The organism is Variovorax paradoxus (assembly GCF_030811855.1).
Lineage (GTDB): Bacteria > Pseudomonadota > Gammaproteobacteria > Burkholderiales > Burkholderiaceae_C > Variovorax > Variovorax paradoxus_L.
On sequence record NZ_JAUSRN010000007.1, the window covers coordinates 1 to 114950 of the forward strand.

At 65.8% G+C, this 114950-nt stretch carries 96 protein-coding genes and 1 pseudogene (1 of these 97 running past the window's edge); 54 read left to right on the plus strand and 43 right to left on the minus strand.

All coding sequences use genetic code 11. From position 1 onward, the window contains the following. The 10 genes from J2X92_RS14520 to J2X92_RS14565 form a co-directional block, all read left to right on the plus strand. The coding region (locus J2X92_RS14520; protein ID WP_307576671.1) for a beta strand repeat-containing protein at positions 1 to 2934 on the plus strand (2934 nt) is incomplete at its 5' end. A gap of 17 nt (positions 2935 to 2951) precedes the next feature. Further along, complete coding sequence (locus J2X92_RS14525) at positions 2952 to 3854, plus strand: OmpA family protein (RefSeq protein ID WP_307576672.1); 903 nt, start codon at positions 2952 to 2954, stop codon at positions 3852 to 3854. Positions 3855 to 4057: 203 nt separating this feature from the next. Continuing rightward, positions 4058 to 4804: a response regulator transcription factor gene (locus J2X92_RS14530; protein ID WP_307576673.1), complete on the plus strand. Its 747-nt coding sequence runs from the start codon at positions 4058 to 4060 to the stop codon at positions 4802 to 4804. A gap of 133 nt (positions 4805 to 4937) precedes the next feature. Continuing rightward, a complete protein-coding gene (locus tag J2X92_RS14535) occupies positions 4938 to 6053 on the plus strand; it encodes a FecR family protein (RefSeq protein ID WP_444875713.1) in 1116 nt (371 codons plus the stop codon). Positions 6054 to 6056: 3 nt separating this feature from the next. Beyond that, entirely contained in the window at positions 6057 to 8429 is a 2373-nt protein-coding gene (locus J2X92_RS14540) for a CHASE2 domain-containing protein (protein ID WP_307576674.1), read from the plus strand. A gap of 277 nt (positions 8430 to 8706) precedes the next feature. Further along, entirely contained in the window at positions 8707 to 11025 is a 2319-nt protein-coding gene (locus tag J2X92_RS14545) for a YadA family autotransporter adhesin (protein WP_307576675.1), read from the plus strand. Positions 11026 to 11047: 22 nt separating this feature from the next. Next, on the plus strand, positions 11048 to 11893 hold the full coding sequence (bamE, locus tag J2X92_RS14550) for an outer membrane protein assembly factor BamE domain-containing protein (protein ID WP_307576676.1): 846 nt from the start codon (positions 11048 to 11050) through the stop codon (positions 11891 to 11893). Between the two features lie 183 nt (positions 11894 to 12076). Beyond that, entirely contained in the window at positions 12077 to 12394 is a 318-nt protein-coding gene (locus tag J2X92_RS14555) for a hypothetical protein (protein ID WP_307576677.1), read from the plus strand. 136 nt (positions 12395 to 12530) lie between these two features. Further along, the gene (locus J2X92_RS14560; protein ID WP_307576678.1) at positions 12531 to 13127 is read left to right on the plus strand and encodes a L,D-transpeptidase; all 597 of its coding nucleotides are present in this window, start codon (positions 12531 to 12533) and stop codon (positions 13125 to 13127) included. Positions 13128 to 13269: 142 nt separating this feature from the next. Next, on the plus strand, positions 13270 to 13515 hold the full coding sequence (locus J2X92_RS14565) for a GlsB/YeaQ/YmgE family stress response membrane protein (RefSeq protein WP_307576679.1): 246 nt from the start codon (positions 13270 to 13272) through the stop codon (positions 13513 to 13515). Between the two features lie 32 nt (positions 13516 to 13547). Here J2X92_RS14565 and J2X92_RS14570 read toward each other — a convergent pair whose 3' ends face one another. Further along, complete coding sequence (locus J2X92_RS14570; RefSeq protein WP_307576680.1) at positions 13548 to 13673, minus strand: hypothetical protein; 126 nt, start codon at positions 13671 to 13673, stop codon at positions 13548 to 13550. Positions 13674 to 13889: 216 nt separating this feature from the next. Here J2X92_RS14570 and J2X92_RS14575 point away from each other — a divergent pair, with 216 nt between their 5' ends. After that, positions 13890 to 14474, plus strand: a complete 585-nt coding sequence (locus tag J2X92_RS14575) for a BPSL1445 family SYLF domain-containing lipoprotein (RefSeq protein WP_307576681.1) — start codon at positions 13890 to 13892, stop codon at positions 14472 to 14474. A gap of 4 nt (positions 14475 to 14478) precedes the next feature. Here J2X92_RS14575 and J2X92_RS14580 read toward each other — a convergent pair whose 3' ends face one another. Continuing rightward, a complete protein-coding gene (locus J2X92_RS14580; protein WP_307576682.1) occupies positions 14479 to 15339 on the minus strand; it encodes a plasmid replication/partition related protein in 861 nt (286 codons plus the stop codon). A gap of 264 nt (positions 15340 to 15603) precedes the next feature. Here J2X92_RS14580 and J2X92_RS14585 point away from each other — a divergent pair, with 264 nt between their 5' ends. The 14 genes and pseudogenes from J2X92_RS14585 (at position 15604) to J2X92_RS14650 (ending at position 45205) form a co-directional block, all read left to right on the plus strand. Beyond that, on the plus strand, positions 15604 to 16149 hold the full coding sequence (locus J2X92_RS14585; RefSeq protein ID WP_307576683.1) for a sigma-70 family RNA polymerase sigma factor: 546 nt from the start codon (positions 15604 to 15606) through the stop codon (positions 16147 to 16149). Between the two features lie 87 nt (positions 16150 to 16236). Then, entirely contained in the window at positions 16237 to 16440 is a 204-nt protein-coding gene (locus J2X92_RS14590) for a DUF4880 domain-containing protein (RefSeq protein ID WP_307576684.1), read from the plus strand. A gap of 101 nt (positions 16441 to 16541) precedes the next feature. Continuing rightward, positions 16542 to 16796: an MbtH family protein gene (locus J2X92_RS14595; protein ID WP_307576685.1), complete on the plus strand. Its 255-nt coding sequence runs from the start codon at positions 16542 to 16544 to the stop codon at positions 16794 to 16796. A 5-nt stretch (positions 16797 to 16801) separates the two neighbouring features. Next, positions 16802 to 17539: a thioesterase II family protein gene (locus J2X92_RS14600; RefSeq protein WP_307576686.1), complete on the plus strand. Its 738-nt coding sequence runs from the start codon at positions 16802 to 16804 to the stop codon at positions 17537 to 17539. Further along, a complete protein-coding gene (locus tag J2X92_RS14605; protein WP_307576687.1) occupies positions 17517 to 18209 on the plus strand; it encodes a 4'-phosphopantetheinyl transferase family protein in 693 nt (230 codons plus the stop codon). Before J2X92_RS14600 ends, J2X92_RS14605 begins: the two co-directional genes overlap by 23 nt. After that, positions 18206 to 23488, plus strand: a complete 5283-nt coding sequence (locus tag J2X92_RS14610; RefSeq protein WP_307576688.1) for a non-ribosomal peptide synthetase — start codon at positions 18206 to 18208, stop codon at positions 23486 to 23488. The genes J2X92_RS14605 and J2X92_RS14610 overlap by 4 nt, the downstream gene beginning before the upstream one ends. After that, a complete protein-coding gene (locus J2X92_RS14615) occupies positions 23488 to 28077 on the plus strand; it encodes a type I polyketide synthase (RefSeq protein ID WP_307576689.1) in 4590 nt (1529 codons plus the stop codon). Before J2X92_RS14610 ends, J2X92_RS14615 begins: the two co-directional genes overlap by 1 nt. Then, entirely contained in the window at positions 28074 to 31403 is a 3330-nt protein-coding gene (locus tag J2X92_RS14620; protein ID WP_307576690.1) for an amino acid adenylation domain-containing protein, read from the plus strand. Before J2X92_RS14615 ends, J2X92_RS14620 begins: the two co-directional genes overlap by 4 nt. Further along, entirely contained in the window at positions 31403 to 39268 is a 7866-nt protein-coding gene (locus J2X92_RS14625) for a non-ribosomal peptide synthetase (RefSeq protein ID WP_307576691.1), read from the plus strand. The genes J2X92_RS14620 and J2X92_RS14625 overlap by 1 nt, the downstream gene beginning before the upstream one ends. Further along, positions 39268 to 43353 (plus strand): amino acid adenylation domain-containing protein, encoded by a 4086-nt coding sequence (locus J2X92_RS14630; protein WP_307576692.1) that lies wholly within the window; start codon positions 39268 to 39270, stop codon positions 43351 to 43353. Before J2X92_RS14625 ends, J2X92_RS14630 begins: the two co-directional genes overlap by 1 nt. 148 nt (positions 43354 to 43501) lie before the next feature. Then, positions 43502 to 43606: pseudogene (locus J2X92_RS14635) on the plus strand (transposase); the annotation flags it as partial. A 298-nt stretch (positions 43607 to 43904) separates the two neighbouring features. Continuing rightward, the gene (locus J2X92_RS14640; RefSeq protein ID WP_307576693.1) at positions 43905 to 44501 is read left to right on the plus strand and encodes a hypothetical protein; all 597 of its coding nucleotides are present in this window, start codon (positions 43905 to 43907) and stop codon (positions 44499 to 44501) included. Continuing rightward, complete coding sequence (locus J2X92_RS14645) at positions 44498 to 44950, plus strand: hypothetical protein (protein ID WP_307576694.1); 453 nt, start codon at positions 44498 to 44500, stop codon at positions 44948 to 44950. Before J2X92_RS14640 ends, J2X92_RS14645 begins: the two co-directional genes overlap by 4 nt. A gap of 27 nt (positions 44951 to 44977) precedes the next feature. Further along, entirely contained in the window at positions 44978 to 45205 is a 228-nt protein-coding gene (locus tag J2X92_RS14650) for a hypothetical protein (protein WP_307576695.1), read from the plus strand. A 152-nt stretch (positions 45206 to 45357) separates the two neighbouring features. Here the strand turns inward: J2X92_RS14650 and J2X92_RS14655 are convergent, their stop codons facing one another. The 5 genes from J2X92_RS14655 to fhuF all read right to left on the minus strand — a co-directional run bounded on the left by J2X92_RS14655 (position 45358) and on the right by fhuF (position 51729). After that, entirely contained in the window at positions 45358 to 47559 is a 2202-nt protein-coding gene (locus tag J2X92_RS14655; protein ID WP_444875714.1) for a TonB-dependent siderophore receptor, read from the minus strand. A gap of 170 nt (positions 47560 to 47729) precedes the next feature. Further along, on the minus strand, positions 47730 to 49055 hold the full coding sequence (locus J2X92_RS14660) for a lysine N(6)-hydroxylase/L-ornithine N(5)-oxygenase family protein (protein ID WP_307576697.1): 1326 nt from the start codon (positions 49053 to 49055) through the stop codon (positions 47730 to 47732). A gap of 13 nt (positions 49056 to 49068) precedes the next feature. Further along, positions 49069 to 50103 (minus strand): GNAT family N-acetyltransferase, encoded by a 1035-nt coding sequence (locus tag J2X92_RS14665; protein WP_307576698.1) that lies wholly within the window; start codon positions 50101 to 50103, stop codon positions 49069 to 49071. Next, entirely contained in the window at positions 50100 to 50951 is an 852-nt protein-coding gene (locus tag J2X92_RS14670) for a formyltransferase family protein (RefSeq protein WP_307576699.1), read from the minus strand. The genes J2X92_RS14665 and J2X92_RS14670 overlap by 4 nt, the downstream gene beginning before the upstream one ends. 49 nt (positions 50952 to 51000) lie before the next feature. Beyond that, positions 51001 to 51729, minus strand: a complete 729-nt coding sequence (fhuF, locus tag J2X92_RS14675; protein ID WP_307576700.1) for a siderophore-iron reductase FhuF — start codon at positions 51727 to 51729, stop codon at positions 51001 to 51003. 151 nt (positions 51730 to 51880) lie between these two features. Between fhuF and J2X92_RS14680 the strand changes: the two genes are divergently transcribed. Both J2X92_RS14680 and J2X92_RS14685 read left to right on the plus strand, forming a co-directional pair. Beyond that, positions 51881 to 53572 (plus strand): cyclic peptide export ABC transporter, encoded by a 1692-nt coding sequence (locus tag J2X92_RS14680; RefSeq protein WP_307576701.1) that lies wholly within the window; start codon positions 51881 to 51883, stop codon positions 53570 to 53572. A gap of 9 nt (positions 53573 to 53581) precedes the next feature. Continuing rightward, complete coding sequence (locus J2X92_RS14685; protein ID WP_307576702.1) at positions 53582 to 53830, plus strand: hypothetical protein; 249 nt, start codon at positions 53582 to 53584, stop codon at positions 53828 to 53830. A gap of 12 nt (positions 53831 to 53842) precedes the next feature. Here the strand turns inward: J2X92_RS14685 and J2X92_RS14690 are convergent, their stop codons facing one another. From J2X92_RS14690 to J2X92_RS14710, 5 genes are all read right to left on the minus strand, one after another. After that, entirely contained in the window at positions 53843 to 54058 is a 216-nt protein-coding gene (locus J2X92_RS14690; protein ID WP_307576703.1) for an iron dicitrate transport regulator FecR, read from the minus strand. 10 nt (positions 54059 to 54068) lie between these two features. Next, positions 54069 to 54686 carry an RNA polymerase sigma factor gene (locus J2X92_RS14695; protein WP_307576704.1) on the minus strand — a complete coding sequence of 206 codons (618 nt, stop codon included), beginning with the start codon at positions 54684 to 54686 and terminating at the stop codon, positions 54069 to 54071. Between the two features lie 250 nt (positions 54687 to 54936). After that, positions 54937 to 55641: a glutathione S-transferase N-terminal domain-containing protein gene (locus tag J2X92_RS14700; protein WP_307576705.1), complete on the minus strand. Its 705-nt coding sequence runs from the start codon at positions 55639 to 55641 to the stop codon at positions 54937 to 54939. Positions 55642 to 55690: 49 nt separating this feature from the next. After that, complete coding sequence (locus J2X92_RS14705) at positions 55691 to 56599, minus strand: phosphate/phosphite/phosphonate ABC transporter substrate-binding protein (RefSeq protein WP_307576706.1); 909 nt, start codon at positions 56597 to 56599, stop codon at positions 55691 to 55693. A gap of 77 nt (positions 56600 to 56676) precedes the next feature. Continuing rightward, positions 56677 to 57516 carry a hypothetical protein gene (locus J2X92_RS14710; RefSeq protein WP_307576707.1) on the minus strand — a complete coding sequence of 280 codons (840 nt, stop codon included), beginning with the start codon at positions 57514 to 57516 and terminating at the stop codon, positions 56677 to 56679. Between the two features lie 221 nt (positions 57517 to 57737). Here J2X92_RS14710 and J2X92_RS14715 point away from each other — a divergent pair, with 221 nt between their 5' ends. Beyond that, positions 57738 to 58391 carry a DUF1345 domain-containing protein gene (locus J2X92_RS14715; protein ID WP_307576708.1) on the plus strand — a complete coding sequence of 218 codons (654 nt, stop codon included), beginning with the start codon at positions 57738 to 57740 and terminating at the stop codon, positions 58389 to 58391. On the opposite strand, the gene J2X92_RS14720 is transcribed toward J2X92_RS14715, so the two are convergent. The 3 genes from J2X92_RS14720 to J2X92_RS14730 are packed head-to-tail and all read right to left on the minus strand — an operon-like array spanning position 58366 to position 61467. Beyond that, positions 58366 to 59337, minus strand: a complete 972-nt coding sequence (locus tag J2X92_RS14720; RefSeq protein ID WP_307576709.1) for a DMT family transporter — start codon at positions 59335 to 59337, stop codon at positions 58366 to 58368. The two genes, J2X92_RS14715 and J2X92_RS14720, sit on opposite strands and share 26 nt — an antisense overlap. Positions 59338 to 59373: 36 nt before the next feature. Next, complete coding sequence (locus J2X92_RS14725) at positions 59374 to 59868, minus strand: methylated-DNA--[protein]-cysteine S-methyltransferase (protein WP_307576710.1); 495 nt, start codon at positions 59866 to 59868, stop codon at positions 59374 to 59376. 6 nt (positions 59869 to 59874) lie between these two features. Continuing rightward, the gene (locus J2X92_RS14730; RefSeq protein ID WP_307576711.1) at positions 59875 to 61467 is read right to left on the minus strand and encodes a DNA-3-methyladenine glycosylase 2 family protein; all 1593 of its coding nucleotides are present in this window, start codon (positions 61465 to 61467) and stop codon (positions 59875 to 59877) included. 111 nt (positions 61468 to 61578) lie between these two features. Between J2X92_RS14730 and J2X92_RS14735 the strand changes: the two genes are divergently transcribed. The 3 genes from J2X92_RS14735 to J2X92_RS14745 all read left to right on the plus strand — a co-directional run bounded on the left by J2X92_RS14735 (position 61579) and on the right by J2X92_RS14745 (position 65048). Beyond that, the gene (locus J2X92_RS14735; protein WP_307576712.1) at positions 61579 to 62961 is read left to right on the plus strand and encodes a phosphomannomutase/phosphoglucomutase; all 1383 of its coding nucleotides are present in this window, start codon (positions 61579 to 61581) and stop codon (positions 62959 to 62961) included. Between the two features lie 5 nt (positions 62962 to 62966). Continuing rightward, positions 62967 to 64343 carry a 3-deoxy-D-manno-octulosonic acid transferase gene (locus J2X92_RS14740; RefSeq protein WP_307576713.1) on the plus strand — a complete coding sequence of 459 codons (1377 nt, stop codon included), beginning with the start codon at positions 62967 to 62969 and terminating at the stop codon, positions 64341 to 64343. A gap of 129 nt (positions 64344 to 64472) precedes the next feature. Further along, the gene (locus tag J2X92_RS14745; protein ID WP_307576714.1) at positions 64473 to 65048 is read left to right on the plus strand and encodes a hypothetical protein; all 576 of its coding nucleotides are present in this window, start codon (positions 64473 to 64475) and stop codon (positions 65046 to 65048) included. Between the two features lie 42 nt (positions 65049 to 65090). On the opposite strand, the gene J2X92_RS14750 is transcribed toward J2X92_RS14745, so the two are convergent. The 4 genes from J2X92_RS14750 to J2X92_RS14765 form a co-directional block, all read right to left on the minus strand. Then, positions 65091 to 66626 carry a TolC family outer membrane protein gene (locus tag J2X92_RS14750; RefSeq protein ID WP_307576715.1) on the minus strand — a complete coding sequence of 512 codons (1536 nt, stop codon included), beginning with the start codon at positions 66624 to 66626 and terminating at the stop codon, positions 65091 to 65093. 22 nt (positions 66627 to 66648) lie between these two features. Then, on the minus strand, positions 66649 to 66987 hold the full coding sequence (locus tag J2X92_RS14755) for a rhodanese-like domain-containing protein (protein WP_307576716.1): 339 nt from the start codon (positions 66985 to 66987) through the stop codon (positions 66649 to 66651). Between the two features lie 14 nt (positions 66988 to 67001). Next, positions 67002 to 67679, minus strand: coding sequence for a protein-L-isoaspartate O-methyltransferase family protein (locus J2X92_RS14760; RefSeq protein WP_307576717.1), 678 nt, complete (start codon positions 67677 to 67679; stop codon positions 67002 to 67004). A 93-nt stretch (positions 67680 to 67772) separates the two neighbouring features. After that, entirely contained in the window at positions 67773 to 68450 is a 678-nt protein-coding gene (locus J2X92_RS14765; RefSeq protein ID WP_307576718.1) for a TetR/AcrR family transcriptional regulator, read from the minus strand. A 101-nt stretch (positions 68451 to 68551) separates the two neighbouring features. On the opposite strand from J2X92_RS14765, the gene msrA reads away from it, so the two are divergent. From msrA to J2X92_RS14785, 4 genes are all read left to right on the plus strand, one after another. Next, positions 68552 to 69103, plus strand: a complete 552-nt coding sequence (gene msrA / locus J2X92_RS14770) for a peptide-methionine (S)-S-oxide reductase MsrA (protein ID WP_307576719.1) — start codon at positions 68552 to 68554, stop codon at positions 69101 to 69103. Between the two features lie 22 nt (positions 69104 to 69125). Next, on the plus strand, positions 69126 to 69554 hold the full coding sequence (locus tag J2X92_RS14775; protein WP_307576720.1) for a hypothetical protein: 429 nt from the start codon (positions 69126 to 69128) through the stop codon (positions 69552 to 69554). 79 nt (positions 69555 to 69633) lie between these two features. After that, positions 69634 to 71739: a TonB-dependent receptor gene (locus tag J2X92_RS14780; RefSeq protein WP_307576721.1), complete on the plus strand. Its 2106-nt coding sequence runs from the start codon at positions 69634 to 69636 to the stop codon at positions 71737 to 71739. A gap of 70 nt (positions 71740 to 71809) precedes the next feature. Beyond that, positions 71810 to 72760, plus strand: coding sequence for an AEC family transporter (locus tag J2X92_RS14785; RefSeq protein ID WP_307576722.1), 951 nt, complete (start codon positions 71810 to 71812; stop codon positions 72758 to 72760). 131 nt (positions 72761 to 72891) lie between these two features. Here J2X92_RS14785 and J2X92_RS14790 read toward each other — a convergent pair whose 3' ends face one another. Beyond that, on the minus strand, positions 72892 to 73278 hold the full coding sequence (locus J2X92_RS14790) for a hypothetical protein (RefSeq protein WP_307576723.1): 387 nt from the start codon (positions 73276 to 73278) through the stop codon (positions 72892 to 72894). A 24-nt stretch (positions 73279 to 73302) separates the two neighbouring features. Between J2X92_RS14790 and J2X92_RS14795 the strand changes: the two genes are divergently transcribed. Beyond that, positions 73303 to 74508, plus strand: a complete 1206-nt coding sequence (locus J2X92_RS14795; RefSeq protein WP_373424845.1) for an OmpA family protein — start codon at positions 73303 to 73305, stop codon at positions 74506 to 74508. Positions 74509 to 74515: 7 nt separating this feature from the next. On the opposite strand, the gene pdxH is transcribed toward J2X92_RS14795, so the two are convergent. Next, positions 74516 to 75190 (minus strand): pyridoxamine 5'-phosphate oxidase, encoded by a 675-nt coding sequence (gene pdxH, locus J2X92_RS14800; protein WP_307576724.1) that lies wholly within the window; start codon positions 75188 to 75190, stop codon positions 74516 to 74518. A gap of 46 nt (positions 75191 to 75236) precedes the next feature. On the opposite strand from pdxH, the gene J2X92_RS14805 reads away from it, so the two are divergent. Beyond that, on the plus strand, positions 75237 to 75812 hold the full coding sequence (locus J2X92_RS14805; RefSeq protein WP_307576725.1) for a nucleotidyltransferase family protein: 576 nt from the start codon (positions 75237 to 75239) through the stop codon (positions 75810 to 75812). Positions 75813 to 75816: 4 nt separating this feature from the next. On the opposite strand, the gene J2X92_RS14810 is transcribed toward J2X92_RS14805, so the two are convergent. After that, positions 75817 to 76368: a superoxide dismutase family protein gene (locus J2X92_RS14810; protein WP_307576727.1), complete on the minus strand. Its 552-nt coding sequence runs from the start codon at positions 76366 to 76368 to the stop codon at positions 75817 to 75819. A 2-nt stretch (positions 76369 to 76370) separates the two neighbouring features. Continuing rightward, on the minus strand, positions 76371 to 77087 hold the full coding sequence (locus J2X92_RS14815) for a gamma-glutamylcyclotransferase (protein ID WP_307576728.1): 717 nt from the start codon (positions 77085 to 77087) through the stop codon (positions 76371 to 76373). Between the two features lie 126 nt (positions 77088 to 77213). Here J2X92_RS14815 and J2X92_RS14820 point away from each other — a divergent pair, with 126 nt between their 5' ends. The 4 genes from J2X92_RS14820 (at position 77214) to J2X92_RS14835 (ending at position 81141) form a co-directional block, all read left to right on the plus strand. Then, positions 77214 to 77780, plus strand: coding sequence for an OmpA family protein (locus tag J2X92_RS14820; RefSeq protein WP_307576729.1), 567 nt, complete (start codon positions 77214 to 77216; stop codon positions 77778 to 77780). A 168-nt stretch (positions 77781 to 77948) separates the two neighbouring features. Beyond that, positions 77949 to 79775 (plus strand): phosphogluconate dehydratase, encoded by a 1827-nt coding sequence (gene edd / locus J2X92_RS14825; protein WP_307576730.1) that lies wholly within the window; start codon positions 77949 to 77951, stop codon positions 79773 to 79775. Next, a complete protein-coding gene (eda, locus tag J2X92_RS14830) occupies positions 79766 to 80410 on the plus strand; it encodes a bifunctional 4-hydroxy-2-oxoglutarate aldolase/2-dehydro-3-deoxy-phosphogluconate aldolase (protein ID WP_307576731.1) in 645 nt (214 codons plus the stop codon). Before edd ends, eda begins: the two co-directional genes overlap by 10 nt. 2 nt (positions 80411 to 80412) lie before the next feature. Further along, complete coding sequence (locus J2X92_RS14835; protein WP_307576732.1) at positions 80413 to 81141, plus strand: haloacid dehalogenase type II; 729 nt, start codon at positions 80413 to 80415, stop codon at positions 81139 to 81141. A 6-nt stretch (positions 81142 to 81147) separates the two neighbouring features. Here the strand turns inward: J2X92_RS14835 and J2X92_RS14840 are convergent, their stop codons facing one another. From J2X92_RS14840 to J2X92_RS14880, 9 genes are all read right to left on the minus strand, one after another. Then, the gene (locus J2X92_RS14840) at positions 81148 to 82209 is read right to left on the minus strand and encodes an acyltransferase family protein (RefSeq protein ID WP_307576733.1); all 1062 of its coding nucleotides are present in this window, start codon (positions 82207 to 82209) and stop codon (positions 81148 to 81150) included. Next, a complete protein-coding gene (locus J2X92_RS14845; RefSeq protein WP_307576734.1) occupies positions 82206 to 83384 on the minus strand; it encodes a hypothetical protein in 1179 nt (392 codons plus the stop codon). The genes J2X92_RS14840 and J2X92_RS14845 overlap by 4 nt, the downstream gene beginning before the upstream one ends. Before the next feature lie 301 nt (positions 83385 to 83685). Further along, positions 83686 to 84123 carry a lactoylglutathione lyase gene (gene gloA, locus J2X92_RS14850; protein ID WP_307576735.1) on the minus strand — a complete coding sequence of 146 codons (438 nt, stop codon included), beginning with the start codon at positions 84121 to 84123 and terminating at the stop codon, positions 83686 to 83688. A gap of 41 nt (positions 84124 to 84164) precedes the next feature. After that, positions 84165 to 84845 carry a glutathione S-transferase family protein gene (locus J2X92_RS14855; RefSeq protein WP_307576736.1) on the minus strand — a complete coding sequence of 227 codons (681 nt, stop codon included), beginning with the start codon at positions 84843 to 84845 and terminating at the stop codon, positions 84165 to 84167. A gap of 106 nt (positions 84846 to 84951) precedes the next feature. Then, positions 84952 to 85635: an ABC transporter ATP-binding protein gene (locus J2X92_RS14860; protein WP_307576737.1), complete on the minus strand. Its 684-nt coding sequence runs from the start codon at positions 85633 to 85635 to the stop codon at positions 84952 to 84954. Continuing rightward, positions 85632 to 87311: an ABC transporter permease gene (locus tag J2X92_RS14865; RefSeq protein ID WP_307576738.1), complete on the minus strand. Its 1680-nt coding sequence runs from the start codon at positions 87309 to 87311 to the stop codon at positions 85632 to 85634. The genes J2X92_RS14860 and J2X92_RS14865 overlap by 4 nt, the downstream gene beginning before the upstream one ends. A gap of 34 nt (positions 87312 to 87345) precedes the next feature. Further along, positions 87346 to 88407 carry a Fe(3+) ABC transporter substrate-binding protein gene (locus J2X92_RS14870; protein ID WP_307576739.1) on the minus strand — a complete coding sequence of 354 codons (1062 nt, stop codon included), beginning with the start codon at positions 88405 to 88407 and terminating at the stop codon, positions 87346 to 87348. Positions 88408 to 88560: 153 nt separating this feature from the next. Further along, a complete protein-coding gene (locus tag J2X92_RS14875) occupies positions 88561 to 89256 on the minus strand; it encodes a nitroreductase (RefSeq protein ID WP_307576740.1) in 696 nt (231 codons plus the stop codon). 16 nt (positions 89257 to 89272) lie between these two features. Next, positions 89273 to 89818 (minus strand): PaaI family thioesterase, encoded by a 546-nt coding sequence (locus J2X92_RS14880; RefSeq protein ID WP_307576741.1) that lies wholly within the window; start codon positions 89816 to 89818, stop codon positions 89273 to 89275. Between the two features lie 51 nt (positions 89819 to 89869). Here J2X92_RS14880 and J2X92_RS14885 point away from each other — a divergent pair, with 51 nt between their 5' ends. From J2X92_RS14885 to J2X92_RS14895, 3 genes are read left to right on the plus strand one after another with little or no spacing between them, the layout of a single operon-like run. Continuing rightward, the gene (locus J2X92_RS14885) at positions 89870 to 90364 is read left to right on the plus strand and encodes a MarR family winged helix-turn-helix transcriptional regulator (protein WP_307576742.1); all 495 of its coding nucleotides are present in this window, start codon (positions 89870 to 89872) and stop codon (positions 90362 to 90364) included. Next, complete coding sequence (locus tag J2X92_RS14890) at positions 90357 to 91592, plus strand: MFS transporter (RefSeq protein ID WP_307576743.1); 1236 nt, start codon at positions 90357 to 90359, stop codon at positions 91590 to 91592. The genes J2X92_RS14885 and J2X92_RS14890 overlap by 8 nt, the downstream gene beginning before the upstream one ends. Before the next feature lie 35 nt (positions 91593 to 91627). After that, entirely contained in the window at positions 91628 to 93034 is a 1407-nt protein-coding gene (locus J2X92_RS14895) for an MATE family efflux transporter (RefSeq protein ID WP_307576744.1), read from the plus strand. A gap of 84 nt (positions 93035 to 93118) precedes the next feature. Here J2X92_RS14895 and J2X92_RS14900 read toward each other — a convergent pair whose 3' ends face one another. The 5 genes from J2X92_RS14900 to J2X92_RS14920 all read right to left on the minus strand — a co-directional run bounded on the left by J2X92_RS14900 (position 93119) and on the right by J2X92_RS14920 (position 97689). Beyond that, positions 93119 to 93442: a hypothetical protein gene (locus J2X92_RS14900; protein WP_307576745.1), complete on the minus strand. Its 324-nt coding sequence runs from the start codon at positions 93440 to 93442 to the stop codon at positions 93119 to 93121. A gap of 158 nt (positions 93443 to 93600) precedes the next feature. Next, positions 93601 to 94341 (minus strand): aldolase, encoded by a 741-nt coding sequence (locus J2X92_RS14905; RefSeq protein WP_307576746.1) that lies wholly within the window; start codon positions 94339 to 94341, stop codon positions 93601 to 93603. Between the two features lie 22 nt (positions 94342 to 94363). Then, a complete protein-coding gene (locus J2X92_RS14910; protein ID WP_307576747.1) occupies positions 94364 to 95005 on the minus strand; it encodes a 2-dehydro-3-deoxy-6-phosphogalactonate aldolase in 642 nt (213 codons plus the stop codon). After that, complete coding sequence (locus J2X92_RS14915) at positions 95002 to 95910, minus strand: 2-dehydro-3-deoxygalactonokinase (protein ID WP_307576748.1); 909 nt, start codon at positions 95908 to 95910, stop codon at positions 95002 to 95004. The genes J2X92_RS14910 and J2X92_RS14915 overlap by 4 nt, the downstream gene beginning before the upstream one ends. A gap of 42 nt (positions 95911 to 95952) precedes the next feature. Then, positions 95953 to 97689, minus strand: coding sequence for an IlvD/Edd family dehydratase (locus J2X92_RS14920; RefSeq protein WP_307576749.1), 1737 nt, complete (start codon positions 97687 to 97689; stop codon positions 95953 to 95955). Positions 97690 to 97839: 150 nt separating this feature from the next. Between J2X92_RS14920 and J2X92_RS14925 the strand changes: the two genes are divergently transcribed. The 5 genes from J2X92_RS14925 to J2X92_RS14945 all read left to right on the plus strand — a co-directional run bounded on the left by J2X92_RS14925 (position 97840) and on the right by J2X92_RS14945 (position 102896). Further along, positions 97840 to 98583 carry a FadR/GntR family transcriptional regulator gene (locus tag J2X92_RS14925; protein ID WP_307576750.1) on the plus strand — a complete coding sequence of 248 codons (744 nt, stop codon included), beginning with the start codon at positions 97840 to 97842 and terminating at the stop codon, positions 98581 to 98583. Positions 98584 to 98659: 76 nt separating this feature from the next. Further along, positions 98660 to 100045 (plus strand): ABC transporter substrate-binding protein, encoded by a 1386-nt coding sequence (locus J2X92_RS14930; protein ID WP_093015938.1) that lies wholly within the window; start codon positions 98660 to 98662, stop codon positions 100043 to 100045. A 40-nt stretch (positions 100046 to 100085) separates the two neighbouring features. Beyond that, the gene (locus tag J2X92_RS14935; protein WP_307576751.1) at positions 100086 to 100961 is read left to right on the plus strand and encodes a carbohydrate ABC transporter permease; all 876 of its coding nucleotides are present in this window, start codon (positions 100086 to 100088) and stop codon (positions 100959 to 100961) included. Then, the gene (locus J2X92_RS14940; RefSeq protein WP_093015945.1) at positions 100958 to 101809 is read left to right on the plus strand and encodes a carbohydrate ABC transporter permease; all 852 of its coding nucleotides are present in this window, start codon (positions 100958 to 100960) and stop codon (positions 101807 to 101809) included. Before J2X92_RS14935 ends, J2X92_RS14940 begins: the two co-directional genes overlap by 4 nt. Before the next feature lie 19 nt (positions 101810 to 101828). Next, positions 101829 to 102896, plus strand: a complete 1068-nt coding sequence (locus tag J2X92_RS14945) for an ABC transporter ATP-binding protein (RefSeq protein ID WP_093015948.1) — start codon at positions 101829 to 101831, stop codon at positions 102894 to 102896. Between the two features lie 22 nt (positions 102897 to 102918). Here J2X92_RS14945 and J2X92_RS14950 read toward each other — a convergent pair whose 3' ends face one another. Continuing rightward, positions 102919 to 103932 (minus strand): endonuclease/exonuclease/phosphatase family protein, encoded by a 1014-nt coding sequence (locus tag J2X92_RS14950; RefSeq protein ID WP_307576752.1) that lies wholly within the window; start codon positions 103930 to 103932, stop codon positions 102919 to 102921. Positions 103933 to 104172: 240 nt separating this feature from the next. Here J2X92_RS14950 and J2X92_RS14955 point away from each other — a divergent pair, with 240 nt between their 5' ends. Genes J2X92_RS14955 through J2X92_RS14970 form a run of 4 tightly spaced genes read left to right on the plus strand, consistent with a single transcriptional unit; the run spans position 104173 to position 108726 of the window. After that, complete coding sequence (locus J2X92_RS14955) at positions 104173 to 104604, plus strand: hypothetical protein (RefSeq protein ID WP_307576753.1); 432 nt, start codon at positions 104173 to 104175, stop codon at positions 104602 to 104604. Between the two features lie 49 nt (positions 104605 to 104653). Continuing rightward, entirely contained in the window at positions 104654 to 106381 is a 1728-nt protein-coding gene (locus tag J2X92_RS14960) for a molecular chaperone HscC (RefSeq protein WP_307576754.1), read from the plus strand. Next, entirely contained in the window at positions 106378 to 107979 is a 1602-nt protein-coding gene (locus tag J2X92_RS14965; RefSeq protein ID WP_307576755.1) for a hypothetical protein, read from the plus strand. Before J2X92_RS14960 ends, J2X92_RS14965 begins: the two co-directional genes overlap by 4 nt. Positions 107980 to 108003: 24 nt before the next feature. Then, positions 108004 to 108726, plus strand: a complete 723-nt coding sequence (locus J2X92_RS14970; protein ID WP_307576756.1) for a hypothetical protein — start codon at positions 108004 to 108006, stop codon at positions 108724 to 108726. A 79-nt stretch (positions 108727 to 108805) separates the two neighbouring features. Here J2X92_RS14970 and J2X92_RS14975 read toward each other — a convergent pair whose 3' ends face one another. Then, on the minus strand, positions 108806 to 110650 hold the full coding sequence (locus tag J2X92_RS14975) for a DEAD/DEAH box helicase (RefSeq protein ID WP_307576757.1): 1845 nt from the start codon (positions 110648 to 110650) through the stop codon (positions 108806 to 108808). A 288-nt stretch (positions 110651 to 110938) separates the two neighbouring features. Here J2X92_RS14975 and ettA point away from each other — a divergent pair, with 288 nt between their 5' ends. After that, complete coding sequence (ettA, locus tag J2X92_RS14980) at positions 110939 to 112600, plus strand: energy-dependent translational throttle protein EttA (protein WP_307576758.1); 1662 nt, start codon at positions 110939 to 110941, stop codon at positions 112598 to 112600. Between the two features lie 3 nt (positions 112601 to 112603). Here ettA and J2X92_RS14985 read toward each other — a convergent pair whose 3' ends face one another. The 4 genes in view from J2X92_RS14985 to J2X92_RS15000 are tightly spaced (at most 34 nt apart) and all read right to left on the minus strand, a layout consistent with a single transcriptional unit that may run on beyond the window. Then, positions 112604 to 113059, minus strand: coding sequence for a carboxymuconolactone decarboxylase family protein (locus J2X92_RS14985; RefSeq protein ID WP_307576759.1), 456 nt, complete (start codon positions 113057 to 113059; stop codon positions 112604 to 112606). Continuing rightward, positions 112974 to 113474 carry a MerR family transcriptional regulator gene (locus J2X92_RS14990; RefSeq protein WP_307576760.1) on the minus strand — a complete coding sequence of 167 codons (501 nt, stop codon included), beginning with the start codon at positions 113472 to 113474 and terminating at the stop codon, positions 112974 to 112976. Before J2X92_RS14990 ends, J2X92_RS14985 begins: the two co-directional genes overlap by 86 nt. A gap of 34 nt (positions 113475 to 113508) precedes the next feature. Further along, on the minus strand, positions 113509 to 114903 hold the full coding sequence (locus J2X92_RS14995; protein WP_307576761.1) for a TAXI family TRAP transporter solute-binding subunit: 1395 nt from the start codon (positions 114901 to 114903) through the stop codon (positions 113509 to 113511). Positions 114904 to 114913: 10 nt separating this feature from the next. After that, a protein-coding gene (locus J2X92_RS15000) for a P1 family peptidase (protein WP_307576762.1) crosses the window boundary here: on the minus strand, positions 114914 to 114950 show its final stretch. 989 nt of this gene lie beyond the right edge of the window; 37 of the gene's 1026 nt are visible here — the last part of the coding sequence; its start codon lies beyond the right edge, outside the window; its stop codon occupies positions 114914 to 114916.

The following is a 114950-nucleotide window of genomic DNA, read 5'->3' on the forward strand; positions in this document are numbered from 1 at the left end:
GGTACCGATGCGGTGAACGTGAACCAGCTCAATGCGGTGAGTGCAACGGCCAACGCGGGCTTCTTCGTGACCACGGCGGCGACGGGCACTGGCACCGCGACGGGCACCACGGTGCAGAACATCGCGCCGGGCGGCACGGCCACCTACACGGCGGGCAACAACATCGCCATCACGCAGGCTGGTGCGAATGTGCAGATTGCCACGAGCATGACGCCGACCTTCACCAGCGTGAACACCACCAACCTGACGGCCACTGGCAACACCACCATCGGCGGCCCCACGGGCACCCTGAATGTGGTTGGGGGCACCACGGTGAACATGGGCAGCAACGTCATCACCAACGTGGGGACCGGCACCAACCCGACCGACGCGGCGAACGTGGGCCAGATCACTGGTGCGACCACTGCGCTGACCAGCGCCGGCCTGAACTTCACGGGCAACGATGCGACCGCGGGGGTGGTGCACCGGGATCTCGGCACCACACTGGCGATTCAGGGCACGGCCACGACGGTCGGCAACTACTCGGGCGGCAACCTGAAGACGGTGACCGATCCGGTCACGGGTGCGATCAACCTGCAGATGGCCGACTCGCCGGTGTTTGGCGCCACGACGATCAACGCCGGCGGCACGGGCATCATCAGCGGCGTGACCGCCGGTGTGGCCGGCACGGATGCGGTCAACGTGACGCAGCTCAACGCAGTCAGCACGACAGCCAACATGGGGTGGAATGTGACGACGGCGGCAACCGGCACCGGCACGGTTACGGGGACCACGACGCAGAAAATTGCACCGGGCGACACGGCCACCTACACGGCGGGCAACAACATCGCCATCACGCAAGCCGGCGCGAATGTGCAGATTGCCACCAGCATGACGCCGACCTTCACCAGCGTGAACACCACCAACTTGACGGCCACTGGCAACACCATCATCGGCGGCCCCACGGGCACCCTGAATGTGGTTGGGGGCACCACGGTGAACATGGGCAGCAACGTCATCACCAACGTGGGGACCGGCATCAACCCGACCGACGCGGCGAACGTGGGCCAGATCACTGGTGCGACCAATGCGCTGACCGCTGCCGGCCTGAACTTCACGGGCAACGATGCGACTGCTGGGGTGGTGCACCGGGATCTCGGCACCACACTGGCGATTCAGGGCACGGCCACGACGGTCGGCAACTACTCGGGCGGCAACCTGAAGACGGTGACCGATCCGGTCACGGGTGCGATCAACCTGCAGATGGCCGACTCGCCGGTGTTTGGCGCCACGACGATCAACGCCGGCGGCACGGGCATCATCAGCGGCGTGACCGCCGGTGTGGCCGGTACCGACGCGGTCAACGTGACACAGCTCAATGCAGTCAGCACGACGGCCAACATGGGTTGGAACCTGCAGGCCAATGGCGACACGGCTACCAATGTGGCGCCGGGCGGCATTGTGGAGTTCGTGAACGGGCAGAACATTCTGCTCACGCACGCCGGCAACACCATCACGGTGGCAACCTCGCCCGATCTGGTGGCCGACAGTCTGACGATCAGCGGCGGACCGACCATCAACAGCAGCGGCATTACGATGAACGCCGGCAACACGCTGAACATGGGTGACAACCGGATCACCAATGTGGGGAACGGCACTGCTTTGACCGACGCAGTCAACCTGAGCCAGTTGAACACGGCAACCTCCACGGCGGCCAACATGTGGATCACCGGTTCGCCGACGGTCTACGTGGCGCCCATCTCCACGGGCAGCAACGCCACGGCAGTGGGCTCCGGCTCCACGGCCAGCGGAACCAACAGCGTGGCCGTTGGCACCGGAGCCACCGCAACCACGGCCAACAGCGTGGCGCTGGGCAACGATAGCACCACGGGCACGGCCACCGCGGTAACGGGCACGACCATCGGTGGAACCAGCTACACCTTTGCGGGCGCAGCGCCCACGGGTGTGGTGAGCGTGGGTAGCGCTGGCGCAGAGCGCCAGGTCACCAATGTAGCGGCAGGGCAGTTGACCGCCAACAGCACCGATGCGGTCAATGGCAGCCAGCTGTACGCCACCAACACCGCCGTCTCCAACCTGGGCACAACCGTTAACGCGGCCAGGACCCACTACTACAGCGTCAACGACGGCGGCGTGCAGCAGGCCAACTACAACAACGACGGCGCCACGGGTGTGAACTCGCTGGCAAGCGGCGTGCGGGCCAGCGCCACCGGCGCGGGTGGCATTGCGGTGGGCCTCAACTCGGTGGCAACCGGAGGCAACAGCATCGCGATCGGTGCGGGCGCGGTAGCCAGTGTGGGTGGCGTGGCGCTCGGTGCCGGGTCCGTGGCGACTCGAGCCGGCATGAATGGTCGAAGCGAAGCCTTCTCGAACGTCTCGGTGTCGTCCACGCAGGGAGCGGTCTCGATCGGCAGCCCGGGCAACGAGCGGCAGATCACCGATGTGGCTGGCGGTATCGCGTCGACCGATGCGGTCAATGTGCGCCAGTTGCGGGCGGTGCAAGACGGCGCCATCAACTACAGCACGAACGTTGACGGCACCACCAACTACAACCAGATCGTTCTGGGCAACGGACAGGCACCCAACGGCACCGTTATTTCGAACGTGGCGCCTGGCGTCATGGGCACCGATGCGGTCAACGTCAATCAGCTCAATGGCGTGAGCAACCGCGTCAATGCGCTGGGCGACCAGATCAACAAGGTGGGCCGCAATGCCTACGCCGGTGTGGCGGCCGCCATGGCTGTGCAAATGCCGGGCCAGTCGTTGCCGGGCAAGACGGTGATGCGCGTGGGCTACGGCACCTTCAAGGGCGAGAGCGCCGTGGGTATCAGCTTCCGCCGCACTGCCGACAACAACGGCTGGAGCCTGACGGGCGGCGTGGGCATGAGCCGCGCGGGCGCGGCGGCGACTGTGGGTGCCGAGTGGGTCTTCGATTGATTCAAGGAACAACGATCATGGAAAAACAACTGCAACAACGTGCCACGATGCTGGTGTCAACGCTGGTCGGCTTGCCGCCCCTGCTTGCCCTTTTGTGCGTGCTCGCGCTGAACGGCTGCGCCAGCCCGGGCTATCCCATCGCGCCGGAAGGCCAGGCAAGCGCCGCCAAGGACATGCCGCCACCGCCCAAGGCCGAGGACTTTCCGAAGCTCGACTCGGCCAAGTGGAAGCAGGGCGCTTTTCCAAGCCTGGAAGCGCTGCGCATGATGCGCGCGGGCATGGGCAAGGACCAGGTCCGCGAACTGCTCGGGTCGCCGCATTTCAGCGAGGGTCTGGCGGGAGTCAAGGAGTGGAACTACATCTTCCACTTTCGCACCGGTAAAGGCGCGGAGTTCGTCACCTGCCAGTACATGGTGCGCTACAACGGCGACAGGCTGACGCACGGCATGTATTGGAAGGACCCGGACTGCGCGATGCTGGTCGAACCGCCACAGGTCAAGCCAATGCCCATGGCCGCGGCCGTGGCAACGCCGCCGCAAAAGGTGACTCTTGGCGCCGATGGCCTGTTTCGCTTCGACGGTGGTGCCCTGGGCGATCTGATGCCCGAAGGCCGTGCCAAGGTCGAGAAACTTGCGGCGGATATCAAGCGCAACTTCAAGCGCGTGAACTCCATCGCCGTGACTGGTCATACGGACCGGCTGGGCACCGCCAGCTACAACGAGGCGCTGTCACTGGCGCGGGCCAACACCGTGCGTGAACTGCTCGCGCAACAGGGCATCGACCGCAACGCCATCCGCACCGCAGGCATGGGTGCTCGGCAGCCGGTCGCGCAGTGCCCGGGGGCCGCGAAGACCCCGGCGCTGGTGAGCTGCCTGCAGCCCAATCGCCGCGTCGACATCGAAGTGGCCGGCGATCAGTAAGCAAGTAAGCAGCCTTTAGGAACTGGGGAGGGGCGCAGACGCCCCAGGCAAGTCAGCTGTGGGTTGGTTCGATGCTTCGTTGCAACCATGCGACTTCGAATCGACCAGCCAATCCCCACCCCTCTTGGCAGACATAATGTAACTTTAGTAACAAAACATATTGTCTTTGATCGCTTTGGTTCCTTCACTCACGCCACACCCTTATGCGTATTGCTGTACTCGAAGACGAGCCGGCCCAGATGAGTTTGCTGGTGGACATGCTCGAGCATCGCTTGCTCATCGTCGAGGAGCCGGTGTCGTGCACGCCGTTCACCAGTGGCGAAGCCTTGCGGGAGGCGCTCCGCCTCGAAAGCTTCGACCTGCTGGTGCTCGACTGGAACGTGCCCGACCTGAATGGCGTGGAATTGCTGGCCTGGCTGCGCAAGCAGAGGGAAAGCACGGTTCCGGTGGTGATGCTGAGCTCGCGCCACTCCGAGCGCGATGTGGCAAGTGCCCTTGGCACGGGAGCCGACGACTACGTGGTGAAGCCCTTTCGCCCACTGGAGTTGGCCGCGCGCATCCAGCGCCTTCTGAAGTCGAGGCACCTTGCGGCAGCAAGCGCGCTGGAGCACTTCGGCACTTGGGTGTTCGACCGCATCTCGTCGAGCGTGGGGATTGGCGCCGCAGGCGCGGAGCCGGCACGCCGGGTGTCGCTGAGCGACAGCGAATTTCGCATGGCGCTGGCGCTGTTTCGAAACCTGGGCCGGCCGGTCTCGCGCGTGCACCTGCTGGAGTGCGCCGGGCGCGAGGGCGAGACGCCCAGCCGCGCGCTCGACAGCCAGATCTATCGGCTCCGTATCAAGCTACGTTTGAATGTTGCGCATGGGCTTCAATTGCACACCGTCTACGGACACGGCTATCGCCTGGAAGCTTCGCATGGCAATGAGCATGCGACCATCGGGCCAGTCTAAGAGGCCGTCGTCGAGCAGTAGCCTTGCATTGCTCACTGTGCTGTCGTTGACGCTTCTCTCCGGGGGCGCGCGCGCACAGTCCACTCACGTGGTGCGGCCCGGTGAAACACTGTGGGACATATCGCGCCAGCACATGAACACGCCGCTGCGCTGGCCCGAACTGCAGCGCAGCAATGCCGTGCCGGTGCCCGAGCATCTGAAGCCGGGACAGGTGCTGCTGCTTGGCGGTGGACCTGCAGTCGCAGCCGTGGTGGAGCTGTCAGGCAGCGCATGGCTCAAAAGAGGCAACGCCGCGCCGCGCCCGCTGGCGCAAGGTGCTGCGGTCCGGGCCAACGACGTGGTGGTAACAGATCGCGGCGCCTTTCTCAGTCTGGGTTTGGGCGACGGCAGCCGCTTGGTCATGCCTTCGAGCAGTGCGGTCCAGGTCCTAGTGGCCAATGGCCGCGTCACGCGATTGCAATTGTTGGACGGGCGTGTCGAGGCGCACGTCGAGAAACAGCGTGGCCGTGAATTCGAGATCCGCAACCGCACGGCGGGGCTGGCGGTGCGCGGCACGCACTTTCGCGCGCGCAACGAAGAAGGCGTGACCACGGCGGAGGTGATCGAGGGAGAGGTGGCTGTGTCCAGCGCGGACCGGCCGGACCTGTTGCTTGCGGCGGCAAGTGGCACCTTGCTCGAGGGCCCGGGCGCGCTGCAGGCCCAGCCGTTGTTGCCGCCACCGCAGAATGCGCAGCAGGGCAGGGACCGAGCCTCCGTGGTGCCGATGACAGGTGCAATCGGCTATCGCATGCAGCTGGCGCGCGACGATCGCTTTCTGCAATTGACCTATGAGCAGCGTTCGCAGCAAGGAGATTTTATATTGCCCGGGGACTTGCAGCCCGGCTTCTATCACCTGCGGCTCACGGCGTTCGATGCACGGCAACTCGAGGGCATGCCAGGCGACAGCATCGTCTACATCGGCGTGAGTGCCACGCCGATCGGCGTCCGTCGCATGGACGATGGCCGCTACGAGATCAGCTGGCCTGCGCGGCCGGGCCAGCGCTATGCCTTCGAGCTGGCGCGCACGCCAGCCTTTGCGCCTGCGCTGGTGAGCGAGCCCGCGCTCTACAGCGGTGGCGCGCTGGTGGGTCCGCTCGACGTGCCGGGGCGCTATCACTGGCGCAGCCGCGAGATCACAACGCCCGGCGCCGAGGCCATGGTCTTCGAGGGCAGCTTCGACGTTCCCGCGCCACCACTGAAGAACCCCTGACCCGTGAGGCGCCGTTTTCACGCCGAATGGCTGCTGATGATGGCTTTGCTGCCTCTGGCGATGTGGTCGCTGCAGCGTTCGTCCGACCTGGCGCAAATCGACCTCAAGGTGTATGACCATGTGATGAGCCGGGCGCGGGCCACGCCGTCGCCAGACATTCTGGTGGTCGGGATTGATCAACGCAGCCTCGACGCCCTGGGGCCTTGGCCCTGGCCGCGCAGCGTGCATGCACAGCTGTTGGAGCGGCTGGCGCCCATGGAGCCCAAGGGCGTGCTGCTCGACCTGTTTCTGGACACGCCATCGGAGGACCCCGAGCAGGACCGTTTGCTGGCGCAGGCCATGACACGGGTTCCGGTGTATTTGCCGCTGTACTTCACGGGGCCTGGCGACACGCCGCTCGACAACGCATCTGGCTTCCAGCAGCCCTTGCCTGAATTCGTGCGTAGCGCCAAGGCGCTCGGTCACGTCAACATCACACGCGATGCCGATGGCGTTGCACGCCGGATGTTCTTGCGCGAAGGAGTGCAAGGGAAGCTGCAAAACTATCTGGGCGCGTACCTGGCCGGGCACCTTGCGGCAAGCGATGTCGACAGCTCGCCCTTGCGGCAGCGCGCAGATGGTTGGCAGATGCAAGGCGAGTTTGGCGTTCCGCTGGCGGGGCCTGCGGGTAGCTGGCGCACAGTGCCCTACGTGAGCGTGCTGCAAGGCGAGGTGCCGCCGGAGCTGCTGCGCCACAAGGTGATCCTGGTCGGGGCGGTGGGCAGTTCGCGTCTGGAAGACGAATTGTCGGTAGCCGGCGCCGGAGCGATTGCCTCGCTTCCAAGCATCGAGATGCACGCCAACGCAATCGACGCCCTGCGCCACGGGACGACGGTGCACTTTGTCGGCGGGGCGTGGCTGGCGGCGTGGGTCGCCGTGCCCATTTGGCTGGCGCTGGCGCTCTTTCGCCGGTTTGCCCGCAAGGCGTGGACCGTGGCCCTTGCATTGGTCGCAATTTGCGTGGGCTTCAGCCTTGGCATTTTCGGCGCGGCGCACATGTGGCTTCCGCCCTCTGCGCCCGTGCTGGGCATTGTCCTGGGCTACATGCTGTGGAGCTGGCGGAGGCTGGACGCACTGTTCCAGTTTTTCCAACAGAGCGCTGCCGCACTCAACGCGGTGCCAAGCGGTGCCTTCGATCCGGAGCGCCGTGCGCCCGTGCGAGCCTGGGACGACTTGCATGCGCATACGCTCATGCTCGACGACGCCATCGACCGCATCGCGCAGATTCGTACGCTGCTCAGCATGAGCTTGTGGCAAATGCCGGTGGCGCTGCTCGTGTGCCGCGACGACGGCACGATCACCACCAGCAATGCGGCGGCACGTGCACTGCTGAACGCGCAAGCGGCGAGCGACGCCGAAGCGGACGATCCGCTGCGCGGCCGCGCGGTCGAGGCCTTGCTTGCGCAAGCGAGCAGCGATGGAGCCGCCGATCCGCCCGAGTGCGGCGCCATGCGGCATTGGTCGGAAAGCATTGGCGTCGAACGCACGACGCTCGACGGCAAGGTATTGCGCGCACAGGCCGCAGCGTTGAACCGGCTCAGCATGGGCGACACGTCTTGGCTGGTGGTGCTGCACGACCTCACCGCCGAGCGGCGCGCCGAGCAGGAGCGCGAGCAGTGGCTGAGTTTCATGTCGCACGACATGCGCACGCCGCAGGTCAACATTCTGAGCCTGCTCGATCTGCGCGCTCACGGTGCCGACTGGCTCGACCAGCCCAAGCTGACCGAGAGCCTGCGCCGCGAGGCCGAGCGGTCGCTGCGGCTCGCCGACGACTTCGTCGATCTCCTGAAGGCCCGCATGCACAGCTATCGGTTCGTGCAAATGCCGGCAGGAGCCATCGCGCTGGACGCGGTCGACCAGGTGTGGGCCCACGCGGCGCAGCGTGGCGTCAAGCTCTCTGCCGAGGTGCCGACGGAAGAAGACGTCGAGCTGTGGACGGATGCGCCGCTGCTCACGCGCGCGGTAGTCAACCTGCTGAACAACGCCATTCGCCACAGCCCTTCAGGCGCGTCGATTCGGCTGTGCGTATCGGTGGGTGGTGAGGCAGCGTCTCAACGCGTGTTGATTGCCGTATGCGATGAAGGCTCGGGCATGTCACCAGAGCTCATGGAGGCATTGCTGCGCAATGACGCGGAAGGCGTGATGCCGGCGAGGGGCAGCGATTCGGATGCTGCTGCATCGAGCGGGTTTGCTGCCCGTTCGCACGGCGTCGGCCTGGCCATCGTGTGCGCCGTGGTCGATCGCCACGGCGGACGGCTCGACGGCCATAGCGAGCCCGGCGTGGGCACAACCTTCGTGATGGACTTGCCTCGCCACTTTCCTGCCGATCGAATCTGAGCTGACAGGGTTCGAGTTGCGGAGGATTGGTGGTCTGTTAATACCTAGCTACTCTGATTTGATAACTAGATCACATTACTTTGCGCCGATTCAACTCAATTCTCGCAAAACCTAGCGAGAGACCCTCTCCCTCGCGTCTCGCTCGACACCATAGGGCAGTGAGGGCCTAAGAAAGTTCTACGGCTGTATTGCCGGGACAAGGCCACTCGAGACCCACAACCAGGAGGTAGCGATGCAGAGGAAAGACGGTTCTATTTCAGGCGCAAGCCGAGGTCTGTTGATCAAGCCCTTGGAGACAGAAGACCGCTGGCGCGCGCGCATCGGCAAGCGTGCGGTGGGCACTGCACTGGTGTTGCTGGCCGCTTCTGCCGCGCAGGCGCAGGTCAAGATCGGTGACAACCCCATCACTATCAATCCAGGTTCACTGCTGGAACTCGAAAGCACCAACCGCGGCGCTCTGCTTCCCCGCATCGCGCTGACCGACCGCAACACCTGGGGCCTGAACGGGAACCAGCCGGTCGAAGGTATGGTGGTCTACAACAGCACCGCAACGACGGGCGTCAACGGACTACAGGAAGGCCTGGCGGTGTGGAAGAACGGCCAATGGATCAGCGTGGACGAGACGCCGTACTTCCACACCAACTCCAACCTGGTCGGCAATTCGACTTTGGCGAATTCGGGTGCCACCGGCGCCAACTCCACCGCAATCGGCCCCCAAGCGGTGGCCTCCGGCACCAACGCATTGGCCGTGGGCTATTCCGCGACGGCATCTACCGACAACAGTGTTGCACTGGGCATCAATGCCAAAGCGAGCAATGGCGGCATGGTGGCTATCGGGGCTGGTGCCCAATCGCTTGCCCAGAACACGATCGCCATTGGCGGGACGGCGAGCGTCCGGCTGGGCATCGCCATCGGCTTTGCGTCCAACTCTGCTGGTAACGGTGCCGTTGCCATCGGCGATGCAACGACTTCCAGTGCGTTCTCCACGGTGGCATTGGGCCAGAGTGCAGTGGCCACGAATGACTACGCTGTCAGCATGGGCCGCCTGGCGAATGCAAGCAACGTGCGAACCACTTCCCTCGGCGCCAACTCGGTGGCATCGGGTATCGCCGCGACATCCGTCGGGTCGATGACCACTGCCACCGGCAACTATGCAACGGCCACGGGGGGACGGGTCTACATGCTCAACGGTGCTCCGCTGAACAGCACCTACACCCCAGGCGTCGGGTTTGCGACCGCGTCCGACGGTTTCGTAGACACGCAGGCGTCGGGCGCGCTGGCGACGGCTAACGGGTCAGGAGCGAGAGCCACTGCGGACCAGAGTTTGGCGCTGGGTGCGTTGAGCCAGGCGAGCCAGGTTGGCTCGGTAGCATTGGGCGCAGGTTCCGTCTCCGACCGTGCGATAGCCCCCTCAACGGGCACCATTCCGTCCGGCAATTTCCTCATTGACTACAACACCACCGACAAGACGCTCCTTGGTGCGGTTTCCGTCGGCAGTGCCACCAGCTACCGCCAGATCACCAATGTGGCCGACGGGACGCAGGCACAGGATGCCGTCACGATCCGGCAGTTGTCCAGCGCGCTGCAGTCCTTCGCCGTTACCCCCACCCTGTATTTCCACGCGAATTCCAGTGCCGCGGATTCGCTGGCCATCGGTGCGGAGTCGGTGGCCGTGGGTCCTCAGACGGTGGTCAACGGCAACAACGGCGTGGGCATCGGCAACGGTGCCGTGGTGCAGCAGAGCGCGCCTGGCGGCATTGCCATCGGCCAGGCAGCCACGTCGCACATGGCGGACTCGATTGCGTTGGGCACTCAGTCTTCGGCGGCGGCCGCTCAGGGCGTGGCCATCGGTGCGGGGGCGAGCGTCACCCAAGCTGGGGGTGTCGCCCTCGGCGCTGGCGCGATCTCTTCGACAGCCGCAGGCGTGGCAGGCTATGTTCCGCCTACCGCCACGGCCTCGCAGCGTACAGCCATTGGAGCAACCACCAGCACGCTCGGGGCGGTGTCGGTGGGCGACGCGGCCAGCGGCCAGTTCCGCCAGATCACGGGTGTGGCCGCGGGCGCGGCCGATGGTGACGCGGTGAACGTCTCCCAACTGAAAGCGGTGCAAGGCGCGGTGGCCTCGATCGACCAGTCGGCGGTCAAGTACGACACCAACCCCGATGGCACGACCAACTACAACAGCGTGACCATGGGCGGCAACAACTCGACCGGCCCGGTGAAGATCAGCAACGTGGCGCCGGGCGTGGCCGGCACCGATGCTGTCAACGTGAACCAGTTGAACAGCGGGATTGCCGCGGCAAACGCGTACACCGACAACCGGGTGAACAGCCTGCAGAACACCATCGAACGCAACACCAAGTTGCTGTCGGGCGGCATCGCCGCATCCGCTGCCATGGCCGTGGTCACGCCAGTAGAACCGGGCCGCTATCACATGAGCGGCGCGGTCGCCGGCTACAACGGCCAGGCCGGCATAGGCCTCAACCTGCTCAAGCGCTCCGACAACGGACAGACCACTTTGCATGGTGGCGTGGGCTGGGGCTCCGGCGGGGGCAAGGCGATTGTTCGCGTTGGTTTCGGTTTTTCGTTCGATTGATCGAGCACTCAGGAGCAATCGCATGAAACAAGCAATTCAATTCTTCCTGTCGGCGGCGGTGCTGGCAGTCACCGTCGGCTGCGCATCGACGAGCGGCTCTTCGGCCACCTCTGCCACCTCGGCCGAGCATTCGGTGAACTTTCCCGATATGGACAAGGCGTGGCTCAAGAACGGCACGTTCGTCGATGTGGAGCAGCTGCGCCGCATCGGTCCTGGCATGACCAAGAACCAGGTGCGCGAACTCATCAGCTATCCGCACTTCAGCGAGGGCCTGTTCGGTCCGCGCGAGTGGAACTACATCTTCAACTTTCGCACGGGCAAGGGCCACGAGTTCATTACCTGCCAGTACATGGTGCACTTCGACAAGGACATGAAGAGCCAGGACTTCCACTGGAAGGGCGCGGACTGCGAGGCAATGTTGAAGCCGGTTGCTCCCGTGGCAATGGCCATGCCCGCAGCCGCTCCCGTCATGCAGAAGCGCGTCACCTTGAGCGCAGATGCTCTTTTCGCGTTCGACCGGTCGGCCGCCAATGACATGCTGCCCAAGGGGCGCGCCGAACTGGATGAACTTGCGCGTGCCCTGCAACGGCAAGGCGTGGAAGTTCAAAGCCTGCAGATCACAGGCCATGCAGATCGGCTCGGCAATCAAGCCTACAACCAGGAGCTGGCGCTTCGCCGTGCAAGCACGGTACGCGACTACCTGAAAACGTCTGGTCTTCGGGTGCCAATGCAGGTCGGCTCGAGCGGTGCGCGTGAACCCGTGACCATGAATTGCAAGGGGACGGTCCGCACGCCCGAACTGATTGCATGCCTGCAGCCGGATCGCCGAGTAGTGGTGGACATCGTTGGTCAGGCGCCATCGAAGTGATCGCACGATAAGCGGGTTGACCAGACATGCGGCTGAAGCGCGTCAAAAGTCACAACCGGCGAGTTTGACGTGTATGCCTTGTGCGTCTCTTCTGCACCCTCGGACGTTCTTGATCTCAGACTGCGCTTGCGCTTGGATCCCCTCGGCGGGGTGCAGTCGATTTATGAAACCCAAGGAGATCACATGAAGATTCAAAGCACGATGTCTCGCATCCTGGTGGCCACCGCCATGGCTCTCGCAATTGCGCCAGCACTCGCGCAAAGTGTTACACCGGCAGCAAAGAAGGCAGACATGCCCTCGGTTTCCGGCAATACGCAGATGCCGGCAGGGACGCAAAACCAGACCGGCGGACCCATGGGCGAAACGGGTACGACCATGCAAGCCGCAACGCCTGCTGCAAGCGCACAGCCAACGGCTCGCGCCGTGGCCATGGCGCCGGCTCCTAAAGCAGAACCTGCCCGCCGTCCGGCCGTACGCCGCGCCCGTGCAGACCGGGGCTGATTAGCCATTGCACGCATACGCGGCTTGGCCTTTCTGGCTGCGCCGCGTGTTCTTCATTTGCCTTTGCATGCACGGATGCATCCTCCGAGTTTTCTCGGTTACGCAATTTTTCTGCCTCGCTATCGGTTGCGCCGCGATGCTCCTTCAGGCATCGGGTGCCGCAGAGGCGATTTCACCTGCAGTTGATGCAGAGCCAGCCGACGTTCGTATGGTCGCGCAAGCAGCGGTTGGCACACGCGACAACCAGGGCCTTCCTTTCGCAATCGTGGACAAAAAGAGGGCACGCGTTTTCATCTATGGGGCGCGCGGTGCCTTGCAAGGAGTATCGCCCGTGCTGCTGGGGCTCGCGCGCGGCGACGACTCCGTGCCAGGAATCGGAGAGCGGAAGATGTCCGAGATCCGCCCCGAAGAGCGCACAACGCCGGCGGGCCGATTTAATTCAGAGCCTGGCGTCAACCTGCAAGGCGAAGACATCGTTTGGCTCGACTATGACGCGGCGGTGTCAATGCATCGCGTCCGAACGAACAACAAGAAGGAGCGACGCCTGGAGCGGCTTGCTTCGGCGCGACCCGAGGATCACCGTATTTCCTATGGTTGCGTCAACGTTCCTGCCGGCTTCTACGATGCTCACGTGAAGCCGCTGTTCGGCAATGCACCCGGCGTGATCTACGTCCTGCCCGAGAACAAGTCTGCGCGCGAGTACTTCAAGTTCATGCCGGACGCAGGTAGGTGATCCAGCGTTGGACGTGCTGCAAAGAATATCCTCGTCAGGCAGCAAAAAATCACAAACCTGAGGCGCCCCGGCTTTTTTACGCATCCATGACTGCTAGTCTCAGCTTTCATGGCCGGTTCGGCCTAATCAAGGGAGTAGATAAATGAGTTTGTTGTGGTTTCTCGTTGTGGGTCTGGTTGCTGGCTGGCTGGCTGGCATGCTCGTCAAGGGCGGCGGCTTCGGCCTCATTGGCGATCTCGTCGTCGGCGTGATCGGCGCCGTATTCGGAGGTTTTCTGTTCTCTACGTTCGGCGTTTCCAGTGGCGGCGGTCTTGTCGGCAGCCTTGTCGTCGCAACCGTGGGTGCCGTGGTGCTGCTGTTCATCGTCCGGCTCGTAAAGCGCGCATAGCGCCGACGCAGAACTGAGCCGCAAGCAGCAGATCACGCGTTGCGGTTAGCGCCGCACCAGCGTGCCATGAACACCGCCAGCACGGCGGTCATTTGCATCAGGCAGTCGATAGAAAAGGCCGCACGGCACGCGTTCAGCCGCGCCTTTGTTTTCTTCAAGGCGTCACTGGCAAGCTGCCGGCAATGCGGCGCTGACTCAGCTGTTGTGCCCCGGCTCTTGCGGGCTCGCGTTTCTCTAACGGCGCAACTTCGCGTAGGCCTTTTTCGCCACCCTGTTCCGAGGGGAATTTCCGGAACTAGCATGGTCGAACAGCAGGCCGCCGAGCGGCATGAAGGCACTCGGCTTTTCACCCGTTTTCTGCAAAGGAGAGCACCATGCGATCCATTCGTTTCAGCAGCCTTGCTCTCGCGTGTGCCGTCGCTGTCGGCAGCATCGCGGTCGTAGGTTGCACCACCACGCGGCCCCAGGACCAGGCAAGCAGCGCATCGACGCGCGCTTCGATCGATGCCCAGGTGGACGCCGCGTTGTCCAAGCTGTATGACTCCGTCCGGGGCTCGCGCGAAATGGTTGCCTCGTCCAGGGGCGTGCTGGTGTTTCCCGCCGTGGTTGGAGCCAGCATGGGCATAGGAGCCGAGTACGGCCGTGGCGCGCTGCGCGTCGGCGGACGCACGCAGGCCTACTACAGCACCACCGCGGGCTCGATCGGCTTCCAGGCCGGTGCGCAGTCGAAGGCCGTGATCTACGTGTTCACCACGCAGGCGGCGCTCGACAAGTTCCGCAACAGCAAGGGCTGGACGGCCGGCGCCGATGCCACGGTGGCCGCCGCAACCTTTGGCGCCAACGGCAGCATCGACACCAACACGATCCAGCAACCGGTGGTGGGCTTTGTGCTGACCAACGTGGGCCTCGAAGCCGGCGTCTCGATATCGGGCGCGAAGATCAGCGAGATCCGGTTGTAGGCGACTAGCCGGCGGCCTCGGTCGCGAGCTGCGCCTGCAGAGCGGCGACCTGCTTACGCAGCGCCGCATTCTCGGCCGTCAGTTCAGCTACGCGCTGCTGCAGCAATTGCAGCGCGTCGGAATCCGTTGCCGCGGCTTCGGTCGGGCTCGATTCGGCCGACTCGTCGCGAGGCCGGCGCTTGGATTCGCGAACGCGTTTGGCGGCCTGCTTCAGTTCGTCCTTGCCGGCGTTGGCCGCAAAGACCTGCTCTTCGGCGGGCAGGCTGGCTACGGCCGCGGCCGTGTTGATGGAGATTACACCCGACTTCACGGCCGCCACCAGTTCGGGCGCGGCCTGCTTCTGGATCCTCTCGATCATCACCACCTGGTTGCTGCTCAGGCGCGCGGCCCGGGCAATGGCTTCGCGGCTGCTGAGTGGCGCAGGCGGGGGGATGGCAGGCGCTTCAGCCGCAGCAGCGGACGATTCCGCGCTGGGCGTATCGACGTCGAAGGGCGCGTCGTTGTCGTCCGATGAAGCCGTCTTGGCCAACGCGCGTGCACGGCGCTCGTCGACGATGTCCTTCTTCCGCAGCGCGAGCACGCCGCGCAGAAAGTCGGAGATGCTGCGCCGGCCCAGGTGCTGGTCGATCATCCATAGGTGCACGTCCTCGATCGTCTTGAAGCGTGTGTTCTGCACCGTTTGGAACGGCAGCCCGTGCTTCTGGCAAATGCCGTAGCGGTTGTGGCCGTCCACCAGCACGTCGCCCCACAGCACCAGCGCATCGCGGCAGCCTTCGGTGAGGATGCTGCGTTCCAGCGCCTCGTGCTCCTCCGGGGTCATTGGATCGATATAGGCTTTGAGTTCTTCGTTGACGACGATGTTCATGGGCAAGGGAGCGGGGAAAGGGGCGGAATTCTAGATGGGCGACAAACGTCGCCTGCCTGAAATCATGAAGTCGGCTGTCTCGCTTTGGCGTGCTCGAACGTCTAGTGGGTATGGAGCATTAAGAGGATCGGGAAATGGGGCTTTTTTGTACCCACAAGTAGTAATAATTCTCATTTGTATTGAGCACTTCAGGAGCATCGCCTTCATGTTCACAGGTCTGCACCTTTGCCGACGTTCTTCCGGGCGGCATGCGCCCCGCCTCGCATGATGAGAGAACCCATCGACGCGGCGCTGCATCTGTCTGAACCCACGCTCACGGAGGTCTTCATTGCCAACCGGCCGCAGCTGCTGCGCGTGGCGCGAAGAATCGTCCGCACCGCGGAGCTTGCCGACGACGTGATGCAGGACGCGTACCTGAAGATTGCCGACGGACCCTGCGTGCGCAAGGCCGACAGACCCATTGGCTATTGCTGCCAGGTCGTGCGCAACGTCGCGCTCGACTGCTGCCGGCGTCACACGGTCGAGGCGAGCTACCGCACCTTCGACATCGACGTCGAGACACTGGACGTGGCCGGCCCGCCCGCACCAGACCGCCTGATGTGCGAGCGCCAGGCGATCCGCGCGATCGACAAGGTGCTGGCGGCGCTGCCAGCGCGAACGCGAACGGTGTTCGAGCTCTACCGGCTCGAAGGCCTCACGCAGCGCGAAATTGCGCTGCGCCTGGGTTGTGCGCTCGGCTTGGTGAACGGGCTCATCGCCGAAGCGGCGCAAGCCATCAAGGAATGCGGCCGCCTGCTCGTGAATGATTGAGCGCGTCTTTGCGTGCGGGATTGGTGTAAGGTGAAAGCCTTAGCGCTGGCGCATCGTGCGGCCGCGCAATGCCACACACCTTCACGCATGACACAAGAGCAGGACGATCCCATCTGGAGCGCCGCATGGCAATGGGTGCGGCGCGAGTACGACCGCGAGAACTTCAATGCGGTCGCACGCGCCGAGATGACGGCCTGGCTCGTTGCCGATCCTCTGCATCGCAAGGCCTACGACAAGGCGGCCCGCCTGTGGCTCCTGGCCGGCCTGGTGCCGCCTTCCGCGTCGGAGTGAACAGATCCCGTACTGAAACGTCTTGTTGAGCAGGAGCGAACAGATGGCCCACCCGGGGCTTCTGCCTCGCTCTTTCTGTTCAACCGCATAAGGACGTATCCATGTCGACGAGCTGCTTCGATCGCGAAGACGAGACCTTCATTGTTCTGGTCAACCACGAAGACCAGTATTCCATCTGGCCCCACTGGAAGGCCGTGCCGAAGGGTTGGACCGCGGTCGACGGCGTCAAGGGCGACAAGAAGACCGTGCTCGCCTACGTCGAAGAGGCGTGGACCGACATGCGGCCCCGCTCGCTGCGCGAGTGGATGGCGCAGCAGGAAAAAAATCCGACGAACACGCAAGCCGCGGCCGGTTGACGCGCGTGGAGACGAGCGTCTCGCTGCTGTGCCTGCCGTGCGCGGGCGCCAGCGCCACGATGTACCTGCGCTGGCGCCGCCTGCTGCCGCGCTGGATCCGCATCGTTCCCGTGGAACTGCCTGGCCGCGGCAGCCGGCTGGCCGAAAGCCCGGTGGAGGATTTCGACAGCCTCGTTGCGCAACTCTGCGCGGAGCAGGCCGAGGCCATGCGCGGCGAGTTCGCGATCTTCGGCCACAGCATGGGCGCGTTGCTCGCTTACGGCATGGCTTGCCGATTGCGGTCGCCGGGGCGCGCATTGCCTGTTGCACTGCTTGCTTCGGGCGCCGCCGCGCCGTCTCGGCGTGATCCCGGTCGCTTCGCTGACAAGACCGACGACGCCTCGTTGATCGCCGACTTGCGCAAGCAGGGAGGAACGCCGGAAGAAGTGTTTGCGAGCGCCGAGTTGATGCGCCTCACGCTCGACGTGCTCGGCGCCGACTACCGCGTGTGCGAAGGCTTTCGATACGCAGGTGAGGCGCCGCTGCCGATGCCGGTGCACGTCTTCGCGGGACGCGACGACGACATCGAAGCCGAGCGCATCTACGCGTGGTCGGCCGAGGCGGGTGGTGCCTTTTCGCTCGACTGGTTCGGCGGCGGGCACTTCTTCATCCGCCAGCAGGAAACGGCATTTTTGGCGGTGCTCTCGCAGCGCCTCGGCAAGGTCGTCGCACGGGATCGCCATGCATCTCACGCCCTGGCCTGATCCGCTGCCCGCGGGCATCGAGGTGTACCGCCTCGACTTCGACCTGACCATCGAAGCAGCGGAGGCGCGGCGGGTGCTGACGTCCGACGAGCGTGCAAAGGCCGACAGGTTCGCAAGAACGGCCGATCGCGTGCGCTTCACCGTGACACGTACCGCGCTTCGCAATCTGCTTGCAGAGCGTGTGAGCTGCGAGCCCGCCGAGGTGCCGCTTGTGGCGAGCTCGCATGGCAAGCCGTTCATCGAGTGTGCAGTCGGCAATGCGCCGCAGTTCAACGTCTCGCACTCCGGGTCGCATGCGCTCATTGCGCTGGGCGATGCACGGACTGTGACCGAGATCGGCATCGACATCGAAGCGTGCAAGGCCGATGTCGACGTCGAGGCTATCTCCTCGCTGGCATTCACCACCTACGAATGCGAAGAAGTGCGCAATGCCGCCGATCGGCTGCATGCGCTCTACACCCGCTGGGTCGGCAAGGAAGCGGTGCTCAAGGCCATCGGCGTCGGCGTGGCCGGGCACCTGAAGTCGATCGGCATCCGGCCCGGCGCCAACGGGCAGTTCGCCCTCGAATGTGCCGTTCCCGAATGGACGAATTTTCAAGCCGTGACGCTCAGGGCGCCGATCGGCTATGCAGCCGCGCTCGCTTGGCGCGCAAAGGAAGAAACGACATGACCGAGATGCCGCAAAAGGCAAATCCGCAGCCGAAGAATTTCGTTGCCCACCTGCGTGCGCTGGCACGCACGCGACCGGGCGACGTCTGGCTCACCGTGGCTGGCACGGTGAACGGCGAGTACCACGAAGACCCGATCAGCTACGGTGTCTTCGAGCGCCGCGTGCGCGCCCTTGCGGCCCGGCTGCAGCAGCAGTTCGCCAAGGGCGAGCGGGCCCTGGTCATGCTCGACAACGGCGACCACTATGCAGTGTGCATGCTGGCTTGCTTCTACAGCGGCGTGATCGCGGTGCCGGTGTTCCCGCCCGAGTCGATGCGTCCACAACACTTGGCTCGGCTCACCGGCATTGCCGCCGATTCAGAAGCGCGCTGCGTGCTGACCTCCGCCGCAATCGCGGGTGCAATGAATGCCGACGGGCCGTTCGGCACTGCCGAAGTCATCGCCGTCGATGCGGTGGATGCCGCGCTTGCCGATGCATGGGCGCCCTTCGATCCCGCCGATGGCGACATCGCGTTCCTGCAGTACACCTCGGGCTCGACCTCGGCGCCGAAGGGCGTCATGGTGACGCACGGCAACCTGATGGCCAACGAAGCGGCGATGACGCACGGCATGGGCGTGGGTCCAGACGACAAGTTCGTCTGCTGGGCGCCGCTCTATCACGACATGGGGTTGATCGGCGGGCTGCTGCTGCCGCTCTACAACGGCATTCCGCTGGTTCTCGCTTCGCCAGCGTATTTTCTCGAACGCCCGGTGCGCTGGCTCGAGCTGATCTCGCGTCATCGCGCCACCCACAGCGGCGGACCCGATTTTTCCTTCCGCCTTTGTCTCGAGCGCGTGAACGATGCGCGGCTGGCGCAGCTCGACCTGTCGAGCTGGCGCGTGGCCTACACCGGTGCGGAGCCCGTGCGCGAAGACACCGAAGCCGAATTCATCGCGCGCTTTGCTGCCGCGGGTTTCGACCCGCATGCGGCCTACCCCTGCTATGGCCTGGCCGAGGGGACCCTGTTCGTCACCGGCGGTATGCGCGGCGACGGCATGACGGCGCGCACCTTCTCCACCGACGGCTTGGCCCGTGGCACCGGCACGCCGGCCGACGAGGGCACGATGCTGGTCGGCTGCGGCGTCGCGGCCCCAGGCCATCTCGTCGAGATCGTCGACGTCGAGTCGCTGCTGCCGGCGGCGCCCGGAAAGATCGGTGAAATCTGGACCAGCGGCGCGAGCATCTGCGTCGGCTACTGGGGCAAGGAGCGCGAGACCCGCGAGACCTTCGTCCTGCGCGACGGCCAGCGCTGGCTGCGCACCGGTGACCTGGGCTTCATGCACGAAGGCCAGCTCTACGTCACGGGACGGATCAAGGACCTGATCATCGTCCGCGGCCACAACATCTATCCCCAAGACGTCGAGCGGCTCATCGAGGCCGAGGTCGACGCGGTGCGCAAGAGCCGCGTCGCGGTCTTCGCGGTGCAGGGCGCGGAAGGCGAAGGCATCGGCGTTGCGGCGGAGGTGTCGCGCAGCATGCAAAAGTTGGTGCCGCCCGAGGTGCTGGTCGATGCGCTCGGCGCAGCCGTGAGCGAGGTGTTCGGCGAGCCGCTGTCGGTCGTGCTGCTGCTCAACCCCGGCGGCCTCCCCAAGACCACCAGCGGCAAGCTGCAGCGCAGCGCCTGCCGCGCAGGCTGGATCGACGGGACCGCCGACGCGTATGCGATCTACCACTACGGCGCTTTCGCGCGGGGCGGCCCCGGGGAAGCGGCCACCCAGGCGCCGCTGGACGAAGTTGAAAACGCAGTGGCAAGCATCTGGCGCGAAGTCTGGAAGCACGGCAATGACCTCGCGCTTGGGCGCGACGCACACTTCTTCAACCGCGGCGGAAGCTCTCTCACCGCGACGCAAGCCGCCGCACGCATCTCGGCGCATTGGCAGATCGATTTCCCCGCGCGGATGCTGTTCGAGCAACCGCGCCTTGAGGCATGTGCAACAGCCATCCGGGAACTGCAGTCCCAAGGTTCGCGCCTGCAACGCGCGTCGATTCCCGTGCTTTCCGCCGAACGCCGCTTGTTGCCGATGCCGCTCTCCCATGCGCAGGAGCGCCAGTGGTTTCTCTGGCGGGTCGATCCGCACAGTGCGGCCTATCACATGAGCGGCGCGCTTCGGCTCACGGGTGTGTTGAATGCCGATGCTCTGCAAGCCGGTCTCGATGGCCTCGTCATGCGCCACGAATCGCTGCGCACGGTATTCAGCGCCACCGCCGATGGCCATGCGGAGCAATGGATCAAGCCCTCGGGCTCCGTGCCGTTGGCGATGATCGACTTGCGTGGGGAGCGCGAGGAGCAACTGACAGAAGCAACCCGGCGCCTCAAGGCCGAGCCCTTCGATCTGACGCAGGGCCCGCTGTTGCGCGCCGCGCTGATCCGCACCGCCGACGAGATCCATGTGCTCGCCGTGGTGATGCACCACATCATTTCCGACGGCGCCTCGATGCAGTTGCTGATCGACCAGCTGGCCGCCGGCTACGCCGCGCATCTGGATGAAGAAACCAAGCGAATGCCTGCGCCGCGCATCCAGTACGCCGACTACGCGCTCTGGCAGCGCGACTGGCTTGCGGCAGGCGAGGGCGAACGGCAACTGGCCTGGTGGCGCGCGCATCTCGGCGACACGCAAGCGGTGCTAGACCTGCGCACCGACCATCCGCGCCAGGCGCAGGCCGGCTACAGCGCGGCGCGGCATGCCTTCGAGCTGCCGGCCAGCCTGCTCGGCAAGCTGCGCGATATGGCGGACACCCAGGGCGCGACGCTCTTCATGGTGCTGCTCGCAGGTTTCCAGTCCCTGCTGCATCGCTACACGGGGCAGGAAGACATCCGCATCGGTGCGCCCATTGCCAACCGCAACCGCATGGAGGTCGAAGGTGTGGTCGGCATGTTCGTCAACACGCTGGTGCTGCGCAATCCGGTCCACGGCCGCCTGAGCGCATCGCGCGTGCTGGCGCAGGCCCGCGACGCCGTGCTGGGCGCGCAGGCGAACCAGGACCTGCCTTTCGAGCAGCTGGTGCAGACGCTGCAGCCCGAGCGCAGCCTGAGCCGCACGCCCTTGTTCCAGGTCATGTTCAACCACCTGTTCGAGGACTACCGCGCGTTTGCGCAACTGGCCGGCATTGCGGCAGAAGACCACGCGCTGCCCGACCTCGCGGCGCAGTTCGAACTCACGCTCGAAGCGCGTGAAAGGCCGGATGGCCATCTGTCGCTGTCCGTGATCTATGCGGCCGAGCTGTTCGAGCCCGACACCATCGAGCGCATGGCTGGCCACTACGTCGCGATCCTGCAGGTGTTGGCCGATCGCCCTGACCAGCCGGTCGGCGACATCGAACTGCTCGGCGCACCCGAGCAGGCGCGGTTGGCGCAATGGGGCGTGAACACGCACCGCGAGCCGCAGCCTGAGCCCGTGCACCGCATGATCGAGCGGCAGGCGCGCGCGCAGCCCGACGCCACCGCGCTGCTCTTCGGGGACGAGGCGCTGAGCTTCTCTGAACTGAACTGCCGGGCCAACCGCCTCGCGCACCGGTTGATCGCGCTCGGCGTCAAGCCCGAGGTGCTGGTGGGCATCGCGATGGAGCGCTCCGTCGAGATGGTGGTAGCGATCCTCGGCGTGCTCAAGGCCGGCGGCGCCTACGTGCCACTGGACCCGGAATACCCGGCGGAACGCCTGGCCTACATGGTGCAGGACAGCGGCATCGGGCTGCTGCTCACGCAGCGCAGCCTCGTCGATTGCGTGCCCGACTGCCGCGCGCTGAGCGTGCTGGAAATCGATACAGCGGACCTCGGCGGCGAACCCGACAGCGATCCGCAGGTCGGCCTGCACATCGAGAACCTCGCCTACGTGATCTACACCTCGGGCTCCACCGGCAAGCCCAAGGGCGCGGCCATCCGCCACATCGCGCTGCACAGCTGCATGGTGTGGATGCAGAACATCTACCGGCTGACGCGCGATGACACCGTGCTGCACAAGGCGCCGTTCGGTTTCGACGTGTCGGTGTGGGAAATTTTCTGGCCCCTGACCGCGGGCGCCCGGCTGGTGGTCGCCAACCCTGGCGATCACCGCGACCCGGCCCGGCTGGTCGAACTGATCCAGCGCCACCAGGTCACCACGCTCAACTTCGTGCCTTCGATGCTGCAGGCATTTCTCGCGCACAAGGGCATCGAAACCAGCACGCGCCTGCGCCACATCATCTGCGGCGGCGAGGCGATGCCGGCTGAAACGCAGAAGGAAACGCTCGAGCGCTTGCACGGCGCGGGCCTGCAAAACCTCTACGGCCCGACCGAGACCACCATCCACGTCACCCACTGGGCCTGCCGCAACGATGGCCAGAGCCAGGTGCCCATCGGCCGGCCGATCAGCCACACCAGCACTCACGTGCTGGATGCCGACCTGAACCTTGTGCCCCAGGGCGTTGCAGGCGAGCTGTACCTGGGCGGCATCAGCCTGGCCCGCGGTTACCTGAAGCGGGCCGGCTTGAGCGCGGAACGCTTCGTGGCCGATCCCTTCGACAGCGAAGGCGGCGGAAGGCTCTACCGCACCGGTGACCTGGTGCGATGGAGCGCCGAAGGGCAGCTGGAGTACCTCGGCCGCATCGACCATCAGGTGAAGATCCGCGGCTTCCGCATCGAACTCGGAGAAATCGAAGCGCAGTTGCTCGCGCAACCCGCGGTGCGCGAAGCCGTGGTCGTGGCGAAGGAAGGCCCGGCCGGCGCACGCCTCGTGGCTTACCTCGCGGCGCATGCGGATCACATCATCGACACCGCCGCGCTCAAGGAGCGCCTTGCGCAGGTGCTGCCCGACTACATGGTCCCGCGCGCTTTCGCCGTGCTCGACAGTCTGCCGCTGAACGCCAACGGCAAGGTCGACCGCAAGGCGCTGCCGGAGCCGGCCTTCGCCAGCGAGCTTGCCTACGAAGCACCGCAGGGCCATGTCGCGCAGACCGTGGCCGGGGTCTGGTCCGAGGTATTGCAGGTCGAACAGGTGGGCCAGCACGACAACTTCTTCGACCTCGGCGGCCACTCGCTGCTGCTGATCCGCGCACACCGGCTGCTGGAAGACCGGCTGCAGGCCGCCATCCCCGTGGTCAACCTTTTCAAATACCCCACCATCGAATTGCTGGCCCAGTGGATCGAGCAGGCGCCGGCCGGCGCCGCATCGTCCGCCGCCGCGGCTGCCGCCAGCGACGACAGGGCGCTACGCCAGCGCGCCGCCATGCTTCAACGCCGCAAGGCGGCAGAGAGAGTCAACTGATGTCCACCCCCCACGACCTCTCCGAACCGACGGGCATCGAGATCGCCATCGTCGGCATGGCCGGGCGCTTTCCCGGCGCCGACGATGTGGACGCCTTCTGGCGCAATGTGCAGGGAGGCGTGGAGTCGGTGTCGCGCTTCACCGACGACGAACTGCGCGCGCGCGGTGTGCCGCAAAGTCTGCTGGACGATCCCGAGTACGTGAAGGCCGGTGTGAAATTCGACGGCTTCGACCGCTTCGATGCCGGCTTCTTCGGCTACACGCCGCGCGAAGCGGAGACCCTCGATCCGCAGCAGCGCATCTTCCTGGAGTGCGCCTGGGCTTCGCTCGAACATGCGGGCTGCGACGTCGCGCGCTGGCCGGGCAAGGTCGGCGTCTATGCGGGCGAGGGCACCAACCTGTACCTGATCCGCAATCTGCTCCCGTCCTTCGGCCTCGGCGCCGAGAGCGGCATCGCCGACTTGCTGGGGCTGATGAACGGCAACTCCGGCGGCTCGCTCTGCACGCGCGTGGCCTACAAGCTCGACCTGCGCGGTCCCGCGGTCACGGTGCAGACGGCGTGCTCGACATCGCTGGTCGCGGTGCACACCGCGTGCCAGGCGCTGCTAAGCCACGACTGCGACATGGCCCTTGCGGGCGGTGTGTGGCTCAACCTGCTGCAAGAGGGCGGCTACCGCTACCAAGCCGGCGCCATCCTGTCGCCCGACGGCCACTGCCGCGCCTTCGACGCGAAGGCCGCGGGCACGCTCATCGGCAGCGGTGCGGGCATTGTCGTGCTCAAGCGCCTGGACGATGCGCTGCAAGGCGGCGACACCATCCATGCGGTGATCAAGGGCTCGGCCGCCAACAACGACGGTGCCGCCAAGGTTGGCTTCACCGCGCCCAGCGTGGATGGCCAAGCCGAGGTCATCCGCGCGGCGCAGCTCATCGCGGGTGTGGCGGCGGACACCATCTGCTATGTGGAAGCGCACGGCACCGGCACCACGCTCGGCGACCCGATCGAGATCGCCGCGCTCACCCAGGCATTTCGCGCCGACACCGAACGGCAAGGCTTCTGCGCCATCGGTTCCGTGAAGACCAACATCGGCCACCTGGACGCGGCCGCCGGCGTGGCCGGGCTCATCAAGGCGACGATGGCGCTCAAGCACCGCGTGCTGCCGCCCAGCCTGAATTTCGAGAAGCCCAATCCGCAGATCGATTTCGGGGCCAGCCCGTTCTACGTGAATACCGAAGCGCGTGCCTGGGTCGAGGGACGCATGCCGCGGCGTGCTGGCGTCAGTTCGTTCGGCATCGGCGGCACCAACGTGCACGTGGTGCTCGAAGAAGCGCCGGTCGTTGTGAATGCGACCAAGGCGGCGGATGCGCCAGCCTGGCAAGTCTTGCCGGTGTCGGCAAAGAACGAAGCGGCATTGGCCCAAGGCCGCACGCAGCTTGCAGCGCATCTCCAGGCACAGCCTGCGTTGGCACTGCAAGACGTGGCGCACACCCTGCAAACCGGACGCCGCGCCTTTGCATGGCGCAGCGCGGTAGTGGCGACCGACCCGGACATGGCCGCACAGATGCTGTCCACTCCCGCCACCGCATCGCGCAAGGCACCGGCCTCCGCGCCCGAGGTGGTCTTTCTCTTTCCGGGCAGCGGCAGCCAACATGCCTTCATGGGCGCCGCGCTCTACCGCGAGCGCGCCGTGTTCCGCGAAGCACTCGATCGCTGCACGGCCCTTCTGCGTACGCAAAGCGGCATCGATCTGCATCCGCTGCTGTTCCCTGCTGCCGGCGAAGAAGCACTGGCGAACGAGCGCCTGTTCCACATCGAAGTGGCACAGCCGGCGCTTTTTGCCGTCGAGTACGCCATGGCGCAGTGGTGGCTGCATTGCGGCGTGAAACCCGCTGTGATGATGGGCCACAGCCTCGGCGAATACGTTGCGGCTTGCGTCGCCGGCGTGTTCTCGTTGGAAGATGCCTTGCGCATCGTCGCGCAGCGCGCGCGCCTCGTGCAGGCGCTGCCGGCCGGGGCCATGCTCGCCGTGCCGCTGCCGGAATCCGAGCTCGCGCCTTTCCTCGCGGCAGGCTGCGATCTTGCGGCAGTGAACGGCGAACAGCTCTGCGTGCTGGCCGGAACACCCGAAGCCATCGCACGCGCCGAAGAAGAACTGCGCGCGCGCCAGCATCTGCCGCGCCGCCTGCATGTCGCCGTGGCCTTCCATTCGCGCCTGGTCGATCCGGCCGTGGCCGCACTGGAGCAGCTGGTCGCATCGGTGCCGCGCCACGCGCCGCGCATTCCTTTCATCTCCAATCTCACCGGCCTGCCGATCACCGCGCAGGAGGCCACCAGCCCCGCGTACTGGGGCCGGCACTTGCGCAACACCGTGCGGTTCGCAGACGGCCTGCGCCACATCTTCGACAAGCCCGGCCGCGTGGTGCTCGAAGTCGGCCCCGGCGAGACGCTGACCGGGCTCGCGCGCCAGCATCCGGGCAGCCGCTCGGCTGCGGGCCTGTGGGCCAGCCAGGCGCATGCGCAGCAGACAGCGCGCAACAGCCAGCAACTGGCGAATGCGGTGGCGGGCTTGTGGAGCGCCGGTGTGGACATCGACTGGTCCGCATGTCATGAAGGCGGCGGTCGTCGACGCGTGCCACTGCCCACCTATGCCTTTCAGCGCCAGCGCTTCTGGGTCGAGGCCGGCGATGCCGCACGTCCTTCGTCGAAGGCGGCAACCTCCGATATCTTCTATGTGCCGAACTGGCAGCGAAGCACACCGTTGCCGCCCGCCGCGCAGCGTGCCGACCGCACAGGCTGCACGCTGATCCTGGGCGATGCCAACAGCTTCACCGACCGGCTCGCCCGCACGCTGCGGGAGCGCGGTGAACAGGTGGTGCTGGCCTTGCGCGGCGCACGCTTTGCGCGCACCGCGCCGGGGCAATACACGGTGCGATCGGGCGAGCACGCCGATCATCAAGCCCTGCTGCGGGAAGCGGAAGCCGAAGCGGGTCCGGTCCGCCGGATTCATCACCTGTGGAGCCTCGACGGCAGCCGGCCGACGCCGCCGAATGCGGACGCTTTCGAAGCCGGGTATTTCAGCCTGCTCGCGCTCGTGCATGCGCTCGACGCCTTGGGCGGATCGGGCCGTGATTTCCTGGCGCTGACCATCGTCACCGACGGCCTCGAGGATGTCTCCGGCTCCGAACAACTGGTACCCGAGAAGGCCACCCTGCTGGGCATCGCCAAGGTCGTGAGCCAGGAATATCCATCGGTCGCTTGCCGCGTCGTCGACGTGGTGCTGCCCGCGCCGGAAAGCGCGGCCGAAAGCGACCTGGCGCGCCGGGTCGCCGACGAGGCCGCGTCCGCGCAGGAAGACTTTGTTGTTGCCTATCGCGGCCCGCATCGCTGGGTCAAGAACTACGAGCCGCTGCCTGCGCAACCCGCCACGCCACGGCTTCGTGCAGGCGGCGTGTACCTCATCACCGGCGGCATGGGCGGCGTAGGCCTCGCCCTGGCGCGGCACCTGAGCCGCGCATGGAAGGCCCGACTGGTGCTGCTCGGCCGCACGCCGCTGCCCGCGCGTGGCGATTGGGAGCGCATCGTCGCATCGGCGGATGAGCCCGCGGCACTGCGCCGCAAGCTGCGGCAACTGATCGAACTCGAAACCGCCGGCGCGCAAGTGCTGACAGTGACGGCGGACGTCACCGATGCCGCGCAGCTGCGCGAAGCCCTGGTGGCCGTGCATGCGCGCTTCGGTGCGGTCAACGGCGTGGTCCACGCGGTCATGGACCCGGGGCTCGGCATGATCGTCCAGCGCACTCGGGCGCAGGTGGAGGCAGCCTTCGCGCCCAAGGTGGCGGGCACGCGCGCGCTGCTCGATGCGCTGCGCGCTGAGCCGCTGGACTTCGTGCTCTTCTGTTCCTCCATCGCCACGCTCGTCGGCGGCCTGGGCCGCAGCGACTATGCCGCCGCCAATGCCTATCTCGACGCACTGGCGACGGCCCACCGCCGCACGTCGGCGTTGCCGGTGTTCTCGGTGAACTGGGACGCCTGGCGCGACGTCGGCGCCGCGGCCGACATGGACCTGCCCGAGGGCGTCGGCCTCGACGAGCGCGCGGGCGTGCTCGCCTTCGAACGCATCGTCAACGGGCCCGACCTGCCGCAGACTGTGGTCTCCGTGTCGCCGCTGGCGCCGCGGCTGCGCCCGCTCGGCAACCTGCTCGACACCGTGGGCGCTGAACAACCGGCAACCGAAGCCCGCGCCAGCCATTCACGCCCCGTGCTGCCCACACCGTATGCCGCACCTGAAGGCGAACTGGAAGAAGGGCTGGCCGCGCTGTGGACCGAAGCGCTCGGCATCGCACCCGTGGGCGTGCACGACAACCTGTTCGAACTGGGTGGCGACTCGCTGCTCGCGATCCGCCTGCTGTCCCGCGTGCGCAAGGCCTATGGCGTGGAGCTGCAACCGGCCGATTTCTTCAAGGTGCCGACCGTGGCCGAACTGGCCGCACTGGTCGAGCTGCGGCTGATCGAGGAGATCGAGCGCGAGGCCTCTGCCACCGATGACCCGCATCCGGCCACGGATTGCATCACTGCAAGTTTTTCATCATGAGCGAAACATCTCCTCTTTCCGAACGGCGCGCCAGGCTCTCGCCCGAGCAGCTGAGCCTGCTGCAGCGCCGGTTGAAACAAGGCGGCACCGCGGCGCCCGCGCGCGAGGCCATCGTGCGCGGCCACATCGACGGGCCCGTGCCCGTGTCCTTCGCGCAGCAGGGCCAGTGGTTCCTGTGGCAGCTGAACCCCGCGAACACCGCTTACCACGTCGGTGGCGGCCTGGGCTTTTCGGGGCCGCTCGATGCGGCGGCGCTGCAGGATGCAATGCAGGCGATCGCCAGGCGCCATGAAGCATTGCGAACCGTGTTCGGCCCCGGCCCCGAAGGCCTGCCGGAGCAGCGCTTTCAGGCGGAGGTTCGCATCGACATTCCCTTTATCGATCTCAGCGTGCTCGATGCGCAGACGCGCGAATCCCGCTACGACGAGGCTGTTGCCCAGGTCTGCCGCACCGCCTTCGACCTGACGGCCGGCCCCTTGCTGCGCTGCGCCTTGCTGAAGATGGCCGACGGCGAGCACCAGCTGCTGCTCATGATGCATCACATCATCTCCGACGCATGGTCGGTCCAGCTCATGCTCGACGACCTTGCACAGGCGTACGCCCTGCGAACGCAGGGTCTGCCGGACACGCGGCCCCAGCCGGAGATCGGCTACGTCGACTTCACGCTGTGGCAGCGCAAATGGCTGGCCGACGGCGAGGGCGAACGGCAACTCGGCTACTGGCGCAAGCGCCTCGGCGGCAGCCAGCCGGTGCTCGCGTTGACCACCGACCGGCCGCGGTCCGCCGAGGCCCGCTATAGCGCGGCACAGCACTCGCTCGACATTCCCACGGGTCTTGCGCAGGAGCTGAAGCAGCTGTCTCGTGTGCAGGGCGGTACTTTGTTCATGGCGCTGCTCACGGCCTTCCATGCCCTGCTGTTCCGTTACACAGGTCAGAACGAGATTCGCGTCGGCGTGCCCGTCGCGGGCCGCAGCCGTCCGGAGACCTCGGGCGTCATCGGCATCTTCATCAACACGCTCGTGCTCGATGCGTGCCCGCATGCGCAAACGAGCCTGGCGGACCTGCTCACGCAGGTGCGCGACACCTCGATCGAAGCCCAGGCGCACCAGGACCTGCCGTTCGAGTGCCTTGTGCAGGCGCTGCGCGCGGAGCACGGCCACGCGGCTGCGCCGCTGTTCCAGGTGATGTTCAACCACCTGGGGCAGGGGGACAGGCCGCTGCGGGGCTGGCCCGGGCTGCAGGTGCGGCGCATCGACCTCGAGGAGCGCGCGGCGCCCTTCGAGCTGACGCTGGAAACCCTCGAGCGCGAAGACGGCGGCATCCGGGCCAACTTCCGCTATGCGGCCGAACTGTTCGAGCCGCAGACCATCGAACGCATGGCGGGCCATTACAAGCGCGTGCTCGAAGCGCTGGTGGGCCAGCCGGCATCGAAGCTGGGCGAACTGGATCTGCTGGGCGATGCGGAGCGCGCCCGGCTCGCGCAATGGGGCGTCAACACCCATCACCGCGGCGAAGCGCAATGCGTGCATCGCCTGATCGAGCAACAGGCGGCCGAATGCCCGAATGCCACTGCGCTGATCTTCGGCGCGGAAGTCTTAAGCTACGGCGAACTCGACCGCAGGGCCAACCAATTGGCGCACCGCCTGATCGAGGAGGGCGTGCGCCCCGAGGTAAAGGTCGGCGTGGCGCTGGAGCGCAGCACCGAGCTGGTGGTCGGCCTGCTGGCAATCCTGAAGACCGGCGGCGCCTATGTGCCGCTCGACCCGGAATACCCGGAGGACCGCATCGCCTACATGGTGGAAGACAGCGGGCTCGTGCTGGTATTGACGCAGGAGCGCCTCAAGGAACGCCTGCCGTTGCAGACCGGCGTGCCGATGCTTGCGCTCGACACGTTGGACTTCGGCGGCTATCCGGAAGGCAACCCGGCGGTGGCGCTCGACAGCGAGAACCTCGCCTACGTGATCTACACCTCGGGCTCGACCGGCAAGCCCAAGGGCGCAGCCAACCGCCATGGTTCGCTCTACAACCGCCTGGTGTGGATGCAGCAGGCCTACAAGCTCGGCGAGGCGGATACCGTGCTGCAGAAGACGCCGTTCAGCTTCGACGTGTCGGTGTGGGAATTCTTCTGGCCGCTGATGTTCGGGGCCCGGCTGGCCGTGGCCAACCCCGGCGACCACCGCGAACCGGCGCGCCTTGCGCAGCTGATTCGCACGCATGAAGTGAGCACGCTGCACTTCGTGCCCTCGATGCTGCAGGCCTTTCTGGCGCACCCGGGCATCGAGGCATGCACCAGCCTGCGGCGCATCGTCTGCAGCGGCGAGGCACTGCCCGCCGAAGCGCAGAACGAGGTGTTCCGGCGGCTGCCGCAGGCCGCGCTCTACAACCTGTACGGTCCCACCGAGGCCGCCATCGATGTGACGCACTGGACGTGCCGAGACGACGGGCGCAGCCAGGTGCCGATCGGGCGACCGATCGACGACACGCAGACCTATGTGCTCGATGCCGAGCTGAACCTGGTGCCGACGGGTGCCGCGGGCGAGCTCTATCTGGGCGGTGCAGGGCTTGCGCGCAGCTATGTGCGGCGTGCGGCCCTGACCGCGGAACGCTTCGTGGCCGATCCGTTCGACAACGAAGGCGGCAGGCTGTACCGCACCGGCGACCTCGTGCGCTGGAACAGCGAAGGCCAGCTCGACTACCTGGGCCGCATCGATCATCAGGTGAAGATCCGCGGCTTTCGCATCGAGCTGGGCGAGATCGAGGCGCAGTTGCTCGCGCAGCCCGAAGTGCGCGAAGCCGTCGTCGTTGCGAGCCCGGGCGCGAGCGGTGCGCGGCTCGTGGCTTATGTCTCGGCAGAGGCCGGGCAGGCCATCGACACCGCGCGCCTGCGTGAACGGCTCGGCCGCGCGCTGCCCGACTACATGGTGCCCAGTCTCTTCATGGTGCTGGAGAACCTGCCGCTGAACCCCAACGGCAAGGTCGATCGCAAGGCGCTGCCCGAACCGGAGCGCGCGAACGCCCAGGCCTACGAGGCGCCGCAGGGCGCCATGGAAGAAGCGCTCGCTGCGGTGTGGGCCGAAGTGCTCGGTGCGCCGCGCGTGGGCCGCCACGACAACTTCTTCGAGCTCGGCGGGCATTCGCTCATGTCCGTGCAGGTGGTCGCGCGGGTGCAGGGCGCGATGCATGCGGACCTGACCGTCAGCGACATTTTCAGGCAGCCGGTTCTCATGGACATGGCCCGACTCATTGCAGGTGCCGGCGAAAGGAAACCCGTGGCCCAGTCTCTCTCCGACATCGACGCCTTCATGAACAGCCTGGAGATCGCTTGATGGAATTCACGGCAGCCACCCATGACCAGATCGGCAAGCGCTTCTCGCGCCTGAACCCGGCGCAGCGCCGGGCGGTGTACCAGAAGATCCGCGCCGAGGGGCTGACGATCGGGCAGTTTCCGATTCTTGCGCGCGACGAGGCGGCGCGTGTCGCCTGGGCGCCCTCGTATGCCCAGATGCGCCAGTGGTTCCTCTGGCAGCTGGAGCCAGGCAGCTCGGCGTATCACATCTCGGGTGCGCTGCGGCTTCAGGGCGCGCTGAACCGGGACGCACTGCAGGCGAGTTTCGACGCATTGGTCGAACGCCACGAATCGCTGCGCACGGTGTTCCGCGCGAACGCCGAAGGCCTGGTCGAGCAGGTGGTGCAGCAGCGCGCGGGGCTGGAGATTCCGCTTATCGACCTTGCTTTGCTTCCGGCCGGGGAGCGCGACACAAGGGCAGACGAAGAAGCGAGGCGCATTGCCGAGACCCCCTTCGACCTGACCGCCGATCCGCTGCTGCGCGTGGCGCTGATCCGCCTCGATGAAGAAACGCACCTGCTCGTCGTCGTGATGCATCACATCGTGTCCGACGGCTGGTCGCTGCAGATCCTCGTGGACGAGTTCACGGCGCACTACCGCGCGCGGGCCAACGGGCAGCCGTCGCGGCTTGCGCCCTTGCCCATTCAGTACGCCGACTACGCCGTCTGGCAGCGGCACTGGCTGGAGGCCGGCGAGAAAGAGCGGCAACTCGGCTACTGGAAGGCGCACCTCGGCACCGAGCATCCGGTGCTGCAATTGCCAACGGACCGCCCGCGGCGCACCGATGGCCGATACCGCGCCGCCCGCCATGACGTCGCGCTGCCGCAGAAGGTGGCGGACGCACTGCGCAAGCGCGCGCAGGCCCAGGGCGCGACGCTCTTCATGGTGCTGCTCACGGGGCTGCAGGTGCTGCTGCACCGCCACACCGCGCAACAAGACATCCGCGTCGGCGTGCCGGTGGCCAACCGCCATCGCGTGGAAGCTGAAAAGGTCATCGGTTTCTTCGTCAACACGCAGGTTCTGCGCAATGTGCTGACCAGCCGCACGACCCTGCTGCAGGCGCTGGAAGCCACACGCGATGCCGCAATGGGCGCGCAGTCGCACCAGGACCTGCCGTTCGAACAGCTGGTGGAGGCCCTGCAGCCCGAGCGCAGCCTCGGCACGGCGCCGTTGTTCCAGGTGATGTTCAACCACCAGCGGCGCGACCATCGCGCGCTGGAGAACCTGCCCGGCCTGATCTTGCAGGATCACGAGCTGGGCGGCCAGGCCGCGCAGTTCGAACTCACGCTGAGCGTGCTTGAAGACGCGCAGGGTCATGTGCAGGCCAGCTTCCACTATGCAGAGGAGCTGTTCGATGCCGAGACCGTCGCGCACATGGCGGGGCACTATCTTGCGGTCCTCACGGCGCTGGCCGAGAGCCCGACGCAGGCGGTGGGCGACATCGACTTGCTCGCGCCTGCCGAGAAAGATCGGCTCGCGCTGTGGGGCGTCAACGCCCAGGCCGGCCAGCGCATCGAGCCCGTGCATCGCCTGATGGAGCGGCACGCCCGTGATCGCCCCGAAGCCACGGCCCTGCTGTTCGGCGACGAGGCGTTGAACTACGGCGAACTCGACCGCCGCGCCAACCGCCTGGCCCACCGGCTCATCGCGCTCGGCGTGAAGCCGGACACGCGCGTCGGCATCGCGGTGGAGCGCTCGTTCGACGTGGTGATCGGCCTGCTCGGCATCCTGAAAGCCGGCGGCGCCTACGTGCCGCTGGACCCGGAGTATCCCGCAGACAGGCTGGCCTACATGGTTGCGGACAGCGGCATCGACCTGCTCGTGACGCAAAGCCATGTGAAGGCGCGCATTCCCTGCGGCGAGCATGTGCGCGTGCTGCAACTCGACACGCTCGACCTGGGTGCCGAGCCGGTGCATTCGCCAGGCATCGCGGTGCATGCGGGCAACCTGGCCTACATCATCTACACTTCCGGTTCGACGGGCATGCCCAAGGGCGTGATGGTGTCGCACGGGCCCTTCGCCGCGCATTGCGTGGAAACGGCGGTGCTGTACGAGATGGGGCCGCACTCCTGCGAGCTGCACTTTCTCTCTTTCTCTTTCGACGGTGCGCACGAGCGCCTCTTCACGGCCCTGTGCTGCGGCGCCTCGCTGCTGTTGCGCGATACGTCGCTGTGGACCGCCGAGCAGACGCTGGACGCGATGACGCGTCACGGCGTGACCAACGCCGGCTTTCCCCCGGCCTACCTGCGGCAGCTCGCTGACTGGGCACGCGACACCGGCCGTTGCCCGCCGGTGCAGCTGTATTCCTTCGGCGGCGAGGCGATGTCGCGCGAAGGCTTCGACGCGGTGCGCCGGCACCTGAAGCCCGAACTGCTGATCAACGGCTACGGCCCCACCGAAGCGGTGGTCACGCCGATGCTGTGGAAGGTCGATGGTGCGGCGAGTTTCGAAGAAGGCTACGCGCCCATCGGCCGGCCCGTGGGCGACCGCAGCGCGCGCGTGCTCGATGCAGACCTCAACCTCGTGCCGCGCAACGTCGCAGGCGAGCTGTATCTCGGCGGCGCGGGCCTGGCGCGCGGCTACCTGCACCGCGCTGCGCTCACGGCCGAGCGTTTCGTGGCGGATCCGTTCGACGCAGACGGCGGGCGGTTGTACAGAACGGGCGACTGGGTGCGCTGGCGCGACGACGGCCAGCTCGAATACCTGGGCCGCATCGACCATCAAGTGAAGGTTCGAGGTTTCCGCATCGAACTCGGCGAGATCGAGGCGCAGCTGCTGGCCCAGCCAGAAGTGCGTGAAGCCGTCGTGATTGCGCGCCACGGGCCGGCCGGCGCACGGCTCGCAGCCTATGTGTCGCTGAAGGCGGGGCAATCCGTCGACGTGGCGGCGCTGAAGGACCGGCTCGCGCGGGCGCTGCCCGACTACATGGTGCCCTCGGCCATCGTGGTGCTCGGTGCGTTGCCGCTGAGCCCTAGCGGCAAGGTCGACCGGCAGGCCCTGCCGGAGCCCGAACTCTTGCAGGACGAGAAGGCGTACGAAGCGCCGCAGGGCGAGGCCGAACAGGCCATTGGGAAAGTCTGGACGGGCGTGCTCGGCCTCGCGCGCGTGGGCCGGAACGACAACTTCTTTGAGCTGGGCGGCGATTCCATCCTGAGCCTGCAGATCGTGGCGCGGCTGCGCCTCGCGGGGTGGAAGGTGAGCCCCAAGCAGATCTTCGAGCGCCAGACCGTGGCCCAGCTTGCGGGCGCGGCCGAACCTGTGGGCGATGCAAAGCGCACGGCTGCCGGCGATGCTGAGGGCGAGGCGCCGCTGATGCCGTTCCAGCATGCCTTCTTCGAAATGCAGATGCCGGCGCGCAACCACTGGAACCAGGCAGTGCTGCTGAAGTGCCGCGAGCCCTTGCAGTTGCCGACCTTCGGGCAGGCATTGCGGGCGGTGGTGCGGCACCACGACAGCCTGGGCCTGCGCTACGGCCGGGATGCCGAAGGCGCATGGCACCAGCACTACACCGCGATGCCGGAAAGCGAACTCGCCGAACTGCTGTGGGTGCGCAAGGCCCGCGACGCGGCGCAGCTCGAAGCGCTCTGCGACGAAGCGCAGCGCAGCCTCGATCTTGCGCACGGACCGCTGCTGCGCGCGCTGGCTGTCGAACTGCCGGGCGGCGAATCGCGGCTGCTGCTGGCCGTTCATCACATGGTCGTCGATGGCGTGTCGTGGCGCATCCTGCTGGAAGACCTGCAGGACGCCTACCGCCAGGGCCTCGCGGGGCAGGCCATCGTGCTGCCCGCCAAGAGCAGCAGCTACAAGGATTGGACCGTCGCGCTGCAGGGCTACGCCCAGCGCCATGCCGAAGGGATCGGCCATTGGCAAGCTCTGGCGGACGTGCCCGCCAGCCTGCCGTGCGCCCGCCCCGAGGGATCGAACACCGTCGCCGATCAACAGACCGTCGAGCTTCGGCTGGACAAGGCGACGACGCAGGCGCTGCTGAAGGACGCACCCGCGGCCTATCGCACGCAGGCCAACGACCTGCTGTTGACCGCGCTGGGCCGTGCGCTGTGCGCATGGGCGGGCCACGCCAAGGTGCTGGTCGATCTGGAGGGCCATGGCCGCGAAGACCTGTTCGACCACATCGACCTGTCGCGCACCGTGGGCTGGTTCACCACGTTGTTCCCGGTTGCGCTCGATCCGCTGGGCGAACCGGGCGAAGCCATCAAGCGCGTGAAGGAAACCTTGCGCAGCGTTCCCGACAAGGGAATTGGCCATGGCGTGCTCAGGTACCTCGGCAACCCCGCGCAACGGCAGGCGCTGCGCGCGCTGCCCCGAGCGCAGGTGGTCTTCAACTACCTCGGCCAGTTCGATGCCGGCGCTGACGAGCGCACGCAATGGATGCTAGCCCACGAACCGAGCGGCGCGCCGGTGGATGCCGGCGCACCGCTGACGCACGAGTTCTCGGTCAACGGCCAGGTCCACGAAGGCGTGCTGGCGCTGCGTGTGAGCTACAGCCAGGCGCGCCACGACCGCGCGGCCGTCGAAGGCTGGGTACAACGGTTCCAGCAGGAGCTCGAAGCGCTGGTGGCGCATTGCACCAGCGGCGCGCAGGGCGTGACGCCGTCGGACTTTCCGCTGGCCCGCATCGGCTCGCAACAGCTCGACGCACTGCCGGTTCCGGTGGCGAACCTGGCGGACCTGTACCCGCTCTCGCCGATGCAGGCGGGCATGCTGTTCCACAGCCTGTACGCACCCGGCGGCAGCGCCTACGTCAATCAGCTGCGCGTCGATATCGACGGGCTCGACGTCGCGCGCTTCAAGGCCGCATGGCGTTCAGTGCTGGAGCGGCACGACGTGCTGCGCACCGGTTTCCTCGTGGGCGAACCTGCCCTGCAATGGGTCGCCCGGCAGACCGGGATGCCGATGGCCGAGCACGACTGGCGCAACCGTGCCGACGTAGTTCATGCGCTCGACGACCTGGCGCAGGCACAGCTCGCGCAGGGCTTCGACCTTGCGCAGCCGCCGTTGATGCGGCTCGTGCTGGTGCATGCGCAGGGCAGCAAGCATCACTTCATTTGGACCATGCACCACCTGCTGCTGGACGGCTGGAGCACCTCGCAGCTGATGGGCGAGATGCTTCGGCACTATGCCGGCGAAGCCGTCGCTTCCCCGAGTGGGCGCTATGCGGACTACATCTCCTGGCTGCAGCAGCGCGACGGCAAGGCCGACGAGCTGTACTGGCGCGAACAGCTGGGCCGCACCGAAGGCCCCACATGGCTGGCCAACACCCTGCCCAAGCCGCGCGATGCGCAGGCGGGCCATGGCATGCACCGCTTCGAGATCGGAGCGCAGCGCGCGCGCGCGCTGATGGAAGCGGCGAAGCGCGAACGCGTGACCCTCAACACATTGGTGCAAGCCGCCTGGGCCCTCCTGCTGGCACGCCACACAGGGCAGCGCACGGTGAGCTTCGGCGCCACCGTGGCGGGCAGGCCGGTGGAGCTCTCCGGTGCGCAGCAGATGCTGGGCCTGTTCATCAACACGCTGCCGGTGATCGCCACGCTGCAGCCGGCACAGAGCGTGGGCGACTGGCTGCGCGAACTGCAGGCGCAGAACCTCGGTGCGCAGGAGCACGAGCACACGCCGCTCTACGAGATCCAGCGCTGGGCGGGGCAGGGCGGGCAAGACCTGTTCGACAGCATCGTGGTGTTCGAGAACTACCCGCTGGACCAGGCGCTGAAGCAGGGCGCGCCGGACAGGCTGCGTTTCGGCGACGTCTGGAACCGCGAGGAGACGAACTACCCGATGACGCTCTCGGTCAACCAGGGCGAGACGCTGGTGCTGAGCTACAGCCATGCGCGCAGCCAGTTCGGCGAAGCGCTCGTGCAGACGCTGGCGCGCCGCATGGAGACACTGCTCGAAGCGCTCGCGCACGCGCCGGGTGCGCGGGTGGGCGACATCGGCCTGCGGGACGAAGGCGATTCACCGCAACCCGAACCCGCAAAGAACGTGCACGACAGCGCCACCGGGCATCCGGTGCACCGCTGGTTCGAACGGCAGGCCGCATTGCATCCCGATGCGACGGCGGTGGTCTTCGGCGATGAAAGCTTGACCTACGCCGACCTCGATGCACGCGCCAACCGGCTCGCGCACCGGCTGATCGGCCTCGGCGTGGCGCCGGAGGTGAAGGTGGGCCTCGCAGTGGAGCGTTCCATCGAGATGGTGGTCGGCTTGCTGGGCATCCTGAAGGCCGGCGGTGCCTACGTGCCGCTCGACCCCGAGTACCCCGCCGACCGCCTGGCCTACATGATCGCGGACAGCGGCATTCGCCTGCTGCTCACGCAAAGCCACGTGGAGCCCAGGCTCCCGCTGCAGGACGACGTTCGCGTGCTGGTGTTCGACACGGCCGACCTGGCCACGGAGCCGTCCCATGCGCCCGAGGTGGCGGTGCATGCCGATCACCTGATCTACGTCATCTACACCTCGGGCTCCACGGGGCGCCCGAAGGGAACGCAGCTGACCCACCGCAACGTGACGCGGTTACTCGACTCCACACAGCCCTGGTTCGGCTTCGGCGCGCAAGACGTGTGGACGAACTTTCATTCCTACGCCTTCGACTTCTCGGTGTGGGAAATCTTCGGCGCGCTGTGCACCGGCGGCAAGCTGGTGGTCGTGCCGTTCTGGGTCAGTCGTTCGCCCGACGATTTCGTGGCGCTGCTGCGCGCGCAGCAGGTCACCGTGCTGAACCAGACGCCGTCGGCCTTCCGGCAGCTGATCCACAGCGCGGCGCTGGCGGCGGGCGATCGCCTGCCGCTGCGCTGCGTGATCTTCGGTGGCGAAGCCCTCGAACCCGAGAGCCTGCGTCCGTGGATCGAACGCTTCGGCGACCGGCAACCGCAGCTGGTCAACATGTACGGCATCACCGAGACCACCGTGCACGTGACCTACCGGCCGATTGTGCGCGCCGACCTCGACGAGCAGAGCAGCCCGGTGGGCGCCTGCATTCCGGACCTCGGCCTGTGGGTGCTCGACAGCGACCTCAACCCGCTGCCCGTCGGCGTGGCGGGCGAGCTTCATGTCTCGGGTGCGGGCCTGGCGCGCGGCTACCTGAACCGCGCCGGCCTGAGCGCGGAGCGTTTCGTGGCCGCGCCCTTCGGCCCTGCGGGCGGGCGCCTGTACCGCACCGGCGACCTGGTTCGCTGGCGCGGCGACGGCGAGCTCGACTACCTCGGTCGCATCGACCACCAGGTGAAGATCCGCGGCTTTCGCATCGAGCTCGGCGAGATCGAGGCGCAGTTGCTCGCGCAGCCCGAAGTGCGCGAAGCGGTCGTGCTGGCGAAGGAGGGCGCGGGCAGTACGCGGCTGGTGGCCTATGTGTCCGCACGGGCGGGCCAGACGACCGACGCCGTGGTGTTGCGCGAGCGCCTGCTGCGGAAGCTGCCGGACTACATGGTGCCGGCGGCCCTGATGGTGCTCGATGCCGTGCCGCTGAATTCGAACGGCAAGGTCGACCGCAAGGCGTTGCCCGATCCGGAGCTGGCGGGCGGCAGCGCGTATGTGCCGCCCATGGGAGAGGTAGAGAGCGCACTCGCCGCCATCTGGGCCGAAGTGCTCGAGGTGGAACGCGTCGGACGCAACGACAATTTCTTCGAGCTGGGCGGCCACTCGCTGAGCCTGCTGGCCGTGCAGACCAAGGTGCAGAAGCAGCTCGCGATCCAGCTGCAGCTCAAGCGCTATTTCGAAAACCCGACGCTGGCCGCAATGGCCGGTGTCGTGCAGGAAGAGGTCGGCACAGCGGCGGCGGGAGGGTCCGAAGACCTTGCGCAAATGGCCGCGCTGCTCGACCTTCTGGAGGATTGATGGAGATCGACAAGCACAGCATCGCGGACCGGTTCGCGCGCCTGTCCCGGGAAAAGCAGAAGGCGTTTCTCGGCCTCCTGCAGAAGCAGGGCGTGGACTTCGCCAAGCTGCCCATCGTGGCGGTGCCGCCTGGAACGAAGGCCGAACTTTCCTATGCGCAGTTGCGCCAGTGGTTCCTGTGGCAGCTCGACCCGAAGAGCACGGCGTACCACATCTCCGGCGCGCTGAAGCTGCATGGGGCGCTGGACATCGATGCGCTGAAGAAAAGTTTTACGGCCCTGGTCGAACGCCACGCATCGCTGCGCACGGTGTTCCAGCCGGACGCGCAAGGGCTGTGCGAACAGATCGTGCAGGACCGCGTCGATCTGGACGTTCCGGTGATCGACCTGGCCGGTGCAGAGGGCGATGTGGAAGCGCATGCGCGCGAAGAAGCCCGCCGCCTGAGCGCGACGCCCTTCGACCTCACGACGGGTCCGCTGATGCGGGTCGGCGTCATCCGGCTCGCGCCGCAGGCGCATGTGCTGGTGCTGGTGATGCACCACATCATCGCCGACGGCACCTCGCTGCATCTTCTGGTGGGCGAGTTCGTGGCGCAGTACCGTGCGCGGGTGCGCGGCGATGGGGTGGACCTGCCGCCGCTGCCGATCCGCTATGTGGACTACGCGGCATGGCAGCGCAACTGGCTGGAAGCGGGCGAGAAAGAAAGGCAACTCGCCTATTGGACCGAGCGCCTGGGCACCGGCAACCCGGTGCTGCAGCTCGCAACGGACCACAGCCGGCGGCCGAGCGGGCACTACACGGCAGCGAGGCACGGCGTCGATCTTGCGCCGGAGCTGGTGCAGGGGCTCCACAAGCGCGCACGCGCCCAGGGCGCGACGCTTTTCATGGTGCTGCTGACCGCATTCCAGGCCCTGCTGCACCGCTACACCGGACAGCAGGACATCCGCGTGGGCGTGTCGGTGGCCAACCGCCATCGGGCGGAGACGGAAGGCGTCATCGGGCTCTTCGTCAACACGCAGGTCATGCGCAACGCGGTCGAAAGCCGCATGAGCCTGGCAGAGGTGCTGGCGCAAGCGAAGGAGGCCGCGATGGGCGCGCAGGCGCACCAGGACCTTCCGTTCGAGCAACTGGTGGAGGCGCTGCAGCCCGAGCGCAGCCTGAGCGTGAGCCCGCTGTTTCAGGTGATGTTCAGCCACGAGCGGACCGACTCCCGCACGCTGAAGCGGCTGCCCGACCTGGCGCTGGAAGACTATGCGCTGGCGGCGCCGGTGGCGCAGTTCGAACTGGTGCTGAGCACGAGCGAGGATGCCGACGGGCGCATGCATGCGAGCTTCATCTATGCATCGGAGCTGTTCGAGCAGGGCACCGTCGAACGCATGACCGCGCACTACGTCGCGATGCTCGGTGCGCTGGCCGGCGACGACGCGCACGCGGTGGGCGACGTCGACCTGATGGACGCACCCGAGAAGGCGCAGCTCGCGGCATGGAGCGTGAACGCGCAGCGCGAGCCGCAGCATGAGCCCGTGCACCGGACGATCGAGAAACAGGCCCGCGCGCAGCCGCAGGCCACCGCGCTGCTCTTCGGCGACGAGGCCTTGAGCTTCGACGAACTCAACCGCCGCGCCAACCGCGTGGCACACCGCCTGATCGCGCTCGGCGTGAAGCCCGACGTGCGTGTGGGCATCGTCATGCAGCGCTCGGTCGAGCTGGTGGTGGGACTGCTCGGCATCCTGAAAGCCGGCGGCGCCTATCTGCCGCTGGACCCGGACTACCCGGCCGAGCGCCTCGCCTACATGGTGCAGGACAGCGGCATCGAACTGCTGCTGGCACACCGCGCCACGCGCGACTGCCTTGACGACCGCAGCAGCCTTACCACGCTGGAGACCGACAGCATCGATTTCGGCGGCGAGCCCGACACCGATCCGCAGGTTGCATTGCACGGCGAGAACCTCGCCTACGTGATCTACACCTCGGGCTCCACCGGCAAGCCCAAGGGCGCAGCGATCCGGCACGATGCCTTGCACAGCTGCATGGCGTGGATGCAGCGGACCTACGGGCTTACGCGCGACGACACCGTGCTGCACAAGGCACCGTTCGGTTTCGACGTGTCGGTGTGGGAGCTGTTCTGGCCGATGACAGCGGGCGCGCGGCTGGTCGTTGCCAACCCCGGCGATCACCGCGACCCGGCCCGGCTGGTCGAACTGATCCAACGCCACCAGGTCACCACGCTCAACTTCGTTCCCTCGATGCTGCAGGCCTTTCTTGCGCACGAAGGCATCGAGGCCAGCACGCGCCTCAGGCACATCATCTGCGGCGGCGAGGCGATGCCGGCCGAGACGCAGAAGGAGACGCTGCAACGCCTCAGTGGCGCCACGCTGCAGAACCTCTACGGACCGACCGAGACCACCATCCACGTCACGCGCTGGACCTGTCGCGACGATGGCCAGAGCCTCGTGCCCATCGGCCAGCCGATCACCGACACGCAGGCGTACGTGCTCGATGCCGAACTCAACCTCGTGCCGCGCGGCGTGGCGGGCGAGCTCTACCTCGGGGGCGTGAGCCTGGCGCGGGGCTACCTGAACCGGCCGGGCCTGAGCGCCGAGCGCTTCGTGGCAGATCCGTTCGACGGCGAGGGCGGCAGGTTGTATCGCACCGGCGACCTCGTGCGCTGGAATGCCGAGGGGCAGATCGAGTACCTGGGCCGCATCGACCATCAGGTGAAGATCCGCGGCCTGCGCATCGAGCTCGGCGAGATCGAGGCGCAACTGCTCGCGCAGCCCGAAGTGCGCGAGGCGGTGGTCGTGGCGAAGGAAGGCCCGAGCAGCACATCGCTCGTGGCCTACATCGCGATGCATGCGGACCAGGCCATCGACAGCGCAGTGCTGCGCGAGCGCCTCGGCCAGGTGCTGCCCGACTACATGGTGCCGCGCCTGATCGTCACGCTCGGGGCCTTGCCGCTGAACGCCAACGGCAAGGTGGACCGCAAGGCGCTGCCCGAGCCGGAAGGGCTGGGCAGCGAGCGCGCGTACGAAGCGCCGCAAGGCGATGCCGAAGCGGCGCTGGCCGCGATCTGGCGCGAGGTGCTGGGCGTGGCGCGCGTGGGGCGCGGCGACAACTTCTTCGAGCTGGGCGGCGATTCGCTGCTGAGCCTCAAGCTGATCGCGCGCATCCGCAAGCAACTTCCCGGCGGCAGTCACCTGAGCCTGGCCGATGTGATGCAGGCCGGCAGCCTCCGGGAACTGGCCGCGCGGGTGAGCCAACGGGCCGAGAGTGCGAACGATGCGGTGTGTCTGCATGAAGGCGGCACGGGCGTGCCGCTGTTCTGCCTGCCCGGCCTGATCGTCAACTCGCGCGAGTTCCAACCGCTGGCGCGCGCTGTGCAGGGCGACCGGCCGGTGTATGCCTTCGTGAGCCACGTCTACACACGCAAACGCTGGCGCGGCTTTGCCATTCGCGAGCTCGCGGCCGAATATGCGGACTTCATCGTTGCAACCGCCATCGGGGGTCGCTGCGCACTGCTGGGCTGGTCGCTGGGCGGTGACTTGGCCTTCGAAGTGGCGCGGCAGCTGCAGGGGCGCATCGAGATCGTGTTCTTCGGCGCGGTCGATGTGTTCGAGTCGGAGCCGATGGTTCCGGTGGGCAACTTGACGCTGGCAGAGCGGCTGAGGGCCGACGAGGTGCTGGCCACCTGGCTCGCAAAGTCGGACATGGCGGCGCGATGGAAAGAACTGTTCGCCCGCATGAGCGATGCCGAGCGGACCTGGGTGGCCGAGCAACTGCTGGCCCCGGCCTGGGTGTCGCCGCTCGACGGCGCCGGCGACGAGGCCTACGAGTACCTGCTGTGGGCCACGCTCGACAGCCGCGTGCAGTCCGCGCGCTATGCAGAGGCGAAGACCGACCTCCCGGTGCAGGTGTTCTATGCCGAACGCTCGTTGCAGGCGCCCGGTGTGCTGCGCCGCTGGCCGGAGCGTGCGCGCGTGCTCTCGACCGAGGTCGTGGCGCGCACCGGCCACCTGGACATCATCCGCGACGCGCAGTTCGGCGCGACGGTGAAGATCCGCCTGCTGGCGGTCGATTACGCCTAGCAGGGCTGCGGCTTTCACGAAAAAAACGTTCTTCGCCGATCTGCGTTAGATGAGGACGGGCGCACCAGCGCAACTGCTACCTTGTGGCACCAAACGGTCCGGGCATCTCGCGCACCGCCGCTATCCTCTGGGCGCCAACCTCATCGTGGGCATCGACAACAAGATCAAGTTCATCAAGCGCATGGCCTATGGCTTCCGCGACGACGCCTACTTCTTCCTCAAGATACGCACTGTGTTTCCCGGAGTGGGGTGAAGAACTTTTTTGCTCATCGACTTCAGACGGGGCTGGAGATGTTAACGGCCGGCTGCAGTCGATAAGACTTGATAACAGTGAATGACGATCTACTGGTGGCAGGCGTCGCTGCGCCTCCCCGAACCTGTGAGGTATTTGACGCTTCCTCCCTGAACCTGCGCGCACACAGAAGTTTTGACATTTGATTCGGCGCTGTGACCGGACAATCGCGCGCCGTCGACGCTGCGTCGGCGATCCAGCACGTCGCCCGCCGCGCCGTGCATTGCTGTCACGTTGGGCGGTCAGGGAGAAGAACGCGATGAATAAAAATCTGCACAGGGGACGACTGCATCCAAGCCCAATGACGACCTCTTTAAAAATCTATGCTGTTGTCGCGGGGGCAGTCGTTCTGTTTGTTCTTGGCTCATTCGTTTATGTTCTGTCGAATTTTGTCGTTCGAGAAATTCCAACTTCCGTCTCTTACGATGTAATTGTCCCTCCCGAATCTGCCAGTGCGTTATTTCAGAGCATTGGCACTGCAGTTGCACAGATCGGTCTGAAAAGTGGCAAAAAGAAAGAAGCAACAGACATTCGACGCAGAGAGTGGAAAAACAACGACGACTCGCAGGGCGTTAGCTGGGATTTGTCTGGTGACGGGCAGGTTCATATTTCAATATTTTCCGCCGCGACCGGGAGCGACGAGTCGTATTTGAATATGATTTCGTTGGTGCAAAAAGAGATTGCCGCGTGGTCTGGAAACATGAAAAGCCACTTGCAATTGGCGCCGGGGCGATTTGGTACCTGCGCAAGTCCTGAGCGTCCCAATATAAAAGACAGTACATGCATCTATGAACGAACAGGGGTTTTTGAAATTTCCGAGATGAAACATTTGCTGCAATCACACTCTGTGAAATGACTCATCGTAATTTCAACATGATGATTACGCGATTGCAAAGCAAAGATCCCGATGTCGCTCAGCGGCTGATGCTGGCCACTTCACTTCAACGTCGACGAATAGCGATTGCAGCGGCCGAGTGGGCACTGCGCATGAACAGCTTGAACGAGCTCGAACTGATCGATGTAACGAAATCGCTTCGAGAGAATGCCAAATTGTCGGCTGACGGAAAGTTGAAGCTTGAGGCGTTGGTCAAAGAGTTCGACGATGAGTGCTTTGAAGTTGAAAATTCGGGCGCCGCCGAAAGGGATTACATGCAATTGTTCGGCAAGGCGCGCGCTGTTTCGGCTTTGCTTTTTGCGGCTGGCGATGACTCCTTCACGGCTGCGGCGGAAGCGATCTATGAAGCGTCCGTCGCAACTGACGATGAGAAGCAGCTCTTTGATTTAGTGCACTCCTACTTGCCGTAATTCAGTAGAATTCCTTTTGCGCAATCTATGAAGTTCGGAAAATTAGAGACCGTTTACTCGAGCGCACCGGAGGAGTACGAGCGGTTGACGCTGGAGGTATTGTTGGACGGAGAGCGAGTAGCTCGAATTGACCAAGAAGAGGGTGCGGATCGCTTGAATATCGAGTTATTTGGAGCAGATGAAAAATTTCGAACCAGAATGCTCCTGGATGATTTAATTGCTGCCTTGATAGATGCGCGGCAAGCTTTTTTGTAAGAGTCTTTCAAAGAGGGCTGAATTTAAGTCTTGGGTGGGTCGCGATCCAATTGCTAGCGATTCTCTGATTCGCCGGGGTTAAATCGGGTGAAGAACCAAAAAAGGCCGGATGCCCGCGAGGGCACCCGGCCTTTGCCTTGGCGCGCCGGGGCTTACCAGCGGTAGGTGGCCGTCGCCACCGCCGTGCGCTGCGTGCCCAGGTAGCAATAAGCGTAGGCGCAATTCGCCACGTAGGTCTTGTTGGTCAGGTTGCGCAGGTTCAGCGCCAGCGTCCAGCGGTCGATGTCGTAGCCGATCATCGCGTCGAGCAGCGTGTACGAGGGCACCTTGGCTGGCGCGACGATTTCCCCGTCGCCATGGGTCGAGCCGTTGAAGCGCGCGCCCACGCCGACCTTCAGGCCGTTGCTGAAGCGATAGTCCGCCCACACCGACAGGCGGTTGCGCGGAACCGACATCGACTGCTTGCCGATCTCCTCGACCCTGCTGCTGGCTGTGACGATGGCGCGCGGTGTGTAGGCGTACGAGGCCGTGAGGTTCAGGCGCGGCATGAGCTCGGTGGTGGCCTCGAGTTCGAGGCCGCGCACCGAGATTTCGCCTGTCTGCTTGGGCATGAAGCTCGCGTCGTAGGTGATGTAGTTCTTGCGGCGCAGGTCGAAGATGGCCGCGCTGTAGAGCGACTTGCCGCCCGGCGGCTGGTAGCGGATGCCCGCCTCGTATTGGCGACCGCTTTCCGGCTTGAAGGGCGTCTTGGTGGCCGGATCGAGCGCACCGATCGGCGCGAACGATTCGGAGTAGCTCAGATAGGGTGCGAGTCCGTTCGGCGCCAGGTAGACGAGGCCCGCGCGCTTGGTGAACTTGTGCTCAGAAATGCGCTGCGTGGTGCCGTCGAGCCGGCTGTAGTTGCTGCTCTGCGCCGTGTCGTAGCGGCCACCCAGCGTGAGCGACCACCGGTCGCCCCACTTGATCTGGTCTTGCACGTAGATGCCGGTCTGCGCCAGCCGGTTCACGCCATTGACGTACGGGGCGGGAAGGTCGATGGCGCCGCCGTAGACGGGGGCATAGATGTCGAGCACCGGCGCGCCGACGATGCTGCTGAAGGTGTACTGGTCGATGCGGGTGCGCTGGTAGTCCAGCCCCACCAGCACCTTGTGCTGCCAGTCGCCCGATCGCAGGTCGGCCTGCAACTGGTTGTCCATGGTGAGCGAGGTCGTGCTTTCCTGGCTGCCGAACACGCCGCGGTTCAGGTACCGGTAGTTGGCGGGGCTGAGCGCGTTGGTCGGGTCCATGGCAGCGAAGCTCGGCGACTGCAGAGTCCGGTAATCGACTTCGAGCTTGCCGTAGCGCAATTTCTGGCGTGCGGTGAAGGTGTCGTTGAAGCGATGCTCCAGCTGGTAGCCGATCATCTTCTGGTCGTGGTTGAAGTGATCGAAGGTCGGGTCGGCGACGTTCAGGTCGCTGGGAATGAAGGTGCCGATGCGCGTCGGCTTCAGCGATCCCTCGACGGGCCGGATCCGGCTGTAGGCGCCTGCGCGGTTCTTCTGGTACTGGGCCAGCAGCGTGAAGGTGGTGTCGCTCGAAGGCTTCCAGGTGATCGAAGGCGCGATGTAGGTGCGGTCGTCGCGCGAGCTGCCGCCGGGCAACTGGGCATCGCGCAGCACGCCGGTGATGCGGTAGAGCACCTTGCCTTCCGCATCGAGCGCGCCCGAGAAGTCGCCGGCCACCTGGCGGCGGGCATCGTTGCCGTACTGCAGTTGTATTTCGCGCAGGGGCTCCGCCGTCGGCAGCTTGCTCGCGATGTTGACCACGCCGCCCGGGCTCGCCATGCCGTAGAGCACCGAGGTCGGGCCGCGCAGCACTTCGATGCGCTCGCTGCCGTAGTTCTCGGTCTTCCATACGCCCCAGGTGCCGTTGTTGCGCAGCGGCAGGCCGTCCAGGTAGAAGCCGGGCGCATAGCCGTCGAAACCGCGGATCGCGATCCAGTCGTAGCGCGAATCGGCACCGAACGGGGCGATGTTGACGCCCGGCGTGTAGCCGAGCGCGTCCTTGACGTTGGTGGCGCCGATAGCATCCATGCGGTCGGCCGTGATCACCGAGATCGACTGCGGCGTCTCCACGATCGGCGTGTCGGTCTTGCTGCCGGCCGTGCTGCGCTTGGCCAGGTAGCCGTTGACGTGGCCGGTGGCGGATTCTTCCGTGGTCGCGTTCACGGTGATTGCGGGCAGGGTCGGGTCGGCGGCGCGCGGCTGCTGTCCCGTGGCTTGCGCCAAGGCGCTCACGCTGCAAAGTGAGAAGGCTGTGCCGAAAGCCGCGGCAAGCGCGGTATTCAATAGACGTTGGCGGGGCAGGGGACGCATAAGGTTGATGACTCCAGGGTGCTTGAATACGACGTGTTCACGTTTCGGCGCCCAAGGCGGCCGATGCCGGCGCCTTGGTGCTTCCATACATGAGACGTTTGACTTAAAAAAAAGGAGACAGCGGGCTGTCTCCTTTCTTTTTGCCTACCCTCCCCGGGGGCAGGACGTGCCTAGGCACGGACCGGCTGGCGCTCGCGGAGCGCGCTGTTTGCGGCATTGGCCGCCGTCGGCGTGCCGGCCGGAATCGCCTTGAGCAGCGCATTGCCGATTTCGCCCGTGCGCACCGATGTGACCGACAGCAGCGTGTCGCTCAGCCCGTGCGATGACTCGCAGGCGCCCTGCAGGAAGATGGCCGGATGGAAGTCCGGCGTGCTGCCGAGGCGGTAGTGGCGGTCGACCGAGAAATCTCCGAGGTACGGGGCGAGCGGCGTCAGCAGTGCCTTGTGCTGTTCGCGCGCGTACCCGGTGGCCAGCACCACGGCGTCGTAGCGCGAGGTGCTGTCGCGGCCGGTGTCCTGGTCGGACAGGGTGAGGTGGATGCCGTCGACCGTGGCATGCACGTCGCGGATCTCGTGCCGGCGCAGGAAGCGCATGCGGTTCTCGCCGCGGACCTTCTGCTCGTAGAACATCTTGAAGATCTGCTGGATCAGGTCGAGGTCGGCCACCGCGTAGTTGGTGTGGCCGAACTCGTCGATCAGCGCGGCGCGCTCGTCCTCGGTCTGGCTGTAGATGTAGTCGGTGAACTCGATGTTGAACACCTCGTTCACGAAGGGGCTGTCGTCGGACGGGCGGATCGAGCGGGCGCGCATGATCAGGTCGACCTGCGGCGCGTGCGGCCGGCCCTGCAGGTCCATGAAGATCTCGGCCGCGCTCTGGCCGGCACCGACGATGGCGATTCTTGCGGCTTCGGGCAGGTGGGCCATGTCCCGCAGGTAGCTGCTCGAATGGAACACGCGCGGGTCGTCCCGGAGCGGCCCGAAGCCCTCCGGAATGTTGGGCATGCCGCCGATGCTGACGACCAGGTTGCGCGCGAGCCGCTCGGTCACCTGGCCGCTACCGTCGCGCGAGCGCACGCGAAGCAGCGAAACCTCGCCGCCATGCGTTTCCTTTTCCGGCAGCACCTCGAAGACTTCCTCGCCGTAGACGCAAGCATCCTCGAACTGGGCCGCGGCCCAGCCCAGGTAGTCGTTGAACTCGTGGCGGCTGGGGAAGAAGGTCTTCAGGTTGATGAAGTCCTGCAGGCGCTTCTTCTCGTGCAGGTAGTTGATGAAGGTGAAGCGGCTGGTCGGGTTGCGCAGCGTCGCCAGGTCTTTCATGAAGGAAATCTGCATGTGCGCCTGGTCCAGCATCATGTCCTTGTGCCAGGCGAAGCCGGCCTGCTTCTCGATGAACGTCGCATCGACGCGGCGGCCGTCGCGGCGTTTCTCGTCCAGCGCAATGGCCAGCGCGATGTTCGAAGGGCCGAAGCCGATGCCGATGAGGTCGTGAATCACCATGGCGGTTTTTCCTTTACGCAGAGTGTTGGGCGGGCGTGGCGGCGCCGTCGCTGCGGGGCAGCCACAGCGCGTCGGTGAAGTAGCGTTCGCGCAGCATCACCACGAGCAGCGCGCGCTTGTGCGGCAGGTCGAACTCCTTCACCTTGGCGTAGCCGGACTTGTCGAGGTTTCGGATCTGCTGCAGGTGGTCGATGCGCGGCTCGCCCACGGCACGCTGGGTGCGCGGGTCGCACAAAAAGATGTAGTGCGAAATCGAGGTGAGCCATGCGGTGGCAAAGGCCTTGCCGCGGAACGCAGGCTCGCCGATCAGCACGTGCCAGCCGCGGTCGTGGTCGGCCACGTCGTAGAAGGGCGCGATGCGGCTTTCCTTGGCCCAGTACATCTCGAAATAGCCGAAGGGCTCGCCGTCCAGGCAGGCGATCATCGAATGCATGTGCGGGTCGCGGTCGATGGCCGAAAGGTACTGGCGGTGCTTGTCGAGGTCGCCTTCTTCCTCCCAGATCACGGCCACGTCGGGGTCGTTCATCCAGCGGTTGAACATCGCGAGGTCGGCCTCGAAGTCGAAGCTGCGAAACGAAAAAGTCTTGCCGAGCCAGGGGATGAAGCGCTGGTAGAGCACGCCGCGCGGTTTGGGCGGTCGCACGGGGTGGCGCTTTCCGTTGCTCAATGCGTATTGAAGCGCGATGGGCGGGTGCACGATGGGCAGCCAGAGAGAGGGCTGCTGCCACAGCATGTCGCGGCAGGCGAGGGCCTTGCCATCGTCGGCTTGCAGCAACACGCCGGCCTGCACGAGTGCTGCGGCCGGATGGCTCGGGGCCACGGTGCAGGTCTTGTTCGCCGGTTGGTATTCGAACGCGCCTTCGAGCGCCGCGAGCAAATGAGCCGTGGAGGCGTCGCTGCCGTCCACCCACTCAAGCGTGGCGCCCTTGCCGGTCTTCCATAGCGAGCGCGAGCCGTCCTGCGTATTTCGCACGCCGAGCATCTCGCCCTCGCGCGTGATCGCGTGCGGCATGCCGTCCGCATAGGAAACATGGAGAGCGGACGTCATGCGATTCTTTCGGTGAGCGGTTGCCGTTGCTCTGCAAGCAGGGCCAGGCCCTCGTGCAAGGCGGGGAAGAGGCTGTGGTTGAAGTTGTTCCAGCGCAGCTCGAGGATGGTGTCCTCGGGGTCGATGGTGGTGCGCAGCGCGTCATGGATCACCTCGCCCGAGTCGATGCCGTTGTCGACGTAGTGCAGCGAGGCGCCCGTCTTGAACAGCGGCGCGACGGCGGCGCTCTCCATCGTTGCCCAGTCGACGATCTTGCGGCCCTGCGCGCCGTGCAGCGCATCGAGCGTGGCGTAGGCGCCGCGGCGTTCGTAGGGGGACTCGATGCGCGTGATGCCCGGATGGATGTTGACGATCTTGCGGTGGAACGGTGCGCCGGGCCGCACCAGTTCGTCCAGGATCACGAGCAGCCCGTCGAGCACGACGATATCGGCCTGCAGCGTCAAGAGCTTGTCGAGCAGCGTGCGCTCGAAGCGGCTCTTGCCGGCCACGCGATCGGCCGCATCGAGCGGCAGCCGCCGATATTCGGAAGGCACGGAATGGAAGATGTCGGTGAGCGTCTTGCCCTGCGTCTTGAGCCCGCTCGGAAAGATCCATTTCTTGCCGGGCTGGCACGAGAAGCCGTAGTCCAGCAGCGCGGCCTGGTCGCGCGGCGAGCGCGGGTCGTCGTCGATGACGATGCCTTCGAGCGAATAGGCGTCGCCCAGTGGGGTTTCATCGAGCGCCCGGGCCAGGTACTCGAGCGGGGACGCCATGTAGCGCTGCTCGCCCTTGTACGCAATATGCTGGCCGGCCTTGTCGGCCGCGGCGTTTCTCAAAGACAGGATGTAGACGAGCTTGGCCTTGGACATAGGTGTGGAATGAATGGATAGAACGAAGACGGAATGGCCCGCAATCTGTTCACCCGAAGCCGCGGTGCTCCGGCGCCAGCGGGCATGCGTTGCAGTGGTGCTCGTGCGGCAACAGGTAGTTGAGGCAGCACTCTCGGTGCAGCTTCACGGGTGCATTGCGCAGGCGGCCGTGCAGCGGGTTGGCGCGAAGGTCGCGCGGCCATGTCGCGGTGTGAAGCAGCAGCTGTCGGTCGTGTGCAATCGATGGCGCGCAGTCTGTTGCGGCCAGCGCCACGTCGAACACCGGTTCCATGAGCCGCACGGTGTTGCTCCAGAGAATCTTGGGCGCGAGCCGCGTGAGGTCGCAGAGAGCTGCAAAGAGTGGGGCGAGGTGCTGCCACAGCAGCGGTTCATAGCGCTCGGCGGCATCGGCTCCATGTTGCGATTGGCCCGGGTGCCGGATATGAAAGCCGACCGGGCCGCCGTGCGCATCCAGCCGCACCCAGGTGTGTTCCGCCGCAATGGGAAACACATGCCGCAGCATGCTGGCCGCGGCCATCACGGGCGGCAACAGCATTGCGATGTATTCGAGGCTCCACGCGGATGCGACAGGGCGCCAATCGGCGCCGCTGACACCTCGGTAGCGCGCGTTGCGTTGCAGCACGTCGGCGAGCAGCGCGGGTGACCGTGCGAGTTCCGCCACGCGCACCGCATCGGCGGGCACCGTGTCCGCGCATTGCAGCTTCTCGCCATGCGCGGCCAGCTCGCCCTGGAACAACGGCTCCAGCAGCGAGATCATGGGTCGGCGTTCCGCGGGGTCATCCCTTCAAGACGGATTCGCGCGGCGGCTGTTCATGGGCGCCGCGCTGAACATTGCCGCGGCTCAGCCGTCTAGGCAGTAGGTGGCACGAAGCCACCGCTGTCGCCCCCGGGGCGGAAAGAGCCTTTGCATGACAACTACCACCACAGGCAACGGCGCCGAAATCGGGCGCCTGCTGAAACCCTTTCTTCCGTGGATCGTGCTGTCCGCGGTCACGGGCGTCGGCGCCGGTGCCGCCACGGTCGCGCTGCTCGGCACCATCAACCGGGTGCTCAACCAGCCAGGTGGACTGGCGGGCGGCCTGTTGCTGACCTTCATCGGCCTGTGCGGCGTGGCGCTGTTCGGGCGCATGGCGTCGGACGTGTCGACCAACTTCGTCGGGCAGCGCCTGGTGGCCCAGGTGCGCAAGAGCCTGGCGCAGAAGATTCTCTCGGCGCCCATCGATGCGCTGGAGCGCTACCGCACGCACCGCCTCATGCCAGTGCTGTCGCAGGACGTGGACATGATCAGCGACGTAGCCTTTGCACTGTCCGGAACGCTGATTGCGCTGGCCGTGGCGCTGGGCTGCCTGAGCTATCTCGCGTTTCTTTCACTGCCATTGTTCGGCCTGATGCTGGTGGCGCTGGTGATCGGCATCACCGTGCAGCTCATGGCGCAGATCCGCGGCGAGGCCGGGTTCTGGAAGGCGCGCGAACAGGAAGACCAGTTGCACAAAGCCTACCGCGCCATCAGCGAAGGCGCGAAGGAGCTGCGCATGCACCGCACCCGCCGCACGCGCATGTTCGCGGGGCAGATCGAACGCATCGTCGATACCATCCGCGTGGTCAACGGGCGTGCGATCAACACCTATGTGATTGCGACCGCTTTCGGCTCGGCACTGTTCTTTCTGCTGATCGCGCTGATCCTGGGCTGGGCGGCGTTCCGCACGACCGAGCCCGCGGTGGTCAGCGGCTTCGTGCTGGTGCTACTGTTCCTGAAAGGCCCGTTGGACCAGATCGCGCTCACCTTGCCCGGCGTGGGCCGCGCCAAGGTCGCCTTCGAGCGCATCGGCGACCTGTCGGCACGCTTTGCAACGCCGGAGCCGCACCTGCACCTGGAGCGCGCGTCCAACGGCGTGATCCTCAAGAACGAAATCGGCATGCGCGGCGTGCGCTACGCCTTCGATGCGCCCGAGGGCGGCGAGGCCTTCACGCTGGGCCCGATCGACCTGAAGCTGCGCCGCGGCGAGATGGTGTTCGTGGTGGGCGACAACGGCTCCGGCAAGACCACGCTGATCAAGCTGCTGCTGGGCCTCTATGCGCCGCAGGCGGGCGAGGTGCTGATCGACGGTTCGGTCGTGAAGCCCGAGGGCCGCGACGACTACCGCCAGCTCTTCACCACGGTGTTCTCGGACTTCTACTTGTTCGAAGATCTGGTGGCGGGCGAAGAGAGGGAGGGCGGTGCCGGCATGGAGGTGCTGCCCCAAAAGGCCCTGCCTTACCTCGAACGGCTGGAGATCGCCCACAAGGTGAGCCTGAAGAACGGCGCGTTCAGCACCACCGACCTCTCGACTGGCCAGCGCAAGCGGCTGGCGCTGGTGCACGCGTACCTCGAAGGCCGGCCCGTGCTGGTGTTCGACGAGTGGGCCGCCGACCAGGACCCGACGTTCCGCCACCTCTTCTACACCGAGCTCTTGCCCGAACTGCGCGCCAAGGGCCACCTGCTGGTGGTGATCTCGCACGACGACCGCTACTTTCACCTGGCCGATCGCGTCATCACGATGCATGCGGGCAAGATCGCGGAAGACAGGGTGCGCGATTCGCGGGAAAGCCTCGCCGCGTGAAGGAGGGCAATGAAAGACAAGACCCGCAAGAGCCGCCCGCCCGATCGCCCTGCCTTCAACATTGCGTGGACGCTCTTCTGCACGCTGCATGACGAGCCCTCGCCGGAGCGCGCGGAGCAACTCGTGCGCTGGCTTGGCGTCGATCCCGGGAACATCTGCGCGCTGGACGACGTGCTGACCCTCTGGGCGCTGACCGGCGCCGCGCTGATGAAGCCCGCGCTGGAGGAGGCGCGGCATGAAGAGAAGCGCCTGCAGTGAAGGGTTGCCGTGTTACTTGTGCAGGTCGCGCAACTCGGCCGCGATGCCGCCAAGGGCATCCCAGCGCCGCCGTGCTTCCAGGGCGGCGGCCGCATGTTCGGCCGACCTGCTGCGCCACCGGGCCAACGCCAGGCGCGCGGCAAGCGCGGCTTCATGCGGTGCGCTTTCGCTTTCGACGATGAGCGCAAGCGCGCGTTCGATGAGTTTTTCGTCCGGCGCGCCAGGCACGATGAGGCGCTCAGGCAAAGTCTTCGGCCAGCTTTGCGTCGAAGCCCGTGCGGTTGGAAACCGTCGTCTGTTCGATCAGTTCCGAGCGAAGCCGGGCGAACACGCGCGAGCAGTCGATGGCCGCGCGCAGCAAATGCTTGGCCACCGCCATCTCGGTGATGTTCAGTTGCTGGGCGATCTCGGCGCGCGTGTGGCCGTAGGCGCGAAACAGCAGGAACACTTCGCGCCGGCGGGGCGGCAGCGTCTCCAGCGTCTCGACCACGCGCGCCAGCACCTGCTGCTGCGACGCGATGAATTCACAGGACGGCACCGTCTGTCGCGAGCCGACGCTGAAATGGGTGCTGACCCAGTCCTGCGCTACCTTGCGCCGGCGCGCGTCGTCCACGCAAAGATTGCGCGCCACGCGAAACAGCAGGGCGCGCGGCGACTCGATGCCGCCAGCGCCTGCCGTGCCGTTCGACGCCGAGTCGATGCGGATGTCGCTGTTCAACTTGAGCGCGTGCGCATACACCCGCTCGAAGCTCGACTGCGCGATGTCCGCCGCGTAGTGGGGGTCCCGCAGGTCGCGCGTCAGCTGGCGGCGCAAGTCCGCATAGTGAGCCACAAGTTCCTGGACGAGGTCGCGCATCCGATCGCCTTCTTGCAAGCTTTCGCAGTGGTGGTTCCCGGGCCGGTCACCGGCGCAATCTGCGGGGTGACTCGGTACTTTGAATAAGAATTATTCTTATTGAAGTGTAACCTTAACCGCTGCTGAACGAGGCGGGAAAGGATGCGGGAACCGCCAGCGCGTGCCCTGAAAAAGACACTCGCCCAGAAAATGAGTAGTTCTGTTTTCGGCTGAGCGGCGGAGCCTCCAGCCGGAGAAGTTAGGCCGGAAATCAGCCCCGCTTGGGGATGCCCAGGCCGCGCGCGACGGCGGGCCGCGCCACGAAGGCTTCGAGCGTGCGCGCCACGTTCTTGAAGTCGCTGAAGCCCACCAGGTCACCCGCTTCGTAGAAGCCGATCAGGTTGCGCACCCACGGGAAGATGGCGATGTCCGCGATGGTGTAGCTGTCGCCCATCACCCAGTCGCGTCCATTGAGCCGCTTGTCGAGCACGCCGAGCAGCCGCTTCGCTTCGGCGACGTAGCGATCGCGCGGACGCTTGTCTTCATAGTCCTTGCCGGCAAACTTGTTGAAGAAGCCGAGCTGGCCGAACATCGGGCCGATGCCACCCATCTGGAACATCAGCCACTGGATGGTTTCGTAGCGGCCCGCGGCATCCTGCGGAATGAACCGGCCGGTCTTGTCGGCCAGGTAGAGAAGAATGGCGCCCGACTCGAACAGCGCGAGCGGCTTGCCGCCGGGCCCATCGGGATCGAGGATGGCGGGGATCTTGTTGTTCGGGCTGAGCGACAGAAACTCCGGCGACATCTGGTCGTGGGTTTCGAAGCTCACCAGGTGCGGCTCATAGGGCAGGCCGGTTTCTTCCAGCATGATCGACACCTTCACCCCATTGGGCGTGGGCAGCGAATACAGCTGCAGCCGATCAGGGTGGAGTGCGGGCCATTTCTGGGTGATGGGAAAGCGGGAAAGGTCGGTCATGGGCGGTTCATGAAAAGCGGAGTTGGGACGCCGCGCCCGCCGGTTTTTTTCAGATGCCCAGCCAGGTCATCAGGGCTGTCTCGGCTTCGGGGGAGGGTGCGACAAAGCCAGTGTAGGTCGATGTGGCGAGCGCGCGCTTGCCGGCATCGCTTTGTGCCAGCCCCAGCAGGGCTTCGCGCGCGGCGCTTGCGGTGGCGGCGTCGAGCTTGCGCGATGCCAGCCATTGCTTGATGGGAACCGGGCGCGACTCCGCGCACACGTTGCCGCCGCCATCTTTCCAGGTCTTGACCACGCCCGATGCCGCGGTGGCACCGTAGGCCGCGAAGCCGTTCTGCACATAAAACGGAACCGCGTCCTGGTAGCGCGTGTTGGTGAGCTTGAGCGCGGCGGGCTGCAGGCCGTGCTCGCGCAGCATGGCGCGCGTGATCACGGAGGTGATCGAGTCGGCGTCGGGCATCACCAGGCCCTTGCCCGCAATGCCCTTCCAATCGGCGATGGGCTGCGGCTCCTTGCACAGCAGCGACACCTTGTACGCGGTGAAGCCGCTGGTCCAGGCCAGTGCTTGGTAGCGGCCGCTCTTGACCGCTTCGAGCGCCACGTGGGCCGGGTGGATAAACGCGATATCGACCTGCTGTTCCTTCAGGGCTTCACGTGCACCGTTGTAAGAAATGAACACCTTGATGGTCACGGGCTGCTTCAGTGCCTTGCTCAGCACCTCGGCAATGGGCTCGAAGCGCGGCGCGATCTGGCTTTCGGTGACCTGGTAGCTCACGCCTTCCGTCACGCCGATGACCAGTGCGTGCGCCGGTGCGGCCGCGGCCAGCAGCAGCGCCGCTGCCGAGACTGCAAGGCCAGGCGAGCCCGGCTTGCGGGTGCGGCGCGCAATGGCGGCGCATCCATCGAATTTGTCGGAGAGGGGTGGGGCGGGGATGTACATCGAAAGATCATAGGGGGCCATGGCGCGGCCGCCGATGATCGCAAGCACCTATGCGCACTGCTCCCCGCGCATGGCAGGGCCGCCGCGCCGCCAGAGATTCAGAACCTTGCCTTGACGAAGGCCGACGGCCCGTTCAGCTTGACCTTGACGCGGGTTTCCGCCGTGCTGGTTTCACGCGCCATGTCGATATGAGTGGCGCCATAGGCCAGCACCAGGCCGACGTTCTTTACCGGGAACCACTCCACGCCGGCAGAGGCGTTGTAGATGCTGCCGTGAAAGCGGCCGCCGCCCTTGCGAACACCAGAGAAGTCGGCGAAAAGACGCAGGTCGGGACTGATGGCATGCCGCACGCCGACCTCGAGCAATGGCGCAACGGCGTTGTCGCTCGAGTCCTCGTTCAATGTGCGGATGCGTCCGTTCACCGCGACATTGGCGTTGGTGCCGACGTCGATGCTGTAGTAGGCGGCGCCCGCACCCAGGCCGAACACCGTGTTGCCAGAGCCGAGCCACCACTTGTACGAGAGCTTCGCGAAGTCGAGCTTCACGTTGAGGTTGGCGTTGCCCACCGCGCTGACGGTGCCGAAGCCGCCGAAGGATTCGTTGCCTCCGGCCTGACCGAAGTAGTCGCGCTTGTAGCGGTAGTAGTCGAACGAGAGGCCGTGGCTGTCGCCGATGAGCAGGTCGGCCGTGACGCGCGGCATGGTCACGCGGCCGGGCTCGAGGTCGCGTGTGCGCAGCGCACCGTACGGCGAGCTGACTGTCGCATTGAATTTGGGATCGGCGCTGTAGGCTCCCACCGAAAAGCTGAAACGATCGAGCGCGGGCGACGGTTCGGCGAAGGCCAATGCGGGCGCAATGCAAAACCCGACACCGGCCAGTGCGCCCAGCTTCGTCAACCGTGCGGGGTTGGCGAGCGGACGGGAGCGGAGCAACAGCATGAGGAGGTCCTTACGAGAGAAGAGAAGAGGACAAAAAAGCCTCGGGCTCGACACGCAATTTTTATGCGCGCAGAGCGCCAGGCGGCGGCTCCCTTTTTGATGACCGACAAGTTATAGCGCAGCTTTAAAACGTCCATGCGTCGATTTGCCGCTTCGCGTGTAAGACGATGTTGAAGCATGCATTGGCAAGCCTGAAAAAGTATTCAAGCTAAGCTTTGAACATGCGCAAACATCTTTCCGCGACCACTGGTCCGCAGCGTCTTCTCTATGCCGGCGTGGCGGGTGTCGCCGTCGCGGCCATCGCTTGGCCGCTTGACGTCATGGCACGCGGACTTGCGGGCTGGTGCACCAACTGCGTGGTGTTCCTCGTGCTCACATGGTGGCTGGCCAATACTTTCGATGCACAGCAGACCCGCAAGCGCGCGCAATCGCTCGATCAACCCAATGTGGTGATATTGGTATCGATGCTGGTGGTCATTGGTGCGAGCGTCGTGGCCATCGCGATGCTGCTTCAGCAGGTCAAGCTGATGAGCGGGCCGGTGCGCGCAGGGCATATCGCGCTTGGGCTGGTGGCGCTGGTGGGCTCATGGCTCATGATGCACACGATCTATGCCTTTCACTACGCGCACCGCTACTACATCGACCAGCGCGACGGCTCGCCCGATGGCGGGCTTGATTTTCCGGGCAAGCAGGAGCCGGACTATTTCGACTTTCTCTACTACGCCTACGTGGTCGGCATGACCACGCAGGTGTCCGACGTGCAGGCCACATCGCGGGAGATGCGCCGCATCACGCTGGTGCACAGCGTGCTGGCCTTCGCCTTCAACATGCTGGTGCTGGCGCTGTCCGTCAACGTGGTCGCGGGGGCGATGTAGCGGCCGGCGAGCCCGCGCCCGGCCACAGCTTCACGAGGCCGGTGGAGAGCGCCACGCCGCAGACGATGACGGCTGCGCAGATCAGCATCCATTGCGTGATGTTCTCGCCGAGAAACACCGCGCCGTAGAACACCGCGAACACCGGCACCAGGAAAGTCACCGTGAGCGCGCGCGCCGGACCCGCATTGGCGATGAGCCGGAAGAACAGGATGTACGCGAGGCCGGTGCACGCCACGCCCAGCGCAAGCAATGCCAGCCATGCGCGCAGGCTCGGCATCTGGGTGGGCCAGAACCACAGTGCGGGCAGCGCGAGGAACAGCGTGGCGCCGATCTGGCTGCCGGTGGCGGTGGCCAACGCAGGCACGCCGCCCAGGTAGCGTCTCGTGGCGCTGGCCGCCACGCCGTAGCTCGCGCAGGCGCCCAGGCAGGCGAGCACGGCCCACAGCGCGGCGTTGCCGCCGGCATCGGCGTGCAGGCCCGCGCTGCGGCTTGCCAGCATGGCCACGCCCGCAAAGCCAATGATGAGGCCGACGATGCGCGAGCCGTCCGGCCGGTCGCGAAACCAGGCCCATGCCACCAGCGCGCCGAACATCGGCACCGTGGCGTTGAGTACCGCCGCCAGCCCGCTGTTGATGGTCAAGAGCGCAAAGCAGAAGAGCGCGAACGGTATGCCGGAATTGAGCACGCCGATCGCCATTGATGCTTTCCAGTGCTGCCCCAGCGCCGCGCCGTGGCCGCGCAGAAACAAGAGCGGCAGCAGGAAGAGCGTGGCCACCGCAACGCGCACCGCGGCCGCCGGCAGGGCACCGAACTCGGCTGCGCCGATGCGCATGAAGAGAAAGGACGCGCCCCAGAGCGCGCCTAGCAGTACGAGGTCGAGGAGCCACGCCTTGGGCTTGGTGGAAGGCGTGGTGGCAGGAGTGTTGTCTTTTGTTGTCGTGCTCATACGTTCTCGATGGTGCGCGTCGCCTTGGAAGCGGCTCTACTTCGATTCCAGCTCCAGGAGCGCGGTCTTGCGATGAAGCCCCCCAGCGTAACCGGTCAGCGATCCGTCGGCACCCAGCACGCGGTGGCAGGGCACGATCACGCTGATCGGGTTGCGCCCCACGGCCGCGCCCACCGCGCGCACTGCGGCCGGGTTGCCCACGTTGGCGCTCAGCGCACCATAGGTCATGGTCTTGCCCGCGGGGATGGCGAGCAGCGCCTGCCACACGCTCTGCTGGAACGCGGTGCCGTGCGAGAGATCGAGCTTCACGTCGAAGGTGTCGCGCTTTCCGGCGAAATAGTCGCGCAGCTGCGCGCCGGCCTCGACCAGTGCGGGATGATCGTCCCGGGTCTGCCAGCCGGTGGTGTCGGGCCAGTGGCGTTGCTGGTCGAACCAGACGCCCGCCAGGCCTTCGTCGGTGGCCGCCATCGTGATGCCGCCCAGCGGCGTTTCGATGTGCGATGTGTAGATGGCTTTGCTCTTGAACTTCATGACATTTCAGGCGGAGGCGCCTGCCGTTGTGAGGTTGTTGAAAGATGGCTCTGCGGCGGACGTGGCCGCAGCCACGGTGGGCGACGGCGCATGCCAGGCACGCAGCACCGCATAGCCGCGCCACGGCCGCCATGCTTGCGATGCCTCACTGGCCGCGCGCGCGGTGGTCACGCCCAATGCCTTCTGCAGCGCGACGTCGCCCGCAGGAAACGCATCGGGCCAGCGCAGCGCGCGCATCGCGATGTACTGTGCGGTCCAGGCGCCGATGCCGGGGAGCTCCTGCAGCGCGGCAATGGTCGATGGCACGTCGGCACCCGCATGCAGCGCCAGTTTGCCGGCGGCGACCTCGCGGGCGATGGCCTGCAACGCGGCCTGCCGCTGCCGCACGATGCCGAGCTGCCCGAGTGCATCGCCGCTTGCTTCGGCGAGGGCCGCGGGTGTAGGGAACAAGCGGTTCAGACCCTCAATGGGCGTGGCGATCGGCTCGCCGAAAGCCTCGACCAGCCGCGAACCCAGCGTGCGCGCCGCGGCCACCGTGATCTGCTGGCCCAGCACTGCGCGCACCGCAAGCTCGAAGCCGTCGACCGTGCCCGGTACGCGCAGCCCGTCGCCATGGGGAAAGGCCTCGTGCAGCGCGGCGTTGATGGCCATCGGCTCGGCATCGAGATCGAGCATGGCGCGTGCGCGGCTGATGACGATCGGCAGCACCGCGGCCAGCGAATCACTCACCGAGAGCAGCATCTGCTCGCGCTCCATGTCGAAACGCAGTTGCAGCCAGCCGGCATGCGTTTGCCCGCCTTGCTGCACGCGCAGCGTCCGGGCCAAGCGAACATATGTCGGCGTGCTGCCCTTGACGGGCGCCTTGCCGTCGGCCGTGCTTGCGACCTCGACACCGCGCAGCGCACGCCGTGCAAAGAAGCTGAGCATCGCGTCCGCGTCGTAGGGTGGGCGAAAGCCCAGGCGCACTTCGATGGCCTTGCCTTCGCCGCCCTCGGCACCGCCAGCGCGCCGCAGCGCACTGGGGTTGAGGCCGTAATGTTCCACGAACGCCGCGTTGAAGCGGCGCACGCTCGCAAAGCCGCTGGCCAGTGCGACCTGCGTCATCGGCAGGCGCGTGTCGGCAATCAACTGCTTGGCGGCCAGCAGGCGCCGCGTTTGCAGATACTGCAACGGGGACACGCCGAACTGCGCCTCGAAGATGCGCCTGAGGTGGCGATCGCTCACGCCGAGCCGCGCCGCGATCTGCGCCGCGCCTGGGCCTTCTTCGGCCCATGCATCGGGTTCGTCGATGAGCCGTGCGGCCTGCAATGCGAGGATGCGCGAGGCGTCTTCGGTCGACCAGCTGGCGGCACGCGGCGCGAGTTCGGGCCGGCAGCGCAGGCAGGGGCGAAAGCCCTCGGCCTCGGCCTGTGCCGCATGGCGAAAGAACCTGCAGTTCTCGCGCCGCGGCAACTTCACGCGGCAGACAGGCCGGCAATAGATGCCGGTGGAGGTCACCGCGGTGAAGAAGGAGCCGTCGAAGCGCGCGTCGTGCGTCTTCATGGCCAGGTAGCAGGCGTCGCTCTCGAGTGCTTCGGTGGAGGCGTGAGGGGTAGGCATGGGCAAATGATAAGGTTTCGAGTCGTTTCAACTGGCCGTTTTCGGACATGTGGGCGCTGGAACGCTTGCCTACAATGGCCCGGTCTCCAGAACCAACAGGGAATGCCCTTCATGCAACTCAGCGCATCGATATTCAAGGCCTATGACATCCGAGGCGTGGTACCTGTCACGCTGGATGCAGAGGTCGCAGAAGCGCTCGGCCGGGCTTTCGGCAGCGCCGCCCGCGCGGCCGGTGAAAAGACCGTGGCCGTGGGCCGCGATGGCCGCCTTTCTGGCCCCGCGCTCGTCGAGGCATTGATCGACGGCCTGGTCGCCACCGGCATCGAAGTGATCGACGTGGGTGCGGTCACTACGCCCATGCTCTACTTTGCGGCGCACACGCTGTGCTCGAGCGGCATCCAGGTCACGGGCAGCCACAACCCCAAGGACTACAACGGCTTCAAGATGGTGCTGGCGGGGCGTGCCATCTACGGCGACGAGATCCAGGGCCTGCGCAAGGTGATGGAAGACGGCAGCGCGAAGCTCGCACCCGGCGGCAGCGTGCGCAAGGTCGACGTGACCGAGGCTTACACGCAGCGCATCGTCGGCGACATCAAGCTGGCGCGACCGCTCAAGATCGTGGTCGATTCGGGCAACGGCATCGCGGGCGCCACGGCACCCGCCATCTTTCGCGCCATCGGCTGCGAAGTGACCGAGCTGTTCAGCGAAGTCGACGGCGACTTTCCCAATCACCACCCCGATCCGAGCAAGCTCGAGAACCTCAAGGACCTGATGGCCGCGCTGGCCACGGGCGATGCCGAACTGGGCCTGGCTTTCGACGGCGACGGCGACCGCCTTGGCATTGTTACCAAGGACGGCCAGAACATCTTCCCCGACCGCCAGATGCAGCTGTTTGCGCAGGACGTGCTCTCGCGCGTGCCTGGCGGCACCATTGTGTACGACGTGAAGTGCTCGCAGCGCCTGGCGCCGGCCATCGAGGCGGCGGGCGGCAAGCCGATGATCTTCAAGACCGGTCATTCGCTCATCAAGGCCAAGATGAAGGAAATCGATTCGCCGCTCGGCGGCGAGATGAGCGGCCATATCTTCTTCAAGGAGCGCTGGTACGGCTTCGACGATGGCACTTATGCGGGCTGCCGCCTGCTCGAGATATTGAGCAAGACGCCGAACGCGAGCGACACGCTCAATGCATTGCCTACGAGCTTCTCGACCCCCGAACTCAACGTGAAGTGCGCCGAAGGCGAACCGCACGCGGTGGTCGACCAGCTCGTCGCCGGCGCGAGCTTCGCGGCACCCGCGGTGGTCTCGACCATCGACGGCCTGCGCGTCGACTGGCCGGACGGCTTCGGGCTCATTCGCGCTTCCAACACCACGCCGGTGCTGGTGCTGCGCTTCGAGGGCCAGACCGATGCGGCCCTGAAGCGCATCGAAGCCGAAATGCTCGCGCTCCTTCGAACCGTCAAAGCCGACGCGACGCTGGCCGAAGCGTCGCACTGAGCCCCGTGCGTTCGCTGCTGCTGCGCCTCTATGGCGCCTTCACCACCGCCGTGCAACCGCTGGTTCGCCGCAAGCTGCGGCGCCGCGCGGTGGCCGAGCCCGGCTACGCCGTGGCCGTCGAAGAGCGCTTCGGCCACTACGACGATGCCATCACCGGCGAAGGCCAGTGCTGGGTGCACGCGGTTTCGCTTGGCGAAACGCGCGCCGCCGCCATCCTGATCGCGGAGCTGCGCAGGCAATATCCGGGCATCCCTATCCTGCTCACGCATGGGACCGCCACAGGCCGCGAAGAGGGCGCCAAGCTGCTCGAGTCCGGCGATACGCAGGTCTGGCAGCCATGGGACACCCCGGGGGCCGTGGCGCGTTTTCTCGACCGCTTCCAGCCGCGCATCGGCGTGCTGATGGAAACCGAAGTCTGGCCCGAGATGGCCGCGGCCTGTGCCGAGCGCCGCATCCCGCTGGTGCTGGCCAATGCGCGGCTCAACGAAAAATCGCTGGCTGCGGCCGAGCGCCTGGGCTGGCTCGCGCGGCCCGCGTACTCGGCGCTGGCCGCCGTATGGGCGCAGACCGAAGCCGATGCGCACCGGCTGGTGTCGCTCGGCGCCAAGGTGGCCGGCATCTACGGCAACCTCAAGTTCGACGCCTCGCCCGATGCGCGCCAGCTCAACGCCGCCGTGGCGCTGCGCGAGCGCCTGCCGCGTCCGATGGTGGTGCTCGCGAGCTCGCGCGACGGTGAGGAGCGCATGCTGCTCGACGTGCTGAAGCGCTTTGGCGCCACCTCGCCCGTGCCGCCCGAGCAGGGCGCCGTTCGTTCGATTGCCAAGCGTGTGCACGACGTGCAATGGATGATCGTGCCGCGCCATCCGCAGCGCTTCGACGAAGTGGCCGCGCTGATCGAATCGCAGGGCTTTGCGGTGGCGCGCCGCAGCGCCGCGGGCGAGCCGGCCGAAGCCGAGATCTGGCTAGGCGATTCGCTTGGCGAAATGGCGCTCTACTATGGCTTGGCCGACGTCGCGCTGCTCGGCGGAAGCTTCGAGCCGCTGGGCGGTCAGAACCTCATCGAGCCCGCCGCGTGCGGTTGCCCGGTGGTCATGGGCCCATCGACTTTCAACTTTGCCGAGGCGGCGCAACTGTCGCTCGCGGCCGGTGCGTCGTTGCGCGTCGAGAACATGGAGCAGGCCGTGACCGCGGCGCTCAAGCTGGTCGAGAACCCCGAGCGCCGCGCCGCCATGGCGGAGGCCGCATTGGCCTTCTCGTCGTCGAACCGCGGTGCCGCCGAACGCACTGCGGCCGCGGTGCTGGCCATTGCGCAGGCCGCCGATCCCGTGGTCACCGAAAGTGCGCCCCTGGACGATTCCAGAGCAGAGCCAACGCTGGAGTGACCTGACAACAGTTAAAAATTCACGATTGTTTCGCCGAAGGAAAAGAGGCGATGACTTCGTGAAATAAACCCAATGCCGTGAAGGCACTCCTCCCACAATGCGACATCGTGATTGTTCAGGAGGGCGACAGTGGACAAAAAGATCATTGCGGTTGGCGGTCCGCGAGCATCTGGAGGGCGCTTGCCCTTTCTTCGCAGCGGCGCCAGGGGGCCCATCGCCGCGGCGCTGCTCGGGTGCTTCCTGAGCTCACCGGCGCTGGCGCAGGAAGCGCCGGAGTCGGGCACGCTGCAGCGCCTGGCGGCTCAATCCGGTCTTGGCACGTGCCTGAATGCCGTGCGCCGGGCCGGGCCTTTACTCACGGGCCCGGAGGGCTCTTACGCAGTCCTTTCAATGAGCCATCCGGTGGCCCCCGACGCCAGCGCCTGGACCGTGGCGATAGAGCGTGCCCGTGAGGGCGTTTCCGATCTGGTGTCGGCCACCTTTGCTCCCACGATTCGGGGCGGCTGCGACGTCGTCTACGAAGTCGTCCAGCTATGGCGCATGTCATGCCAGGACTACGCACTGAAGACCGGGTCCGCAATCGGCAGCGTTCCCGTCATCGGACTGCGCATCGGAGTGATGGCGGCAAGCCCGACAAGTCATGTGTACCTGATGCGCACGCCCGGCGGGTGCACCAGCGTCACGAGGGAATACCTGTTTCTCTGAGGGAGCCGCGCAGATCCGGCGGCTCGCACGCTTTGCGGCGTTCTAGCGCGCTGGCGGATTCAGAATGACTGGCGGCGGCGGTGCCGAAGGCATCGTCGGTGCCGGCGGATTGAACGGCGGCACCGGCACCGGCGGCACTACGGGAATGGGGGGCGGCGTGACCGGCACCGAAGGCGCGCCCTGCGGGCGTTCGCCAAGCGACGGCGCAGGCGTGCTTCCGTTCTTCGCCAGCGTCGCATTGATCGCGTTCATGTCTTCCACGGTCAGCGTGCCATTGGCTTGGCGCAGCTTCAGGTTACCCAGCAGCACGTTGTAGCGCGCCTGCGCGAGATCGCGCTTGGTCTGGAACAGCTGGCTCTGCGAATTGAGCACGTCGATGTTGATGCGCACGCCCACTTGGTAGCCGAGCCGGTTGGCATCGAGCGCGCTCTGGCTCGAGGCCTCGGCCGCTTCAAGCGCCTTCACCTGGCCCGCGCCGGAAACAAGCCCGAGGTAGGCCGCGCGCGTGGCCTGCGCCACGCTGCGGCGGGTGCCTTCGAGCACGCTGCGAGACTGGTCTTCGAGTGCGAGCGTTTCCTTGATTCGGTTCTCGGTGGCAAAGCCCGCGAACAACGGCAGGTTGAACACCACGCCGACGGAAGCGGCGTTGATGCGCGTGCCCACGGTGCTGGTGGCGGTCCCTTGGGGGTTGCGCGTGATGTTGTAGCCCAGGTTGGCATCGAGCGTGGGCTTGTGGCCGGCCTCGGCCTTGCGTATTTCCAGGCCCGCCACGTCCAGGCCAAGCCGCGCCTGGCGAATGGAGGGATGCACTTCATCGGCCTGCGCGACCCAGGCTTCGATGTTGGCCGGCGTGGCGGTGGGCAGCACCACCGGCTGCGCCAGCGGCACCGGCACGCTGCCCAGGCGGCCGACCAATTGGTCGAGCACCACCTTCTTCACCTGCAGGTCGTTCTCGGCGGCAATCTCCTGCGCAATGACAAGGTCGTAGCGCGCCTGGGCTTCGCGCGTGTCGGTGATGGTGGAAGTGCCAACCTCGAAATTGCGCTTGGCCGATGCGAGCTGCTCGGCCACGGCCGCTTTCTGCGCGCGCACCAGCGTCAGGGTGTCCTGGCTTGCGAGCACGTCGAAGTAGGCTTGGCTCACGCGCACGATCAGGTCCTGCTCGGCCGCGGTGAGCACGGCTTCGGCGATTTCGGCCTGGCGCTTGCCCTGCTCGTAGGTGGCCCAGTTGGCGGGTCGGTAGAGCGGCTGCGTGGCATTGACGCCGACGTTCTGCGTGCTGAAGTCGCGCGGCGTGCTCGTTCCGCGGCCGGCGCCGGTGAGCGTGTCGATGTCTAGGGCGTTGCGCGATGCGCCAGCCGTGAGTCCCACGGCGGGAAGGATGCCGGCCTTGGCCTGCGCGGCGCGCGCCACGGTTGCGTCGTACTGGGCACGCGCACCTTGGTAGGTGGCGTCGAAGCCGCGTGCGGATTCGTAGAGTTCGTTCAGTGTCTGGCCTTGGGCCGGCAATGCGAGCAGGGTGGCAAAGAGACTTGCGAGTGCTGCGGAAAGAGGCAAAAGCCTGGGCCTGGAAGGCATTGAACGTCCTTGGGAGAAAGAATCAGTAGCGCGGCACGGCGGGGTCGTGCAGTGCGGACCAGGCGTCGATGCCGCCGGCCACGTTGGCCACCTCGGCAAAGCCGTTCTGGCTCAGGAAGGCCGCCACGCGCTGGCTGCGCGCGCCGTGATGGCACAGGCAAGCAACGCGTTGGCCTTCTTCGAGTTCCGAAAGCCGCGCCGGAATCTCGTTCATTGGAATGGCGACCAGCGTGAAGCCCTGCGGAGTGACGCTGGCCGTCTGCAGTTCCCATGGTTCGCGCACGTCGAGCAGCACGGGCGCCGCGCTGGGGTTCTGCGCAAACCAGGCGGCCAGGTCGTTGGGGCGGACTTGATCGATCATGCGGTGGTGCCCGTTCAGAACGAGAAGCGCGAAGGCTCGGGGAAGTTGAGCAGCCGCGGAGCCACGGTGTCCCACGGCTGGATGGTGTCCCACTTGCTTTCCGTGGTGCGGGTGACGAAGTGGGCGCGCATCATCGGCTCGTCGCCCACGATGGCGGCAAGGCGGCCGCCCACCTTGAGCGAGCCGATCAGGTTCTGCGGAATGCGCGCCACGGAGCCGCTGAGCACGATCACGTCGAAGCTCGGGCCGCTCGGCAGTGGCACGGCGCCGTCGGCGTTGCGCACCTCGACATTGGCCACGCCGTTCTGGCGCAGCGTTTCGGCGGCGCGGGCGGCCAGCACGGGGTCGATCTCGAGCGACAGCACCTGGGCCGCGCGATGGGCGAGCAGGGCGGCCATGAAGCCCGATCCGGTGCCGATCTCGAGCACCGACTCGTGCTTTTGCACGTGCAGGTCTTGCAGCATGCGAGCTTCGACCTTGGGCGAGAGCATCACCTGGCCGGGAACGGAGCCGTCGCCCAGCGGAAGCTCCATGTCGAAAAAGGACAGCGTGCGATGCTGGGGCGGCACGTAGTCTTCGCGCCGGATACTGGCCAGGAGGTCGAGAATTTCCAGGTCGAGCACATCCCAGGGCCGGATCTGCTGCTCGATCATGTTGAAGCGCAAGCGCTCGAGGGTGGGGGTCGGGTTCATTGGGGGCTTTACCTTGTGGGACTCAGGACAAACCTTCAATTTTAGGTTGCCCGGCCCCGGCCCGCGGGTGGCCTGCCATCCATTTGTTGCGCGTCATGCCGCGGCTCCTGGCGGCCGCGTGAGGCCGTAGAGCACGGTCTCCGCCTGCGTCGCAAGGTATTTTTCGGGGTCGAGCGGGGCGTGCTCGTCGACGCAGACCATGGCCGAATGCTTCCACAGCATCAGGAACATCATGGGCGCGATCACGGCGTAGATGGCATGGTCGACGTCCACCGGCGCGAATTCCCCGCGGTCGATCCCGCGCTGCAAGATGCGCCGCAGCAGCGTATGGCCGGGACGGATCACCTCCTGGCGGTAGAACTCGGCCAACTCGGGGAAATTGGCGCCTTCACTCATCATGAGCTTGGTCAGCCCCGAAGCCTTGGTCATGCCGACCCGTTCCCACCAGACGCGCATGCAGTAGCGCAGCATGTCGGCGGTGGTGCCCTCGAAGGCCTCGAACTCGTCGTTCCACTCGGAGAAGCGGCCGCTGAGGTTCTCGACAACCACGGCCTTGAAGAGCTCTTCCTTGCTCGGAAAATAAAGAAAGAGGGTGCCCTTGGAGACCCCCGCGCGGGCCGCGACTTCCTCGGAGCGGGTGGCGGCAAAGCCTTTTTCGACGAACAGGTCGAGCGCTGCCGCCAAGAGCTCGCCGGGGCGCGCCTCCTTGCGGCGCTCGCGTTTGGAGCGCACCGGGCAGAGCTTGTCGGCAAGGAAGCGGGGCGTGGGCATGAGATTAATGACTGACGGGTTAGTAATGTAGTGACCGGCATCCGGGCCGTCAAGCCGCGACAATATCGGGTTCGCCTTTTTCCCACCTGCCGGAGCAGCCTATGTCTTCTTCACCGTCGCCCACTGAAACCGTCGTGCTCGGCGGGGGCTGCTTCTGGTGCACCGAGGCCGTGTTCGACCGCGTGCAGGGGGTGGTGGACGTCGAATCGGGCTATTGCAACGGCCAGACGGTGAATCCTAGCTATGAGCAGGTCTGCACTGGCCGGACCGGGCATGCGGAAGTGGTGAAGGTCGAATTCGACCCCGCCATCATCAGCCTGCGCGAAATTCTCGAGATTTTCTTCGTGGTGCATGACCCCACGACCCTGAATCGCCAGGGCAACGACGCCGGCACGCAGTACCGCAGCGGCATTTATGTGACCGACGATGCGCAGAAGCAGGTGGCGCAAGAGGTCATCCGCGAGATCGAGGCGAGCAAGACCTATAGCTCGCCCATCGTCACCGAGGTGGCGCCGCTCGCCAACTACTCGGCGGCCGAGGCCTATCACCAGGACTATTTCCTGAACAACCCGAACCAGGGCTACTGCGCCTTCGTGGTCGGCCCCAAGGTCGAGAAGTTCCAGAAGACGTTCGCGTCGCGGGTCAAGGGCTGATCGCTCCCCAGGCCTGCTTTTCATGCACCTCGCACTCAGCTCCACGGCAAACCGGTCGATCCTGTCGACCCGGGCGATCGCCGTCGCGCTGGCGGTGGCGCTGTGGTTCGCGGGCACGCTGGGGCTGATGCACAGCACGCTGCACGTGCCCGGCCTGGTACATGCCCATACCGGTGCTCATGCGCTTGCCGATGCAACGGCCCAGTCCGCTCACCCGGACGGCGCGCACGGGCATGCGGTCGCCCGCGGCCTCGCCGGCCTGTTCGGCAACCACTCCGATGCCGAATGCCGGCTCTACGACCAGCTGTCGCACGGCTCGGGCGCATTGGGCGTTCCCATGATGGTGCTGCCGGTGCTGATGCCGTCGGCCACCTTTGCCTATCTGCAGGGCGAGGCCATCGCCCGCTGGGTTGCGCTGTTCGACGCGCGCGGCCCGCCTTCCACTCGCTGAATCTTTCCGTGTTCCGGTTGCCGCCACCCGCCTTTGCGGGTGGCGGCAGATCGTCCCTTGATTCAACGAGTGCTCATTCATGATTCCCAATTTCCGTCGCAACGCCATTGGCGCTGCCGTTCTTTCGCTCGCCTCCTTTGCGAGCATGGCCCAGGCCCAGCCGGCACCCCAGGCGCAACCCGCCGACGCGGCCGCAGCGGCCACCCTGCCGGAGATCGCCGTCACCGGCAATCCGTTGGGCGCCAGCGAGCTGATCGCGCCCACCACCACGCTGTCGGGCGACAAGCTCCTGATGCGCTCCGAATCGACCCTGGGCGAAACGCTCAACAACCTGCCTGGCGTGAGCAGCAGCTACTTCGGCCCCAACGCCAGCCGGCCGATCATCCGCGGCCAGGACGGCGACCGCATCCGCATCCTGCAGAACGGCGGCGGCGCCCCTGACGCTTCGGCGTTGAGCTACGACCATGCCGTGCCGGTGGATGCGCTGGTCACCGAGCGCGTCGAGGTGCTGCGCGGGCCTTCGGCGCTGCAGTACGGCGGCAGCGCCGTGGGCGGCGTGGTCAACGTGATCGACAACCGCATTCCGACCGAGCCCATCAACGGTTTCGGCGGCCGCGCCGACCTGGGCTTTTCGACCGGCAACAAGGAGAAGAACGGCGGCGTGGTGCTCGAGGGCGGCAATGACCGTTTTGCGCTGCACGTCGACGCGTTCAACCGCGACTCCAAGGATGTCTCGGTGCCCATCGACCTGGAATGCAGCAAGCCCGGACGCCCCTGGATGGCGCGCAAGATCTGCAACTCGGCCAACGAGGCGCATGGCGGCGCGGTAGGCGGCACGCTGTTCTTCGACCAGGGCTATATCGGCGCCTCGGCCAGCACCTACCGCAGCAACTACGGCACTGTAGCCGAAGACGACGTGACCATCGGCATGAAGTCCGACCGCTATGCGCTCGAAGGCGAGTGGCGTCCGGGCGGCATCATCAGCACCGTTCACGTCAAAGCCAGTCACACCAACTATCGCCACACGGAATATGAAGGCGGCGAAGCCGGCACCACGTTCTCGAACATGAGCAACGACCTGCGCATCGAGGCGCGTCATCGCAAGATCGGCAACTTCGAGGGCCTGGTCGGCTTCTCGAGCGAAAGCAACCGCTTTGCCGCCGATGGCGAGGAAGCCTTTGCGCCGCACAGCCGCACCCGCTCCAACGCGCTGTTCATGTATGAAGAACTCGGCACTTCGTGGGGCCGTCTGAGCTTTGGCGCGCGCACCGAGAAGGTCCGCGTCACGTCGCTCGGCTATCCGGACGACCCGACGGTGACGCGCTTTGCCGTTGGCGAGCGCACCTTCAACCCGCACAGCGCGGCCTTGGGTGCGCTGGTCAACCTGACGCCGCAATGGCAGCTCACATCGAACCTCGCCTACACCGAGCGGGCGCCGAAAGATTACGAGCTGCTCGCCAACGGACCGCACGTGGCAACGGCCGCCTGGGAGGTCGGCAATCCGGACCTGAAGAAAGAGAAGTCGACCGGCTTCGATCTTGGTGCGCAGTGGAAGTCGGGCGCCAACACGGCTCGCGTCAATGCTTACGTCACGCAGTTTCGCAACTACATCGGCCTGACGGCTTCGGGCCGCACCCTCGATGAAGAAGGCCAGGTGGTGACCGACCCCGCGGCGACCGACACGCTGGCCGAATACCTCTACAGCGGTGTGCGCGCGCGCTTCACCGGCATCGAGGCCAGCGGCAACCTGCGCCTTCTGGGCACCGAAGGCTTCGCGCGCATGGCCGATGCCTCGACGCTCGATCTGGAGTGGCGCGGCGACGTGGTGCGTGCGAAGAACCTCGACACCGGCGAGCCGCTGCCGCGCATCGCGCCGTTCCGCGCCGGCGCAACGCTGGCGTATGGCAACGGCCCATGGAGCGCGCGCTTCGGCTTCGACTACAACGCTGCGCAGCGCCATGTGCCGAGCGTCGGCGCGCGCGAGACCGATGCCTACACGCTGTGGAACGCTTCGATTTCCTATCGCATGAAGGTGCAGCGCGCCAATCTCACCTGGTATGCGCGAGTCGACAACATCACGAACAAGCTGGCCTACAGCCCGACGTCGATCCTGACGACGACGGTGTACCCGAACGCGCCACTGCCGGGGCGTTCGCTGAAGGTGGGCCTGCGCGTGACGTTCTAAGGCACCGGTCCTGCTTCTTCCTTCCGCCATCGGCGGGAGGAAGGAGCAGGCAAGAGGCTATCCTCGGCGGGTGAATTCGATCGTCATCTCTTCCCTGCTTCCCGTCGTTTTTCTCATTGCCGCGGGCTACCTGGCCGGCCGGCGCCGCTGGATCGGCGGCAACGCCGTCAAGGATCTTTCGAACCTGATCTTCCTCTTGCTGGCGCCCGCGCTGCTGTTTCGCGCCATGAGCACGGTGCACGTGCAAGAGCTGAGCCTGAAGCCGGTGGCGGCGTACTTCATTGCGTCGGGCCTGCTGTTCGCGGCCACGCTGGCGCTGCGCGGCTTCAACCGCACGGCCGCCGTCATTGCGCTGGCCAACACCTACAGCAACACCGTGATGATCGGCATCGTGCTGGTCGGCCTCGCCTATGGCGAGCAGGGCATGGTGGTGCTGCTCACGCTGATCTCGCTGCATTCGCTGGTGCTTCTGACCAGCGCGACGGTGGTGCTGGAACTGGCCGTGGCGCGCGAGCACGCGGCGGTGAGCGGCGAAGCAAAGCGCCCCATGGCGCGCACCGTGCTGCGTGCGCTGCGCAACGCGATCATCCACCCGGTGCCGCTGCCGATCATTGCGGGGCTGCTGTTCGCGCAGACGGGGCTCGTGATGCCCGAATCCATCGACAAGCCGATCATGCTGCTCGGGCAGGCCTTTGGTCCCGTCGCGCTCGTGATGGTGGGCATCACGCTTGCACTCACGCCCATCGGCCGGCACTGGCGCGGCGCCATGGTGCAGTCGCTGGTGAAGAACTTGCTGCATCCGCTGCTGGTGGCGGGCATCGGCTGGCTGCTGGGCGTGCGCGGCATTCCGCTCACCGTGATGGTGGTGGCGGCGGCGTTGCCCATTGGCGCCAACGTCTTTCTCTTTTCGCAGCGCTATCGCACGGCCGAAGACCTGGTGACAGCGAGCGTCGCGATGTCGACGGTGCTCGCGCTGGCCACGCTGACCTTGGTGATGACGCTGGTGCAGTGGCTTCCCTGAGTTCTTCATAAGCCTTTCGCGCTAACGAAGCGTCTGCGGATCCGCAACGCGGCGTCTATGCCGTTCGGCAGGGTGGCCGTTTGGCGAGATGGCGAGCGGCGCCTGCCGCTCTACATTTGCCCGCTGATGATTTACCAGGCGCGGTCTTCGCCGTTTTCCGTCATGGCGCCGATCGCGATGGTGATCGTGCTGTGCTGTGCTGCCTTGCCGGCGGTGGCCGACACCAAACCGTGCCGGACGCCCTGCCTTTCGGCCGCGGTGCCGCGCGAGTCGACACCAACACCGCCAGCAGCGCCGGCGAAGCCAACAGAGGCGGAAGCCAAGCCTGCACCTGTCGCCGCCGCGCGGCCGAACGCCAAGCCCAGACCACAGGCTGTTGCAGTGGCTGTGCAGCCGCCATCGCCGCCCGCGGCGGAGATGGAGAAAGCCGCAGCCTCCAAACGGCCGCCGCCCTCCAGGCGCTGCAGCGAGATCAACATGCGCGCGGCGGTCGGCGAGCCGCTCTCGGACGAAGACATGAAGATATTGAGGAGTCAATGCTGATGATGACGAACACCACCCGCCCCATTCGCACGGCGCTGCGCGTGCTGGCGCTGTGCGCCGCCGTGCTTGCCGCTGCGTGCGCGCACCGGCCGGCACCGGGTAACGCTGTACCCTTCGAGCAGGCTGTCAACCAGGCGGTGGACGACCTGATCGTGCAGACCCAGAAGCTGCCGGCCTTCCTGGCCAAGGTGGAGTCGACGATCAAGCAGAGCCGCATCGTGATCGATCCGCTGCTCGAGGGCTCGAGCGGCCAGCAGACCGAAGTCACGCGCGTGGCCGAGCAGCGCATCGTCCAGCGCATGCAGTCGCAGTTCAAGCAGTTCACGGTCACACCGTTCAACAATGCCGAGATCGAGCGCGCGCAATACGTGCTCAACGGCACGCTGGTGCGCGACAAGGACGCGGCCGACGGGCGCTACCGCCTGAACCTGGCGCTGACCGAGATCAAGAGCGGCGTGGTCATCGCGCAATCGGTGGCGCGCATCAGCGATGCCACGCTCGACACGCGGCCCACGGCCTTCTTTCGCGACAGTCCCGTGAACGGCAAAGACCGCGGTGTGGAAGGCTATATTCGCACCGCCGAAACGCAGCCGGGCCAGGCGGCCGACGCGCTGTACCTGGAACGTCTGCCCACGTCGACCGTGCTGCAAGAAGCCACGGCCGCATACGAGGCTGGCCGCATGAGCGAAGCGCTCAGCCGCTACGAAGCCGCCTCGCGCCGGTCCGACGGCCAGCAGCTGCGCATCTACAGCGGGCTGTATCTCACGCAGGCCCAGCTCGGCCGCACCGCGGAAGCGGAGAAGACCTTCGGCACCATCGCGCGGCTCGGGCTGGAAACCAACAACCTGAGCGTGAAGTTCCTCTTCAAGCCGGGCTCGACCGACTTTTTGGCGGACCCGAAGATCAGCGCCGCCTATCCGATGTGGCTGCGCCAGATTGCGCGCCAGGCCGCACAGATCGACTCATGCGTGGTGGTCACGGGCCATACGAGCCGCACCGGTTCGGAGTCGGTCAACGAGCGGCTGTCGCTGCAGCGTGCGGTCAGCGTGAAGACCCGGCTGGTGGGCGAGGCGCCGCCGTTGTCGAAGAAGCTGCGCGAGTCCGGCATGGGTTTCCGCGAGAACATCGTGGGCACGGGTGCCGACGATGCAAGCGATGCGCTCGACCGGCGCGTCGAGTTCAAGGTCGTCGGCTGCGAGGCTTGACGAAAATTCAGGGCGCGAGGCGTTCACGCACCCACGCGGCGTCTTCGAGCCGGTAGCGCAGTCGGTCGTGCAGCCGGCTCTTGCGGCCCTGCCAGAATTCCCACCGATCCGGCACGAGGCGATAGCCGCCCCAGTGCGGCGGGCGCGGCGGCGAGAGCAGGTGCCTGGCGGCTGCGACGGCCGCGTTCTTCACCAGCACGTCGCGTCCGCTGATCACTTCGCTCTGCGGGCTGGCCCACGCGCCGATGCGTGAATCGAGCGGGCGGCTCGCAAAGTAGGCGTCGCTTTCCTCGGCGCTGGTTTTTTCCACGCGGCCCTCGATGCGCACCACGCGCTCGAGCTCGACCCAGTGGAACTGCAGGGCCGCATACGGATTGCCCGAGAGCTCGCGGGCCTTGCGGCTTTCGTAGTTGGTGTACCAGACGATGCCGCGCGCATCAAAGCCCTTGATGAGCACGATGCGGCTCGAAGGCCTCAGGTCGCTGGCCACGGTGCATAGCGTCATTGCGTTGGGCTCGGGCACCTGCGCATCGATGGCTTCGCCGAGCCAGCGCTCGAATTGCTTCAGCGGATCGTCTGCGCTGTGGGTTTCGCCGAGCTCGGCGCGCTCGTAGCTCTTGCGCAGCGCGGCCAGCGTTTCGTTGGTGGGTGCAGAAGAAGTCATGGCGGCATTGTTGCGCATGCGCCGCCGTGCGGCAGGCCGGGCATTCCGCGCACATACTCGGCGCATGGCGACAAAGGCGAATTCCCCGGTGGTGATTGTGCTGGCTTCGGGCCGCGGCGAGCGTTTCATCGCGGCCGGCGGAAAGGGCTCCAAGCTGCAGGCGCCGCTCGCGGGCAAGCCGCTGCTCGAACGCACGCTCGATGCCGTCCGCGCCAGCGGCCTGCCATGGCGGCTCGAAGACGCTGGGCATCCGGGCATGGGCGATTCGATTGCCGCTGCGGTGCGCGCCACGCCCGAGGCCGCGGGCTGGCTGATCCTGCCAGGCGACCTGCCGCTGGTGCGCCCTGAGACATTGCGCGTGGTGGCCGCGGCGCTCACCGGCCGTGTCTGCGCGGCGCAGCCCCAGTACCAGGGCGAGCGCGGACATCCGGTGGGCTTTTCGGCCGGCTGCCGGGCCCAGCTTGCGGCGCTGCGTGGAAACTTTGGCGCGGCGCCGGTCCTGAAGGCAATGCGCGCCATCGATGCGGTGGCCGACCTGGTGGTCGACGACGTCGGCATCGTGACCGACATCGATACGCCTGAGGCCCTGGCGCGGGCCGAAGCCCTGTGGCGGGAGCGCTCGGCCGAGCGACCCCGCTAGCCGATCAACGCCGCGCGATCACGGCGCAGGCGGTGCGCGGGCCGGAGTTGCCGGCTGGCTGGGTCGTGAAATCATCGCGGTCGCGGTGCACCACGAGCGCGCGACCCACCACGTTGTTGGGGGCGCCTTCGGTCAGCGAGATGGCGTGGTCGTCGACGCTGAAGCGCGCCACGCCGCTGGCGTCGGCCACCAGGCTCGGCAGTTCGCCGGCATGGCTGCCCGCGGCGCCGAATTTGCCATGCGTGCCGCCGGCGGGATTGAAGTGGCCGCCCGAGGCATTGCCGTTGTCGCCGCAGTCGCCCTTTTCATGAATGTGGAAGCCATGCTCGCTGCCTGGCGCGAGGCCGCGCACTTCGCCGGCGATGCGCACGCCATGGTCCAGCGCGGTGAAGGTCACCGTGCCGCGAGTCGGGTTGGGCGAGATCGCCGCGGTCGGCATCAGTTCGGCGGCCGCGCTCGGCTTGCCTCCCATCATGCTGCTCATGCCGCCGCAGGCGGAAAGCAGGGCGCCGGCGAGAAGAGCGGTGCCGGTGGCGGCGAAAAGGCGATGGTTCATGTTTATTCCTTTTTGGAAGATGGACTCGGAGACCCCGGAACATATACCGGACCCGGCGGCATACCGCAATCGGCGGCCGCGCCGGACTGCTTTTTCCGCTCCTCTTCCGCTTGCTGCTCCTGCTGCTCCTGCTGTTCCTGCTTCTCGTGCGCCAGCGCAACCAGCCGCGCCAGCGCCGCGTCGTGGATCGAATGCCGGCGCAGCTCCAGCAAGGTCTGGCGCGCGTAGTCGAGCGAGCTGCCGTAGCGCCCCACGGCATGCGTAAAGATGTGGCGGTAGCGGTCGTCGCTGAGCTCGCCGGTGAAGTTGGGGCTGCGCCTGGACAGAGTGAAGGCCAGCGCGCGCACGGGTCCTTCGGGCGTGTTGCACTTCAGCCACCTCGGGTCGTACACGCCGGTCGGCATCTCGCGCAGCCAAAGCCTCTTCAGCGTATCCAGGCCGTGCGCCGAAGGCACCCGGAACACCATGCCGCGGCAACTGCCGCCCGAGAGCAGCCCGAAGACGAGACCGGGCGTCTGCACGCTGCCGCGGTTGATGCGGCTCCACATCTTCAGTGCCCGATGCCACCCGTGCACCCAGGCCGTCCGACGCTCGACAAAGTCGAACTCCGGGCGCCAGATGAGCGAGCCATAGCCGAATAGCCACAGATCCTCGCGGCCACCCCAGTCGGCAATGGCCTGTTCGAGCATCGGCTGCGGGTCGCGCAGCGGCCTGGGCATCGGGTCCAGGCCCGGCGGCCCTGGGTCTGGCAACGGTCCGGAAGGGGCGGCGCCTACAATTTCGTGATCATGGTTCACCGCACCATTATTTACCGACCTCTACTTTCATACGGAGTACGCCCCCTCATGAGTGACGACGACAGCCAGCAAAATTTCATCCTCGGATTTCTCCTGGCATTGATTGCGCTGGTGATCTTCTTCGTTGTGGGCATCGCGGTGTGGCACAAGGGGCACTCGGCGGCGCCGGCCAACGGAAGGCCCGCTGTCGCAGCTGCTGCACCTGCTGCAGCAGCGCCCGCGGCGCCGGCACCCACCACCACGGTGGCCGAAGTGACCGAGACGGTGACGGTCGTGATCCCCGACGGCGCGAGCATCCGCGTGGCCAACGGCGTGGTGAACTTCTACTTCGCCACCGGCAGCGCCGATCTCGCGCCCGGTGCGGCCGAGGCGCTGGCCGCGGTCATCAAGGGCGTGGAGAGCGGCCGCAAGGCGGTGGTCTCCGGCTTCCACGACACCACTGGCGACGCGACCGTCAACGAGCAGCTTGCCAAGAAGCGCGCCGAAACCGTGCGCGACGTGCTGGTGGGGTTGGGCGTGCCGGCCGGCAAGGTCGATCTGCAGAGGCCCGAGGTCACGGCGGGGTCAGGCAACAACGCCGAGGCGCGCCGCGTCGAGGTCAAGCTGGTCGACTGACGGGCCTTGCCCGTGCCCGCTCGATGCGCGCCGATGGTAAATCCGTATCGCCGGGGTGGTGGATTTCCATCGGTCCGCTCCCCGGTGTCTTGGTACCATTGACTTCCGAGTCGAAGGTCGCGAAAGCGACAGTGCCGACAGGCCGGCCACGCGACCGAACACATCCCCATGAGCACACATCCCACCGTCCTTGACGTTACCGATCGCATTCGCGAACGCAGCCGGGGGCCGCGCAGCGCGTACCTCGAGCGCCTGAGAGAAATCCGCAACCGCGACCGGGGCTCCGATCGCATGGGCTGCGCCAACGTGGCGCACGCCGTGGCAGGCATCCCGGCCAACGACAAGTTCAGGGTGGTGACCGAGCGCGCACCCAACATCGGCATCGTCACCGCCTACAACGACATGCTCTCGGCCCACGCGCCGTACCAGAGCTACCCGGACATCATCAAGCAGGAGGCGCGCAGCCTCGGTGCCACCGCGCAGGTGGCCGGCGGCGTGCCGGCCATGTGCGACGGCGTGACCCAAGGCACACCCGGCATGGAGCTGAGCCTCTTCAGCCGCGACGTGATCGCCATGGGCACCGCGGTGGCGCTCACGCACGACATGTTCGATGGCGCGCTGCTTTTGGGCGTGTGCGACAAGATCGTGCCTGGCCTCTTGATCGGCGCGCTGCATTTCGGGCATTTGCCGACGGTGTTCGTGCCCGCCGGCCCCATGCCCTCTGGCTTGTCGAATGGCGAGAAATCCAAGGTGCGCGAGCAGGCGGCGCAGGGCCTGGTGGGCCGGCAGGGCCTGCTCGACGCCGAGATGGCGGCCTATCACACTGTGGGCACCTGCACCTTCTACGGCACCGCCAACAGCAACCAGATGCTGCTCGAGGCCATGGGTCTGCATGTGCCCGGCACCGCCTTCATCCAGCCCGGCGACGCGATGCGCGAAACGCTGACGCGTGAGGCGGTTCGCACAGTGCTGGGCAAGGCAAGCGAAGCGAAATTCAATTGCCCTCCCATCGGCGAGATGGTCGACGAGCGCTGCATCGTCAACGCCATGGTGGCGCTCTTGGCCACAGGCGGTTCCACCAACCACCTGATCCACTGGGTGGCCGTGGCGCGCTCGGCCGGCATCGTGATCGACTGGGACGACTTCTCGCGCCTGTCCGACGTGATTCCGCTGCTCACGCGCGTCTACCCCAACGGCAGCGCCGACGTGAACGCGTTCCAGGCCGCGGGCGGCCCGGGCTTCGTGATCGGCGAACTGCTCGACGCGGGGCTGATGCATGCCGACGTGCTGACCGTGCGTGCCGGTGGCATCCGCGAATTTTCGAATGTGCCGTCCCTGGGCGAGGACAAGCGCCTGGTCTGGGAGTCCGCCTCACCGTCGAAGGACGACGCCGTTGCGCGGCCCGTGGAGAGCCCCTTCAGCGCCACCGGCGGCCTGAAGCTGCTCAACGGCAACCTGGGGCGCAGCGTGATCAAGGTGTCTTCGGTGCCCGACGACCGCCACGTGATCGAAGCGCCAGCGCGCGTGTTCGATTCGCAGGCCGCGCTGCACCAGGCCTTCACGGCCGGCGAGCTCGAGCGCGACGTGGTGTGCGTGGTGCGCTGGCAGGGCCCGCAGGCCAATGGCATGCCCGAGCTGCACAAGCTCACGCCGCCGCTCTCGGTGCTGCAGGGCAAGGGCTTCCGCGTGGCGCTTGTCACCGACGGCCGCATGAGCGGCGCCTCGGGCAAGGTGCCCGCCGCCATCCATGTGTCGCCCGAAGCCGCCGCCGGCGGGCCACTCGCCAAGGTGCGCGACGGCGACGTGATCCGCCTCGATGCCGTGGCGGGTACGCTGGCCGTGCTGGTGCCCGACGACGAATGGGCCGAGCGCGAGACTGCTACGCTGCCCGAAGCCAAGCGCATCGCCGACGGCCACGGCCTCGGCCGCGAACTGTTCGCCGGCATGCGGCGCAATGCATTGACCGCTGAAGAAGGAGCCTGCTCATGGCTGTAGAAAACAACAAACTCACCGCGCTCGAGGTCATGCGCGACGCACCGGTCATCCCGGTCATCGTGCTGCACGACGTCAAACATGCCGTGCCGTTGGCGCGCGCGCTGGTGGCGGGCGGCATTCGCATGCTCGAAGTCACGCTGCGCACGCCGCAGGCGCTCGAATGCATCGAAGCCATTGCGCGGGACGTGCCCGATGCCGTGGCCGGCGCGGGCACCATCCGCAGCGCCGCCGATGCGCAGGCCTCGGCGTTGGCCGGCGCCAAGTTTGGCGTGAGCCCGGGCTACACGCGCGCGGTCGGCAAGGCCTGCCACGACCTCGGCCTGCCATTGCTGCCCGGCGTGGCGACCGGCAGCGAGATCATGATGGCGCAGGAAGACGGCTACACCGAGCTCAAGTTCTTCCCGGCGCTGCAGGCGGGCGGCTTGCCCATGCTCAAGGCGTGGCAAGGGCCGTTCGGCGACGTCACTTTCTGCCCCACCGGCGGCATCCACGCCGGCAATGCGGCCGAATTTCTTGCGCTCACGAACGTGGCCTGCGTGGGCGGCTCATGGATCGTGCCGACCGACGCGATCCGCGATGGCAACTGGGCGCTGATCGAGCAACTGGCACGCGCAGCGAGCCAGCTGCCGCGCTGACCATGCGCGCGGATTTCGACGCGAGCGACCTGAAGGTCATCGCGTTCGACGTTTTCGGCACCGTGGTCGATTGGCACAGCGGCATTGCTGCCGAGGCCGAGCTTGCGTTGCCGGGTGTCGATGGCGCCACCTTCGCCCTGGCCTGGCGCGCCGGCTATTTGCCCGCGATGAAGTCCGTGATGGAGCGCATCGCGGCGGGCGAGGGCGGCTTTACGCTGCTGGACGAACTGCACCTGAGCATGCTCGAGCAGGTGCTGCACGATTTCGGCCTGACTGGGCAACTCGATACCGCCGCCAAGCGCCACCTGAGCCGCGCCTGGCACCGGCTGCCTGCCTGGCCCGATGCGGTCGAGGGGCTCACGCGCCTGAAGAGCAAGTTCACCATCTGCACGCTCTCCAACGGCAACATCGGCCTGCTCACCGAAATGGCCAAGCGCGCCGGGCTGCCCTGGGACTGCGTGCTCTCGGCCGAGGTGTTCAAGGCCTACAAGCCCGACCCGCGCACCTACCTGGGCGTGGCGGGCGTGTTCGACGCAACCCCCGGGCAGGTCATGCTGGCCGCGGCGCATCACGACGACCTGGCCGCAGCACGCGTGTGCGGCCTCAAGACCGCCTACATCGAACGGCCCCACGAATTCGGCAGCGCGCAGCCCAAGGACGTTTCTCCCAACGCCGAGAACAACCTGCATGCCCGCGACATCAACCAGCTGGCCGACCTGTTGGGCTGCTGAGCGCGCTCACCTGGCCCTGGCTGCGCCCAGGGACTTCGCGGACTTGATCATGCCGCGCATCATCTGGGTGAGCGGGAATTCCACGAACCTGTACACCATGTGCGAAGCCCAGAACGAGGCGACGCAGACTGCGGCCGCAATGGCGAGAATTTGGGCCGGCGAAGAGAGGCCGAGCGCCTTCACCGCGATGGGAATGGCCACCAATATGAACGGGTGAAAAAGGTACAGCGAATAGGAGCTGTCCCCAATGGCCAGGATCGTGCGTGCCTTGGCCCACACCGACCCGAGCATGATGATTCCGACGAACATCATGGCCGACGGGATTGCCAGCGCAAACCCCCGGAGTTCGCTGTTTCCGAAGCCCCACGAAATGGCCAGGTAGGCAAGAAAAGCACCGGCGGTGGTCAAGACAATCGACAAGGGAGTGCGTTGCCGCAGCAGCCCCTTTTTGAAAGCCACGCCAATAGCGACGCCGAACGCAAACTCGACGAACAAGGAAAAATTCATGACCTTGTGGTCGATGCCGGAGAGCAGCCCGATGAACGATGCGGCGGCTAATACCAGGCAGGCGATGTACGCGTTTCTTGGCTTGGCCACGGGAAGTGCGACAAGTGCCCACAGCCCGTAGAAGATGATCTCGTAGGTCAGCGTCCAGCCGTTGTTGACCAGATAGGGCGCAGAGGTCGGCCACAAGAAGAATGATGCGGCGACATCGGTCGCTTCTTTCGCGTTGCTGTTGATCAGCTTGGGCGCCATGAGGAAGACGAGCAGCGCCAGCAGCGAGAGTCCCCAGTAAAGCGGAAACACTCTCACGATCCGCTTTTCCATGAACTCCACGTGCGTCATCGTCTTGTTGGCGGTGACGAAGTAGATGATGAAGCCGCTGATCATGAAGAAGACGTCCACCCCGACGATCCCGAAATCGAACAGGGGAATCGCGCCACCAGACAGCGCATGCGCCTTTTGCGCTGCGTGGTGAATGACGACCAGGAGGGCGGCAATGCCTCGCCCTGCCTGGATGGATTCGACGTACTGGGGCTGGTCGACCGCAATGGATTGAGACTTCACGAGCTGCGATCCTCGGCGAGGGGACGAGCAAAAGCCGCAGCGGCGGGAGTCGTCGAGGAAGCGGGCGTAGAAGTGGCGGCCTTCCTGCGCCGCAGCAGCTTTTCCTGCGCCAGTTCGCTTTTCTGCACCAGCGCCAAGGCGGAAAAAACAAGCGGACTCACAATGGCGAAGTGCCGGGCGAACGAGCCGAAATCAGGCTCGAACACGCCCTCGATGATGAGAAAGGACAGCGGCGCCAACGCGACCTTGCCGGCCTGGATCAAATTCTTGCTGTCGGATTTAACGCCCTTGACGATCGCCTGCACCATCCAGATGAAGGTGAAGGGCATGATCGAAATGAATGCCAACTGGCTGACCGATCCAAAACGCAAAAGCTCAAGAGGAAATGCCAGCCGGAAAAAGGTGATCGTGGCATTGAGTGCCTGGAGAATGGCATTGTCGGAAGCAATGACCGCATCGATGACCGTTCGCGAACCTTCGGCGCCCACGTCTCTGTTTTCATTGACCGCGGCGCGGGCGAAGTCCAGCGTGGCGCCCAATGCAATCTGGAACGTCAGCGAAAGCGCGATGTAAATCAAAACGATGACAACGAACAGCCTGAATACGGTGAGTTGATTTCTTAAGAGTCTCAATCCGAGCCAGGTGGCGCTGACCAGCAGCCAGTATTTTCTGACCACCCAACCGTAGACCGTCGAAGATAAAAACCACGTGAGCCCGAACCAGCTTTGTTGTGCCGCCATGATCGAAACGAGCACCACGCAGGCGGAAAGCATGTCCTTTGAAAGGACCGAAAGAAAAATGGCCCTGATGAAACCCCATCCCAGGGAAACGAGAAAAACGCCGAGAGATATCCGGCTGAATTGAAATATGGGTATGAGGGTGAGCGAGACGCTCAGGAGGGCGCCCGCAATCGGAGCCGTTTTTGCGCTCAGCCCCACCGATTCGAGCAGGAACGCGCTGCATGCGTAGGAGTTTCGTTCCTCCACCGACGTGGAGGCGATCTGGCATGAGTCGGCACCGAAGAAGCTCAGCAGCGTTTCTTCATCAGGAAAATTCTGTGCGGCCGTGTCGTGGTAAGCAAAAGGTATTGCTCCCACAATCAGGGCGGCAAACAAAAATATGATGAGCGATATGGCCGGATCAATGGCTTTGCCGCGAATGCTGAGAATGGTCAATGGCTGGCCGCTTAAAAGAAGCGTAAAGGTAGAAAATAGTTCGAAGGCGCGCCACCGGACGATTCATCCGAGTGGACGGCCTTGCCGAACTCTAAAGGGGCTTGATTGCGGATTCGGGAAACGGCGCGCGGAGCATCGAGCATCGGCGCCGTACCCAGAGAAAATACCAGCAAAGAATATGCCGATCGCCTGCGAAAAGGTGATCATTTGTATCCTCAATTCGCTGCACTTCATTTAAACGGCGTCCCTCCTGAGGGCCGCTTCGTCCGAGCAAGGAGCGGCCGCAGGCCGCAAAGTCGGGCTATGAGGCGCGCAATGCGTCCGTGCCGGCTCCAGGCTGGCCCTGGACCTTCGATTTGTCTTGTATCAATTCGACCTTGTAGCCGTCGGGATCGGTCACGAAGGCGATCACCGTGGTGCCGCCCTTTACCGGGCCCGCTTCCCGCGTGACCTTGCCGCCAGCCGCCTTGATCTTCTCGCAGGCGGCATAGGCGTCGGGCACGCCAAGCGCGATGTGGCCGTAGGCGGTGCCGAGCTCGTAGCTTTCGGTGCCCCAGTTGTAGGTGAGTTCGATCTCGGCCTGTTCGGGGTTGCCGTTGCCGTAGCCGAGGAAGGCGAGGCTGTATTTGTACTCGGGGTTCTCCGATGTGCGCAGCAGGTTCATGCCAAGCACCTGGGTGTAGAAGTCGATCGAACGCTGGAGGTTGCCGACGCGCAGCATGGTGTGGAGAAATCGCATCTCGTGGTATTTGTGGTGAGGGGAAGGAATGCCGATTCTCGTTATTGCGCTAGCTCGAGCAAGTGCGCCTCGTGCTTGCGCAAGAACTCGCGCAGGTGCTGCGGATACTCCGGGACCACGGCGCTCTGAACACTGGGGCGCACCGCCAGCGCGTGGCGCCATGCATTCACCTTCGGCAAGGCGTCGAAGATGTGCGAGTTGCTGATTTCTTCGAACACCTCGAAGTAGCGAAAGATCGGCGCGAACACCGCGTCGACCAGACTGAAGTTGGCGCCGGCGAAGTAGGGTCCCGCACCCAGCGCGGCTTCGACGCGCTCGAACTTGGCGGCGAGTGCCAGGCGCTTCTGCTCGAACACTTCGGCGTCGCGCGTGGTTTCGTAGCCCCACAGGTCGCCGAGGATGGCCGAGCCGAATTCCATCCACGCGCGGTGCTCGGCGCGGGTGAGCGGATCTTCCGGATGCAGGCGCGGGCCCGGCTGCGTTTCTTCGAGGTACTCGCAGATCACGTTGCTCTCGAACAGCACCGCTTCGCTGCCGTCGGGCCGTGCCAGCCGCAGCAGAGGCACCTTGCCGAGCGGCGAGATGGCGATGAACCAATCGGGCTTGTTGGCAAGGTCGATCACGACGCGTTCGAACGGCACGTTCTTTTCGGCCAGCGCGATGGCTGCGCGCTGAACGTAGGGGCACAGCAGGTGGCTGACGAGGGTGAGTGGCTTGGACATGGCGTTTGCGTTCTCGAAGAAGAAAAGTTGAAGGAGAGCGCCGCGATTCTTCCGACACCGAACAACCTTTTCCCGGAAAGCCCATTCGCCGAATGGGCGCCTTGTGCTATTGGGCGGTGTCCAGCCAGTGCGTGATCCGGCCCCCGTGCATCACGCCGATACGGTCGGCCATGGCATGGGCCTCGGCCTCGTTGTGCGTGACCAGGATGGCGGTCTGCCCGGCGCGCTTGAGAATGCCGCGCACCTCCGCCGTCAGGCGCTCGCGCGTGCCGCCATCGAGATTGGAAAAAGGCTCGTCGAGCAGCAGCAGTGCGGGCGAGGGTGCCAGCGCGCGGGCTAGCGCGATGCGCTGCTGTTGGCCGCCCGAGAGCTCATGCGGAAAGCGCTCGCCGGCATCTGCAAGGCCGACCAGCGCCAGCATCTCGGCCACGCGCGCCTGCTGCTGCGCACGGCTCGCACGGCGAAGGCCGAAGGCCACGTTCCGGCCCGCCGAAAGATGGGGAAAGAGTGCGTACTCCTGGAACATCATGCCCACGCGCCGCTGCTCCGGCGGCAGGTGCACCTCTGTCGACGAGAGCAACGCGTCACCCAGACGGATGCTGCCGGCGCGCAGCGGCTCGAAGCCGGCAATCGCGCGCAGCACCGTCGTCTTGCCGCAGCCTGAAGGCCCGAAGAGGCATGCGATGTCGCCCGCCGGCAGCGAGAGCGAGAAGTCGCTCAACACCGTGTGCAGCCCGCGCGGTGTCTCATAGGCGAGCTGGATCGATCCGATGAAAAGTGGGGAACTCATGTCTTGTCCAGGCCGGGCAGCGCCGATGGCGTGCCCAGTTGATTGCGCGCCAGCAGCATCACCGGCAGCAGGCCCACTGCGACGATGGCAAGGGCGGCAATGGCGCCTTCTTCATACGTGCCGCGAGCGGCCTCGGCATAGAGCCAGGTGGCCAGCGTGTCGAAGTTGGCGGGGCGCAGCAGCAGCGTGGCGGGCAGTTCCTTCATGGCATCGACAAAAACCAGCAGCGCACCGGTCGCAATGGCGGGCTGCAGTAGCGGCAGGTGCACGCGCCGCAGCGTGCCGCCGCTGGTCTCGCCCAGCAGGCGCGAGGCTTGTTCGATGGCGGGCGGAATGCGCGCAAGTCCGGCTTCGATGCCGCCGACAGGCATGGCGAGGAAGCGAATCGCGCAGGCCACCACCAGCACGATGCCCGCACCCATGAGCGGCAGGCCCTGCAGGCCGAGCACGCTGGCCAGCGCCGAGTCGACCGCGAGCGCGGGCGTGAGCAGGCCGATGGCGAGGACCGTGCCCGGCACCGCGTAGCCCAGCGTGGCCACGCGTGCCTGCCAGCGCGCGCGACTGGGATGCGAGCCCTGGCTGCGTGCCGTCCATGCGACGACCAATCCCGCCGCTACCGCCACCACCGTCACCCCGGCAGCCAGGGCCAACGTGTTGCCGAGACTTGCCAGCAGGCCATGCGAGACACCGCCGCCCTGGTGCAGCCGCTTGGCGCTCTCCCACACCAGGTAGAGGGCCGGCGCCACGAAACCGATCAGCACCGGCAGCGTGGCGATGGCGGTTGCGAGCCAGGCGGCGCTGCCGTGCAGGCGGCGCGGCTGCATGGCGCGCATGCGTTGGGCCGAGCCAAAGCGCTGGTGCTGGCGGCCGTTGCGTTCGAGCCAGACCAGCGCCACCACCACAAACAGCATCGCGCAGGCGATCTGCGCCGCGCCCGCCAGGTCGGAGCGCGTGATCCACGTGGTGTAGACCGCCACCGTGAGCGTGTTGATGCCCAGGAATTCCGAGGCGCCGATGTCGTTCAGCGTTTCGAGCAGCGCAAGGCTCAGGCCCACGGCAAGCGCCGGCCGTGCCAGCGGTAACGCCACGCGAAAGAACGCGCCCCGTCGGCTCTCGCCCAAGGTGCGGGCAGCCTCCATCAGGTGCGCGGGCTGCGTCATGAACATGGCACGCGCGGTCATGTAGACGTAGGGATAGAGCACGAAGCCGAGCACGAAGATCGCGCCCGGCATCGAGCGCAAGTCGGGCAGGCGGAACTGGCGGGGGCTGTCGAAGCCCAGCGCCCAGCGGATCGCGCCCTGCACCGGGCCGATCGGGTGCAGCAGGTCGAGATAGGCGAAGGCGACGATGTAGGTCGGCATTGCGAGCGGCAGCAGCAGCGCCCAGTGCAGCACGCGCCGGCCCGGAAAGTCGCAGGCCGTGACCAGCCAAGCGCAGCCGGTGCCGATCACCAGCACCAGCGTGCCAACGCCTGCCAGCAGCACGGCCGTGTTGAGGGCGGCGCGCGGCAGCACGTGCGCGAACAGCGGCCCCCAGTGCCCCACGCCGGAGCCGAATGCCAGCCATGCCAGCGTGAGCACCGGCGCAAGCACGCCGATGGCGATGGCGAACGAGGCAGAGCGCCAGAGCGGGCCTGCAGCGTGCAGGCCCGGCAAGTGGCGCCGTGGGATCAGCATTCGGGCACCGTGGACGCGTGCCCGGCAATCTCGATCACTGGTCGAAACCGACCTTGTCGACCAGTGCGCTGGCTTGCTTGCGGTACTTGGCGATATCGGCCACCGGCAGCGTGTCGGCCTTCAGCTCGCCGATGGTTTCGCCGATGATCGGGTCGAGCGCCACGCCCTTGCGCACCGGATACTCGTAATTGGCTTGCGCGTACAACGACTGCGCCGGCTCCGACACCAGGAACTCGAGCAGCTTGACCGCGTTGGCGCGCTGCGGCGCGTTCTTGGCCACGGCCGCGCCGCTGATGTTGACGTGGGTGCCGCCGCTCTTGGCGCTGGCGAAGGTCGGGCGGACCACCTTGATCGCATCGCCCCACTTGCGCGCGTCGGTGCCTTCCTTGGAGCCCTTCATCTGGCCGACGTAGTAGGAGTTGGCCAGGCCGATGTCGCAGATGCCGCCCAAGATGTCACGCGCCACGTCGCGGTCGCCGCCCGTGGCCTTGCGCGCCAGGTTGGCCTTGACGCCCCGCAGCCACTGCTCGGTCTTGGCCTCGCCGTCGTGCGCGATCATTGCCGCGACCAGTGCCGTGTTGTAGGGGTGCTGGCCCGCGCGGATGCAGACCTTGCCCTTCCACTTCGGGTTGGCCAGGTCTTCATAGCGGAAGCTGGTGAGCGGCTGGTTCTTGTCGGCGTAGAGCACGCGCGCGCGCAGCGAGAGCGCGAACCACTGCCCGTCGGCGCCGCGCAGGTTGGCGGGCACGGCCGATTCGAGCGCGGCCGACTTGACCGGCTGCGTCACGCCGCCATCGACCAGGTCCATCAGGTTGCCGATGTCCACCGTCATCAGCACGTCGGCCGGCGAGCGTGCGCCTTCCGCCTTGACCCGCTCCAGCAGGCCGTCCTTCACGAACACGGTGTTGACCTTGATGTTGCTCTGCGTGCTGAAAGCGGTGATCAGCGGCTGGATCAACGCGGGCTCGCGCGTCGTGTAGAGCGTGAGTTCGTCGTTGGCGGCATGGGCGGGCAGGGCGGTAGCGGCCAGCCAGGCGGCGGAGACGCCGATCAGTGCGCGGGCAGCGCGGCCTTGGACGCCGAAGCGGTCGGTCATGAAGGATCCTCCAGGTGCAGAGACGTGTTTTGGAAAAGCATCGCAACCGCGTGGCTGACGATGAGAATCATTATCACTGCCCTTGTGGAGCTTTTTACGTCCTTGCTCTTACATGGCGAAGGACTACCCGGATGAAGCTGCCGCGCTAGGCGTTCACTCCACCCAGCGGCAAACCTGCTCCAGCGGTGCGCGCGTCGTACGGAAGCGATTGGCCGGATGCGAGGGATCCTCGTAGCCGAACGCGATGCCGCACACCACCTGCCGATCGTCCGGAATGTCGAACCAGCGATGCAGGAACTTCGCCCGCGAAGCCACGGCCGCCTGGGCGATGCTGGCCACACCCAGGCTGCGCGCAGCGAGCACGAAGTTGTTGACGTAGGCACCGCAGTCCACCGCACCGTAGGTGCCGAGCAGCGCCTCGGTGGTGACGAGGGCCAGGTGCGGCGCGCCGAAGAACCGGAAGTTCTGCCGCGCCTGCCGCTCCGAGGCCTCGCGGTCGCCGCGCGCAACGCCTACGCTTTCGTACAGCTGAAAGCCGCATTCGCGCCGGCGCTCGCGGTACACGCCGCGGTACTCGGCGGGAGGTGCGATGTCGAACGCAGCATCTTCAGAGGCTTCGTCGGAGTCGAAGGCCTGGCGCAGCCGCTCGGTGGCTGCGGAGCTGGTCACGATCACCTGCCAGGGCTGCGAGTTGCACCATGAGGCGGTGCGCTGCGCCAGCTGCAGCATGGCATCGATCGTTTCGCGCGGGACCGGCTCCGCCAGGTAGCCCCGGCAGCTGTAGCGCTCGTCGAGCAGGGCCTTGAAGGCAGGTGCAAGCGTGGGATCGTGGGGAGCAGTCGAGGGCATGGCGGCAAATCCCGGTTCAGCGCGGCGCGGGCATCTCGAAAACGAGGCAGGTGGTGGTGGCGTGCGCGTACAGCGTGCCATCGGGTCCGACGAGCCGCGCCTCGGCAGTGGCGAGCTGACGGCCGCAGTGGATCACCTTACCCTCCGCGCGAACCCGCTGCACCTTGGGTGTGATGGCCCTCACGTAGTTCACGCTCAGCTCGGCCGTCGTGTAGGCGCGGCCGGCCGGCATCATGGTGTGGACCGAGCAGCCCAGTGCGGAATCGAGCACCGTCGCAATCCAACCGCCGTGGATGGTGCCGAGCGGGTTCAGGTGCTGCGCCAGCGGCGTGCCCTGGAACACCGCCACGCCGCGGCTCACCGACAAAAGCGTGAAGTCGAGCGTCTTGGCGATGGCGGCATAGGGGATTTCGGCATTCAGCATGGCCTGCATCATTTCGAGCCCGGTCTTGCCTGCGATCTGCTCAGACCGTGCCAAGCCAGGGCCGGGTCCCGCTTCGAGACGCTGGACGACCTCTGCCTCTTGGGCGATCCAGGCGTCGATGGAGTGGGGCTCGCTCATGAAAAAATCCTTGATAGTTGCATATACAATCATTGTAGCTACAATGAAACCATGAACACCGCTCTGAAGCCTCAGCTGAAGCCCCAAGGATGTACCAATTTCCGCCTGCGCCGGCTCTCTCGGCTGGCGTCGCGCCTCTATGACGCGCACGTTGCGCCCAGCGGGCTCAAGACCACGCAGTATTCACTGCTCTCGCACGTGCTGCATTTTGGGCCGCTGCGCCCGGTCGACCTGGCGCGCGAGATGAACGTCGACGCCTCCACGCTCACGCGCAACCTCAAGCCCCTGCTGTTCGCGGGCTTCCTGGTGCAGACCGAAGGCCCCGATGCGCGCAGCCGCATGCTGGCGATCACCGACGCAGGCCGCGATAAGCGCGCCGAGGCGCAGCGCCTGTGGCACGGCGCCCAGCTGGCGCTCAACGACATCCTCGGCACGGAGCGCGTGCTGGCGCTGCATGCCATTCTCGATGAGAGCCTGGAACTGCTGCAGCGCGCAGGGCTGGGCGATGGACAACCGGAAGACCAAACAGGAGCCCGCGATGAATGAAACCTTTTTGCAGCGCCATGCGCTCTGGGTCGTGCTGCTGGCGGCCGCAGGCGCTTTCGCGCTCACGATGGGCGTGCGCCAGACGATGGGGCTTTTCCTCTCGGCGCTCAACACCTCGACCGCGCTCGGCATCGGCAGCATCAGCCTGGCGTTCGCGTTCGGGCAGCTCTGGTGGGGACTCACGCAACCCTTTGCGGGCGCCGTGGCCGACCGCATCGGAACCGGGCGCGTGGTGTTCATTGGCGTGCTGCTGGTGGCCGTCGGCACGCTGATCACGCCGCTCATGACGAGCACGGCGGGCCTGATCTTCGCCATTGGCGTGCTCGCCGCCGGCGGCGCCGGCATGGCGGGCCCTTCGGTGCTGATGGCCGCTACCACGCGCCTGGTGCCGGCGAACAAGCGCGGCCTGGCCACCGGCTTGGTGAATGCCGGCGGTTCCTTCGGACAATTCGCGATGGCGCCGATCGCCGTTGGCCTGACGGCGGCCGTGGGCTGGGCCGGCGCCATGCAGTGGCTCGGCGTGCTGGTGCTGCTGGCGCTGCCGGCCGCATGGGTGCTCAAGGGCAATTCGAACGCAATGGCCGCGGCTTCAGCGGCCGCATCGGGCACAAAGCCGCTGAGTGCGCGCCAAGCCATCGGCCAGGCGCTCGCGACGCCCAGCTTCCGCTACCTGAGCCTGGGCTTCCTGGTCTGCGGCTTTCACGTCGCCTTCCTTGCCACGCACTTGCCCGGCGTTGTCGCGGCCTGCGGGCTGCCGGCGGAAGTCGGCGGCTGGGCGCTCGCAATGATCGGGCTCTTCAACATCGTCGGCAGCCTTGCGATGGGCTGGGCCGTGGGGCGCTGGCGCATGAAGTCTCTGCTATCGCTGGTCTATGCCACGCGCGCCGTCGCCGTGCTTGTGTTCCTGCTGGCGCCGAAGACGACCTTGGTCATGCTGGTGTTCGCCGCCGTGATGGGCGTGACCTTCCTGTCGACCGTGCCGCCGACCGCCGGCTTGGTCGCCAAGATGTTCGGGCCGGCCAACATGGCGATGCTGTTCGGCATCGTGATGCTGGCGCACCAGATCGGCGGCTTCCTGGGTGCGTTCCTGGGCGGCTACGTGTTCCAGGCCACTGGCAACTACGACATCGTCTGGTACATCGACATTGCGCTTGCGGCCGGCGCCGCGCTGGTGCATCTGCCGATCCGCGAAGCGCGGCTCGTGCGTTCGAAGCTGGCGGCGGCATGAGCGCGCACCGCGGTGCACAGCACGGAGGTCAGTGAATGAGCCAAGAACTCGACCCGCGCACGCGCCGCATGCTCGAGGCGCCCATCGTGCCGACGCTGCTGCGCCTGGCCGCGCCCAATGTGCTTGTGATGATCGCGCAGGCCTCCGTGGGGCTCATCGAAACCTACTTCGTCGGCAAGCTGGGCACCAACGCGCTGGCGGGCATGGCGCTGGTGTTTCCCGTCGTCATGCTGATGCAGATGACCTCGAGCGGCGCGATGGGCGGCGGCATCGCCTCGTCGATTGCCCGTGCACTGGGTGCGCGCCGCCGCGCCGACGCCGATGCGCTGGTGTGGCACGCGGTGGTCATCGCGCTCGGGTTCGGCCTGTGCTTCTCGCTCGCGCTGTTGCTCGGCGGACGCCGGTTGTACGGTTTCATGGGCGGCACCGGCGCGGCATTGGACGCGGCCCTGACCTATTCGAACTGGGTGTTCGCGGGCGCGGTGCTGGTGTGGCTCTTCAACTCGCTCTCGGCGGTCATCCGCGGCACTGGCAACATGTCGGTGCCCGCGAACGTGACTGTGATCGGCGTGCTGTTCCTTATTCCCGCGTCGCCGCTCCTGATCTTCGGCTGGGGCCCGCTGCCGGGCATGGGCATTGCGGGCGGTGCGATGGCGCTGCTGCTGTACTACCTGCTCGGCTCGGTGGCGCTCATCGTCTACCTGCGGTCGCCGCGCAGCCTGCTGCGCCCCACGCTCGCGGCGCTGAAACTGCGCTGGCCGCTATTCCGCGAGATTCTGCGCGTCGGCCTCGTGGCCGCCGTGGCAACCGTGGCCACCAACCTGTCGATAGGCACGGCCACCGCCCTCACCGGCCATTTCGGGCCGGGTGCATTGGCCGGCTATGGCACCGCGTCTCGGCTCGAATATCTGCTGGTGCCGTTGGTGTTCGGTCTGGGCGCGCCCCTGGTCGCCATGGTCGGCACTTGCATGGGTGCCGGCCAGCGCGAGCGCGCGCTGCGCGCCACCTGGGCTGGCGCGGCCGTGGCCTTCGTCCTCACTGAAAGCATAGGCCTGGCGGCGGCGCTGTTTCCGCGGCCCTGGCTGCTGCTGTTCGGCAACGACCCCGCCATGCTCGAAACCGGCACGCACTACCTGCGGCTGGTGGGGCCGCTTTATGGCTTCTTCGGCGTCGGGCTGGTGCTGTATTTCGCCTCGCAAGGGGCAGGACGCCTGCTGTGGCCGGTGCTGGGCAACCTCACGCGTCTTTCCGTGGCGGGCATCGGCGGCTGGCTCGTCTTTCGCGCGGGGGGCGGGCTGACCGGCGTCTTTGCGGCGCAGGGTGTTGCGATGGTTCTGTACGGCACGGTCATCGCTTCGGCCATTGCGGGCGGCGCATGGTTCGGCCGCGTGGGCTGGCCGCGCACCACCGCCGGGCTGCTGCGGCGCGTGGCGCAAGCCTGAACAGACACGAAGCCTGCCGGCGATTCGCCAGGCTATGCGGCGGCATCTGCCGCCGCATAGGCCTGGGCCTCGTGCTCCGAAGAATCAGTAGCGGTACGGATTCTCGGGCCGGCGGTCGTAGCGGTTGGGCACGCCGTCACCGTCGTTGTCCCTGCGGCCGTAGCGGCGCTCTTCCCAGCGGCGATGCCGATGCTCGTAGCGGTCATGGTCGCTGTAGCGCGGGCCGTAGTAATGGTGCGGCGGCGGCGGCGCCACGTAGTAATGATGGCGCGGCGGCGGCGGGGGTGCGGGCACCACATACACCTGGGTCTGGATGAGGCGGCCGCCGGTCTGGGCCTGCGCCGGTGCGCTGAGAGCTGCCAGCGAGAGCAGGGCCGCGGCGCCGATTGCGAGAGTGAGCTTTTTCATGGCAACTCCAATGGAGTGGTTGGAAGCCCTATCGTCGTGGCTCCATGTGAACGTTGTGTAAGGCTGGAGCGAAATCGGATGAAGAGCTGTAAGCCGCTGCGCGGCCGGTACGCCATCGTAAGCGCCGCATTTCCGATGCGAAACCGGCCGAACGGACGTCAGCCGTGTGGCGGGGGCGGCAGCATGCGCCGCAGCGCCTCGAAGAACAGGTCGGATTGCTCGCGTTCGCCCTGGATCTGCGCCGCGGCATGCGCAGCCAGCTTCGCATCGACCGGAACCAGCGGCCGGCCGGTTGATTGCGCGATCACCTGGTGCAGGCTGGCACGTTCCAGATAGTAGAGATCGTCGTAGGCATGCGCAATGGTGGCGCCCGCCACGATCACGCCGTGGTTGGCCAAAAAGGCGACATCCTTGCCTTCCATGGCACGCGCGATGCGCTCGCCCTCTGCGTCGTCGAGCGCCAGGCCGTTGTAGACCGCATCGATCGCAATGCGGCCCATGTAGCGCATTGCGTTCTGGCTCAGCGTGGGATCGAGCGCACGATCGGCCGTGAGCGTGAGCGCGGTGGCGTAGGGCATGTGGCAGTGCAGCACGACCGCGTGGCCGGTCAGCCGATGCACCGCGCCATGGATGAACAGAGCGGTCGGCTCCACCCGGTGGTGGCCGGCTAGCACTTCGCCATGCACGTCGATGAGTACGATATCGTTAGGACCGATTTCGCTCCAGTGCAGTCCACGCGGGTTGATCAGGTAGCGGTCTTGCGCGCCGGGAAGCATCACGCTGAAGTGGTTGCAGACGCCTTCCGAGAGGCCATGGTGGGCGGCTGCCCGCAGGGCGAGCGAAAGGTCTTCGCGCAACTTGCGCACGGCGGGGCTGGCGTAGTCTGAATCTGCGGACATCGACAGGGTCTCGTGAATGTTTTCAGGCGTGGATTGCGCCGGTGCAGGCCGCGACGAACCGCTCGGCATCGGCGCGCACGGCAAACGCCTGCTTGCCGGGCTTGTAGAGCGCCGAGCCGATGCCGAAGCCCGACGCGCCGGCCGCCCGCCATTCGGCCATGTTGGTGGGCGTGATGCCGCCCACGGGCATGAGCGGCGTACCGGCGGGCAGCACCGCGAGCAGGGCCTTCACCACCGCAGGCGATGCCAGTTCAGCCGGGAACAGCTTGAGACCGGTTGCGCCCGCGGCCAGCGCGCCGAAGGCCTCGGTCGGCGTCATCACGCCGGGCAGGCAGACCATGCCCAGCCGCACCGCTTCGGCGACCACCTCGGCATTGAAGTTGGGCGAGACGATCAGCTCGCCGCCGGCCGAATGAACGTAGCGCACCTGCTGCACGTCGAGCACGGTGCCGGCACCCACCAGGGCTTCGGGAAAGCGCGTGCGCATCAGCGCGATGCTGGCGTAGGGCTTGGGGGAGTTGAGCGGCACTTCGAGCAGCCGGAAGCCCGATTCGACGATCGCGTCGCCCACGTCGGCGGCCTCGGGTGGCGTGAGCCCGCGCAGGATGGCGACCAGCGGCAACTCGCGCATTGCGGCTTCGAATTTTTCTTGGGGAGTGGTCATGAGGAGGTTCTGTCTGCGTCGAGAAAAACGGACAGCGCATGCAGCCCGGCCCAGGTGGCTTCGGCGCCCATCGTGCGCGTGGCGATGCCGGTGGCGCGCAGCGCCAGCGTATAGCGCTGCGTGAGCGCCGGAGAGCCGATCAGCACCACTTCGCCGGAGGCATGCAGCGATTGCGTGCGCAGTTCTTCGCCGATGAGGAGGCCCGACAGATAGCTGGCGAGTTCCTGCGTGGGCATGCGCTCGAACAGCGCCAGCGTGCGCGCGCCGAAGGCGTTGTGCAGCAGGCCCTGGCCGTTGTCGGAACGCGTTACGCCTTCCACAAAGGCCGCCTCGTCCAGCGGAGCATTGGCGTCGAGCGTGCGCGCGAGAATCGAATGCTGGCTCAGCAGTGCGTAGAACTCGCCCGTCATGAAGGTGCGAAAGCCCTTCACACGGCCTTTCTTGACGGTGGCCCACTTGTTGTGCGTGCCGGGCAGCACGAAGACGCCTTCGTCGACATCCATGAGCGCCATGGCGCCGAAGATCTGCACTTCTTCACCGCGCATCACATCGGGAACGCCGGCATGCTCGTCCCTGAGGCCCGGCACGATGGAGATGCGCGCGCCCGGCAGCGCGTCGATGTCGATGATCTGGCGGCCCACTTCGACGCGGCCTGCGGGGCAGGCGCAATAGGGCGCCTCGACCCAGCCCTGCTTGCTGCCGGCCATGCCGGAGATCAGGCAACGCGTGCCCGCGGGCTTCATCCAGTCGCCGAACAGTTGCTCGAACACCGCGGGAAAGTCGCCCGCCGGCACCTTGAGAATGCCGCGCGCATCGCTGCGCTCCTCGAGCACCTTGCCGCGGGCATCGAGCAGCGCGCCGCGCAGGGAGCTCGTGCCCCAGTCGACCGCCACCAATCTGCTCATGTCAATGCGACTCCTTGGGGAAAGCCTGGGGTGTGCCCAGTGCTAGTGATTGTCCCTTGGAACGAAAGCACCGCGCCGGCCGCGCAGGAAGGCCAGGTCGGCGCCCTGGTCGGCCTGCAGCACCGTGTCGACATAGAGCTTCCAGTAGCCGGAATCGAGCGGTGCTTTGGGCGCGACCCATTTCTCGAGGCGCCGCGCCAGTTCTTCGTCGCTCACGTGCAGGTGCAGCTTGCGGTTGGGCACGTCGAGTTCGATGATGTCGCCGTCTTGCACCAGCGCCAGCGGCCCGCCCGCTGCGGCTTCGGGCGCGGTGTGCAGCACCACGGTGCCGTAGGCGGTGCCGCTCATGCGCGCATCGCTGATGCGGACCATGTCGGTGATGCCCTTGCGCAGCACCTTGGGCGGCAGCGGCATGTTTCCCGACTCGGACATACCGGGGTAGCCGCGCGGGCCGCAGTTCTTCAGCACCATGATGCAATGCTCGTCGATGTCGAGGTTCTCGTCGTCGATGCGCTGGTGCAAGTCGTCGGCGTTCTCGAACACCACCGCGCGGCCCTTGTGCACCAGCAGTTCCGGCGTGGCGGCGCTGGGCTTGATGATGGCGCCGTTGGGAGCGAGGTTGCCGCGCAGCACGCAGATGCCGGCGTTTTCCTTGAACGGCTCGGCCAGCGGGCGGATTACCTGCGGGTTGTAGTTCTCAGCGTCCTTCACGTTGTCCCACAGCGTCTGGCCGTTGGCCGTGATGACGTCTTTGTGCAGGTACTGCGCGATTTCCTTGATGACAACCGGCAGCCCGCCCGCGTAGCAGAAGTCTTCCATCAGGAAGCGGCCCGAGGGCTGCAGGTCGACCAGGCAGGGCAGCTCGGAGGCGAGCCGGTCGAAGTCGTCCAGCTTGAGGTCGACGCCGATGCGCCCCGCAATGGCCAGCAGGTGGATCACGAGGTTGGTGGAACCGCCGATGGCCGCGTTCACCTTGATGGCGTTTTCAATGGCCTCGCGCGTGAGGATCTTCGACATGTGAAGGTCTTCATGCACCATGTCGACGATGCGCCGGCCGGCCATGCGCGCCAGCACATTGCGCCGCCCGTCCACGGCCGGGTAGGCCGCATTGCCGGGCAGGCCGATGCCCAGCGATTCGACCATGCTGGCCATGGTGCTCGCCGTGCCCATCGTCATGCAATGGCCGTGGCTGCGATGCATGCAGCTCTCGGCCTCGAAGAAGTCTTGCAGCTTGAGCGTGCCGGCGCGCACCTGTTCGCTCATCTGCCACACGCCGGTGCCCGAGCCCAGCTCCTGGCCGCGCCATTTGCCCGAGAGCATGGGGCCGCCGGAAACGCCGATGGTCGGCAGGTCGACGCTGGCCGCGCCCATCATGAGCGCGGGCGTGGTCTTGTCGCAGCCCATGAGCAGCACCACGCCGTCGAGCGGATTGCCGCGGATGCTTTCTTCCACGTCCATGCTCGCGAGGTTGCGATACAGCATGGCGGTGGGGCGCAGCAGCGTTTCACCTAGCGACATCACCGGGAACTCGAGGGGGAAACCGCCGGCTTCGTACACGCCGATCTTGACCTGCTCGGCCAGCGTGCGGAAATGCGAGTTGCAGGGCGTGAGCTCGCTGAAGGTGTTGCAGATGCCGATGACCGGGCGTCCGTCGAACTGGTCGTGCGGCACGCCCTTGCCCTTGACCCAGCTTCGGTAGATGAAACCGTCTCGGTCATTGCGGCCGAACCATTGCTGGCTGCGCAGTTCGCTGGGTTTTTTCTTGGGGGAAGTGCTCATCGGTTGTCTCCGTTTACGACCGCTTACGACTCCAAACCTCAGGGTTTGTCCTGCCGATCGGTCATTTCAATCATCATATGATAAGTGCGAAGAACATGCCGGACCCTTAGTGTTTTCGAGCGTCGGCATATCAAATTTCACATCACGCACATGATCAAGAACATCCACGGTCGCACGCTCGAGCTGCTCGGCGAAGCTGTCGTGGCCGGCCGCTATGCGATTGGTGCGTCAATCCCGGCCGAGCCCATTCTGGGCGAGGAACTGGGCGTGAGCCGGACCGTGGTGCGGGAGGCGATCAAGTCGCTCGCCGCCAAGGGCCTCATCGTTACGGGGCCGAAGGTGGGCACGCGGGTGCTGCCGCAGGACAAGTGGAATTGGTTCGATCCCGACGTCATCACCTGGCAGTCGCGCGCCGGGCTCACTCCCGAGTTCCTGCGCGACCTGCAGGACCTTCGGCGCGTGGTCGAGCCGGCCGCCGTGCGGCTCGCGGCCGAGCGCGCAAGCCCGGAGGACATCCAGGAGATCGAGCGCGCCTACGTGGGCATGAAAGAGGCCGTGGAAAACGGCGGCGACTACGTCACTTTCGACCTGCGCTTTCACACGGGCTTGCTGAGCGCCGCGCGCAACCGCATGCTGGCTCAGATGAGCAAGGCGCTCAATGCGCTGCTGCGCACCAGCTTCGAAATTTCGACCACCAAACCCGACGGTCCCGCGCTCTCGCTGCCGCTGCACCGCGCGGTGCTCGATGCGGTGATTGCGCACGATCCGGCCAAGGCCGAGCGGGCGGTCATTCGCCTCATCGACGGCGCGCGCCAGGACATCGAAGACGTGCTCGGATCGCGCCGGCGGCTGCCGCGGCTCAGCCGCCCACCGCCCCGGCTCAAGGCGCATTAGCCTTCCTGGCAGGTTCGCAACAGGTTTTTCACCACGCTCGTGTTTCGAGCATTTCCACCGAAGAAGAGGAGACACCATGAAAGTCGTCAAATCGCTGATCGCCCCGACGCTATTCGCGCTGGGGTTGTTGGCCGCGGCAGGCCCCGCTGCCGCGCAGGAAAAGCTCACCGTCTGGTGGGTCAAGGGCTTCTACAAGGCCGAGGACGATGCGTTGTTCGCCGCCATCAAGAAGTTCGAGGACAAGAACAAGAACGTGAAGATCGAACTCTCGCAGTACCCGATCCAGGACATGATCCCCAAGACCGTGTCCGCGCTCGATTCCGGCAGCCCGCCCGACGTGGCGTACGCCGACGTGTACGACTTCCAGGTCACGGGCAAGTGGGCCTACGACGGCAAGCTCGAAGACCTCAGCAGCGTGCTCTCGCCCATGAAGGACCGCTTCGCGCCCAACACGCTAGAGACCGCGTACCTCTACAACGAGCAGACCAAGAACAAGGCGTACTACGCCTTCCCGATCAAGCAGCAGACGATGCACGTCGAGTACTGGCTCGACATGCTCACCGAAGCCGGCCTCAAGGAAACCGACATTCCCACCACCTGGAAGGACTACTGGACCTTCTGGTGTGAGAAGGCGCAAACCGCCAGCCGCCAGAAGAGCGGCAAGCGCACCTTCGGCATCGGCATGCCCATGGGCGTGGATTCGAGCGACTCGTTCTATTCGTTCCTGACCTTCATGGACGCGTACAACGTCAAGCTGGTGGATGACAACGGCAAGTTGCTGGTGGACGACCCGAAGGTCCGCACCGGCCTGATCGGCGCGCTGACCGACTACACCACTCCCTACACCAAGGGCTGCACGCCGCCGTCGGCAACCAGCTGGAAAGACCCGGACAACAACGTCGCGTTCCACAACAAGACGACACTGATGACGCACAACGCGACCATCTCCATCGCCGCCAAGTGGCTCGACGACTCGAACAACGCGTCGCTCACGCCCGAGCAGCGCGAGGAAGCGCGAAAGAACTACACCGAGCGCATCCGCACGGCAGGTTTCCCGAGCAAGCCGGACGGCAGCAAGATGGTCTACCGCAGCGCGGTGAAGACCGGCGTTGTGTTCAAGGACGCGAAGAACAAGGCCCGTGCCAAGGAGTTCGTTGCCTTCCTGCTGCAGGAAGAAAACCTCACGCCGTACGTCGAGGGTTCGCTGGGCCGCTGGTTCCCGGTCACCAAGGCCGCGCAGCAGCGTGACTTCTGGAAGGCCGATCCGCATCGCCTCTCGGTCTTCAACCAGTACGCCGCCGGCACCGTGACCTTCGAGTTCACCAAGAACTACAAGTTCACCGTGCTCAACAACGAGAACGTCTGGGCCAAGGCCATGAGCCGCGTCGTCACCGACAAGGTGCCGGTGGACAAGGCGGTCGACGAGATGATCGCGCGCATCAAGACGGTCGCGGCGCAGTAAGCCGCATTCTTCGAAAACCACTTTCACCGGGCTGACTCGCATGAGCTCCACTGCCACCGCCGCGCCGCTTCCGGCGCCTACCGTCAATCTTGGGGCGCGGCACGCGCGCTGGCAGTTCTGGGGCGCGGTCATGGTCGTGCCTTACCTGCTGGTGTTCGTGGTTTTCGTGCTCTACCCCGTGGGGTACGGGCTGTGGCTCGCGCGCCATCCGCAAAGCTACGTGAAGCTGGTCGAAGACCCGATCTTCTTCCGCTCGGTGATCAACACGGCCATCTTCCTGGTCGTGGCGATCAACATCAAGATGCTCATTGCTCTTGTGCTCTCGGGCTTCTTCGTGACGTCGCGATGGTGGATCAAGATCGTGTCGGCGATCTTCATCCTGCCATGGGCGATGCCGTCGATCCCCACCATTTTGTCGATCCGCTTCATGCTCAACCCTGAGTGGGGCGTGATCAACAGCACCATCTTTCGCCTGACGGGCGCCGATGGTCCCAATTGGCTCAACGATCCCACCCTTGCTCTGGCCTTCGCGATGGTGGTGCACGTATGGAAGTCGCTGCCGTTCTGGACGCTGATCCTGGTGGCGGGGCGGCTGGCCATTCCTACCGAACAATATGAAGCCGCCTCGGTCGACGGCGCCTCGTCGTGGCAGAAGTTCCGCTTCGTGAGCTGGCCCGCGCTAAAGACGCTCTACGTCACGTCCCTCATTCTGTCGATGATCTGGACGCTGGGCGACTTCAATAGCGTCTACCTGCTGACCGGCGGCGGACCCGCCGACCTGACGCACGTGCTGGCAACGCTGGGCATTCGCTACCTGCGCCTTGACCAGGTCGACCTGTCGATGGCATCGATCGTGGTGGCTCTACCGTTGGTGCTGCCTCTCGTGTACTTCATGATGAAAAGGCTCTCGAAATGAAACGCTGGACCCCCAAGGCCATAGCGACCGAGGCCAAGCTGCTGCTGATCGGCATTCCGGTGCTGCTGTGGACGCTGATCCCGGTCTACCACATGGTGCTCTTCGCGATTTCGTCGAAGGACTCCGCGACCTCGGGCCACCTGTGGCCCAAGAACCCGACGCTGGACAACTTCCGCATCGTGTTCCAGCAGAAGCACTTCTACCTCGACCACTTCTGGTTGCAGCTGTGGAACTCGCTGCTGATCGCGCTGTCGGTCGGCGCGCTCACGCTGTTCGTTGCAACCACGGCGGCCTTCGCGATCAGCCGGCTGCGCGTTCGCGGCGGGCGCACGGTAATGAACCTGGCGCTCTTCACCTACTTCATTCCCGCGGCCTTTCTTGCGGTGCCGATGTACAAGACCATGGGCAACTATGGTTTGCTCAACAGCCAGTGGGCGCTGATCCTCGCCATGGTGACCATTGCATCGCCTTACTGCATCTGGGTGCTGAAGCAGGCGTCGGACAAGCTGCCTTACGAGCTCGACGAGGCCGCGCGCATGGACGGCGCTTCGCCGCTGCAGCTGTTCCGCCTCGTGTACCTGCCGCTCATGGTGCCGTCGCTGGTGGCGGTGGGTACCTATTCGCTGCTGCTGGCATGGAACGAGTACCTCTACGCCTTCCTGCTGCTGTCCAACGACAGGAGCGTGACGCTGGCGGTGGCGCTCGGCAACTTCCTCTCGGCCGACGATTCGCCGTGGGAGCTGCTGATGGCCACGGGCCTCATCTACGCATTGCCGCCCGCGGCAATCTATTACGCCTTCAAGCGCTACATGGTGGGCGGGCTCACCGCCGGTGCCGTCAAGAGTTGAGCGAACCCTGGGAATAAAAATGGCTTCCGTATCCTTTCGCAATATCCAGAAATCCTTCGGCAAGGTCCAGATCATCCAGGGCCTTAGCTTCGACATCACCGACGGCGAGTTCGTGGTGCTGGTCGGGCCTTCGGGCTGCGGCAAGTCGACCTTGCTGCGCATGCTCGCGGGCCTCGAAGACATCAGCGGCGGTGAGATCATGATCGACAGCCGCGTGGTCAACGACCTCGAGTCGAAGGACCGCGACATCGCCATGGTGTTCCAGAGCTATGCGCTCTATCCGCACATGACGGTGGGCGAGAACATGGGCTTCAGCCTGCGTCTGCGCAACGCCGAGAAGTCGGTGACCGACGAGCGCGTGTCGCGGGCTGCGAAGATCCTCAACCTCGATCCGCTGCTCGGACGCTATCCGCGCGAGCTGTCGGGCGGCCAGCGCCAGCGCGTGGCCATGGGGCGCGCCATCGTGCGCGACCCGAAGGTGTTCCTGTTCGACGAGCCGCTCTCCAACCTCGACGCCAAGCTGCGCGTGGCGATGCGCGCCGAAATCAAGGCGCTGCACCAGCGCCTGAAGACCACCACCGTCTACGTGACGCACGACCAGATCGAAGCCATGACCATGGCCGACCGCATCGTGGTGATGCACGACGGCATCGTCGAGCAGATCGGCACGCCGCTCGACCTGTACGACCGCCCCGACAACCTGTTCGTCGCGCAATTCATCGGCTCGCCGTCGATGAACGTGATCGAGGGCACCGTCCGGCGCTCGGGCGCTGAATGCTACGTCGAGGCGCACGGCGCGCGCTGGCCCGTGCCGCCTCGCACCTCGGCACCCGATGGTCAGCCGGTGCACTACGGCATCCGTCCGGGCGACATCACGCTGGGCGGCGGCAGCGGCGTCAATGCGCAGGTGATCGTGGTTGAGCCCACGGGCGCCGAGACCGAACTGCTGGTGCAGGTGGGCGAGGCGAAACTGGTGCTGGCGGTGCATGGCCGCGTCGACGCGCAGCCCGATGAGACCATAGGTCTTGCAATCGACGTCGACCGGGTGCACCTGTTCGACCGCCAGAGCGGCCGGCGCATGCCCTGAGCTTTTATATTGGACTTTCGGCTCAGTCCGTGCGCAGCCGGAGCAGCGCACGCACGAAGCCGTGGTCCGAGCGCGAGCGGTCGCGCCCTTCGTGCAGGTGGTCGTTGAAGTAGTCGACCCTGCGCACGTCGCCCAGGCTGTTGCGGCTCGTCGCCACGAACTCTTCGCTCACGAAGACCTGGTCGAGCACGGCTGGAAAGCCCTGGTGGATGTGGGAGTAGGCCACGTCTTTCTTGAGCGCCGATTCGCCCTGCATTTCGTAGGCGTTGAAGAGCGCCACGTCGCGCGCAGCCTTGTCGTAGGCCACTTCGGACGTGGCGGCCACCAGTTGCGTTGTGACGCTGTGCGGGTCGTCGTTGAAGTCGCCCATCACCACCAGCGGCGTGTTCGTGCCCTGCAGCAGATCGAGCACGATGCAGCGCAGGGCGGCGGCCTCGGCGCCGCGCATGACGAGCGAACGCAGCGTCGCCATCACCCCGACTTTCCTATCCTCTCGGTCTTCCACGGCGTTGCCTTGCGCGTCCTGCAGGAACTTGGGCCGCTTCGACTTGAGGTGCACCGTGAGCACGTGCACCTGCTGCCCGTGTTTCATTCGCAGCGTGACCAGAAGCGGCGGACGCTCGAAGCGCGTGTGCGGACCCAGGCCCGGCACCTCGACCCCGAAGCCAGGCGGAAAGTCGACGAACGATTGCACGCGGTCCACCTGCAGCCGCGTCGCGATGCCGACCCGCGGCGTGCCCTGTGCGCCGTTGAGCGGCGGCGTGTTCTCGGCACCCGGCACCGCGACGAAGTCATAGCGCAAGCCGCTGCGCGCAATGGCGGCCTTCAGCGCGCTTTCGTCCCAGACCTCCTGCACCGCGAGCACGTCGGCATTGAGCGCACGAAAACGCTCGCCGATCCAGTCGATCTTGCGCTCGTACTCGCGTTCGTCGTACGGGTCCTGGTTCTCGTAGTACACCCGATGCGGGTTTGCGAGATTGAGCAGGTTGCAGGTGGCGACGAAGAGCGTGGCGTAGTTGGGTGGGATGTATTGCATGGCTTGCGATTGTGTCCGGCGCTGTGCCAAGTCTGGGAGACGCCTTTGGTACTAATAGGCAAAACCACCGTGAATGCGGTTGTGTGGAGCAGTTGACAAAAACGCAATAAATGCGCCGGGTTCGCACCTTGGCAACGATTGTGTCGGGACTTGTAAAACGACAATTCGATGCTGCGGACTTTTCATCCGTGCTGGCGGGCTCTCTCATGTTCGCGCCAAATTTCAACGGGAGGAATAAAGATGATGATTCGATCGACCTGTGCTGTCTTGCTGGTTTGCGTTGCGCTGGCCGCCTGCCAATCTGCCCCTTTGTACGAGCCCAGCCGGCGCGCGCTGGTCACGGCGCAAGAAGACGAAGAGCGCACCGCGGTCGGCAAGCCGTTGCCCGGCACCCCTTTCGCGCAGCTTCGGCCCGGCATGAGCTACGCGGAAGTCATCAAGATCGCGGGTAAGCCCAGCGCCGAAACCGTCCGGAACACAGGCAAGGCCTGGATTCCCACCTACAACGGCACAGATCGGTGGCGCCATTACCTTGCCTACAAAGGGCAGGGCGTGCTGGTCTTCGCCGGCACCGCAGGCGGAGAAATTGCCGAGATCTCGCGCACGAGGGCCTACACGCCCGACGTGCTGATTCAGATCGTGCACAACTCCGCGGACAGCGGGAAGCTTTGACTCCGAGGCTTTTCAGTTCTCACACACCAAAAGCGAAAAACGGCAAACGATGATTATCGGAGTTGACCTTGGGACCACTCACAGTTTGGCGGCCATCTGGCGTGATGGGCGCGCCCAACTCGTCCCAAACGCACTCGGCGAATTTCTGACGCCCTCGGTTGTGAGTGTCGACGAGGACGAAAGCATCCTGGTCGGTCGGGCGGCACGCGAACGTTTGCAAAGCCATCCATCACGCACCGTGGGGGCATTCAAGCGCGCAATGGGCACCGCCAAGCAGTTCGATCTCGCACCGCGGCGCTTTCGCGCCGAAGAACTTTCATCGTTGGTCCTGCGCTCGCTCAAGGCTGACGCCGAGGCCTTTCTGGGAGAAGTCGTAAACGAGGCGGTCATCACGGTGCCGGCGTATTTCTCCGACGCACAGCGGCAAGCCACGCGATCCGCTGGCGCCCTGGCGGGCTTCACGCAGGTGAGCCTGCTCAACGAGCCCACGGCGGCGGCACTGGCATACGGTCTCAATCAACGAGACAGTGAAACGCAGTTCCTGGTGTTCGATCTTGGCGGTGGAACCTTTGATGTCTCCGTCCTCGAATTGTTCGATGGCGTGATGGAGGTTCGGGCAACGGCGGGCGACAACCATCTGGGTGGCGAAGACGTGGACTCGCTGCTGGTGAGTGCCTTCATCACGCATACCAAGCTGCCGGAGAAGCTCTCCAACAACGCGGCGTTGCGGGCCCAGATCGGTGCGCGTGTCGAGAAGGCCAAATGTGCGCTGGAGACACGCGAAAGCGTCACGATCTCGGTCACGGCGCAGCGGCAGGAGTACGCCATGGAGTTGACCGCCGAGACCTTGGCAACGGCGATTGCACCTTTGTTGGATCGGCTGCGTGCACCCATCGAACGAGCATTGCGGGACGCCAAAATCCGCTCTAGCGAACTCGAGGCTATCGTGCTTGCAGGCGGCAGCACGCGACTGCGTTCGGTGCGGCTACTCGTGGCGCGGATGTTCGGCAGGTTTCCCGAGACGGCGATCAATCCGGACGAAGTCGTCGCAATGGGCGCGGCTGTTCAGGCGGGCCTGAAGATGAACGATGCGGCGCTTTCCGAGCGCGTGTTGACAGACGTCTGCCCCTACACATTGGGCATCGAAACTTCGCGCCACTTTGGCGACGGCCGCCTCGCGACTGGTTTCATGGCGCCAATTTTGGACCGCAACACGGTAATTCCTGCCAGCCGGGTGCAGCGCTTCTTTCCAGTGGCTGACTTCCAGAGCCTGTTACGGATCATGGTCTATCAAGGTGAGGCAAGACGCGTCCAGGACAACATCCTGCTGGGGCAGTTCGATCTGGAGATGCCGCAAGGGCGAATGGGGGAGGTGGGAGCTGATGTGCGCTTTACCTACGACGCGAGCGGGCTGCTGGAGGTCGAAGCAACACCCGTGAAGGATGATCGGCCTGCCGGAACACCGAAGCAACTCGTGATCGAGAACTCGACAGATCGGCTCTCTCAGGAAGAGATTGCCGTCCGGCTCGCGGCGTTGAAGCAACTCAAGATTCATCCCCGCGAGAAGCTGGAAACCCGCACGCTTTTTGCGCGCGCTGAACGCTTGCATCAGCAGTTGCTGGGGCAGGTGCGCGAGCATCTTGCCGACGCCATCAGCCGCTTCGAACTGGCACTCGATACGCAGGAAGAACGGAATATTGCACCGGCGCGCACCCAACTCGAGATGCTCGTCACCGCTGCGGAAAAAGACAGATTCCTGCTGGGCGAAGAGCAATGAGCGCCACCGACCCAACAGGCTGCTTTGCTCGCCTTGGGCTCCCGCCCGATTCCGACACGCGATCGATCAAGCGCGCCTATGCAAAGGCACTCAAGCTGATCGATACCGCCACAGAGCCCGAACGCTTTGCACAGCTCCGGCAGGACTATGAACAGGCACTGGCCATTGAAGGTGCGCGGAAATCAACTGACTTTGCGCCGCATGCAGAGGATGTGCCCGACCCCGTTGCCAGTGAGAGCGTCAACCGATTCGAGTCGCTGAATCCAGGCCTCACGGAGCCCGCGAGTGCATTACCGGAAGGAGACTTCGGGACAGCTTTGGATGACGATGAACCATACGTCTTCGAATCGGAATCACGATCGCCCGATGCTCCCGCCCCAGAAGAGCTCCTCGATCAACTGGAACGCTCGGCAACCTTCGCCCCCGACAACGTAGCTGCTGCGATCATGGTGCTCCGGGGGCTCATCGAAACAGACGCAATGACCTCGTTGGCCCGGCGAGATGCATTCGAAGTGTTACTCGTGGATGCACTGCGCATACGACGCTTTGGAGCTTGCAACGGCGCGCTGCTTCTTGCCGCGGCCGAAGTGTTCGGTTGGCGCGTTGATGGTGCAAGGCACCTTTCGCGCATGGGGTTTTCCGGCTCCATCATGAATGCGGTGCTCGATGAAGTCAGCCAGACCTCTCAAGCGCGGCTTCAGCGGATGCTGCTACTTTCCGGAGAGCCTACGGCCGCCAGCGCGCTCAAGTTATGGAAACCGGAGCAAGAGATCAATGCACATACGCCGCTCGGTTCCGTGCTGTTTCCGCCTGGGCACCTGGAGCGATGGGCGCAAGCCCATGCAGATGCACCGCTTGTCGAGCGGTCGAAGCGCAGGCTTCATAAGTTGCTGAGTTCAAGAGCCGTTTGGCGTGCTGCCGTCACTTTGTTGATTATCCCGGTTGCACTGGCAATCTTTGCCCTGGTGTTGTCGCGTGTCACAGAAGGGGAAGTCCGACAGGCTTCCGTCGAATGCCAGCGTGCGTTCGCGGCCGCTCGAGGGACCAACTGGAAGAATATCGCGCTGTCCTCCGTTGGGACCCTGCAAAAGTGTGCGGCACAGCTGTCCCCGGAAAGTTGCGCAGACAAGGAAGGTCTATTGGTAGTGACGGCGATCACGAACCGCTTGATTCCCCGCATGGGCGACCAAGACGTCCGCGCGGTGGCCTATTACGTGCTCATGCCCTATGAAGCGATTCGTCTCAATCTGGACGACGGGCGGAGCTTCGGCCCGTCTGAGAGTGGAAGCTGCGAAAGCGTTGAGTCTTTTCTGAATGCCGCGAACTGGTTGACCGGAGGCGATGAACCGGCCGCCAGGCTACTTATCGAAATAGCGGCGAGCTGCCGGTACAAAGCCGGTAGGTCCTACCAGCGCCTGAGCCCCGCGCTGTACACATTTCTCGAACACACGGACGCGTGGCCCGCGCCTGAGGGCAGCACGCAAATCGCACGCTATCGCCTGAAAGACCTGGTAGGGCCGAATCGCCCAATCGACGTCGCAACCGCGAGAGCAACCATCGGATCGCAATATCCATGGGCTGCATGCAAAACCAATTGAACGTTCCGAATTAACTAAATCACCATGACGCTTTACAGCACTCAGTCTCACCGCATCTTTTTGGCTTGCGCTTTGGCAGGCACCCTGTTGCTCGTAGGTTGCGGCTCCAGGCCCACCACTGCGCCCGAACTCCCCACCGTCACCCGCATCATGGTGATCCCCGTGGCGCCGATCAACAAGCTTCACACCGAGAACAAGGGCGTTCCGCTCGGCGTGCTGTGGCAGTCGATTGCCGATCGTGTGAAGGGTTCTGAATTCAACGAGCGCATGGAGGCCGTTCGCAAGGACATGGGGCCGAAGATGACGGCTGCGCTGGTGCAGCAACTGAACGCGCTGGGTTACCAGGCGCAGGCGCTCGAGGGCGTTTCCAGGCCGGCGGCTTCGCCGGACCACATCGATTACGGCAAGCTGCCGACGTCGGAGCCGGTGCTGCACGTTTACTTCAACGAGGTCGGCATGTACTCGGCGCGCTTCTCGACCGACTACGTGCCGCGCGTGAACCTGAGCGCCTATTTGATGACCGCGAAGGACGGCGACTCCGTGTACTCCGAGACCATCTACTACGGTGCCGACGCCAGCGGCGACTCTTCCGGCAGCGTGCCGGCGAATGCGCGAGACCGCTGGGGGAGCTTCGGTGAACTGGTGGCGAAGCCGCAGGAGGTCACCCGCAGCTATGACGACGCGGTGACCGCGCTGGCGACCAGAATCGCAAAGAACATCCGGGCGAGCACGGCACCGCCGCGCTGACGAGCGGGCCCGGAAAAAACAAAGGGCACCGAGGTGCCCTTGTTCAATTGCGAAGTAGGTGTTCTACCCGCGGTTCCGCTTAACGGCCGAACGAACGGCCACCGCCGCCACCGCCGGAACGGTTGCCACCGCCACCGCCGCCGCCGCCGCCGCCACCACCATAGCCGCCGCCACCACCACCCGAACGGCCACCGCCGCCCGAACGGTTGCCGCCGTAGCCGCCACCACCGCCGCCCGGACGGCCGCGACCGCGTCCGCCACCCATGTGGTCGACGCTCGTGCGCAACGGATCCGGCTGGCCATCGCCGCCTGCGACGGCTTCCGCACGCAGGTGCGCGACCTGGTTGGCTTGCGTCGGGCTGTGGCTGTTGCCGTGATGGCGCGGTTGGCGCTCGTCATGCGGCAGGTGATTCTGCTGATGATGATGCTGGGGCGCATGGTGCGGCGTGCGTGCCGGGCCTTGCGGTCCGCGCCCTTGTGCCGGACGGGCACCCTGGCCACGCGGGCCTTGCCCCTGGGCCTGGCCGCCGCCATTGGCGTTGCGGCCTTGACCGCCACCGCCCTGGCCGCCACCACGGCGTTGACCGCCGCCGTTGCCGCCACCACCGCCACCGGCGCGTTCGCCGCCGCCTTGGCCGGCCTTGTTCTCGCGAATGCGTTGGAGCATTTCGGTGCGGGCAGCCTTGGCGGCCGCCTGCATCACATCGCGGCTCGGCGGACGGCCGGCGCCGCCCCAGATCGTCTGGCGACCCATGGCGATCGGTTCGGCACGTTCGCCTTCTTCAGGGCCGAAGCCTTCGACGAACTGCACCGGAATCGTCTGCTTGGTGAAGCGTTCGATCTCCTGCATGAAGCCTTCTTCGTCCATGCAGACGAAGCTCACGGCCTCGCCGCTCGAACCGGCACGGCCGGTGCGGCCGATGCGGTGCACGTAGTCTTCGCTGACGTTCGGGATTTCGTAGTTCACAACGTGCGGCAGCTCGTCGATGTCGATGCCGCGCGCGGCGATGTCGGTGGCCACCAGCGCGCGGATGTCGCCGCTCTTGAAGCCGGCCAGCGCCTGCGTGCGTGCGCTCTGGCTCTTGTTGCCGTGCAGCGCCATCGCCTGGATGCCGTTCTTGGTCAGGAATTCGGCCACGCTGTTGGCGCCGAACTTGGTGCGCGTGAACACGAGCACCTGGCTCCACTTGTTCTCGTTGATGATGTGCGCGAGCAGCGCCTTCTTCTTGCCGCGGCCCACGGGGTGGATCACCTGGGTGATGCGCTGCACCGTGGTGTTGCGCGGCGTGACCTGGATGCTCTGCGGGTTCTTGAGCAGCGTGGCCGCGAGGTCGCGGATTTCGTCGCTGAAGGTGGCCGAGAACAGCAGGCTCTGCTTTTCCCTGGGCACCAGGGCGAGGATCTTCTTCACGTCGTGGATGAAGCCCATGTCCAGCATGCGGTCGGCTTCGTCCAGGATCAGCATCTGGACCTGGCTCAGGTCGAGCATGCCCTGCTGCTGCAGGTCGAGCAGGCGGCCCGGGGTAGCCACGAGAATGTCGACACCCTTCTTGAGCTTGCTGATCTGCGGGTTCATGCCCACGCCGCCAAAGATCACGGTGGAGTCGAGCTCCAGGTATTTGCCGTAGGTACGGACAGACTCTTCGACCTGCGCCGCGAGCTCGCGCGTGGGCGTGAGCACCAGGGCACGAATGCCGATGCCGCCGAACTTGTTGGTGGCACGGGCGCCCGTGCTGAGCTTGTGCAGCATCGGCAGGGTGAAGGCGGCCGTCTTGCCGGTGCCGGTCTGCGCGCCGCCGAGCAGGTCGTGCCCGTCGAGGACCGCGGGAATGGCTTGCGCCTGGATGGGGGTGGGGGTGTCGTAACCGTGCTCGTGCACAGCCTTCAAGATGGCGGGAGCCAGCTTCAGTTCGTCAAAATTCATTGGAAACAATAAGCGCCATACACGGCGCAGTGGCATCGGCCCGCTTGGCGCTTTTTGCAACGCCGAGCCAGTCAAGGCTGATGAAGGTCAGGGGTGGGAGCCGAAAAACCCGTCGTGATCGAGGGCTTTCTTCGTCCCCGGCAGAGAGCCGGTGTTGCGGGCAACTGGACCCGGCAACGGTGAGTATTGTGGCATGAGTCGATAATGCGTGGTTTGCCGCGCCCGAATATCGCTTTCGGATGCCCGCGATTTTCCCGAATCTCCGCTACCCAAGGTAACTACCCCCAGATGGCTCAATACGTCTATTCGATGAACCGCGTCAGCAAGACCGTGCCGCCCAAGCGGCAGCTCTTGAAAGACATTTCGCTCTCTTTCTTCCCCGGCGCCAAGATCGGCGTGCTCGGCTTGAACGGTTCGGGCAAGTCCACGCTGCTCAAGATCATGGCGGGTGTGGACAAGGAGTTCGAAGGCGAGGCGCTGCCCATGCCGGGCATGACGATCGGCTATCTGGAGCAGGAACCCAAGCTCAACACCGAGCACACTGTGCGCGAGTCGGTCGAAGAGTCCATGGGTGCGGTGTTTGCGGCCAAGGCGCGCCTCGAAGAGGTGTACATCGCCTATGGTGCCGAAGACGCCGACTTCGACGCGCTGGCGGCCGAGCAGGCCCAGCTCGAAGCCGTCATCGCCACCGCCGGCACCGATTCCGAACATCAACTGGAAATCGCCGCCGATGCCCTCCGCCTTCCGCCGTGGGACGCGAAGATCGGCCTCTTGTCAGGCGGCGAAAAGCGGCGCGTGGCGCTGTGCCGCCTCTTGCTGTCCAAGCCCGACATGCTGCTGCTCGATGAACCGACCAACCACTTGGACGCCGAATCGGTGGAGTGGCTCGAAGTGTTTTTGCAGCGCTTCACGGGCACCGTGGTGGCCATCACCCATGATCGCTACTTCCTCGACAACGCGGCCGAGTGGATCCTGGAAATGGACCGCGGCCGCGGCATCCCCTGGAAGGGCAATTACAGCACCTGGCTCGAGCAGAAGGGCGAACGCCTGGCGCAGGAGCAAAAGAGCGAAGAAGCCCACGCCAAGGCGCTGAAGAAGGAACTGGAGTGGTCGCGCCAGAACCCGAAGGCGCGTCAGGCCAAGAGCAAATCCCGTCTCGCCCGCTTCGAAGAGCTGAGCGACATGGAATACCAGAAGCGCAACGAGACGCAGGAAATCTTCATTCCTGTGGCGGAGCGGCTGGGTCAGCAGGTGTTCGAGTTCCACGGCGTCAGCAAGTCCTTCGGCGACCGCATGCTGATCGACAACCTGAGCTTCACCGTGCCGCCGGGCGCGATCGTCGGCATCATCGGCCCGAACGGCGCCGGCAAGTCGACGCTCTTCAAGCTGCTCGCGGGCAAGGAAAAGCCGGACACCGGCGAAGTCGTCATTGGCTCGACGGTCAAGATGGCTTTCGTGGACCAGCACCGCGACGAGCTCGCCAACAACAAGACCGTGTGGGAAGACATCTCGAACGGCCTGGACATCATCAACGTCGGCAAGTTCCAGATGGCGAGCCGTGCGTATGCGGGCCGTTTCAACTTCAATGGCGCCGACCAGCAGAAAAAGGTCGGAACGCTGTCGGGCGGTGAACGCGGCCGGCTGCACCTGGCCAAGACGCTGATCGCGGGCGGCAACGTGTTGCTGCTTGACGAACCCTCGAACGACCTTGACGTCGAAACCCTGCGCGCGCTCGAAGACGCGCTGCTCGAGTTCGCCGGCACCGTCATGGTCATCAGCCATGACCGCTGGTTCCTCGACCGCATTGCCACGCACATTCTTGCGGCCGAAGGCGACAGCCAGTGGACCTTCTTCGACGGCAACTACCAGGAGTACGAAGCCGACAAGAAGAAGCGCCTGGGCGAAGAAGGCGCCAAGCCCAAGCGCATGCGTTACAAGGCTCTGAAGTAAGCCTCAGGTCGCTTCAGCAAGAGCGTGCGGTTCCGCAAGGGGCTGCGCGCTTTTTTCATCGTCCGCCGTAAACACCTCGCGTGCGGCGAAGAGGCCGTTCAGTGCCGCCGGGAAGCCTGCGTACACCGCCATCTGCATGATGACCTCGACCACCTCGGAGCGCGTCACGCCGACGTTCAGCGCAGCCTGGATGTGCACCTTCAACTGCGGCGCGGCATTGCCCATGGCGGTGAGCGCGGCCACGGTCGCGATCTCGCGGGAGCGCAGGTCGAGGCCGGGGCGCGAGTAGATGTCGCCGAACGGAAACTCGATCACCAGGCGGCCAAAGTCCGGCGCGATGTCGGCCAGGCTTTCGACCACCTTGACGCCGCCTTCACCGTCGATCTGGTGGAGCTTGGCCAGGCCACGCGTGTAGCGCAGGCTGTCGCCCTGACCCTGGTCCTGTTGTGTGTTCGTCATTGCTCGTCTTTCCTTCCCGGGCTTTGCCCGATGGTGGAGGACGCTTCTTCGTCTTCTCGACCGCGCGGTAGTGGTCGATCTTGAGCGACAGCGCTTGCATGGATTGCTGCAGCGCCGCCACCCGGGCCTGAACTTCGGCAAGGTGCTCCTCGAGCATCTCGCGCCGTTCGCCGACGCTGGCGTCCCCCTGGCTTCGAAGCCTGACGAAGGCCTGCATGCCCTGGATGGACATGCCGGTCTCGCGCAGGCGCAACAGGAAAGCCAGCAAGTCCATGTCGGCGCTCGCATAGCGCCGCTGACCGCCCGGTGCACGCGGCACCGCGGCAATCAGCCCGATGCGCTCGTAGTAGCGCAGCGTGTGGGCCGTGAGGCCGGTGCGTTGCGCGACTTCCGCGATGGTCAAGCTGACTTCCATGGCGGGAATTCTCGAAGTTCGAGTGCGCTCCAAGTCAAGCGCTTTCTGCGGCTTCCTTCGGCAGCGGCGTTCGGGGCGCGAAGTCGCCCGGTTCCGGCCAGCGCATCTGCACGCGCTTTTGCACCGTGTGGATGTTGTTGCGCAGCGCATAGAGTTCGTCGGCGTACGACAGCGGAACGGCCACCTTGTTCACCACGCGGTCGAGCTCGTCGAGTTCGTCGAGCAACTCCTTGCGCTCGCCTTGCCGCGCATCCACCTTGGCCTCGATGTCGCGCAGCCGCGCATACCAGCGAAACACGCGCCGTCGCACGCGGAACTGGTAGAGCGGCGGCACCACGCGGCTCAGCGGCAGCATCAGCACCAGCAAACCGCCCAGCACCAGCCACATGCGCTCGATCAGGTTGCTGGCCCAGAACGGCAGGTAGCGCTGCCAGAAGGGCGGCGTGCCGTTGATGGCGCGATCGCCCTCGGGGCTCACGGGCAGCTCGCTGGTGCGGGTGTTGGGAAAATCGCGCGCGCGGTTGAACCAGCCGGCATCGCTGTGCACGCCTTGCGCGGCTTGGGCAAAGAGCTGTCGCAGTGCCGGGTGCGTCTCGTCGCGCGAGAGCAGCGAGGTGGTGGCCGCGAGCAGCGACACGTCGGAGGGCGGCAGGTCCCTCGACAAATCGACCACGCCGCGCGGCAGCGTGACCGCCGAGAGGAACGGAAAGCGCCGCGTGTAAGCATCGGCCTGGCCGAAATCCATGAGCTTGATGTCGGGCGCGCGCAGCAGGCGCTGCACCTGCGGCGACTGCGGCGCGGAGGCCAGCACGATGGCGTCGAGCAGGCCGGCCTGCAGCGCTTCGGCGGCGGCCGCCTGTTCGAGGTTGGAGAGCTGTAGCGCGTCGGGGTCGAGGTGATTGGCTTTGAAGAGCCTTTCCATGATTTCGGGCAATCCGCTGCCTGCCAGGTCAACGTTCACGCGCAAGCCGCGCAGTTGCGCGAGCGATGTCAGCGTGCTCGTCTTGCGGTCGATCTTCTGTGCGCTGTCCGCTCGGTAGAAGAGCCAGATCGGCTCGTAGAACAGGCTGCCGAGGGACGTGAGGCCGGCTTCCTCGTCGGCCACCGGGTCGGCGCTGCCGCCGCGCACAAATCCGACGTCGGCGCCGCCGCTGCGAAGCAGTTCTAGGTTCTCGGACGATCCCGTGGTGGCCTTGAGCTCCACTTCGATGCCGCTGCTCTTGAGCAGTTCGGCATAGCGCTTGCCGAATTGCGAGTAGGCGCTGCCGGTGGGGCCGGTGGCCAGCGTCACATGCCCGGGCGGCTGCGGCTGCAGCCACCAGTAGGCGGCAATCAGCAGGCCGATCACGAGGAACACGATCGGGCCGGCTGACGCGATCAGGTCGCGAATCGACAGCAGGATCAGCTTCAGCGTCTTGGGCATGGCCATGGGAATCAATTCAACCTTTGGTAGTGGCGAGGTCGGCCGCGCATGGC

What these genes read in the sequence shown, in the direction of transcription:
- J2X92_RS14525 (WP_307576672.1), top strand. Translation starts at nt 2,952, where the DNA reads ATGGAAAAACAACTGCAACAACGTGCCACGATGCTGGTGTCAACGCTG.
- J2X92_RS14530 (WP_307576673.1), top strand. Translation starts at nt 4,058, where the DNA reads ATGCGTATTGCTGTACTCGAAGACGAGCCGGCCCAGATGAGTTTGCTG.
- J2X92_RS14535 (WP_444875713.1), top strand. Translation starts at nt 4,938, where the DNA reads ATGAACACGCCGCTGCGCTGGCCCGAACTGCAGCGCAGCAATGCCGTG.
- bamE (WP_307576676.1), top strand. Translation starts at nt 11,048, where the DNA reads ATGAAACAAGCAATTCAATTCTTCCTGTCGGCGGCGGTGCTGGCAGTC.
- J2X92_RS14555 (WP_307576677.1), top strand. Translation starts at nt 12,077, where the DNA reads ATGAAGATTCAAAGCACGATGTCTCGCATCCTGGTGGCCACCGCCATG.
- J2X92_RS14560 (WP_307576678.1), top strand. Translation starts at nt 12,531, where the DNA reads ATGCTCCTTCAGGCATCGGGTGCCGCAGAGGCGATTTCACCTGCAGTT.
- J2X92_RS14565 (WP_307576679.1), top strand. Translation starts at nt 13,270, where the DNA reads ATGAGTTTGTTGTGGTTTCTCGTTGTGGGTCTGGTTGCTGGCTGGCTG.
- J2X92_RS14575 (WP_307576681.1), top strand. Translation starts at nt 13,890, where the DNA reads ATGCGATCCATTCGTTTCAGCAGCCTTGCTCTCGCGTGTGCCGTCGCT.
- J2X92_RS14580 (WP_307576682.1), bottom strand. Translation starts at nt 15,339, where the DNA reads ATGAACATCGTCGTCAACGAAGAACTCAAAGCCTATATCGATCCAATG.
- J2X92_RS14585 (WP_307576683.1), top strand. Translation starts at nt 15,604, where the DNA reads ATGATGAGAGAACCCATCGACGCGGCGCTGCATCTGTCTGAACCCACG.
- J2X92_RS14590 (WP_307576684.1), top strand. Translation starts at nt 16,237, where the DNA reads ATGACACAAGAGCAGGACGATCCCATCTGGAGCGCCGCATGGCAATGG.
- J2X92_RS14595 (WP_307576685.1), top strand. Translation starts at nt 16,542, where the DNA reads ATGTCGACGAGCTGCTTCGATCGCGAAGACGAGACCTTCATTGTTCTG.
- J2X92_RS14605 (WP_307576687.1), top strand. Translation starts at nt 17,517, where the DNA reads ATGCATCTCACGCCCTGGCCTGATCCGCTGCCCGCGGGCATCGAGGTG.
- J2X92_RS14610 (WP_307576688.1), top strand. Translation starts at nt 18,206, where the DNA reads ATGACCGAGATGCCGCAAAAGGCAAATCCGCAGCCGAAGAATTTCGTT.
- J2X92_RS14615 (WP_307576689.1), top strand. Translation starts at nt 23,488, where the DNA reads ATGTCCACCCCCCACGACCTCTCCGAACCGACGGGCATCGAGATCGCC.
- J2X92_RS14620 (WP_307576690.1), top strand. Translation starts at nt 28,074, where the DNA reads ATGAGCGAAACATCTCCTCTTTCCGAACGGCGCGCCAGGCTCTCGCCC.
- J2X92_RS14625 (WP_307576691.1), top strand. Translation starts at nt 31,403, where the DNA reads ATGGAATTCACGGCAGCCACCCATGACCAGATCGGCAAGCGCTTCTCG.
- J2X92_RS14630 (WP_307576692.1), top strand. Translation starts at nt 39,268, where the DNA reads ATGGAGATCGACAAGCACAGCATCGCGGACCGGTTCGCGCGCCTGTCC.
- J2X92_RS14640 (WP_307576693.1), top strand. Translation starts at nt 43,905, where the DNA reads ATGAATAAAAATCTGCACAGGGGACGACTGCATCCAAGCCCAATGACG.
- J2X92_RS14645 (WP_307576694.1), top strand. Translation starts at nt 44,498, where the DNA reads ATGACTCATCGTAATTTCAACATGATGATTACGCGATTGCAAAGCAAA.
- J2X92_RS14650 (WP_307576695.1), top strand. Translation starts at nt 44,978, where the DNA reads ATGAAGTTCGGAAAATTAGAGACCGTTTACTCGAGCGCACCGGAGGAG.
- J2X92_RS14655 (WP_444875714.1), bottom strand. Translation starts at nt 47,559, where the DNA reads ATGCGTCCCCTGCCCCGCCAACGTCTATTGAATACCGCGCTTGCCGCG.
- J2X92_RS14660 (WP_307576697.1), bottom strand. Translation starts at nt 49,055, where the DNA reads ATGGTGATTCACGACCTCATCGGCATCGGCTTCGGCCCTTCGAACATC.
- J2X92_RS14665 (WP_307576698.1), bottom strand. Translation starts at nt 50,103, where the DNA reads ATGACGTCCGCTCTCCATGTTTCCTATGCGGACGGCATGCCGCACGCG.
- J2X92_RS14670 (WP_307576699.1), bottom strand. Translation starts at nt 50,951, where the DNA reads ATGTCCAAGGCCAAGCTCGTCTACATCCTGTCTTTGAGAAACGCCGCG.
- fhuF (WP_307576700.1), bottom strand. Translation starts at nt 51,729, where the DNA reads ATGATCTCGCTGCTGGAGCCGTTGTTCCAGGGCGAGCTGGCCGCGCAT.
- J2X92_RS14680 (WP_307576701.1), top strand. Translation starts at nt 51,881, where the DNA reads ATGACAACTACCACCACAGGCAACGGCGCCGAAATCGGGCGCCTGCTG.
- J2X92_RS14685 (WP_307576702.1), top strand. Translation starts at nt 53,582, where the DNA reads ATGAAAGACAAGACCCGCAAGAGCCGCCCGCCCGATCGCCCTGCCTTC.
- J2X92_RS14695 (WP_307576704.1), bottom strand. Translation starts at nt 54,686, where the DNA reads ATGCGCGACCTCGTCCAGGAACTTGTGGCTCACTATGCGGACTTGCGC.
- J2X92_RS14700 (WP_307576705.1), bottom strand. Translation starts at nt 55,641, where the DNA reads ATGACCGACCTTTCCCGCTTTCCCATCACCCAGAAATGGCCCGCACTC.
- J2X92_RS14705 (WP_307576706.1), bottom strand. Translation starts at nt 56,599, where the DNA reads ATGGCCCCCTATGATCTTTCGATGTACATCCCCGCCCCACCCCTCTCC.
- J2X92_RS14710 (WP_307576707.1), bottom strand. Translation starts at nt 57,516, where the DNA reads ATGCTGTTGCTCCGCTCCCGTCCGCTCGCCAACCCCGCACGGTTGACG.
- J2X92_RS14715 (WP_307576708.1), top strand. Translation starts at nt 57,738, where the DNA reads ATGCGCAAACATCTTTCCGCGACCACTGGTCCGCAGCGTCTTCTCTAT.
- J2X92_RS14720 (WP_307576709.1), bottom strand. Translation starts at nt 59,337, where the DNA reads ATGAGCACGACAACAAAAGACAACACTCCTGCCACCACGCCTTCCACC.
- J2X92_RS14725 (WP_307576710.1), bottom strand. Translation starts at nt 59,868, where the DNA reads ATGAAGTTCAAGAGCAAAGCCATCTACACATCGCACATCGAAACGCCG.
- J2X92_RS14730 (WP_307576711.1), bottom strand. Translation starts at nt 61,467, where the DNA reads ATGCCTACCCCTCACGCCTCCACCGAAGCACTCGAGAGCGACGCCTGC.
- J2X92_RS14735 (WP_307576712.1), top strand. Translation starts at nt 61,579, where the DNA reads ATGCAACTCAGCGCATCGATATTCAAGGCCTATGACATCCGAGGCGTG.
- J2X92_RS14750 (WP_307576715.1), bottom strand. Translation starts at nt 66,626, where the DNA reads ATGCCTTCCAGGCCCAGGCTTTTGCCTCTTTCCGCAGCACTCGCAAGT.
- J2X92_RS14755 (WP_307576716.1), bottom strand. Translation starts at nt 66,987, where the DNA reads ATGATCGATCAAGTCCGCCCCAACGACCTGGCCGCCTGGTTTGCGCAG.
- J2X92_RS14760 (WP_307576717.1), bottom strand. Translation starts at nt 67,679, where the DNA reads ATGAACCCGACCCCCACCCTCGAGCGCTTGCGCTTCAACATGATCGAG.
- J2X92_RS14765 (WP_307576718.1), bottom strand. Translation starts at nt 68,450, where the DNA reads ATGCCCACGCCCCGCTTCCTTGCCGACAAGCTCTGCCCGGTGCGCTCC.
- msrA (WP_307576719.1), top strand. Translation starts at nt 68,552, where the DNA reads ATGTCTTCTTCACCGTCGCCCACTGAAACCGTCGTGCTCGGCGGGGGC.
- J2X92_RS14775 (WP_307576720.1), top strand. Translation starts at nt 69,126, where the DNA reads ATGCACCTCGCACTCAGCTCCACGGCAAACCGGTCGATCCTGTCGACC.
- J2X92_RS14780 (WP_307576721.1), top strand. Translation starts at nt 69,634, where the DNA reads ATGATTCCCAATTTCCGTCGCAACGCCATTGGCGCTGCCGTTCTTTCG.
- J2X92_RS14790 (WP_307576723.1), bottom strand. Translation starts at nt 73,278, where the DNA reads ATGTCTTCGTCCGAGAGCGGCTCGCCGACCGCCGCGCGCATGTTGATC.
- J2X92_RS14795 (WP_373424845.1), top strand. Translation starts at nt 73,303, where the DNA reads ATGATGACGAACACCACCCGCCCCATTCGCACGGCGCTGCGCGTGCTG.
- pdxH (WP_307576724.1), bottom strand. Translation starts at nt 75,190, where the DNA reads ATGCGCAACAATGCCGCCATGACTTCTTCTGCACCCACCAACGAAACG.
- J2X92_RS14805 (WP_307576725.1), top strand. Translation starts at nt 75,237, where the DNA reads ATGGCGACAAAGGCGAATTCCCCGGTGGTGATTGTGCTGGCTTCGGGC.
- J2X92_RS14810 (WP_307576727.1), bottom strand. Translation starts at nt 76,368, where the DNA reads ATGAACCATCGCCTTTTCGCCGCCACCGGCACCGCTCTTCTCGCCGGC.
- J2X92_RS14815 (WP_307576728.1), bottom strand. Translation starts at nt 77,087, where the DNA reads ATGCCCAGGCCGCTGCGCGACCCGCAGCCGATGCTCGAACAGGCCATT.
- J2X92_RS14820 (WP_307576729.1), top strand. Translation starts at nt 77,214, where the DNA reads ATGAGTGACGACGACAGCCAGCAAAATTTCATCCTCGGATTTCTCCTG.
- edd (WP_307576730.1), top strand. Translation starts at nt 77,949, where the DNA reads ATGAGCACACATCCCACCGTCCTTGACGTTACCGATCGCATTCGCGAA.
- eda (WP_307576731.1), top strand. Translation starts at nt 79,766, where the DNA reads ATGGCTGTAGAAAACAACAAACTCACCGCGCTCGAGGTCATGCGCGAC.
- J2X92_RS14835 (WP_307576732.1), top strand. Translation starts at nt 80,413, where the DNA reads ATGCGCGCGGATTTCGACGCGAGCGACCTGAAGGTCATCGCGTTCGAC.
- gloA (WP_307576735.1), bottom strand. Translation starts at nt 84,123, where the DNA reads ATGCGATTTCTCCACACCATGCTGCGCGTCGGCAACCTCCAGCGTTCG.
- J2X92_RS14855 (WP_307576736.1), bottom strand. Translation starts at nt 84,845, where the DNA reads ATGTCCAAGCCACTCACCCTCGTCAGCCACCTGCTGTGCCCCTACGTT.
- J2X92_RS14860 (WP_307576737.1), bottom strand. Translation starts at nt 85,635, where the DNA reads ATGAGTTCCCCACTTTTCATCGGATCGATCCAGCTCGCCTATGAGACA.
- J2X92_RS14865 (WP_307576738.1), bottom strand. Translation starts at nt 87,311, where the DNA reads ATGCTGATCCCACGGCGCCACTTGCCGGGCCTGCACGCTGCAGGCCCG.
- J2X92_RS14870 (WP_307576739.1), bottom strand. Translation starts at nt 88,407, where the DNA reads ATGACCGACCGCTTCGGCGTCCAAGGCCGCGCTGCCCGCGCACTGATC.
- J2X92_RS14875 (WP_307576740.1), bottom strand. Translation starts at nt 89,256, where the DNA reads ATGCCCTCGACTGCTCCCCACGATCCCACGCTTGCACCTGCCTTCAAG.
- J2X92_RS14880 (WP_307576741.1), bottom strand. Translation starts at nt 89,818, where the DNA reads ATGAGCGAGCCCCACTCCATCGACGCCTGGATCGCCCAAGAGGCAGAG.
- J2X92_RS14885 (WP_307576742.1), top strand. Translation starts at nt 89,870, where the DNA reads ATGAACACCGCTCTGAAGCCTCAGCTGAAGCCCCAAGGATGTACCAAT.
- J2X92_RS14890 (WP_307576743.1), top strand. Translation starts at nt 90,357, where the DNA reads ATGAATGAAACCTTTTTGCAGCGCCATGCGCTCTGGGTCGTGCTGCTG.
- J2X92_RS14895 (WP_307576744.1), top strand. Translation starts at nt 91,628, where the DNA reads ATGAGCCAAGAACTCGACCCGCGCACGCGCCGCATGCTCGAGGCGCCC.
- J2X92_RS14900 (WP_307576745.1), bottom strand. Translation starts at nt 93,442, where the DNA reads ATGAAAAAGCTCACTCTCGCAATCGGCGCCGCGGCCCTGCTCTCGCTG.
- J2X92_RS14905 (WP_307576746.1), bottom strand. Translation starts at nt 94,341, where the DNA reads ATGTCCGCAGATTCAGACTACGCCAGCCCCGCCGTGCGCAAGTTGCGC.
- J2X92_RS14910 (WP_307576747.1), bottom strand. Translation starts at nt 95,005, where the DNA reads ATGACCACTCCCCAAGAAAAATTCGAAGCCGCAATGCGCGAGTTGCCG.
- J2X92_RS14915 (WP_307576748.1), bottom strand. Translation starts at nt 95,910, where the DNA reads ATGAGCAGATTGGTGGCGGTCGACTGGGGCACGAGCTCCCTGCGCGGC.
- J2X92_RS14920 (WP_307576749.1), bottom strand. Translation starts at nt 97,689, where the DNA reads ATGAGCACTTCCCCCAAGAAAAAACCCAGCGAACTGCGCAGCCAGCAA.
- J2X92_RS14925 (WP_307576750.1), top strand. Translation starts at nt 97,840, where the DNA reads ATGATCAAGAACATCCACGGTCGCACGCTCGAGCTGCTCGGCGAAGCT.
- J2X92_RS14930 (WP_093015938.1), top strand. Translation starts at nt 98,660, where the DNA reads ATGAAAGTCGTCAAATCGCTGATCGCCCCGACGCTATTCGCGCTGGGG.
- J2X92_RS14935 (WP_307576751.1), top strand. Translation starts at nt 100,086, where the DNA reads ATGAGCTCCACTGCCACCGCCGCGCCGCTTCCGGCGCCTACCGTCAAT.
- J2X92_RS14940 (WP_093015945.1), top strand. Translation starts at nt 100,958, where the DNA reads ATGAAACGCTGGACCCCCAAGGCCATAGCGACCGAGGCCAAGCTGCTG.
- J2X92_RS14945 (WP_093015948.1), top strand. Translation starts at nt 101,829, where the DNA reads ATGGCTTCCGTATCCTTTCGCAATATCCAGAAATCCTTCGGCAAGGTC.
- J2X92_RS14950 (WP_307576752.1), bottom strand. Translation starts at nt 103,932, where the DNA reads ATGCAATACATCCCACCCAACTACGCCACGCTCTTCGTCGCCACCTGC.
- J2X92_RS14955 (WP_307576753.1), top strand. Translation starts at nt 104,173, where the DNA reads ATGATGATTCGATCGACCTGTGCTGTCTTGCTGGTTTGCGTTGCGCTG.
- J2X92_RS14960 (WP_307576754.1), top strand. Translation starts at nt 104,654, where the DNA reads ATGATTATCGGAGTTGACCTTGGGACCACTCACAGTTTGGCGGCCATC.
- J2X92_RS14965 (WP_307576755.1), top strand. Translation starts at nt 106,378, where the DNA reads ATGAGCGCCACCGACCCAACAGGCTGCTTTGCTCGCCTTGGGCTCCCG.
- J2X92_RS14970 (WP_307576756.1), top strand. Translation starts at nt 108,004, where the DNA reads ATGACGCTTTACAGCACTCAGTCTCACCGCATCTTTTTGGCTTGCGCT.
- J2X92_RS14975 (WP_307576757.1), bottom strand. Translation starts at nt 110,650, where the DNA reads ATGAATTTTGACGAACTGAAGCTGGCTCCCGCCATCTTGAAGGCTGTG.
- ettA (WP_307576758.1), top strand. Translation starts at nt 110,939, where the DNA reads ATGGCTCAATACGTCTATTCGATGAACCGCGTCAGCAAGACCGTGCCG.
- J2X92_RS14985 (WP_307576759.1), bottom strand. Translation starts at nt 113,059, where the DNA reads ATGACGAACACACAACAGGACCAGGGTCAGGGCGACAGCCTGCGCTAC.
- J2X92_RS14990 (WP_307576760.1), bottom strand. Translation starts at nt 113,474, where the DNA reads ATGGAAGTCAGCTTGACCATCGCGGAAGTCGCGCAACGCACCGGCCTC.
- J2X92_RS14995 (WP_307576761.1), bottom strand. Translation starts at nt 114,903, where the DNA reads ATGGCCATGCCCAAGACGCTGAAGCTGATCCTGCTGTCGATTCGCGAC.